96 protein-coding genes and 2 tRNA genes (2 of these 98 cut by a window edge) are annotated in these 115343 nt (G+C 71.3%); 59 read left to right on the forward strand and 39 right to left on the reverse strand.

Annotation, left to right across the window (positions count from 1 at the left end; translation table 11 throughout):
- Both AB0N82_RS05660 and AB0N82_RS05665 read left to right on the forward strand, forming a co-directional pair.
- Positions 1 to 134 carry the 3' portion of a twin-arginine translocase TatA/TatE family subunit gene (locus AB0N82_RS05660; RefSeq protein WP_315994454.1) on the forward strand. Its footprint begins 106 nt before the window's first position, so 134 of the gene's 240 nt are visible here — the last part of the coding sequence; the start codon falls outside the window, past its left edge; the stop codon is at positions 132 to 134.
- 35 nt (positions 135 to 169) lie between these two features.
- Positions 170 to 553, forward strand: a complete 384-nt coding sequence (locus AB0N82_RS05665; RefSeq protein WP_363389132.1) for a twin-arginine translocase TatA/TatE family subunit — start codon at positions 170 to 172, stop codon at positions 551 to 553.
- Here the strand turns inward: AB0N82_RS05665 and AB0N82_RS05670 are convergent.
- Complete coding sequence (locus tag AB0N82_RS05670; RefSeq protein ID WP_363389135.1) at positions 514 to 1458, reverse strand: LysR family transcriptional regulator; 945 nt, start codon at positions 1456 to 1458, stop codon at positions 514 to 516. The two genes, AB0N82_RS05665 and AB0N82_RS05670, sit on opposite strands and share 40 nt — an antisense overlap.
- A 71-nt stretch (positions 1459 to 1529) precedes the next feature.
- Between AB0N82_RS05670 and AB0N82_RS05675 the strand changes: the two genes are divergently transcribed.
- Positions 1530 to 2495, forward strand: a complete 966-nt coding sequence (locus tag AB0N82_RS05675) for a DMT family transporter (RefSeq protein WP_363389138.1) — start codon at positions 1530 to 1532, stop codon at positions 2493 to 2495.
- Here the strand turns inward: AB0N82_RS05675 and AB0N82_RS05680 are convergent.
- From AB0N82_RS05680 to AB0N82_RS05690, 3 genes are read right to left on the reverse strand one after another with little or no spacing between them, the layout of a single operon-like run.
- Positions 2443 to 2703, reverse strand: coding sequence for a hypothetical protein (locus AB0N82_RS05680; RefSeq protein ID WP_363389141.1), 261 nt, complete (start codon positions 2701 to 2703; stop codon positions 2443 to 2445). The genes AB0N82_RS05675 and AB0N82_RS05680 overlap by 53 nt on opposite strands.
- The gene (locus AB0N82_RS05685) at positions 2700 to 3728 is read right to left on the reverse strand and encodes a DUF916 domain-containing protein (protein WP_363389144.1); all 1029 of its coding nucleotides are present in this window, start codon (positions 3726 to 3728) and stop codon (positions 2700 to 2702) included. The genes AB0N82_RS05680 and AB0N82_RS05685 overlap by 4 nt, the downstream gene beginning before the upstream one ends.
- An 8-nt stretch (positions 3729 to 3736) precedes the next feature.
- On the reverse strand, positions 3737 to 4357 hold the full coding sequence (locus AB0N82_RS05690; protein ID WP_363389147.1) for a hypothetical protein: 621 nt from the start codon (positions 4355 to 4357) through the stop codon (positions 3737 to 3739).
- Positions 4358 to 4782: 425 nt separating this feature from the next.
- On the opposite strand from AB0N82_RS05690, the gene AB0N82_RS05695 reads away from it, so the two are divergent.
- The 5 genes from AB0N82_RS05695 to AB0N82_RS05715 all read left to right on the forward strand — a co-directional run bounded on the left by AB0N82_RS05695 (position 4783) and on the right by AB0N82_RS05715 (position 13545).
- A complete protein-coding gene (locus AB0N82_RS05695; RefSeq protein WP_363389150.1) occupies positions 4783 to 8130 on the forward strand; it encodes a family 16 glycoside hydrolase in 3348 nt (1115 codons plus the stop codon).
- Between the two features lie 74 nt (positions 8131 to 8204).
- Complete coding sequence (locus AB0N82_RS05700; protein WP_363389153.1) at positions 8205 to 10406, forward strand: MMPL family transporter; 2202 nt, start codon at positions 8205 to 8207, stop codon at positions 10404 to 10406.
- A gap of 9 nt (positions 10407 to 10415) precedes the next feature.
- On the forward strand, positions 10416 to 11465 hold the full coding sequence (locus AB0N82_RS05705) for a biotin/lipoate A/B protein ligase family protein (protein WP_315994463.1): 1050 nt from the start codon (positions 10416 to 10418) through the stop codon (positions 11463 to 11465).
- On the forward strand, positions 11462 to 12415 hold the full coding sequence (locus AB0N82_RS05710) for a site-specific DNA-methyltransferase (protein ID WP_315994464.1): 954 nt from the start codon (positions 11462 to 11464) through the stop codon (positions 12413 to 12415). The genes AB0N82_RS05705 and AB0N82_RS05710 overlap by 4 nt, the downstream gene beginning before the upstream one ends.
- Positions 12416 to 12561: 146 nt before the next feature.
- Entirely contained in the window at positions 12562 to 13545 is a 984-nt protein-coding gene (locus tag AB0N82_RS05715; protein WP_315994465.1) for an LLM class F420-dependent oxidoreductase, read from the forward strand.
- Between the two features lie 89 nt (positions 13546 to 13634).
- Here AB0N82_RS05715 and AB0N82_RS05720 read toward each other — a convergent pair whose 3' ends face one another.
- The 3 genes from AB0N82_RS05720 to galT form a co-directional block, all read right to left on the reverse strand.
- On the reverse strand, positions 13635 to 15185 hold the full coding sequence (locus AB0N82_RS05720; protein ID WP_363389158.1) for a carboxylesterase family protein: 1551 nt from the start codon (positions 15183 to 15185) through the stop codon (positions 13635 to 13637).
- A 240-nt stretch (positions 15186 to 15425) separates the two neighbouring features.
- A complete protein-coding gene (galK, locus tag AB0N82_RS05725) occupies positions 15426 to 16589 on the reverse strand; it encodes a galactokinase (RefSeq protein ID WP_315994467.1) in 1164 nt (387 codons plus the stop codon).
- The gene (gene galT / locus AB0N82_RS05730; RefSeq protein WP_363389162.1) at positions 16586 to 17761 is read right to left on the reverse strand and encodes a galactose-1-phosphate uridylyltransferase; all 1176 of its coding nucleotides are present in this window, start codon (positions 17759 to 17761) and stop codon (positions 16586 to 16588) included. Before galT ends, galK begins: the two co-directional genes overlap by 4 nt.
- Positions 17762 to 17811: 50 nt before the next feature.
- Here galT and AB0N82_RS05735 point away from each other — a divergent pair, with 50 nt between their 5' ends.
- On the forward strand, positions 17812 to 18777 hold the full coding sequence (locus AB0N82_RS05735; RefSeq protein ID WP_363389165.1) for a LacI family DNA-binding transcriptional regulator: 966 nt from the start codon (positions 17812 to 17814) through the stop codon (positions 18775 to 18777).
- A gap of 49 nt (positions 18778 to 18826) precedes the next feature.
- On the opposite strand, the gene AB0N82_RS05740 is transcribed toward AB0N82_RS05735, so the two are convergent.
- Entirely contained in the window at positions 18827 to 19411 is a 585-nt protein-coding gene (locus tag AB0N82_RS05740) for a helix-turn-helix domain-containing protein (protein WP_315994469.1), read from the reverse strand.
- Positions 19412 to 19479: 68 nt separating this feature from the next.
- On the opposite strand from AB0N82_RS05740, the gene AB0N82_RS05745 reads away from it, so the two are divergent.
- Entirely contained in the window at positions 19480 to 20748 is a 1269-nt protein-coding gene (locus AB0N82_RS05745) for an MFS transporter (RefSeq protein WP_363389170.1), read from the forward strand.
- A 126-nt stretch (positions 20749 to 20874) separates the two neighbouring features.
- Here the strand turns inward: AB0N82_RS05745 and AB0N82_RS05750 are convergent, their stop codons facing one another.
- Positions 20875 to 21291 carry a VOC family protein gene (locus AB0N82_RS05750; RefSeq protein WP_363389173.1) on the reverse strand — a complete coding sequence of 139 codons (417 nt, stop codon included), beginning with the start codon at positions 21289 to 21291 and terminating at the stop codon, positions 20875 to 20877.
- A 96-nt stretch (positions 21292 to 21387) separates the two neighbouring features.
- Between AB0N82_RS05750 and AB0N82_RS05755 the strand changes: the two genes are divergently transcribed.
- Positions 21388 to 22353 carry a WYL domain-containing protein gene (locus AB0N82_RS05755; protein ID WP_363389176.1) on the forward strand — a complete coding sequence of 322 codons (966 nt, stop codon included), beginning with the start codon at positions 21388 to 21390 and terminating at the stop codon, positions 22351 to 22353.
- A 180-nt stretch (positions 22354 to 22533) separates the two neighbouring features.
- Here AB0N82_RS05755 and AB0N82_RS05760 read toward each other — a convergent pair whose 3' ends face one another.
- The 4 genes from AB0N82_RS05760 to AB0N82_RS05775 form a co-directional block, all read right to left on the reverse strand.
- Positions 22534 to 23859: an extracellular solute-binding protein gene (locus tag AB0N82_RS05760; RefSeq protein ID WP_315994473.1), complete on the reverse strand. Its 1326-nt coding sequence runs from the start codon at positions 23857 to 23859 to the stop codon at positions 22534 to 22536.
- 76 nt (positions 23860 to 23935) lie between these two features.
- Positions 23936 to 24856 carry a carbohydrate ABC transporter permease gene (locus AB0N82_RS05765; RefSeq protein WP_315994474.1) on the reverse strand — a complete coding sequence of 307 codons (921 nt, stop codon included), beginning with the start codon at positions 24854 to 24856 and terminating at the stop codon, positions 23936 to 23938.
- On the reverse strand, positions 24853 to 25782 hold the full coding sequence (locus tag AB0N82_RS05770) for a sugar ABC transporter permease (RefSeq protein WP_363389181.1): 930 nt from the start codon (positions 25780 to 25782) through the stop codon (positions 24853 to 24855). Before AB0N82_RS05770 ends, AB0N82_RS05765 begins: the two co-directional genes overlap by 4 nt.
- The gene (locus AB0N82_RS05775) at positions 25779 to 27842 is read right to left on the reverse strand and encodes a beta-galactosidase (protein WP_363389184.1); all 2064 of its coding nucleotides are present in this window, start codon (positions 27840 to 27842) and stop codon (positions 25779 to 25781) included. Before AB0N82_RS05775 ends, AB0N82_RS05770 begins: the two co-directional genes overlap by 4 nt.
- Before the next feature lie 140 nt (positions 27843 to 27982).
- Between AB0N82_RS05775 and AB0N82_RS05780 the strand changes: the two genes are divergently transcribed.
- Entirely contained in the window at positions 27983 to 28999 is a 1017-nt protein-coding gene (locus AB0N82_RS05780) for a LacI family DNA-binding transcriptional regulator (RefSeq protein WP_315994477.1), read from the forward strand.
- A gap of 10 nt (positions 29000 to 29009) precedes the next feature.
- Here AB0N82_RS05780 and AB0N82_RS05785 read toward each other — a convergent pair whose 3' ends face one another.
- The 7 genes from AB0N82_RS05785 to AB0N82_RS05815 form a co-directional block, all read right to left on the reverse strand.
- Entirely contained in the window at positions 29010 to 29450 is a 441-nt protein-coding gene (locus AB0N82_RS05785; protein WP_363389188.1) for a cupin domain-containing protein, read from the reverse strand.
- Entirely contained in the window at positions 29447 to 30016 is a 570-nt protein-coding gene (locus tag AB0N82_RS05790) for a pyridoxamine 5'-phosphate oxidase family protein (RefSeq protein WP_363389191.1), read from the reverse strand. Before AB0N82_RS05790 ends, AB0N82_RS05785 begins: the two co-directional genes overlap by 4 nt.
- A 133-nt stretch (positions 30017 to 30149) precedes the next feature.
- Positions 30150 to 31871 (reverse strand): glycoside hydrolase family 35 protein, encoded by a 1722-nt coding sequence (locus AB0N82_RS05795; protein ID WP_363389194.1) that lies wholly within the window; start codon positions 31869 to 31871, stop codon positions 30150 to 30152.
- Between the two features lie 13 nt (positions 31872 to 31884).
- A complete protein-coding gene (locus tag AB0N82_RS05800; RefSeq protein WP_363389197.1) occupies positions 31885 to 33405 on the reverse strand; it encodes an alpha-L-arabinofuranosidase C-terminal domain-containing protein in 1521 nt (506 codons plus the stop codon).
- 71 nt (positions 33406 to 33476) lie between these two features.
- Positions 33477 to 34835, reverse strand: a complete 1359-nt coding sequence (locus AB0N82_RS05805; RefSeq protein WP_363389200.1) for a sugar ABC transporter substrate-binding protein — start codon at positions 34833 to 34835, stop codon at positions 33477 to 33479.
- A gap of 90 nt (positions 34836 to 34925) precedes the next feature.
- Positions 34926 to 35735: a carbohydrate ABC transporter permease gene (locus AB0N82_RS05810; protein ID WP_315994608.1), complete on the reverse strand. Its 810-nt coding sequence runs from the start codon at positions 35733 to 35735 to the stop codon at positions 34926 to 34928.
- Between the two features lie 125 nt (positions 35736 to 35860).
- Positions 35861 to 36784 carry a sugar ABC transporter permease gene (locus AB0N82_RS05815; protein WP_315994483.1) on the reverse strand — a complete coding sequence of 308 codons (924 nt, stop codon included), beginning with the start codon at positions 36782 to 36784 and terminating at the stop codon, positions 35861 to 35863.
- 110 nt (positions 36785 to 36894) lie between these two features.
- Here AB0N82_RS05815 and AB0N82_RS05820 point away from each other — a divergent pair, with 110 nt between their 5' ends.
- On the forward strand, positions 36895 to 37941 hold the full coding sequence (locus AB0N82_RS05820) for a LacI family DNA-binding transcriptional regulator (protein ID WP_315994484.1): 1047 nt from the start codon (positions 36895 to 36897) through the stop codon (positions 37939 to 37941).
- 146 nt (positions 37942 to 38087) lie between these two features.
- Positions 38088 to 41906, forward strand: coding sequence for a glycoside hydrolase (locus tag AB0N82_RS05825; RefSeq protein WP_363389205.1), 3819 nt, complete (start codon positions 38088 to 38090; stop codon positions 41904 to 41906).
- A gap of 94 nt (positions 41907 to 42000) precedes the next feature.
- Here the strand turns inward: AB0N82_RS05825 and AB0N82_RS05830 are convergent, their stop codons facing one another.
- Genes AB0N82_RS05830 through AB0N82_RS05840 form a run of 3 tightly spaced genes read right to left on the reverse strand, consistent with a single transcriptional unit; the run spans position 42001 to position 46609 of the window.
- Positions 42001 to 43593: an acyltransferase gene (locus tag AB0N82_RS05830; protein WP_363389208.1), complete on the reverse strand. Its 1593-nt coding sequence runs from the start codon at positions 43591 to 43593 to the stop codon at positions 42001 to 42003.
- Complete coding sequence (locus AB0N82_RS05835; RefSeq protein ID WP_315994487.1) at positions 43590 to 44690, reverse strand: substrate-binding domain-containing protein; 1101 nt, start codon at positions 44688 to 44690, stop codon at positions 43590 to 43592. Before AB0N82_RS05835 ends, AB0N82_RS05830 begins: the two co-directional genes overlap by 4 nt.
- Entirely contained in the window at positions 44687 to 46609 is a 1923-nt protein-coding gene (locus AB0N82_RS05840; RefSeq protein WP_363389212.1) for a heparinase II/III family protein, read from the reverse strand. The genes AB0N82_RS05835 and AB0N82_RS05840 overlap by 4 nt, the downstream gene beginning before the upstream one ends.
- A gap of 150 nt (positions 46610 to 46759) precedes the next feature.
- Here AB0N82_RS05840 and AB0N82_RS05845 point away from each other — a divergent pair, with 150 nt between their 5' ends.
- The 12 genes from AB0N82_RS05845 to AB0N82_RS05900 all read left to right on the forward strand — a co-directional run bounded on the left by AB0N82_RS05845 (position 46760) and on the right by AB0N82_RS05900 (position 59225).
- The gene (locus AB0N82_RS05845) at positions 46760 to 48778 is read left to right on the forward strand and encodes a DUF2264 domain-containing protein (protein WP_363389215.1); all 2019 of its coding nucleotides are present in this window, start codon (positions 46760 to 46762) and stop codon (positions 48776 to 48778) included.
- Positions 48775 to 50076 carry an extracellular solute-binding protein gene (locus AB0N82_RS05850; RefSeq protein WP_363389218.1) on the forward strand — a complete coding sequence of 434 codons (1302 nt, stop codon included), beginning with the start codon at positions 48775 to 48777 and terminating at the stop codon, positions 50074 to 50076. Before AB0N82_RS05845 ends, AB0N82_RS05850 begins: the two co-directional genes overlap by 4 nt.
- A 65-nt stretch (positions 50077 to 50141) precedes the next feature.
- The gene (locus AB0N82_RS05855; RefSeq protein ID WP_315994491.1) at positions 50142 to 51080 is read left to right on the forward strand and encodes a sugar ABC transporter permease; all 939 of its coding nucleotides are present in this window, start codon (positions 50142 to 50144) and stop codon (positions 51078 to 51080) included.
- On the forward strand, positions 51080 to 51994 hold the full coding sequence (locus AB0N82_RS05860; RefSeq protein WP_315994492.1) for a carbohydrate ABC transporter permease: 915 nt from the start codon (positions 51080 to 51082) through the stop codon (positions 51992 to 51994). Before AB0N82_RS05855 ends, AB0N82_RS05860 begins: the two co-directional genes overlap by 1 nt.
- Positions 51995 to 51996: 2 nt before the next feature.
- Positions 51997 to 52671, forward strand: a complete 675-nt coding sequence (locus tag AB0N82_RS05865) for a DUF624 domain-containing protein (protein WP_363389222.1) — start codon at positions 51997 to 51999, stop codon at positions 52669 to 52671.
- A gap of 19 nt (positions 52672 to 52690) precedes the next feature.
- Positions 52691 to 53887, forward strand: a complete 1197-nt coding sequence (locus AB0N82_RS05870) for a glycoside hydrolase family 88 protein (protein ID WP_363389225.1) — start codon at positions 52691 to 52693, stop codon at positions 53885 to 53887.
- A 35-nt stretch (positions 53888 to 53922) separates the two neighbouring features.
- A complete protein-coding gene (locus tag AB0N82_RS05875) occupies positions 53923 to 54732 on the forward strand; it encodes a fumarylacetoacetate hydrolase family protein (protein ID WP_315994495.1) in 810 nt (269 codons plus the stop codon).
- Positions 54729 to 55493 (forward strand): 2-dehydro-3-deoxy-D-gluconate 5-dehydrogenase KduD, encoded by a 765-nt coding sequence (gene kduD, locus AB0N82_RS05880; protein ID WP_363389229.1) that lies wholly within the window; start codon positions 54729 to 54731, stop codon positions 55491 to 55493. Before AB0N82_RS05875 ends, kduD begins: the two co-directional genes overlap by 4 nt.
- A gap of 131 nt (positions 55494 to 55624) precedes the next feature.
- A complete protein-coding gene (kduI, locus tag AB0N82_RS05885; protein WP_363389232.1) occupies positions 55625 to 56467 on the forward strand; it encodes a 5-dehydro-4-deoxy-D-glucuronate isomerase in 843 nt (280 codons plus the stop codon).
- Entirely contained in the window at positions 56467 to 57408 is a 942-nt protein-coding gene (locus AB0N82_RS05890) for a sugar kinase (RefSeq protein ID WP_363389235.1), read from the forward strand. Before kduI ends, AB0N82_RS05890 begins: the two co-directional genes overlap by 1 nt.
- The gene (locus AB0N82_RS05895) at positions 57405 to 58025 is read left to right on the forward strand and encodes a bifunctional 4-hydroxy-2-oxoglutarate aldolase/2-dehydro-3-deoxy-phosphogluconate aldolase (RefSeq protein ID WP_363389238.1); all 621 of its coding nucleotides are present in this window, start codon (positions 57405 to 57407) and stop codon (positions 58023 to 58025) included. Before AB0N82_RS05890 ends, AB0N82_RS05895 begins: the two co-directional genes overlap by 4 nt.
- A 153-nt stretch (positions 58026 to 58178) precedes the next feature.
- On the forward strand, positions 58179 to 59225 hold the full coding sequence (locus AB0N82_RS05900; RefSeq protein ID WP_315994500.1) for an NAD(P)-dependent alcohol dehydrogenase: 1047 nt from the start codon (positions 58179 to 58181) through the stop codon (positions 59223 to 59225).
- Between the two features lie 361 nt (positions 59226 to 59586).
- Here the strand turns inward: AB0N82_RS05900 and pgm are convergent, their stop codons facing one another.
- Positions 59587 to 61233: a phosphoglucomutase (alpha-D-glucose-1,6-bisphosphate-dependent) gene (gene pgm / locus AB0N82_RS05905; RefSeq protein ID WP_363389241.1), complete on the reverse strand. Its 1647-nt coding sequence runs from the start codon at positions 61231 to 61233 to the stop codon at positions 59587 to 59589.
- A 128-nt stretch (positions 61234 to 61361) separates the two neighbouring features.
- Between pgm and pheA the strand changes: the two genes are divergently transcribed.
- On the forward strand, positions 61362 to 62324 hold the full coding sequence (gene pheA, locus AB0N82_RS05910) for a prephenate dehydratase (RefSeq protein WP_315994502.1): 963 nt from the start codon (positions 61362 to 61364) through the stop codon (positions 62322 to 62324).
- Between the two features lie 155 nt (positions 62325 to 62479).
- Here pheA and AB0N82_RS05915 read toward each other — a convergent pair whose 3' ends face one another.
- A complete protein-coding gene (locus AB0N82_RS05915) occupies positions 62480 to 63547 on the reverse strand; it encodes an LLM class flavin-dependent oxidoreductase (RefSeq protein WP_363389245.1) in 1068 nt (355 codons plus the stop codon).
- Positions 63548 to 63624: 77 nt separating this feature from the next.
- Between AB0N82_RS05915 and AB0N82_RS05920 the strand changes: the two genes are divergently transcribed.
- The gene (locus tag AB0N82_RS05920; protein WP_363389248.1) at positions 63625 to 63894 is read left to right on the forward strand and encodes a hypothetical protein; all 270 of its coding nucleotides are present in this window, start codon (positions 63625 to 63627) and stop codon (positions 63892 to 63894) included.
- A gap of 121 nt (positions 63895 to 64015) precedes the next feature.
- The gene (locus tag AB0N82_RS05925) at positions 64016 to 64441 is read left to right on the forward strand and encodes an Asp23/Gls24 family envelope stress response protein (protein WP_315994505.1); all 426 of its coding nucleotides are present in this window, start codon (positions 64016 to 64018) and stop codon (positions 64439 to 64441) included.
- 210 nt (positions 64442 to 64651) lie between these two features.
- Here the strand turns inward: AB0N82_RS05925 and AB0N82_RS05930 are convergent, their stop codons facing one another.
- The gene (locus AB0N82_RS05930; RefSeq protein WP_363389251.1) at positions 64652 to 66022 is read right to left on the reverse strand and encodes a deoxyribodipyrimidine photo-lyase; all 1371 of its coding nucleotides are present in this window, start codon (positions 66020 to 66022) and stop codon (positions 64652 to 64654) included.
- A 176-nt stretch (positions 66023 to 66198) separates the two neighbouring features.
- Positions 66199 to 67488: a diacylglycerol kinase family protein gene (locus AB0N82_RS05935; protein ID WP_363389254.1), complete on the reverse strand. Its 1290-nt coding sequence runs from the start codon at positions 67486 to 67488 to the stop codon at positions 66199 to 66201.
- A gap of 211 nt (positions 67489 to 67699) precedes the next feature.
- On the opposite strand from AB0N82_RS05935, the gene serS reads away from it, so the two are divergent.
- Together serS and AB0N82_RS05945 are read left to right on the forward strand one after the other, a co-directional pair.
- Complete coding sequence (gene serS, locus AB0N82_RS05940; RefSeq protein ID WP_363389257.1) at positions 67700 to 68968, forward strand: serine--tRNA ligase; 1269 nt, start codon at positions 67700 to 67702, stop codon at positions 68966 to 68968.
- The gene (locus AB0N82_RS05945) at positions 68965 to 69858 is read left to right on the forward strand and encodes an HAD family hydrolase (RefSeq protein WP_363389260.1); all 894 of its coding nucleotides are present in this window, start codon (positions 68965 to 68967) and stop codon (positions 69856 to 69858) included. Before serS ends, AB0N82_RS05945 begins: the two co-directional genes overlap by 4 nt.
- A 130-nt stretch (positions 69859 to 69988) precedes the next feature.
- On the opposite strand, the gene AB0N82_RS05950 is transcribed toward AB0N82_RS05945, so the two are convergent.
- Together AB0N82_RS05950 and AB0N82_RS05955 are read right to left on the reverse strand one after the other, a co-directional pair.
- A complete protein-coding gene (locus AB0N82_RS05950) occupies positions 69989 to 70222 on the reverse strand; it encodes a PLDc N-terminal domain-containing protein (protein ID WP_315994510.1) in 234 nt (77 codons plus the stop codon).
- Between the two features lie 123 nt (positions 70223 to 70345).
- Positions 70346 to 71626: a DUF2254 domain-containing protein gene (locus AB0N82_RS05955; RefSeq protein ID WP_363389264.1), complete on the reverse strand. Its 1281-nt coding sequence runs from the start codon at positions 71624 to 71626 to the stop codon at positions 70346 to 70348.
- An 84-nt stretch (positions 71627 to 71710) separates the two neighbouring features.
- On the opposite strand from AB0N82_RS05955, the gene AB0N82_RS05960 reads away from it, so the two are divergent.
- The 3 genes from AB0N82_RS05960 (at position 71711) to AB0N82_RS05970 (ending at position 73503) form a co-directional block, all read left to right on the forward strand.
- Positions 71711 to 71795: transfer RNA gene (locus AB0N82_RS05960), tRNA-Ser, on the forward strand.
- 216 nt (positions 71796 to 72011) lie between these two features.
- A complete protein-coding gene (locus AB0N82_RS05965) occupies positions 72012 to 73313 on the forward strand; it encodes an LCP family protein (RefSeq protein WP_363389267.1) in 1302 nt (433 codons plus the stop codon).
- Between the two features lie 101 nt (positions 73314 to 73414).
- Positions 73415 to 73503, forward strand: a tRNA-Ser gene (locus tag AB0N82_RS05970).
- 68 nt (positions 73504 to 73571) lie between these two features.
- Here the strand turns inward: AB0N82_RS05970 and AB0N82_RS05975 are convergent.
- Genes AB0N82_RS05975 through AB0N82_RS05985 form a run of 3 tightly spaced genes read right to left on the reverse strand, consistent with a single transcriptional unit; the run spans position 73572 to position 75156 of the window.
- Complete coding sequence (locus AB0N82_RS05975) at positions 73572 to 73832, reverse strand: DUF6510 family protein (protein ID WP_363389270.1); 261 nt, start codon at positions 73830 to 73832, stop codon at positions 73572 to 73574.
- Positions 73832 to 74569, reverse strand: a complete 738-nt coding sequence (locus AB0N82_RS05980) for a ferredoxin reductase (RefSeq protein ID WP_363389273.1) — start codon at positions 74567 to 74569, stop codon at positions 73832 to 73834. The genes AB0N82_RS05975 and AB0N82_RS05980 overlap by 1 nt, the downstream gene beginning before the upstream one ends.
- Positions 74566 to 75156: a molybdopterin-dependent oxidoreductase gene (locus tag AB0N82_RS05985; RefSeq protein WP_315994515.1), complete on the reverse strand. Its 591-nt coding sequence runs from the start codon at positions 75154 to 75156 to the stop codon at positions 74566 to 74568. Before AB0N82_RS05985 ends, AB0N82_RS05980 begins: the two co-directional genes overlap by 4 nt.
- Positions 75157 to 75319: 163 nt before the next feature.
- On the opposite strand from AB0N82_RS05985, the gene AB0N82_RS05990 reads away from it, so the two are divergent.
- Positions 75320 to 76216 carry a DUF808 domain-containing protein gene (locus AB0N82_RS05990; protein WP_363389276.1) on the forward strand — a complete coding sequence of 299 codons (897 nt, stop codon included), beginning with the start codon at positions 75320 to 75322 and terminating at the stop codon, positions 76214 to 76216.
- 104 nt (positions 76217 to 76320) lie between these two features.
- Here AB0N82_RS05990 and AB0N82_RS05995 read toward each other — a convergent pair whose 3' ends face one another.
- Together AB0N82_RS05995 and AB0N82_RS06000 are read right to left on the reverse strand one after the other, a co-directional pair.
- Positions 76321 to 77166, reverse strand: coding sequence for an alpha/beta hydrolase (locus AB0N82_RS05995; RefSeq protein WP_315994517.1), 846 nt, complete (start codon positions 77164 to 77166; stop codon positions 76321 to 76323).
- A gap of 41 nt (positions 77167 to 77207) precedes the next feature.
- A complete protein-coding gene (locus AB0N82_RS06000) occupies positions 77208 to 78683 on the reverse strand; it encodes a helix-turn-helix domain-containing protein (RefSeq protein ID WP_363389279.1) in 1476 nt (491 codons plus the stop codon).
- Positions 78684 to 78816: 133 nt separating this feature from the next.
- Between AB0N82_RS06000 and solA the strand changes: the two genes are divergently transcribed.
- From solA to AB0N82_RS06025, 5 genes are read left to right on the forward strand one after another with little or no spacing between them, the layout of a single operon-like run.
- The gene (gene solA / locus AB0N82_RS06005; protein WP_363389282.1) at positions 78817 to 79950 is read left to right on the forward strand and encodes an N-methyl-L-tryptophan oxidase; all 1134 of its coding nucleotides are present in this window, start codon (positions 78817 to 78819) and stop codon (positions 79948 to 79950) included.
- 7 nt (positions 79951 to 79957) lie between these two features.
- Positions 79958 to 80344 (forward strand): cupin domain-containing protein, encoded by a 387-nt coding sequence (locus tag AB0N82_RS06010; protein ID WP_363389285.1) that lies wholly within the window; start codon positions 79958 to 79960, stop codon positions 80342 to 80344.
- Positions 80341 to 80985 (forward strand): FMN-binding negative transcriptional regulator, encoded by a 645-nt coding sequence (locus AB0N82_RS06015; protein ID WP_363389288.1) that lies wholly within the window; start codon positions 80341 to 80343, stop codon positions 80983 to 80985. The genes AB0N82_RS06010 and AB0N82_RS06015 overlap by 4 nt, the downstream gene beginning before the upstream one ends.
- Positions 80982 to 82010 (forward strand): ornithine cyclodeaminase, encoded by a 1029-nt coding sequence (locus AB0N82_RS06020; protein WP_363389291.1) that lies wholly within the window; start codon positions 80982 to 80984, stop codon positions 82008 to 82010. Before AB0N82_RS06015 ends, AB0N82_RS06020 begins: the two co-directional genes overlap by 4 nt.
- Positions 82007 to 83473 (forward strand): amidohydrolase family protein, encoded by a 1467-nt coding sequence (locus tag AB0N82_RS06025; RefSeq protein WP_363389294.1) that lies wholly within the window; start codon positions 82007 to 82009, stop codon positions 83471 to 83473. Before AB0N82_RS06020 ends, AB0N82_RS06025 begins: the two co-directional genes overlap by 4 nt.
- Positions 83474 to 83852: 379 nt before the next feature.
- Here the strand turns inward: AB0N82_RS06025 and AB0N82_RS06030 are convergent, their stop codons facing one another.
- From AB0N82_RS06030 to AB0N82_RS06040, 3 genes are all read right to left on the reverse strand, one after another.
- The gene (locus AB0N82_RS06030; protein WP_363389297.1) at positions 83853 to 84779 is read right to left on the reverse strand and encodes a PDR/VanB family oxidoreductase; all 927 of its coding nucleotides are present in this window, start codon (positions 84777 to 84779) and stop codon (positions 83853 to 83855) included.
- Positions 84780 to 84801: 22 nt separating this feature from the next.
- Positions 84802 to 85428 (reverse strand): MSMEG_1061 family FMN-dependent PPOX-type flavoprotein, encoded by a 627-nt coding sequence (locus AB0N82_RS06035; RefSeq protein WP_315994525.1) that lies wholly within the window; start codon positions 85426 to 85428, stop codon positions 84802 to 84804.
- 100 nt (positions 85429 to 85528) lie between these two features.
- A complete protein-coding gene (locus AB0N82_RS06040; protein ID WP_315994526.1) occupies positions 85529 to 87013 on the reverse strand; it encodes a helix-turn-helix domain-containing protein in 1485 nt (494 codons plus the stop codon).
- A 73-nt stretch (positions 87014 to 87086) separates the two neighbouring features.
- Here AB0N82_RS06040 and AB0N82_RS06045 point away from each other — a divergent pair, with 73 nt between their 5' ends.
- From AB0N82_RS06045 to AB0N82_RS06100, 12 genes are all read left to right on the forward strand, one after another.
- Positions 87087 to 88199, forward strand: coding sequence for a DUF917 domain-containing protein (locus AB0N82_RS06045; RefSeq protein ID WP_315994527.1), 1113 nt, complete (start codon positions 87087 to 87089; stop codon positions 88197 to 88199).
- Positions 88196 to 89776, forward strand: coding sequence for a hydantoinase/oxoprolinase family protein (locus AB0N82_RS06050; RefSeq protein ID WP_363389301.1), 1581 nt, complete (start codon positions 88196 to 88198; stop codon positions 89774 to 89776). Before AB0N82_RS06045 ends, AB0N82_RS06050 begins: the two co-directional genes overlap by 4 nt.
- A gap of 84 nt (positions 89777 to 89860) precedes the next feature.
- Positions 89861 to 91447, forward strand: coding sequence for an ABC transporter substrate-binding protein (locus AB0N82_RS06055; protein ID WP_363389304.1), 1587 nt, complete (start codon positions 89861 to 89863; stop codon positions 91445 to 91447).
- A gap of 1 nt (position 91448) precedes the next feature.
- Positions 91449 to 92492 (forward strand): ABC transporter permease, encoded by a 1044-nt coding sequence (locus tag AB0N82_RS06060; RefSeq protein ID WP_363389307.1) that lies wholly within the window; start codon positions 91449 to 91451, stop codon positions 92490 to 92492.
- A 3-nt stretch (positions 92493 to 92495) separates the two neighbouring features.
- The gene (locus tag AB0N82_RS06065; RefSeq protein ID WP_363389310.1) at positions 92496 to 94265 is read left to right on the forward strand and encodes a dipeptide/oligopeptide/nickel ABC transporter permease/ATP-binding protein; all 1770 of its coding nucleotides are present in this window, start codon (positions 92496 to 92498) and stop codon (positions 94263 to 94265) included.
- Entirely contained in the window at positions 94262 to 95032 is a 771-nt protein-coding gene (locus AB0N82_RS06070) for an ABC transporter ATP-binding protein (RefSeq protein WP_315994532.1), read from the forward strand. Before AB0N82_RS06065 ends, AB0N82_RS06070 begins: the two co-directional genes overlap by 4 nt.
- Positions 95029 to 96216: a M20 family metallopeptidase gene (locus tag AB0N82_RS06075; RefSeq protein ID WP_363389314.1), complete on the forward strand. Its 1188-nt coding sequence runs from the start codon at positions 95029 to 95031 to the stop codon at positions 96214 to 96216. The genes AB0N82_RS06070 and AB0N82_RS06075 overlap by 4 nt, the downstream gene beginning before the upstream one ends.
- 7 nt (positions 96217 to 96223) lie before the next feature.
- On the forward strand, positions 96224 to 98026 hold the full coding sequence (locus AB0N82_RS06080) for a GAF domain-containing protein (RefSeq protein WP_363389317.1): 1803 nt from the start codon (positions 96224 to 96226) through the stop codon (positions 98024 to 98026).
- A gap of 121 nt (positions 98027 to 98147) precedes the next feature.
- Positions 98148 to 99422 carry a hydroxymethylglutaryl-CoA reductase, degradative gene (locus AB0N82_RS06085; RefSeq protein WP_363389320.1) on the forward strand — a complete coding sequence of 425 codons (1275 nt, stop codon included), beginning with the start codon at positions 98148 to 98150 and terminating at the stop codon, positions 99420 to 99422.
- Positions 99419 to 100387 (forward strand): hydroxymethylglutaryl-CoA lyase, encoded by a 969-nt coding sequence (locus AB0N82_RS06090; protein WP_363389323.1) that lies wholly within the window; start codon positions 99419 to 99421, stop codon positions 100385 to 100387. Before AB0N82_RS06085 ends, AB0N82_RS06090 begins: the two co-directional genes overlap by 4 nt.
- Positions 100384 to 101613: a CoA transferase gene (locus AB0N82_RS06095; protein WP_363389326.1), complete on the forward strand. Its 1230-nt coding sequence runs from the start codon at positions 100384 to 100386 to the stop codon at positions 101611 to 101613. Before AB0N82_RS06090 ends, AB0N82_RS06095 begins: the two co-directional genes overlap by 4 nt.
- Entirely contained in the window at positions 101610 to 102416 is an 807-nt protein-coding gene (locus AB0N82_RS06100; RefSeq protein WP_363389329.1) for a MaoC family dehydratase N-terminal domain-containing protein, read from the forward strand. The genes AB0N82_RS06095 and AB0N82_RS06100 overlap by 4 nt, the downstream gene beginning before the upstream one ends.
- A 145-nt stretch (positions 102417 to 102561) precedes the next feature.
- Here AB0N82_RS06100 and AB0N82_RS06105 read toward each other — a convergent pair whose 3' ends face one another.
- Entirely contained in the window at positions 102562 to 103122 is a 561-nt protein-coding gene (locus AB0N82_RS06105; RefSeq protein ID WP_315994539.1) for a flavin reductase family protein, read from the reverse strand.
- A 248-nt stretch (positions 103123 to 103370) separates the two neighbouring features.
- On the opposite strand from AB0N82_RS06105, the gene AB0N82_RS06110 reads away from it, so the two are divergent.
- The 7 genes from AB0N82_RS06110 (at position 103371) to AB0N82_RS06140 (ending at position 114005) form a co-directional block, all read left to right on the forward strand.
- Positions 103371 to 104348, forward strand: coding sequence for an ABC transporter substrate-binding protein (locus AB0N82_RS06110; protein ID WP_363389332.1), 978 nt, complete (start codon positions 103371 to 103373; stop codon positions 104346 to 104348).
- A 121-nt stretch (positions 104349 to 104469) separates the two neighbouring features.
- Positions 104470 to 106044 carry a sugar ABC transporter ATP-binding protein gene (locus AB0N82_RS06115; protein ID WP_315994541.1) on the forward strand — a complete coding sequence of 525 codons (1575 nt, stop codon included), beginning with the start codon at positions 104470 to 104472 and terminating at the stop codon, positions 106042 to 106044.
- The gene (locus tag AB0N82_RS06120) at positions 106041 to 107084 is read left to right on the forward strand and encodes an ABC transporter permease (RefSeq protein WP_315994542.1); all 1044 of its coding nucleotides are present in this window, start codon (positions 106041 to 106043) and stop codon (positions 107082 to 107084) included. Before AB0N82_RS06115 ends, AB0N82_RS06120 begins: the two co-directional genes overlap by 4 nt.
- Positions 107084 to 108103, forward strand: a complete 1020-nt coding sequence (locus AB0N82_RS06125; protein WP_363389336.1) for a sugar ABC transporter permease YjfF — start codon at positions 107084 to 107086, stop codon at positions 108101 to 108103. The genes AB0N82_RS06120 and AB0N82_RS06125 overlap by 1 nt, the downstream gene beginning before the upstream one ends.
- Before the next feature lie 52 nt (positions 108104 to 108155).
- Positions 108156 to 109688: a sugar ABC transporter ATP-binding protein gene (locus AB0N82_RS06130; RefSeq protein ID WP_363389339.1), complete on the forward strand. Its 1533-nt coding sequence runs from the start codon at positions 108156 to 108158 to the stop codon at positions 109686 to 109688.
- Complete coding sequence (locus AB0N82_RS06135) at positions 109681 to 110694, forward strand: LacI family DNA-binding transcriptional regulator (protein WP_315994545.1); 1014 nt, start codon at positions 109681 to 109683, stop codon at positions 110692 to 110694. Before AB0N82_RS06130 ends, AB0N82_RS06135 begins: the two co-directional genes overlap by 8 nt.
- 140 nt (positions 110695 to 110834) lie before the next feature.
- The gene (locus AB0N82_RS06140) at positions 110835 to 114005 is read left to right on the forward strand and encodes a LamG-like jellyroll fold domain-containing protein (protein WP_363389344.1); all 3171 of its coding nucleotides are present in this window, start codon (positions 110835 to 110837) and stop codon (positions 114003 to 114005) included.
- Between the two features lie 354 nt (positions 114006 to 114359).
- Here the strand turns inward: AB0N82_RS06140 and AB0N82_RS06145 are convergent, their stop codons facing one another.
- Positions 114360 to 115343, reverse strand: partial view of a CitMHS family transporter gene (locus tag AB0N82_RS06145; protein ID WP_315994547.1) — the 3' portion only. The gene runs 543 nt beyond the window's last position; 984 of the gene's 1527 nt are visible here — the last part of the coding sequence; its start codon lies off the right edge, out of view; it ends in the stop codon at positions 114360 to 114362.

A 115343-nucleotide genomic window follows, 5' to 3' on the forward strand; every position in this document is an offset into this window, starting at 1 on the left:
CCGCTCGCGTCTTCCGCGGAGAGATCAAGGCGATGAAGGACGAGGGTGCCGCGCCTTCTGAGCCGCCGGCGGCCGCGGTGCGCGACGAGCGCCTTCCCCGGGAGACGCTGCTCGAGCCGCCCGCTCGCAGCTGAGCATCCATGCGCGCCCGCCGAGGGGACCGCTTCCCATGACCTTCGGTCTCACGATCGAGAAGCTCCTGCTCATCGGCGTGATAGCCGCGGTGATCATCGGCCCCGAGCGGCTTCCCGCGGCGGCCGAGTCTCTGCGCGCCTTCCTCACGCAGGCGCGCCGTCTCGCACGTTCCGCGCAGGAACGCGTGCGGGATGAGCTCGGGCCCGAGGTGAGCGACGTCGACTGGCAGCGTCTCGACCCGCGTCGTTACGATCCTCGTCGCATCGTGCGAGAGGCCCTGTTCGCAGAGCCCGACGTACCCGCCGCGAGCTCGGCTCCGCCGTCGTCCGCGACGGATCACGCCGGTGGGACCGAGGCTCCGGTCCCCGCCGCCACGGGTCAGCGCGTTCCCGCGACGCCTCCCTCGCCAGGGGAGTGAGGGCGAGCGGTGCCCGCTCCGGCTGACACCCGTCGAAGCGCACCGAGGACCGTGCGCACCGCGGCGTAGGCCAGCGCATCGGGGCGGGCGAGGGCGTCGATGTGCCGCACGAGCTCGAGGTCGGACAGTGGTCGCAGCGCGAGGCCGTCGACGGCGAGAGAGGCCGACGTCGTGCGAGGCAGGATCGCGATGGCCGCGCCGGATCTGACCACCTCGGCTGTGACCGAGAACTCGTTGATGCGGTGGGCGACCTGCACGGGGCGGCCCGCGTGGGCCGCGAGGTGCTCGAGGATGCCGGCGAGGGGGAAGCCCTCCTGCACCGATACCCAGGTCTCACCGGCCACGTCGGCCGCCCGCAGCTGCTCCCGGCTCGCCAGGGGGTGCCCCGCGGGGAGGGCGATGTCGAGTGGCTCCGTGAGCAGCGGGGTCGCCACGACCCGGTCGGTCGGCCAGGGTGCGTCATGCGGTAGGCGATGGGCGATCACGATGTCGTGGTCGGCGGTGAGGCCCGGGAAGTCGCGGTGCGCGACGTCGGCGTCGGCGAGCCGAAGGGGAGGTGTGCTGCCGACCTCCCGCAGGAGCGGACCGAACAGCGCCAGACCTGCGCTATGGAACGCAGAGATGCGCACGGGGCGCCGCTCGCTGTCGAGGAACGCCCCCACGGCCTCGCGCGCATCGGTAAGCGCCTCATCGACCCGAGCGCCGGCCGCGGCCAGGGCCTCGCCCGCGGGCGTCAGTACGAGCACCCGTCCGCGCCGCACGGTGAGGGGAACCGGGACATGCGACTGAAGGGTGGCGAGCTGTTGCGACACCGCCGACGCCGACACGTGCAGTGCGGCGGCGACCGCGACGACGCTGCCGCGGTCGCGCAGTTCACGGAGAACACGGAGGTGAACGACATCCATAAGCCTCAACTTATTCGACGATGAAAAAAGATCCCGTTGTTCTTCAACTTCACTTTCACGAAGCTGGGCGGGTGGCCCGCCGTGCTCCCGAACTCCTCGTCGATCTCCTCCTTCTCGCCGTCGCGGCCGCATGGGGGGCGAGCTTCCTCGCGGCGAAGGACCTGACCGATCAGGCGGGGGTCGCCTCCGCCGTCGCCCTCCGCTTCCTGGTCGCCGCACTCGCGTTGGCGGTCGTCTGCCTCGTGCGGCGCGAGCGGATGCCGCGCGGCCGAGGCCTCGCGGTCGCCTCTCTTCTCGGCTGCACCCAGGCCGCGGTGATCGGCTTCGAGACCTGGGGTGTGCACCTCACCTCGGCCACCAACGCGGGACTGCTGATCAGTCTCGCCCTCGTCTTCACTCCCGTGCTCGAAAGTGTCGCCGCGCGCTCGTGGCTGCCCCGGTCGTACTTCGTCGCCGCGGTCGCCGCCGTGGCGGGGGTCGCCCTTCTCGTCTCGGGTGGGGGGCTGCGCTCACCCTCCTGGGGCGACCTGCTCGTCATCTGCGCCGCCGTCGTCCGGGCCGTGCACGTCACCGCCAGCGCCCGGCTCACCCGCGGTCGAGGCGACAGCACCGCGGCAGTGGTCTGCGTGCAGCTCGCCGTGTGCGCCGCGCTGTCGTCGGCGATCGCCGGGGCCGACCTCCCGCGTGCGATCGGCGGGCTCTCGGCATCCGGATGGGTCGACGTCCTGTTCCTGGGTCTCGTGTGCTCGGTGTTCGCTTTCGTCGTGCAGTTGTGGGCCGTGCGGCGCACGTCGGCGACGCGAGCCAGCATCCTCATGGGCACCGAGCCCGTGTGGGCGCTGGCCGTCGGCGTCATCCTCGGCGGAGAGGCCGTGGGCCTGCCCGGGTGCGTGGGGGCCGCGCTCATCATCGGAGCCTCGTACGCGGGGCAGGCGATCGAGCGCCGACACCGCCGCGCCCTGGTCGCCGAGGCCCCGCGACCGGTCAGGAGCGCGGTGCCGCCGAGGGGCGCACCCACCACCTCGCGGTCGCGCTGACTCCCACGACCACGAGAACGATCGCCAGCCCGATCGAGGCGACGTCGCCGCCCGTGAGGGCGAGATCGTCGACCGGGCCGGCCGGGATCGCGCACCCCGTGACGCACGCCGCGTCGGGGGCGTGCGTGATCTCGACGGTGAGGAGCATCTCGCCTTCGCCGCCTGAGAGCTCCGCGGACCACGTCGACGGCGGCGCGAGCGCGCTCATGACGCCTCGACCGTCTCGCGGCGGCCCTCTTCCCGGGCGCGGGCGATGAGGTCGTCGACCCGGCGCCGCGACCGCCGGCGGCCGATCGATGCGGCGAGCCCGATCAAGACCAGACCCAGGAGCGCGAGCAGGTGCAACCACGGCACGGCCCACACCACGAGAGTCTGGGTCGCGGGCGCGACGACGAGAGACGAATCGGGTACGCCCGCGCTCACCGCGACCTCGACGAACAGCAGGCCGAGCGGCCACGCCGGTCGCGCTTCGCTGCGCACCGCGCGGGATTCGCCGGGGAGCAGCGTGCCGCGGTCGGAGGCGATGGCGTCGACCGTGTCGGTGAGGGCGAGTGCGGTGTTCCCGCTGTTGCGCACCGTGTAGTCGTAGGTCATCGTCCCGGGAGCGAAGAGGTTCCACGAGGGGGTGTAGTCCGCGCGCAGGCCGTCGACCGTGAGCGCGGGTGCGAGATCGCCCGTGACGCGGGTGGAGACCCGGAAGCCGACCCGGCTGTCGACGCCCACGCGGGTTCCGTCGGCGCCGGGCGAGGAGGAGCGGACGGATGCCGCCACCCCGGCCGCGTGATCGCCGGGGGTGGCGTTCTCCGGCACGACGATGTCGAACGCAACGATGCGGGTCTCGTTCGGGGCGAGGGTGACGGTGGGCTGGACGGCGATCCACGTGCCCGCGTCCGCGGACGCGCGATCGGCGGGCAGCATCGTGAAACGGCCGGTGTCGGTGTAGTACCCGTCGGCGGCGGTGAGGGCGAAGGTGGCTTCGCGCTCGCTGAAATTCTTCACCGCGAGGTGTTGGGTGACGCGTTGCCCAGGATCGAGTTCGACCTCGACCACCCGTCGTCCGTCGGGTCCGTCGGCCGCCGACGGCGTCACCGACCAGGTGACGGGGGCATCGGGCGCGGTCGTGGCGGCATCGGTCGTGGCGGCGGCCGCGGGGCTGCTCGACACGACCGCCGCGGCAGCGACGAGGAGTCCCCCCAACAAGGCGGACACCCCTCGCACGGCCGCGGCGCTCATGGATGGCCTCACTCCTCGAGCAGCGTCAGGGTGATGGTGGCCGCGTACGCGCCCGGGGCGACGGTCGACGGTGTCTTCAACAGCAGGTCTGCACTGGCGGAGTACGAGCCGCCTGCGGCGGCCTGTGAGCGGTCGGCGATCGAGAGCAGCTCGGCGTCGACGAAGCCGCCCGTACCGGGGGCGACGGGGTCGCCTTCGGCGACGAGCTGCGTGCCGCCGCCGGGGTTGCCGGAGAGGATCTTGGGGAACCACCCGAACGCGTCGGCCGCGACGATGTCGGGCTGGTCCGCGTCGCCGGTGAAGTCGGTGATGGCTCCCATGACGTACCAGTAGGAGTCGGGGTCGACGTCTTCGGGCTCGCGGGTGTCGGTGACCGTCACGGTGGGGAGGGTGCCGGCGAAGGTACGGTGCGTTCCCGACGACGGGCCCTCCGTGAGCGAGGTGCTGCCGTTCGCGACGGTGAGGGCGAGCACCCCGGGCTCCGCGTCGGGGGCGATGTCGACCTGGACGTCGACGGTGTCTTCTCCGGCGGCGAAAGCGGTGCCGCCCCCGGCGACGGCGAGGATGCCGATGCCGAGCGCGGCGACGCCGATGCGGGCCGAGAGCCCGCCACGCGAGAGAGAGGTCATGAGTACTCCGTTCTGACACCGCGCAGCGGTGGATCGTCGGCAGTCGCCGGCGGGTGAGGTGCGCGATCGGGCACGTCGCGGGAAGCCCAGGAGAGTCTCGTGGCGACGCTGTCACGACTCGGTTCGGCGGGGTCGATGCGACAGTAGTGCGCTCTTCTGTCAGCGTCAAGCAAAAGGTGTCGAGCGAGAGAACAATCTCAGGAGGACCGTGAAGGCGCGAATTCTCGGGCGATTATCCTCCGATGCGTCCTGATCGATACGCCCCGGGTTGCGCTGTCGGGAAACCTGTCAGCATTTTAGAACACAAATCTGTCAAGTTTTGTAGACGTGCCGGCATAAGGCTCCTACGATGACCACCGTCGAGGATGACCCGTGCGATCTGAGCGGTCGTCGTCGCCCTCCGACGACGATCCGAAGGAGCAATGATGCCCGTACCCGCTGTATCGACCGGCCCCCGCCGGCGCAGCACCCGCGTCGCGAGGACCCTCGCGGCCGGTCTCCTGGGCGGAGCACTCGTGGCAACAGGAGCGATCCTGCCCGCCAGTGCCGCCGTCGCCCCCGCCGTCAACACGCCGGCGGACCTCCCCCTGCAAGAACCGGGTGTCACCCTGCGCACCTACATCACCCCGCCGCTGGGCGAGCTCTGCACGCTCAAGTCGGGCCAGACCCCCAACGTCGACAAGAAGATGTCGTCGATCGACTGGCTCACCGACGAGCAGTTCGGCGCTGCGGACAACTTCATCACCCACGCGTTGGCCAATCTCACGGTCGATCGGCCGGGTGACTACACCTTCCGCCTCACGAGCGACGACGGCTCGCGCCTCACGCTCGACGGAACCCTGCTCATCGACAACGACGGCTTGCACGGCGCCGAGTCGGTGGAGGCGACCGCGACACTCGACGTGGGCGTGCACGACCTCTTCGTGGAGATGTTCGAGGCGACCAACGGTCAGCAGCTCACGCTCGAGTGGAAGACGCCCGGAGACACGGCCTTCACCGTCGTCCCCGAGAGCGTGCTCAGCACCGAAGCCGGCGTCGTGCGCGTGACGGCCCCCGGCACCAAGTATTGCGAAGGCAGCAGCGATTCCGCGGGCGACGGCCTGCGCCTCGACGCGGTCAATCCCGATTACACGCTCGTCGACCTGCGGCCCGAGGGGTTCACCCCGAAGGTCTCCGGTCTGGCGTTCCTCGGTGACGGCGACCTCGCGGTGCTGACCACCGGATCCGTCAACTCCGGGGGCTGGGACACCTCGACCCCCGGCAAGGTCTACGTGCTCAAGGGCGCGCAGCAAGCCGACGGTCCCGAGGACGTCACGGTCGTCGAGGCGGCCGACGGCCTGCTCAACCCCATGGGCATCGACGTGATCGACGACAAGATCTACGTGTCCGAGCGCTACCAGCTCTCCGAACTCAGCGACGGCGACGGCGACGGCTCCTACGAGACGAAGCGGAAGGTCGCCGAATACCCCTCGGGCAACAACTTTCACGAGTTCGCCTTCGGCCTGATCCACGACGAGCAGAACTTCTACGTCAACCTCTCCGTCGCGATCGACAACGGCGGCGCCACGACCGATCCGCAGCCGGCGAGGAACCGCGGCACCTCGGTGAAGATCGATAGGGCCACCGGCGCCATCAGCTATGTCGCGGGCGGTCTGCGCACCCCGAACGGCGTGGCCTTCGGTCCCGAGGGCGAGCTCTTCGCAATGGACAATCAGGGCGCCTGGCTCCCCGCGAACAAGCTCGTCAACATCAAGCAGGACCGCTTCTTCAACCACTACACGAACCCCGCGGGCCCCTTCGATCAGAACCCCGTGACCCCTCCCGTGGTGTGGATCCCGCAGAACGAGATCGGCAACTCGCCCAGCACGCCCATCATGCTGAAGGACGGGCCCTTCGCAGGTCAGATGATGTTCGGCGATGTGACCTACGGCGGTCTGCAGCGCGCCTTCCTCGAGAAGGTCGACGGAGAGTTCCAAGGCGCGGTGTTCCGCCACTCCGCGGGCTTCGAGGTGGGCGTCAACCGCGTCATCGAGGGCCCGGACAAGTCGCTGTACATCGGCGGAACCGGTGAGGGCGGCAACTGGGGCGAGGCGGGCAAGCTCACCTACGGGCTGCAGAAGCTCGTCCCGAAGGCACAGCGCAGCACCTTCGACATGACGTCCATGAAGGTCGTCGAGGGCGGGTTCGAGATCGAGTACACCCAGCCCCTCTCCGACGAGACGGTCGCGAACCTCGCCTCCGCGTACACGGCCGAGCAGTGGCGCTACCTGCCCACTTCGACCTACGGCGGCCCCAAGATCGATGAGGAGATCCTCTCGCTCACCGGTGCCAGGGCATCCGAAGACCGGAAGACGGTGACGCTTTCGTTCGACGGGCTCAAGGAGGGACGCGTCGTGCACGTGCGCTCGCCGCAGCCTTTCGCCGCCGAGGACGGCCAGAAACTCTGGAGCACCGAGGCCTGGTACACGGTGAACTCGCTGCCGGGCTACGTCTCTCCCGCCGATGAGGGCTGGTACGAAGCCGAGGAGGCGCGTCTGATCGGCGGCGCCAAGTTCGACAACGAGCACAGCGGCTACTCGGGGGCGGGTTTCGCGGGCGGCATGTGGCAGGCGGGTTCCGCGTTCGAGTTCACGGTCTCCGCCGAGACCGCGGGCACCGTTCCCGTCAACGTCCGCTACTCCAACGGCCCGAACCCGGCGCCGGGGACGAAGGACGTGAACCTCTACGTCAACGGCCAGAACCTCGGCAAATGGGACTTCCCCTCGACGGGTGACTGGAAGACGTGGGCGACTGCCACGCGCGACATGCCCCTCGTGGCCGGCGCGAACACCATCGCGCTGAGGTTCGACACAGGCAACAAGGGCAACATCAACGTCGACGTGCTCTCGATCGGCACCATCGACCGCTGCGCTCCGGCACAGGTGGAGGACGGCTACCGCTCGCTCTTCGACGGCACCCTCGCCAGCCTCGAAGCCGGGTGGCGCATGGCCGGCCCGGGCGGATTCGGGCGCCAGGACGACTGCAGCATCCGCGGTCAGGGCGGTCTGGGCCTGCTCTGGTACACAGCCGAGAAGCTGACGGAGTACCGCCTGAAGCTCGACTGGAAGCTCATCGCCGACCACAACGGCGGCGTCTTCGTCGGGTTCCCCGACCCGAAGAACGACCCGTGGGTCGCGGTCAACCAGGGCTACGAGATCCAGATCGACGCGACCGACGCCGCCGACCGCACCACCGGCGCGATCTACACCTTCCAGGGTGCGGATGCCGCGGCCGTCGAGGCCTCGCTCAAGCCGGTCGGTCAGTGGAACGCGTACGAGATCGTCGTGAAGGGGAAGAACATCCAGATCTTCCTCAACGGCACGCTCGTGAACGACTTCACCAGCACGGATCCCGCTCGCGATCTGTCGCAGGGCTTCGTCGGCCTGCAGAACCACGGCGGGGGCGAAGCGGTGTCCTACCGCAACGTCCGGGTGAAGGACATCGACGAGCCGGCGCCCCTCGCGGTGACGGCGTCGGCCGAAGTCAAGTGCGTCGCCAAGAAGGCGTCGGTCACCGCTCGCGCGACGAACACCGACACGGTGCCTGTCGACGTGACGCTGAAGACGGCGTGGGGCGAGAAGGTCGTGACGGGCGTGCAGCCCGGGGCGACGGTGTTCCACACCTTCACGACGCGTCTGGCCGCGGTCCCCGCCGGAGAGACGACCGTCAGCGCGACCGGCGACGGTCGCATCGGCTCGGCGACGGCCGCCTTCGCGGCCAAGAGCTGCGGCTGATCCCCCCGGCACCCTCGGTGGCGGACTCCGTGTCCGCCACCGAGGGCGCTCCCCCTTCTCCCGAAAGCAGAGTGATGCTCTCCCGCCTCGGCCGCCGCGTCAGCCGCCATCGCCTCCTCGTCGTCGCCGCGTGGGCCCTTCTGGTCGTCATGGGCGCGACGCTGGCCGGCGATGTGTTCGACCGCACCGTCTCGGTCGCCGACGCCCCCGCGGGAAGCGAGTCGCTCCGCGCGAGCGAGCGTCTCGACGCCCTCGACCCCGAGGGTGAACTCGTCACCGCCGTCCTGCGCGGAGAGGACTTCTTCTCCCCGACGGTGCGCGACAGCGCGACCGCGGTCGTGGGGGCGATCCGCGCCGTCCCCGGCGTCGTCGACGTGACCGACGCCTACACAGCGGGCGGCGCCATCGGCGACGACGGCCGCTCGTCGCTGATCGTGGTCGAGCTCGATCGCGCTCTCACCGGGGAGGCGGCGGTCGCCACGGCATCCGAGGTCTCTGCTCTCCTGCATGCGATCGCCGTACCCGAGGTGCTCGTGGGAGGCCCGCTGCTGGCGGAGCAGGCGTTCGTCGACCGCGCCACCACCGACGCCGCCCTCGGTGAGGGCATCGCGGTCATCCTCCTCATCGTCCTGCTCACGGTCGCGCTCGGCTCGATCCGCATCGCCCTCGTCCCCGTGGTCGCCGCTCTCGCCGCGATCGCGCCGACCCTCGCGGTCCTCGGCGGTGTCGCCCGCGTCACCGATGTGAACGAGTTCGCGGTCAACGTCGTCACGATCCTCGGGCTCGGGCTCGCGGTGGACTACAGCCTCCTCATCGTTCTCCGTCTGCGCGATGAGCGCGCTGGAAATCCGGATGCCGCGGTCGACGATCTCGTCGGCCGCACCCTCGCCGGCGCGGGACGGGCCGTGCTCGTCTCGGGGCTCGCGGTGGGCATCGCCCTCATCGGCATCCTCGTGCTCGGTGACCCCCTGCTCTCCGGCATGGCCCTCGGTGGCGCGGTGGTCGTCGGGTTCGCGACCCTCGCGGGACTCACCCTCGTCCCCGCCTGCCTTTCGCTCGCGCTCCAGGCGCTCCCCGCGGCGGGGCAGCGCACCTGGGCACGGCCGTGGGCCGGTCGACCGCGCGCACCGCGCGCGAGCCTGCTCGCACGATCGACCGCGCTGGCGCAACGCCGCCCGACGGTCGTCGCCCTGGCCGCGACAGCGATCCTCCTCGCGCTCGCCGCGCCCGTGGCATCCCTCTCCCTCGACGACTCCGACATCCGCTCCCTCCCCGCCTCCGCCGAAGAGCGCCGCGCGTACGAGGCCAGCACGACCGGGTTCACCGGGATCGGCGTCGAGCCCGTCACGGTGGTGCTCGAGGGGGCGGTGCAGCAGGCCGAGGTCACGGGTGTCCTCGACCGGATCGCCGCCTTGCCCGAGGTCGCCGACGCCGACCTGGTGCAGGGCCTGCCCCCGGAGGTGACGGCGGTCGCATTCACCCCCGTCGGCGACACCGCGACAGGACCCGCCGCGCAGCGCCTCGTCGAGGCCGTGCGGGCGATCGATGCCACGGTGCCGCTCGCCGTGACCGGCCCCGCCGCGGCGTTGATCGACTCCCGCGACCACCTCCTCGATCGGCTGCCGTGGGCTGCCCTCGTCGTCGCTGCGGCGAGCTTCGGGCTGCTGTTCGCGCTCACCCGGTCGGTGGTGATCCCGGTGAAGGCGCTCGTGCTCGCCGCGCTCACCGTGGCCTCGACCCTCGGGGTCTTGACCGCTGTCTTCGGCTGGGGCTGGGGCGCACCGGTACTCGGCTTCGCGCCCACCGGCGCGCTCGATGTCACGACCCCTCTGCTCATCGGTCTGCTGGCGTTCGGTCTGACCATGGACTACGAGGTGTTCCTGCTCGCGCGCATCACCGAACGCTGGCGCTCGCGGGATCGCGCCGCCGACCCCCGCGTCGCCAACGCCGAGGCCGTCCGCCACGGCATCGGCCGCACCGGGCCGGTCGTGACCCTCGCTGCTGCGGCGATCTGCATCGTGTTCCTCGGCTTCGCCTTCGGCGGGCTCGTGGCGATGAAGGAGATCGGCATCGGGATGGTGGTGGCCGTGATCCTCGACGTCACACTCGTACGCGGGCTGCTGCTTCCGGCTCTCATGACCCTCCTCGGTCGCGCGAACTGGTGGCCCGGCGGGCGGTCGGCCCGGCGGTCGTCGTCCGACGACACGGCATCCGTCCCCGTCGTCCGGCCCGGCGCCGAGCACGTGCACGATCGGGGTGAGCCGGTGCGGTCGTAGGCTGGACGCATGCACGGCGAGTACAAGGTCCCGGGGGGAAAGCTGGTCGTCGTCGACCTCGAGGAGCGCGAGGGCCGCATCCACGGCTTCCACCTCGCGGGCGACTTCTTCCTCGAGCCCGACGACGCCCTGGACGACATCGACGCGGCCGTGAACGGCCTGCCCGTCGAGTCCGACGTGCCCACGATCGCGGCGGCCATCCGCGCCGCCCTGCCCGAGGGTGCGCAGCTGCTCGGCTTCACGCCCGAGTCGGTCGCCACGGCCATCCGCCGCGCGCTCGTGACGGCTCCCGGCTGGGCCGACTTCGAGTGGGAGGTCGTGCACGACGCTCCGGTGTCGCCGCGCATGAACCTCGCGCTCGACGAGGTGCTGACCGCCCGCGTGGGCGCGGGGCTCCGCAAGCCCACGCTGCGCCTGTGGGAGTGGAACGAGAACGCCGTCGTGATCGGCTCGTTCCAGTCGCTGCGCAACGAGGTCGACCCCGAGGGCGCCGAGAAGCACGGCTTCGACGTCGTGCGCCGCATCTCGGGCGGCGGTGCCATGCTCATGGCCGCGAACTCGATCGTGACGTACTCGCTGTACGTCCCGGCATCCCTCGTGGCCGGCATGACCTTCGCCGACTCGTACGCCTTCCTCGACGACTGGGTGCTGCAGGCGCTGCGTTCGCTCGGCATCGACGCGGTGTACCAGCCGCTGAACGACATCGCCGGTCCCCACGGCAAGATCGGCGGCGCCGCGCAGAAGCGCCTCGCCAACGGCGGCGTGCTGCACCACGCGACGCTCAGCTACGACATGGACGGCCAGGTGCTCACCGAGGTGCTGCGCATCGGCCGCGAGAAGCTCAGCGACAAGGGCACCGTGTCGGCGGCCAAGCGCGTCGACCCCCTGCGCAGTCAGACCGGCCTGCCGCGGGACCAGGTCATCGACCGCTTCATCCAGACCTTCACGACGCTCTACGGCGCGACCGAGGGACGCATCACCGACGAGGAGTACGCCGAGGCCGAGGCCCTGGTCGAGACGAAGTTCGCCACCGACGCGTGGCTGCAGCGCGTCCCGTGAGCATCGACGCCCTGCCTGACGCCCCCGAACCCGGCCGCGTCGAGATCCACCACGCCGACAACCTGACCGTCACTCCGGCCTACACCGACGGCTCGTTCGCCCTCGTCTACCTCGACCCTCCTTTCAACACGGGGCGTACCCGCTCGAAGGCGGTCGAGTCGGCGACCTGGACGGCGCCGGTCGAAGAGCCTCAGGATGCCGCCGAGCCGGAGCCCGCGGCATCCGTCGACGATCCGAACATGCTGACGTTCCCCGAAGACGAACCGCCCCCGCCGCCGGTGGTGCAGCGCGGCTTCCACGGGCGTGAGTACGCGCGCCTGCGCGGTGACCTGCGCACCTACGACGACCGCTTCGACGACTACTGGGGCTTCCTCGAGCCGCGGCTCATCGAGGCGTGGCGCCTGCTCGCCGACGACGGCACGCTGTACCTGCACCTCGACTACCGCGAGGTGCACTACGCGAAGGTGATGTGCGACGCGCTGTTCGGGCGCGACAAGTTCCTCAACGAGCTCATCTGGGCGTACGACTACGGCGCGAAGACCAAGCGCCGCTGGCCCACGAAGCACGAGACGATCCTCGTCTACGTGAAGAACCCCGCGACCTACTTCTTCGATTCGGATGCCGTGGACCGCGAGCCGTACATGGCCCCGGGCCTCGTGACCGCCGAGAAGGCCGCCCGCGGCAAGATGCCCACAGACGTCTGGTGGCACACGATCGTGCCGACCACGGGCCGCGAGAAGACGGGATACCCCACGCAGAAGCCCGAGGGCGTGCTGCGGCGCATGGTGCAGGCGTCGAGCCGCCCCGGCGACCGCGTGCTCGACATGTTCGCCGGCAGTGGCACGCTCGGGGCGGTCGCGGCTCCGCTCGGTCGTGACGCCGTGCTCATCGACGACAACGCGGATGCCGTGTCCGTCATGCACACGCGCCTGGAGCCGTTCGCGGGCTGACGCGCCGGACCCTCGGGCTGACGCGCCGCGGCCTCGTCGAAGCCCTCCGCTCGTCGCACGCCCCGACGTCCCGCGCATCGCGGCCCGCCACGCCGGGTTCCGGCTCGGCCGACCCCGACGTCGCCGCCCGCGCCTAGGGTGAGCGCATGGAATTCGGCATCTTCGTCCCCCAGGGCTGGCGTTTCGACCTCGTCGGCATCGATCCCTCCGACCACTGGCGCGTCATGAACGCCCTCGCCCAGAGCGCCGACGACGGCCCCTGGGCCTCGCTGTGGGTCTACGACCACTTCCACACCACGCCCGTCCCCAGCGCCGAGGCCACGCACGAGGCGTGGACGCTCATGGCCGCCTTCGCCGCGGCGACCGACCGCGTGCGCCTCGGCCAGATGTGCACGTGCATGGGCTACCGCAACCCGGCCTACCTCGCGAAGGTCGCGGCGACCGTCGACGCGATCTCGGGAGGCCGCGCCGAGATGGGTATCGGCGGTGGCTGGTACGAGCACGAGTGGAAGGCGTACGGCTACGGCTTCCCGCCCATCGCCGAGCGTCTCGGGCGCCTCCGCGAGGGCGTCGAGATCATGCATCAGGCGTGGACGACAGGAGAAGCCACCCTGTCGGGGAAGTACTACGAGGTCGACGGCGCGATCGTGCAGCCGAAGCCGCTGCAGCCCGGCGGCATCCCGCTGTGGATCGCCGGCGGCGGCGAGAAGGTCACCCTCAAGATCGCGGCGAAGTACGCCTCGTACACGAACTTCGGCGGCTCTCTTGAGGAGTTCGACCACAAGTCCGAGGTGCTGAGCGGACACTGCGAGACCCTCGGTCGCGATGCGGGCGAGATCACGCGCTCGACGAACTTCAACACGATCGTCGCCGAGACCGAGGCCGAGGCCGACGAGCGCCTGGCCGCGGTCGTGGCGCGTCTGCGCCCGCACGTGGGGGACGAGCGGGCGGATGCCATCGAGGCCGACTACCGCTCCTCCGACGGTTTCGGCACCCCGGAGCAGATCGTCGAGCGCCTGCGCGAGCGCGCCGACCACGGCCTCGGCTACGCGATCCACTACTTCCCCGAGGCCGCGTACGACACCTCCGGCATCTCGCTGTTCGAGCGCGAGGTGATCCCGCACCTCTGACCCGGCCGCAGAGGGCGTGAGTCGCGGAGATGCGTCGCTTCGACCGCCCGGGAGCGACGAATCCTGGCGACTCACGCGGCGACGGCGGGTCAGACCAGCGGGGCCACGTCCAGGTAGGCGTCGGGGTCGACCGTGGCGGTGGATGCCGGGGCGCCGAACACCCGTGCCCGACGGGCGGTGGCATCCCAGGCGGGCCAACCGGGGTCGCCGTGCCGCACGAAGGCGACCGCCGCACCGTGCAGCTGCGCCGCCAGGTCGCGAGGAGGGGCGTCGCCCGCGATGGCGGACACGCCCTCGGCGTCGAGGTGGTCGAACCAGAACGGCACATCGAGGCAGTGGCAGGAGAAGCCGATCGAGGGCGAGGGCCACGCGAAGCGGTACACCCAGGTCGCCGCGCCATCCGGGCCACCCGCGCGAGCGCGCGCGGCGCGCAGCACCACCGAACGGATGACGCGGTCCGAGAGGTAGCCGCCGAGACGCGCGGCGCCCCCGCGCCGCCGTGACCGCGCGAGGTAGGCGCGCCGACGCGAGCGCCCGAGACCGAGCGCGGCGAGGACGAGCGGCACCGGCGCGAGAGCGAGCACGCCGCGGGCGCGGGCGGTGAGCATGGTGAACTCGTCGTCGGTGGCGCCGACCACGAGGGGGATCCCGGCCGACGCTCCCCCCGCGAGGGCGTCGAGCGGCGAACGGGGCAGCAGATCGCCGTCGACGACGGGTCCGAGCGGCAGCCCGTCGTCGAGCAGCGCCGTCAGCCCCGCCCGCGAGAACCGCCGTTCGGGCTTCTGCGCCTGTCGCTGCAGGTCGAGCAACAGCTCCTCGGGCAGCGCGGCAAGGCCCTCCCGATCGGGCCGCACCCCGGCGAGGGTCGCGAGCCGCTCGGCGAAGCGGCGGGCAGCGGGCGCGGCCACGGCGCCCAGGGCGGGGGAGAGGGCCATCGCTCCGGCGAACAGACCGGATGCCGCGGGGCTCGCGAGTAGGGCCAGCACCGAACCGCCGCCCGCCGACTGCCCGGCGACGGTCACGCGGGCGGGATCGCCGCCGAACGCGCGGATCTCGTCGCGCACCCATTCGAGGGCGGCGATCTGATCGCGCAGCCCGCGATTCGCGGGCGCGCCCTCGATGTGCCCGAATCCGTCGAAACCGAGCCGGTACGACACGACCACCGTGACGACGCCGTCGCGCGCGAACGCGTCGCCGTCGTACCACCGGCTCGCGGGCGACCCCGAGACGAAACCGCCGCCGTGGATCCACACGAGCACCGGGAGGGCGGTATCCGGGGTCGCCTCGAACGGGGCGAAGACGTTGACGTTCAGCGTGGACTCGCCCGGCACGCTCGGCTCGGGGATGAGGGTGATGCCCGTGTCGCCCCGCTGCGCGGTCGCTCCGTAGGCGGTGGCGTCGCGTTCGCCCTCCCAGGGATCGACGGCGACGGGGGCGGCGAAGCGCAACGCCTTCACGGGAGCCTGCGCGAACGGGATGCCGAGGAACACGGCGGTGCCGCCTCGCCGGAACCCGCGCACACGGCCTTTCGACGTCACGACGAGGGGAGCGGCATCCACCCCCTCATCCTGCCGCCCGGCCCGCTCGCCGACGAGATGCCTCGCGGTGTCCTCCCCGCGGAGCACGCCGTCGGTCGGCACGAGGTCTCCGGAAACGACCCTTTCTCGACGGGTGCCGTGCGGCGCGGGGTGCCGCCGGGCGGCCGGCTGCCCGGCGGCGGCACGCGGCCACAGGCACCCCGAGGAAACGCACGCCCGAGGGAGGAACGCCGCGCCACGGCGTTTCCCCCCCCTCGCTGGAGCGTTTACTTCGGAGGCCACCGACGCCGACGCAGCCCCGCGCCCAGGCGCCGCACGAGACAGCACGCCGCGCGACGCGCGTCACGCGTCGCGGCGCGCACCCTCCGAGGGGGTCACCGTGAACACGTTCGGGGCGCGGAACCCGGATGCCGCGAACGCGGCCCGCACGGCATCCGTCGCCACCGGGATCAGGCCGACGGGCATCAGCGCGATCGCCGCGCCGCCGAAGCCGCCGCCGGTCATCCGCGCGCCGAGCGCACCCGAAGCGAGCGTCGTCTCGACCGCGAGATCGAGCTCGGGCACCGAGATCTCGAAGTCGTCCCGCATCGAGGCGTGCGAGGCGACGAGCAGGTCGCCGATCGCGGCGGGACCGTCGGCGTCGAGGGCGGCGACGGTGTCGAGCACGCGCTGGTTCTCGGTCACGACGTGGCGGACCCGGCGGAAGGTGACGTCGTCGAGGATCTCCGCCGCGCGGGGCAGGTCGTCGACCGTGAGATCGCGCAGGGAGTCGACTCCGAACGCGGCCGCCCCGCGCTCGCACGCCTCGCGACGCTCGCGGTAGCCCCCCGTGGAGTGCGCGTGCTCGACGAGAGTGTCGACCACGAGGATCGCCAGGCCCGCGTCGGAGAAGCCGAGCGCGACGGGACGCGTCTCGAGCGTGCGGCAGTCGAGGAAGGTTGCCGCGTCGGCGACGCCGAGCATCGAGGCCATCTGGTCCATGATCCCGGTGGGGGCGCCGACGGCGTCGTTCTCGGCGGTGCGTCCCACCCGGGCGAGCGCGACCTTGTCGAGACCCGCGTTCCACACATCGTTGAGGGCGGATGCCACGGCCCCCTCGATCGCGGCCGACGACGACAGGCCGGCACCCACGGGCACGTCGGAGGCGAGGGCGATGTCGACACCGCGCGGCACGGCATCCGGGGCCTCCCGACGCAGCGCCCACGCCACGCCCAGCGGGTAGCCCGCCCAGTCGAGGCCGCCGGCGGCGATCCGGGCGTCGAGGTCGGCGAGCGAGACCTCCACCGGGTCGGGGGCGAACGTGGAGGTCACGCGGATGACGTCGTCGGAGCGTACCGCGACGGCCGCGGCGGTGCGCTGCGCGATCGCGAAGGGGAAGACGAAGCCCTCGTTGTAGTCGGTGTGCTCGCCGATGAGGTTGGCGCGACCGGGAGCCGACCACACCCCGGCCTCCGGGGCGTCGGTGAGGGTGGTGAGAAGGGTGCGGGCGTCGTCGACGGCGGTCATACCGTCACCTCCGGAACGGTGTCGAGGGCGGCGCGCAGGCGCTCGGCCTGCGATTCGGGGGTCACGTCGCCGATCCAGGCGCCCATGGCGGCCTCGGATCCGGCGAGGTACTTCAGCTTGTCGGCGGCGCGACGGGGGGAGGTGATCTGCAGGTTGAGGCGCACGGCATCCCGGCCCCGTCCGACCGGCGCCTGATGCCAGGCGGCGATGTAGGGGGTGGGGGTGTCGTAGAGCGCGTCGATGCCGCGCAGCAGTCGCAGGTAGAACGGGGCGAGCTCGTCGCGCTCGGCGTCGGTCGTCTCGGCGAGGTCGGCGACGTGGCGGTGCGGGAGCACGTGCACCTCGATGGGCCAGCGCGCGGCGAAGGGGACGAACGCGGTCCAGTGCTCTCCGCGCAGCACGACGCGCTCGCCGCCCTGCTCGAACTCCAGGATGCGCGCGAACAGGTCGATCGAGGTGCGCGAGATCGTGTCGAGCAGGCGGTGCGTGCGCGGGGTCACGTACGGGTAGGCGTAGATCTGCCCGTGCGGGTGGGGGAGCGTGACCCCGATCTGCTCTCCGCGGTTCTCGAACGGGAACACCTGACGGATGCCGGGCAGAGCCGACAGCGCCGCGGTGCGGTCCGCCCATGCCTCGATGACGGTGCGGGCGCGGGTGCGCGAGAGCGAGCCGAACGACCCCTCGTGCGCGGGGCTGAAGCACACGACCTCGCACCGGCCGACCGAGGTGCGCGTGCGGCCGAGGCCGAGGTGCTCGAGGTCGTCGTCGCCGCGCGGCGGGTCGACGGCGGCGGGGGCGTCTCCGATGGCGGCATCGAGCGCCGGGCCGAACGAGGGCGATTTGTTCTCGAAGACCGCGACGTCGTAGAGCGAGGGGATCTCGGACGGGTTGGTCGGCGTCTGCGGAGACAGCGGGTCGAGGTGGGCGGGGGGCAGGAACGCTCGGTTCTGCCGATTGGATGCCACGGTGATCCAGTCGCCGGTCAGCACGTCCTGGCGCATGGTCGCCGTCGTCGGCCGCGGGTCGAGGGTGCGGGCGTCGACCGCGCGCTCGGCGCCGAGCGTCGTGTCGGGGTCGTCGAAGTAGATGAGCTCGCGTCCGTCGGCGAGGCGGGTGGGCCGCTTGACGACGCCGGCGCCCAGGGGCTCCGCGGTGAGGCTGTCCGTGTTCACGATAACACGCTACATCCGGGCCGTGATATCGTCAACATCGAGGGGGCGTGATGCGCGTATCCATGGCCGATGTGGCCGAGAGGGCCGGAGTCTCGGCGCAGACCGTGTCGCGCGTGGCCAACGGCAGCCCCCGCGTCGACCCGGCCACGCGTGCCCGCGTCGAGAAGGCGATGGCCGACCTCGGGTACCGCATGCACCGCGCCGCCCGTGCGTTGCGCACGGGTCAGACCTCCACCATCGGTCTCGTCGTGTCGACCCTCGCATCCGTCGGCAACTCCCGCATGCTCCAGGCCATCTCCGAGGCCGCCGCCGCCCGTGACTATGCGCTCGCCGTGGTGACGGTGGGCGAGCGCGGTATCCGCGACGCCTTCGCGCGGCTGCGATCGCAGGGCGTCGACGGGGCGGTGGTGCTGAACGAGGCGACCGAGCTCGCCCGCGACGTCGACCCGCCCGCCGACCTCCACGTGGTCGTGGTCGATTCGCCGCCCGACGCGCGTTTCTCCATCGTGCAGACCGACCACGCCGCCGGCGCCCGCGCCGCGACCGCGCATCTGCTGGCGCTCGGCCACGACACGGTGCACCACCTCGGAGGGCCGCGCGGCTCGTTCGCCGCGGCCGAGCGCGAACGAGGGTGGCGCTTCGCGCTCGCCGACGCCGGGCTCGTCACCCCCGAGCCGGTCCGCGGCGATTGGACCTCGGCATCCGGTCATCGGGCGGTGTCGCACCTGCTCGAGGCGACGGCGATCTTCGTCGCCAACGATCAGATGGCGCTCGGCGCGCTGCGGGCCCTCGCCGATGCGGGGCGGCGCGTTCCCGAAGACGTCTCCGTCGTCGGCTTCGACGACATTGCGGATGCCGCCGAGTTCCGTCCACCCCTGACCACGGTGCGCCAAGACTTCGACGCCCTCGGTCGGCGCGCCGTCACGGCGCTCGTCGGTGCGATCGAGGGAGGGGAGCCGATCGCCGAGACGGTTCCCGCGTCGGTGGTCGTGCGCCGGAGCACCGCCCAGGCCTGACGCGACCCGGGGTCGGGGGCCCCGGGTGTGCTCCCCGGGGTGTGCACCGTCAGCGCGGCTCGCGCCAGCCCTGCTCCAGGAGGTGGAAGCCCGCCTCGATCGTCGCCGCGGCGTCGTCGTGCTCGAACGCGAGGATCTGCAGCTGCAGCACCATCCTCGCGTAGACGCGGGTCTCGGCATCCGGCTCGCTCTGCCCGGTCGTCGCGGCGATCGCCGCGGCGAGGGCGTCCTCGTGACGCAGCCACATGCGGGAGGCGTAGTCGCGCAGGGCGGGGGTGCCGGTGATGAGCTGCATGAACTGGCGGCGGTGCTCGCCGGTCGGGTCGAAGGCGAGGCCGATGAGCTCGCGGCGGTAGAGGTCGCGCAGCGCCTCGGACACGGTGGTGCCGGGGGTGCGGTCGCGCACGGCGGCGACGAGCAGATCGCGCTGCGCGTCGTCCTCGTCGAAGACGAGCGCCTCCTTCTGCGGGAAGTGCGCGAACACGGTCGTCGGGGAGACGTCTGCGGCGTCGGCGACCTCGCGGATGCTGACCTCGTCGAACCCCCGCTCCACGAAGAGCGCGGTCGCGGCGTCGGAGATGGCCTTGCGGGTGGCGGCTTTCTTGCGCTCGCGGCGCCCGACGTCGGTGCTCATGCGGGCAGTCTACCGGAATGGGTCCATAACTGTATTGACAACAAAACTGGTACGAGTACAGTTACGGCGTGACTTCGCTTTCCTCCACCCCCGTCCCCGGCCGCCGCGCCTGGGTGATGCTCGTCGTCATCACGACGCTCACCACCGCCGGCATGACCGTCGTGCTGCCGGTACTGCCCTTCGTCGTCCTCCGGTACGTGTCGAACCCCGCCGATCTCGCCGTATGGGTCGGCATCCTCGAGACCGTCAACGCGCTCTGCGCGTTCCTCGTCGCGCCTTTCCTCGGCCGCATCTCCGACCGCTTCGGGCGTCGCCCCGTCATCATCGTCGCCGGGTTCGGGGCAGCCCTCGGCTTCCTGCTCTTCGGTATCGGGGGCGCCCTCTGGGTGCTGCTGCTCGGACGCATCGTGCAGGGCGTGACCGCCGGCGACCTCCCCGCTCTCTTCGCCTACCTCGCCGACATCACCCCGGCCGAGAAGCGCGCTCGCCGCTTCGGCATCCTCGGGGCGACGGCCGGCATCGGCACGATGGTCGGGCCCGCCCTCGGCGGCACCCTCGCCGCGATCGACGTCGACCTGCCGGTGTTCGTCACCGCGGGTCTCGCGCTGACGGTGGCGATCCTGAGCATCTTCCTGCTGCCCGAGAGCCTCGCCCCCGACCGGCGGATCGCCTCTCTCGACCTGCGCGCGGTGCACCCCTTCGCGGTCTTCCGCGGCGTCTTCCGTCGACCCGAGCTCCGCGGGCTCATGGTCGGCCTCATCCTCGTGGGCCTTCCGTTCGGCTTCTTCGTCAACAACTTCAGCGTGCTCGCCCTCGATGCGATCTCCTGGAGCCCCACCGCGATCGGCCTGCTCACCGCGTGCGTCGGCATCATCGACATCGCGATCCAAGGGGTGCTGCTGGGCTTCCTGCTGCCGCGCATCGGTGAGCGCGGCGTCGTGGTCAGCGGGATCGTCGCGCAGGCGGTCGGACTCGTCGCCCTCGCCGGGGTCGCGTCGCTCCTGGCGCAACCGTGGCTGTTCGTCGTGGGCGCGCTGACGCTCGCCGCGGGCCAGGGGGCGGCGCAGGCCACCATGGACGGATTGCTCTCCAACGCCGTCGGCGACGACGAGCAGGGCTGGATCGCGGGTGCCGCGCAATCTCTCAATGCCGCGGTCGGGACGGTCGCGCCGCTGATGGCGGGACTGCTCTACGCCCACGTCGCCCACGCGGCACCGTACGTCCTGGGCGCGGCGCTCATGATCGCCGCCGCCGCGGTGGTCGCGAAGGCGCGCTTCGCGAGTCCGTCGCTGCGGGCGACGGCGGATGCCGTCGTGCCGGTGCCGATCGCGGAGTGAGCCGACCCGTCATCCGTCGCGTTCGGGGTGTCGAGCCGCCGCTCAGGTGTCGCTGCGTCGGAGAGTGCCCGACGCAGCGACATCCGAGCCGCGGGGCTGGTCCTGCCGAGCCCTGCCGGCGATGGCTCAGCTGTTCCAGGGGGCGATCACGTCGATGATCCACACGACGCCGAAGCGGTCCACGAGCTTGCCGTACAGCGGCGAGAACGCCGACGGTCCGAACGGGGCCAGGATCTCGGCATCCTGGCTCAGTCCTTCCCATGCGGCGCGCACCTCGTCGGCGTCGTGTCCGCGCAGCGCGAGGTAGAAGGGGTTCGCGCCCCGGTCGTAGGCGAGAGAGCGCTGGATGTCGTACGCCATCACGTGCACGCCGCTGGGCGCGACCATCTCGCCCCACACGATCTGCTCGCGCTGCTCGGGAACTTCGGCCGTGTCGCCGTAAGGGACCGCCGTGACGGTTCCGCCGAACACCTCCGCGTAGAAGGCGAGGGCGTCGGCCGCGTGGCCGTCGAAGTTGACGTGGAGGGTGGTGGTGAGGGTCATGTCGATTCCTGTCTGACGCCGGGAGGTTCCGGATGCCCTGACTCTCTCGCGCATTGCGGACAGGGATGGTCCGCAATGCGACGCAGAATGGATGCCATGCCGGAGACCTCCGCTCCCTCGACCTCGCGGCGGCTGCTGTCGCTGCTGACCGTTCTGCAGTCCCGCCGCGACTGGTCGGCGGCTGCGCTCGCCGGTCGTCTCGACGTAAGCGAGCGCACGATCCGCCGGGACGTCGACCGCCTCCGCGAACTCGGGTACGACATCGATGCGACGCGCGGGCCCGCGGGCGGCTACCGCTTGCGCGCGGGGGCGCATCTGCCGCCCGTGGCCTTCGACGCGGATCAGGCCGTCGCCGTCGCGGTCGCGCTGCGGGTCGCGGCGTCCGCGGGCGGTCCCCTCGCCGACGCCGCCGATGAGGCGCTGAGCGTCCTCTCGCGCCTGTTGCCGGCGCCGCTGGGGCGTCGTGCGCAGCGCTTCGCGGTCGAGGTGATCGCGCCGGCGGGTGCGGTCGGCGTCGACCCTTCCGTGCTCGGCGCGATCGAGGCGGCCATCGAGGCAGCGGAGGAGGTGCGCTTCGACTACTCCGGCTCGGAGGGGCCTGCGCGAGTGACCGAGCCGCACCATCTGGTGTGGTCCTCGGGACGGTGGTACCTCATCGGCTTCACCCCCGAGCGCGACGACTGGCGCATCTACCGCGTCGATCGGATGACGCTGAAGACCCATCGCGGCCGCCCGTTCCCCCGACGCGCGCTGCCCGGCGGAGATCCGGTGCGCTACCTCGAGGGGCGGTTCCGCGGGGGCGACGAGACGGGACGCTGGCCCTGCCGGGGCGAGATCGTGGTCGCCGCGGCACGCGCCGATCTCGCGCCCTACGTGGGGGACGGCAGTCTCCTCGCCACCGATGACGGCCGCACCCGCGTGTCGCTGGGCTCGTGGTCGTGGGGTGCCCTCGCCGCGGAATGCCTCCGGTTCGACCGGCCGATCGCCGACGCCCGCCCGGCCGCGTTGCGGCAGGCCCTGGCCCAGGCCGCGCGCCGCGCCGCGGCCGCCGCGGCATCCTGAGCCCGCCCGCCGCTCGCCCCAACGGGTTTGGGGCGCGATCGCGCGTTCGGGGCGGGGAATACCGCGCCCCGAACGGAAGAACGAGCCCCAACCCCGGTGCCCCCACCGCGGCGGGATCCGGAAACGCAGGACGCCCGCGGATGCCGGAGCATCCACGGGCGTCGCCGGAAGAAGGAAGCGTTACTTCTTCACGGGGATGGACTGCGACTCCAGGGCGCCGATGGTGGCATCCTGGCCCTTCTGGAGGGCGTCGGCGAGCGTGCCGCTGCCGCTGACCGCGGCCTTGAAGCCGTCGGAGACGTCGGCGTAGGTCTTCGTCATGGTCGGGCCCCACACGAAGTCGGGCGTCACCTCGGTCGCGGCCTTGGCGAAGACGTCGTAGATCTTCTGTCCGCCGTAGAATTCGACGCCCTGCGTGAGCGAGGGGAGCTTCAGGCCCTCGGTCGTGGCGGGGTAGATGTTGGCCTCTTCGTTGAGCACCGTCAGCGCCTCCTCGGAGGTGTTCAGCCACAGAGCGAACGTCGTCGCCTCGTAGGGGTGCTCGCTGCCCTTGAGGACGGCGATCGACGATCCGCCCCAGTTGCCCGACACGGCGTCACCGGCGTTCCACTGCGGCAGGTCGGCCACGGCCCATCCACCCGCGGTGTCGGGAGCGCCGCTCGAGATCGAGTTCGCGCCCCAGACGGCGGAGTTCCACGTCCAGACCTGGCTGGAGTTGTAGGCGTTGTTCCACTCGTCGGTCCACGCGGGGTAGGTCGAGACGAGGTCCTGGTCGATGAGCGACTGCCAGTAATCGGCGACCTTCTCCGACGCCGGGTCCGTGAGCGAGACGGTCCAGCCGTCCGCGTCGTTGCCGAACCACTGCCCACCGGCCTGCCAGACGAAGCCGGCGAACTGGTTGATGTCAGACTGCGAGAAGTTGGTGATGTACCCGCCGAGCGCGCGGATCTTCTTGGCGGCCTCGGTGTACTCGTCCCACGTGGTGGGGATCGCGATGCCGTTCGCCGCGAAGAGGTCCTTGCGGTAGAACAGCGCCATCGGGCCGATGTCCTGCGGGATGCCGTACACGGCGCCGTCCTCGCCGAGGGCGACCTGGTTCCACGCCCAGCCCACGAACTGGTCCTTCGCCGCGACGACGTCGGAGCAGGCGGCGATGTTCTCGACGCCGTCCTGCACGAGGAAGTTGGGGAGGGCGTCGTACTCGATCTGGCCGAGGTCGGGGGCGTTGCCCGCGGCGATCTGGTTGAAGAAGTTCTGGTACGTGCCGTTGTTGCCGTTGGGGCCGGTCTGCACCTTGACCTGGATATCGGGGTTCTCGGTGTTCCACAGGTCGACGGCCTTCTCGATGCCCGGGATCCACGAGGTGAACTCGAGGGTCACGGGACCGTCGGCGGGGGCGCAGTCGGCGGCCGCGGCGCCGTCGCCGCTCCCGCTTCCGGCGCAACCGGCGAGGAGCAGAGCCGACAGGGCGACGCCGGATGTCGCCGCGAGGATTCTGTGCTTCATGGGGATGCCTCTTTCTCTGGGTGCCCGGACGCGCCGTTTGCGCCCGGGATGGGGGCGGCCGCAGCCGCCGAACGGATCACTTCAGCGCGCCGGTCCCGAGACCGTTGCGCCAGAAGCGTTGGAGGAGCAGGAAGATGACGATGAGGGGGATGACCGACAGCAGGGCGCCGATCAGGACGAGCCCGCGCAGTTCGGGGATCTGGTTGAGCTGGTTGTTCCAGCCGTAGAGCCCGAACACCACGGGGAACAGCTCCTCGCTGCGCAGCATGATCAGCGGCAGGAAGAAGTTGTTCCAGATCGCGACGAACTGGAAGAGGAACATCGTGACCAGCGCCGGGCTCATCAGCCGTAGGCTCACGGTGAAGAACGTGCGGATCTCTCCGGCGCCGTCCAGTCGGCTGGCCTCGAGCAGCTCGTCGGGCACAGAGGATGCCGCGAAGATGCGCGCGAGGTACACCCCGAACGGGCTGACGAGCGAGGGCAGGAACACGGCCCAGAAGGTGTTCGTGAGCTGCACCTGGCTGAAGATGAGGAACAGCGGCAGGGCGAGCGCGGTGGCCGGCACCAGGACACCGCCGAGCACGACGTCGAACACGAGCTCGCGGCCCGGGAAGCGGTACTTCGCCAGCGCGTACCCGGCCATCGCGGCCAGGAGCGTCGCGACCGCTCCGCCGAGGCCGGCGTACAGCAGCGAGTTGCCGAGCCAGCGCAGGAAGATGCCGTCGCGGTAGGCGAACAGATCGCCGATGTTCGACAACAGCCGCATGTCGGCGAACCACAGGGGGTTCGTGGTGAGGATGTCGCCCGTGCTCTTGCTCGAGGCCACCAGCAGCCACCACAGCGGCAGCAGGAAGTAGACCGTGAAGACGGCCATGACGAGCATCGCCGAGGTGCGCGAGACGAGGGGCTCGCGCACCGCGCCCGAACGGGTCGCGCCGGAGCGGGGGCCGCCCGCGCGGGGGCCGAGGGGGCGTCGGGAGGTGGTGACGGCGCTCATGCGTTGCCCTTCTTCTGCATCCACTTCATGAAGCCGAACGACAGCACGAAGGTGGTCACGGCCAGCACGACCGAGAACGCCGCCGCGAGATTGGCGTTGGGGATGGATGCCGTGGCGTAGACGGTCATGTTGGGAGTGAAGGTGCTGGTGACCGCGGAGCTGAACGAGCGGAAGACCTGCGGCTCGGCGAGCAGCTGCAGCGTGCCGATGATCGAGAAGATCGCGGTCATGACGATCGCGGGCCGCACGAGCGGGATCTTGATCGACCACGCGATGCGGAACTGCCCCGCACCGTCGAGGCGGGCCGCCTCGTAGATCTCACTGGGGATCGACAGCAGCGACGAGTAGATGATCAGCATGTTGTAGCCGACGTAGACCCACGTGACGACGTTCGCGATCGACCACAGCACGAGGTCGGCGCCGAGGAAGTCGACGTTCCTGGTCAACGCGGTGAATGGCGAGAGGTTGGGCGAGAACAGCGAGCCCCACATGATCGCCGCGATCACACCGGGGACCGCGTACGGCACGAAGAAGGCGAGACGGAAGAACCGCTTGCCCTTCAGCAGCGGCGAGTCCAGCAGCAGCGCGAAGATCAGCGCGAGGCCGAGCATCACGGGCACCTGCACGACGCCGAACGCGAGCATGCGCAGCATCGACGCCCAGAACGCTTCGTTCTGGAAGACGAGCGCGTACTGCTGGAGCCCGCCGAAGACGAGTTCGGCCTTGCCGAACGTGCCCTCGCGGCGCACCACCAGAAGGGACTGCACGATGGCGAAGACGATCGGCAGGACGTAGAAGAGGACGAACAGCACCGCGAACGGCGCCAGCAGGATGACGATCGCGCTCTTGAAGGGCACGCGCGGTCGGCGCGGCCTCGGGGTGCTCGCGCGTTCGGCCCGCGCGGGAGCGGGAGCGGTGGTGGTCACGAGGCCTCCTCGATGATGCGGACGGCACCGGCGTCGACGGTGACGAGACCGTCGACGCGCTCGCCGGTGAGCGCGTCGCGTCCGTGCGCCGCGATCTCGACCGACTCGGTGGTGTGGTTGATGACGAACGTGAAGGCGCGGTCCCCGCCCGCCCGGCGCACGACCTCGACCCCGGTGACGGCGTCGAGGGTGCGGATGCCGGATGCCGCGGCGATGCGCAGGAGGAGGTCGCGGTAGGCGTCGGCCGACGGGAGCGTCGCCAGGTACCACGCCGAACCGTCGCCGACCGCGCGGCGGGTGCGTGCGGGGAGCCCCGCCGCAGGACCGTCGACGAAGAGCGCGTCGATCTCGGCGTCGACCGTGCGCAGACGCTCCGACCACACCGAGCCGGTGCTGCCGTCGTCGAGCGTGACGACCTGCGCGGGCCCCAGCGGGGCGAACTCCTCCGACACGATCCCGAGCAGGTCGCGGAAGGCGCCCGGGTACCCGCCGAGCCGCACCCGGTCCTGCTCGTCGACGATGCCGCTGGCGAAGGTGATGACGACGGTGCCGCCGGCCTCGACGAATCGCGACAGGCGATCGACGTCGGCATCCCGCACGAGATGGAGGGCCGGGACGACGATGAGACGGTAGGCGGAGAGGTCGGCGCCCGCCGAGACGACGTCGGTCGAGATCCCGGCGGCGGCGAGGGCCCCGTGCGCGGCGTGCACCTGGTCGAGGTAGCGCAGGTCTTCGCTCGGGCGGCCCTCGTTCTCGAGCGCCCACCAGCTCTCCCAGTCGAACAGCACGGCCGCGTCGGACGCGACGCGCGTCCCGGCGACGGGCTGCAGCGCACGCAGGGTACGGCCGACCTCGAGGACGCTGCGCCACTGCGCGGTGTCGGTGCCGGCGTGGGGGAGGAGGGCGGAGTGGAACTTCTCGGCGCCCTGGGCCGAGGCGCGCCACTGGAAGAAGCAGATGCCGTCGGCGCCGCGCGCCACGTGCGAGACGACGTTGCGCAGCAGCTCACCCTCGCCCTTGGCGAGGTTGTGCGGCTGCCAGTTCACCGCGCCGGTCGAGGTCTCCATCAGCAGCCACGGGGTGCCTGCGGCGATGCCGCGCGTGAGATCGGCCGCGAACGAGAGCTCCGCGATCGGGTCGGCGAGTCGCCGGTCGAGGTAGTGGTCGTTGGCGATGACGTCCATCTCGCCGGCCCAGGAGAAGTAGTTGAGCGCCCGGATGTGCGCGGTGACCATGAAGTTGGTGGTGACCGGGGCTGCGCTGCGCGCGCGGATGATCTCGGCTTCGGCGCGGTACAGCTCGAGCTGCTGGTCGGAGGAGAAGCGCTGGAAGTCGAGCAGCTGCCCGGGGTTGCGCAGCGACAGCGCGGCCATCGGCGGGAGGATCTGCCCCCAGTCGCTGTAGCGCTGGCTCCAGAACGAGGTGCCCCAGGCGGTGTTGACGGCTGCGACGGTGCCGTACCGGGCGCGCAGCCAGTCGCGGAACGCCGCGGCGCTGGCCTCGCAGTAGCACAGGGCGTTGTGGCATCCGAGCTCGTTCGAGACGTGCCACATGGCCAGGGCGGGGTGCTCGGCGTAGCGCTCCACGACGCGCCGGCTCAGCTCGGCCGCGTAGCCGCGGAAGACCGGGGAGCTCGGGCAGTACGCCTGGCGGCCGCCGGGGAAACGCCGTGTCCCGTCCTCGGCCACGGGCAGGATCTCGGGATGCCGAGTGGTCACCCAGGGGGCGGGCGAGGCGGTCGCGGTTCCGAGGTTGACCCGGATGCCGTGCGCGTGGGCGAGGTCCATGACCTCGTCGAGCTCGTCGAAGTTCCAGATGCCGTGGTCGGGGTTGATCCAGGACCAGCCGAAGATGTTCACGGCCACGAGCCCCACGCCCGCTTCGCTCATGAGGCGCATGTCGTCGTCCCACACCGCGCGGTCCCACTGCTCGGGGTTGTAGTCGCATCCGAACACGAGGCCCTCGCGGGTCAGGGCGTCCAGCGCGGCGCCCGCGCGGGTCGGGTCGGTCGCTCGGTCGCTGTCGCGATCGAGCGGGGCCAGATGATCGACGGCAAGCATCCGGTGGGCGCTCCTTTGCGGGGTTCTGTGAACGTGCACACACCGGAGATGCAGAACATCGAACGAGGATGTGTGAACGTGCACATACTGACACGCCGTACCGCCGTCGTCAACTCCCGCGTCCCGCTAGGCTGACCCTCATGACGCCTCCTCCGCCCGGGCGCCGGCGCAGCACGGTGCATGACGTGGCGAAGGCCGCGGGGGTGTCGCGGGGCACGGTGAGCCGTGTCCTCAACGGCGGATACGTCTCCGATCAAGCGCGCGAGGCGATCCAGACCGCGATCCGCGAGGTCGGGTACGTCCCCAACACAGCCGCCCGCAACCTCGTCCGCCAGCGCACGCAGGCGGTCGGCTTCATCGTGCACGAGCCGCACTCGCTGTTCCTGGAAGACCCGAACATCGGCGGCATCATGCTCGGTGCCAACACGGCGCTGTCGAAGGCCGATTACCAGATGGTGTGCGTGGTCGTCGACACCGAGCGCGACACCGACCGCGTCGCGCGCTACCTCAGCGGAGGCTTCGTCGACGGCGCGGTGATCGTCTCGGCCCGGCATCACGACCCCATCACCGACGTCGTGGAGCGCCTGGGGCTGCCCGTCGCCTATGTCGGCCACCCCCCGGGCATCTCCCGCCCGTGGGTGGGCATCGACAATCTCGGAGCGGCGCGCGCGATCACCGAGAAGCTGCGCGCGACCGGTCGTCGACGCATCGGCATGATCGCCGCGGCCCTCGACCGCGACTCCGGCAGCGACCGCCTGGCGGGCTTCCGCGAGGCCTTGGGCGCCGACTTCGACGAGGATCTCGTCGAACCCGTCCCGCTGTACGCCTTCGCCGACGGCGAGGCGGGCATGCGGCGTCTGATCGAGCGCGCGCCCGACCTCGACGCCGTCTTCGGAGCGTCGGATGCCGTGGCGGCCGGCGCCGTGCAGGCTCTGCGCGCGGCGGGGCGACGCGTGCCCGACGACGTGGGCGTCGTGGGCTTCGACGACAGCGCCTGGGCGCTGCGCACCGACCCCCCGCTCAGCACGGTCGATCAGCCCGCGGAAGGGTTGGGGGCGGCGGCCGCCGAGGCGGTGCTGCTGCAGCTCTCGGGCGGAGTGGCGGATGCCGACGGCATCCTGCTCGACGCTCCGGTCGTCTGGCGCGGATCGGCCTAGCGCGGAGGGGTCAGCCGGCGGCGGCCCACGGCATCGGGCGATCGGCGTCGCGCGAACTGTCGTCCGGGATGTGGGGCAGGGCCTCCCCGCCCGCGCGGATGCACAGCCAGCGCAGCTCGCCCGGGCTGTCGGGGAGAGCGCGCCAGACGCGCCACACGCCCTGACCGACACGGACGACGCTCCCCACGCCGACGTCGACGACGTCGTCTCCCAAGCCCATCTGTCCGCGCCCCTCGAGGAAGACGTAGAGCTCCTCGACCCGGCTGTGCGTGTGCCAGTACCCCGCGTCCTCGCCGGGGAGGAGGGCGTTCGCCGTCATCCCGATGAACTGCATGGTCAGCTCGTGGTCGACGACGCGTCGACCGTCGCGCGAGCGCTCCGGCACGAACCCGCCGAAGTGCTCGCGCCACGCGGCCATCGCGCCGATGTCGGTGATCTCGTAGCCGCTCACCGTCGCTCGCTCTCCGCCTCGGGGGCGGATACCCGCCAGCCGTCGCCGACGCGACGGTAGATCGTGCGCCGGTGACGGCGATCGGGGGAGCCCTGCCAGAACTCGACGTGGTCGGGAACGAGCCGCCACAGCACCCACCCACCCGGCGCGATCCCGTCGCGGGCGGCGGCGGATCGCGCAGCGAGATCGGCCGCGGACTCCTTCGCCGATGCCTCGACCACCCGGCCGCGCGCGCGGACGGACCGCACGACGGACGGCCACCAGAAGGTCAGAGCTGCGACGGGCTGCGCGGCCAGCTGCTCCGCCTTCGCCGAGTCGCGTGGGCCCGCGAAGGCCCAGCCTCCCGGACCGAGGTCCTTGAGGATCAGCACGCGGGCGTCCGGGATGCCGCGGGCATCCACCGTCGAGAGGGTGGCACCGTGCGCTTCGGCGACACCCGCCTCCACCGCCCCGCGGATCCATCGCTCGAACAGCGGCTCCGGCGTATCGGGCAGGGGCGCGGCATCCGGCTCGGGGGCCACCCCGGTGAGCGAGGGGAGCGAGCGGAGCCAGGCGGCCATCGTCATGACCCCATCCTGCTCCTCCCGCGCGCGACGCGCGTCTGCGCACACGCGGAAACAGGCGATCCGCCGAACAGGACCGCCCTCCCGCGGGTGGTCCTGCACGCGACGGATCGCCTGTTCCGGAGGGACGGCCGGCCTACTCCTCGAGCTGCCCCAGCGACGGCTCCGCGACGAAGCGCGCGACCGGATCCACCGCGTGCTCGAGCTCGAGCACGACGATCTCGTTCGCGCCGGCGCGGGTCGCCGGTCCCGGCACGTAGAGCGTGTTCTGCGGCGCGTTGTTCCAGTACCGACCGAGGAAGAAGCCGTTGACGAAGGCGAAGCCCTTGCCCCACGAGCCGGTGTCGAGGAACAGGTCGACGGGCGCGTCGAGCTCGAACGTCCCGCGCAGGAACGCCCGACCCGCCGAGCCCGAGCCCGAGCCCTCGACGGTGTCGAGGTCGATCGGCGTCGCGGTCCAGCCGGTGAGCGGGGCGCCGTCCAGCGTCACCGCGCCGATGAGCCCCTTCGGCTCGCCGAGACGATCGGCGTAGTTCACGCGTCCCTGGTCCTCGACGAGCACCGTCAGTCGCGCGCCCGCGGGGATCATCAGCGCGCGCTCGCGCAGCGACCGCGACAGCCGTCCCACCGCGATCCCGTCCACGTGCACCCAGGCGAGGTCGCGCACCTCGTCGAACACGAGCGCCGCGCGACCGGTGAACGACGGCAGCTCGACGTCGTACCGCACGAGAGGACCGAGGTGCCCGAGCTGCTCGAAGGTGGCGGGGGAGTCGATCGGGGCCGTATCGGCGGCTGCCGGCATCCACTCGCCTTCGCCCGACAGCGTCACCTCGAACGACGGGGCCGTGGGCCGCGGCGCGGGAACCTCCGCCGACACGGGCGCGTACTTCGCGATGACCTCGCGGAACGCGTGGAACTTCGCCGTCGGATGGCCCGACTCGTCGATGGGTGCGTCGTAGTCGTACGAGGTCACGATGGGGTCGAACCGGCCCTTGTCGTTGGCGCCGTTCGTGGTGCCGAAGTTGGTGCCGCCGTGCACCATGTAGATGTTCACCGAGGCCCCGGCCGCGAGCAGCACGTCGAGGTCGTGGGCGGATGCCGCGGGGTCGGTCGTGTGGTGGATGCTGCCCCACCAGTCGAACCACCCGTCCCAGAACTCGCTGCACATCAGCGGTCCCGTGGGCTGGTGCTCGCGGAGGGTCGCGAGGCGCTCCTCCGAGCGCGAACCGAACGAACCCGTGAGGTGCAGTTCGGGCAGGCTCCCCGCCTCGAGCATCCACGGCATGGGCTGGTCGACGGTGGTCAGCGGCACGGTGATGCCGGCGTCCTTCGTCACGCGCACGAGCTCGTGCAGGTACTCCTTGTCGGAGCCGTACGCGCCGTACTCGTTCTCGATCTGCACGAGCACGACGTTGCCGCCGCGATCGATCTGGCGCGGGGCGACGATCTCGTACACCCGACGCAGGTACTCGGTCACGGCCTCCACGAACTGCGGTTCGGAGCGCCGGATGCCGATCCCCGGCGTCGAGGTCAGCCACACCGGCAGCCCCCCGTTGTGCCACTCGGCGCAGATGTACGGTCCCGGACGCACGATCGCGTGCAGCCCCTCGGCGGCGATGAGGTCGAGGAAGCGGCCCAGGTCGTTCCAGCCGGTGGCATCCCATTCGCCCTTCACGGGCTCGTGCGCGTTCCACGCGACGTAGGTCTCGATGGTGTTGAGCCCCATCGCCTTGGCTGTGCGGATGCGGTCGGCCCAGTGCTCGGGGTGGATGCGGAAGTAGTGCAGCGTGCCCGAGATGACCTGGTGCGGTCGCCCGTCGAGCAGGAAGTCGGTCTCGCCGATGGTGAAGGTCGTCACGGTGTCTTTCGGGTCAGTCGGTGAGGCGCGCCGTCAGGCGCACCCAGGCGAGGGCGGGGAGGGTGAAGCGCAGGATGCCGTCGGCCCCCACGTCGACGGACAGGGGCTGCGGGGCGACGGGCTCGCCGGCGGCGGAGTTGGTGGTGTGGCGATCGCCGCCCTCGGGGACCGTGATCACGACCGCGTCGACCTCGGCCACCGCCCCCAGGTCGAGCTCGACCGGGGTGGGGGCGTCGAGGTCGCGGTGGGCGAGGAAGACCGAGACGGCATCGCCGTCGACGGTGGCGACGGCATCGACCGCGTCGACGGACCCGTGCCGCGCGGTGTCGATCGTGGCGCCCTCGACGACGGGGTGCACGACGCGACCGTAGGCCGCCCGCGCGGTCAGCGCGAACGGGTGGAACGTGCTCTGGCGCCAGGCCGCGCCCCCGCCGGGCTCGGTGCGGATCGGGGCGATGACGTTCACCAACTGCGCGAGGTTGGCCATCGAGACCCGGTCGGAGCGGCGGATGAGCGTGATGAGCAGGGAGCCGACGACGACGGCGTCGGTGACGGTGTAGTCGTCTTCGATCAGGCGCGGGGCGACGGGCCAGTCACCGGTGAAGACGCGGGGCTTGTCGACCTCGTTCCAACGGGTCTGGTTCCACACGTTCCACTCGTCGACGCTGATGCCGATCGTCCCGCCGTCGGGGGTGGTGGCGCCGACCTCATCGATGATGTCGACGACATCGGAGATGTAGCGGTCGAGGGCGGCGCCGCTCGCGAGGAAGCTCGCCGGGTCGACCGGGTCTTCTTCGTAGTACGCGTGCACCGAGATGTGATCGACGAGGCCGGCGGTGTGACGGAGCACCGTGCGCTCCCACTCCCCGAACGTGGGCATCTCGTGGTTCGAGCTGCCGGCGGCGACGAGCTCGACGGTCGGATCGATGAAGCGCATCATGCGCGCGGTCTCGGCGGCGAGGCGGCCGTATTCGTCGGCGGTCTTGTGACCGATCTGCCAGGGCCCGTCCATCTCGTTGCCGAGGCACCACAGGCGGATGCCGAACGGCTCCTCGCGTCCGTTCGTGCGGCGCCGGTCGCTGAGCGCCGTGCCGGAGGGATGGTTCGTGTATTCGAGCAGGTCGGCGGCTTCGGCGACACCGCGCGTGCCGAGGTTGACCGCCTCCATGACCTCGAGGCCCGCGGCACCCGCCCACTCGGCGAACTCGTGGAGCCCCACCTGATTGGTCTCGGTGCTGTGCCACGCGGCATCCAGGCGCACGGGGCGCTCGTCGCGCGGGCCCACCCCGTCTTCCCAGCGGTAGCCCGAGACGAAGTTGCCGCCGGGGTAGCGCACGACCGTGGCACCGAGCTCACGGACGAGCTCGAGCACGTCCGCACGGAAGCCTGCGGCGTCCGCGGTGTCGTGGCCGGGGGAGTGGATGCCGTCGTACACGCAGCGGCCCATGTGCTCGACGAACGAGCCGAACAGGCGGCGGGGGACCTCGGAGCCGACTGCGGCGCGGTCGACACGGATGCGGGTGGGGGCGCTCATGGCTCTCCTCGGGAGGGAAAGGGAGGGGGCGGGCCGCATGCCTTCGCTGCGGCCCGCCCCGGAGTTGCTTCTTACTTGTTGACCGAGAAGCCCTGGTCGTTGCCGTACTGGACGAGCTGGTCCCGCCACGTCGTGAGGCCGGCGTTCAGATCGCTCTTGTTGGCGTACGCCTGGCCGACGGTGTCGCTGTAGATGCTGTTGGCGTAGACCTGGAAGGGCAGGTAGCTGAAGCCCTTGACCACGTCGCTCGACGCCTGCGTCAGCACCTGGTTGATCTGCTGGCCGCCGAAGTAGTCCGACTTCTGGTCGACGAACGACGAGTCGCTCAGCTGCGCGGTGGTGGAGGGGAAGCCGCCCGACTCCGCGAAGATCTTCAGGCTCTCCTCGTCGTTGTTCAGCCACTTCAGGAAGCCGGCCGCCAGGGCGGGGTTCTTGCTCTGCTTGGTCACGGCCTGGCCGCCGCCACCGTTCTCCGCCGTCGCAGGCTTGCCGTCGTAAGTCGGGATCGGGGCGACCGCCCACTTGCCGGCGCCGTCCTTCACCGAAGACTCCAGGACGCCGGGCATCCAGGCTCCGATGACGAGCGAGGCGATCGAGCCGTCTCCGAGGCCCTTGAACCACTCGTCGCTCCAGCTGGGCGTGCTCGAAAGCAGGTCGCCCTCGATCAGGCGGTTCCAGTTCTGGGCGAACTTCTTCGAGCCCGCGTCCTGCAGGTCGATGGTGACGTCGGTGCCCGCGTCGCCGGTGGTCGTGAAGGGGGTGCCGCCGGCCTGCCAGATCATGCTGGTGGTGAAGCCGGAGTCACCGGTGTCGGCGGTGATGTACTTGGTGGGGTCGGCCGCGTGCAGCTTCTGGGCGGCGGCGTAGTACTCGTCCCACGTGGTGGGCACGGCGATGCCGTACTGGTCGAAGACGCTCTTGTTGTAGAACAGGGCCATGGGGCCCGAGTCCTGCGGGAGGCCGTAGATCTTGCCGTCGAAGTCGACCGAGCCCCAGGGGCCCGTGGCGTAGTCGCCCTCGAGGTCGGCGAAGCCGTACGACGACAGGTCCAGCAGCGAGTCCGAGAGCGCGAACTGCGGGAAGGCGTAGTACTCGATCTGCACGACGTCGGGGGCGCCCGAGCCGGCCTTGATCGCGTTCTGGAGCTTGGTGTACTCCTCGGTGTTGGTGCCCGCGTTGACGTAGTTCACCTTGACGTTGGGGTACTTCTTCTCGAAGGCGGCGACCTGCGCCTCGGCCGACGGGGTCCACGACCAGTACGTGAGCTCGCCACCGGCCTCGAGGGCCTTCTCGATGTCGTCGGCCGAACCGGCGGCTGCGCCGCCGGCGTTGCCGCCCGAGCACGCGGTGAGCGCGCCGACCGACAGGGCGGTGGCGGCGACGGCGAAGACGGTCCGCCGCATGGCGGAGCCCTTGCGCATGAATGTCATCGGTTTCCTCTACTTCGTTGTTGTGGATGGTGTTGCGGATGCAGGTGCGACGTCCCGCGGAGGGGCGATGCGCGGTGGGGGGTCAGCGGATCACTGCTTGACGCTGCCCGCGCTCAGGCCCGACTGCCAGAAGCGCTGCAGCACGAGGAACGCGGCGACGATCGGGAGGATCGACAGCAGTGCCCCGGTGATCACGAGGTTGTAGATGGGCTGGGCGCCCACGCCGATGGCCTGCGCGTTCCACTGGTTGAGCCCGACGGTGAGCGGGTACCAGGTGGGGTCGCTGAGCATGATCAACGGCAGGAAGTAGTTGTTCCAGGTCGCCACGACCGCGAACAGCAGCACGGTCACGATGCCCGGTGTGAGCAGGCGGATCGAGATGGTGAAGAACGTGCGGAACTCGCCCGCGCCGTCCATGCGCGCGGCCTCGAGCAGCTCGGTGGGGATGGCGTCGGTGGCGTACACCCAGATGAGGTACAGACCGAAGGGGCTGATGAGCGAGGGGATGATGATCGCCCACGGGGTGTTGGTGATCCCGAGCTGGCTGAACAGCAGGAACGTCGGCACGGCGAGGGCGGTTCCCGGCACCGCGATCGCGCCGAGGACGACGGCGAAGACCGCCTTGCGGCCACGGAAGTTGTACTTCGCCAGACCGTAACCGGCGAGAGTGGCGAGCAGCGTCGCGCCGCCCGCACCGACCACGACGTAGAGCAGGGTGTTGCCGAGCCAGCGGACGAAGATGCCGTCGCGATAGGTCAGCGTCTGCGCGATGTTGTCGAACAGCGCGAAGGTGTTGCCGGGCCCGAGTCCGAAGGTCGTGAACAGGTCGGGCTGCGTCTTGGTGGCGTTGATGACGAGCCAGAACAGCGGGACCAGCGTGTACAGCAGGTACAGGCCCATGACGATGCTCAGCACGATCGACTTCTTGCCGTGCGTGGGAGAGGTGCGCGCGAAGCGCGTGCCGGCCCGGCCGCTGCGGGGCGTGGTCACGGCGACGGTGTCGGTGCGGGGTGCGGTCGCGGTGGTCATCGCGTCTCCTGACGTGAGCCGCGCAGCTGCACGACGTAGGCGATCACCGCGGTGATGACGCCCATGATGATGGCGATCGTGGCGGCGTAGTTGTACTGCTGGCCGGCGAACGAGAGGTTGTAGGCGTACATGTTCGGCGTGAAGAACGTCGAGATCGTGTTCGGCGCCAGAGGCTTGAGGATGTTGGGCTCGTTGAACAGCTGGAAGCTGCCGATGATCGAGAAGATCGTGGCGATGACGATGGCGCCGCGCACCGCGGGGATCTTGATGGAGAAGATCGTGCGCCACGCGCCCGCGCCGTCGATGGACGCCGCTTCGTAGAGCTCGCTGGGGATGGTCTTCAGCGAGGAGTAGAAGATGAGCATGTTGTAGCCCACGAACTGCCAGGTGACGATGTTGCCGATCGACAGCAGCATCCACTCGGGGAGGAAGGGCTGGACGACCTGTCCGCCCAACAGGTCGTTGAGGTTGCGGGTCAGGCCGAACTGGTCGCCGTAGATGTAGCCCCACATGAGCACGGCGACGACCGCGGGCACGGCGTAGGGCAGGAAGATGACGATGCGGTAGAAGCCCGCCGCGTGCAGTCGGGCGCTGTCGATCGCGAGCGCGGCGGCCAGAGCCAGCAGCAGCATGACCGGCACCTGCACGACGAGGAACACCGCCACCCGCCCGAAGCCGTCCCAGAATTTGGGGTCGCCGAAGGCGGTGATGTAGTTCTCGAAGCCGACGAATGCGTTGCCGCCGATCAGCTGGTCGCGGAACAGGCTGAGGTAGACGCTGTAGGCCAGGGGCGCCAGGAACACGAGCGCGAAGACGAGAGCGAAGGGGGCGACGAACAGCCAGCCTCGATCGTCGATTCGGGTGCGTCGCTTGCGCCGCGGGGAACGCAGGGCGGGCGGGGGTGCCGCAGTGGTCGTCATCGTCCGGTGCCTCTTCGTTGGTGCGCATCCCGGCCGGGTCGTCGAGATGTTGACGTAAACATAACCCCCGCGCGCTAGGGTGTCAACGTCAACATCCCGAGGGGGCAGGCATGAGCGAAACGACGACGACGTCGACCGCGATCCCGACGCGCGAGCGTCGGAGAGAGGTGTCGATGGCCGACGTTGCCGCGGCGGCGGGGGTGTCGGGCCAGACGGTCTCGCGCGTGGCGAACGAGCGTGCGAACGTCGATCCCGAGACGCGTCAGCGCGTGCTCGACGCGATGTCGGCCCTGGGGTACCGCCCCAACAGCGCGGCGCGCGCCCTGCGCTCCGGGCGGTTCCGCAGCATCGGCGTGATCATGTTCTCGCTGAGCTCCTACGGCAACACCCGCACCCTCGACGCCCTCGCGTCGATGGCGGCGGCATCCGGGTACTCCATCACCCTCATCACCGTGCAGTCGGCGTCGCAGTCCGACGTGTCGGGCGCCTTCCTCCGTCTGCGCGAGCACGCCGTCGACGGCATCGTCATCCTGATCGAGACGCACCGCCTGGGCGAGAATGAGCTGTCGATCCCGTCGGGGCTGCCCGTCGTGGTCGTCGACTCCAGCGCCGACTACCCGTACGCGGTCGTCGACAACGATCAGGCGCAGGGGGCGAAGCTCGCGACCGAGCACCTGCTCGACCTCGGCCACGAGACGGTGTGGCACGTGTCGGGGCCGCCGGAGTCCTTCGCGGCCGAGCGCCGGCGCGACGCCTGGCGCGAGGCCCTCGAGCAGCGCGGATGCCGCGTGCCCGACGTGCAGATCGGCGACTGGACGGCCGAGTCGGGGCACCGCATCGGCCTCGCGCTGGCCACGATGCCCGAGGTGACGGCCGTGTTCGCGGCGAACGACCAGATGGCGCTCGGCGTCATCCGCGCTCTCCACGAGACCGGGCGCGCCGTGCCCGGCGACGTCAGCGTCGTCGGCTTCGACGACATGCCCGAATCGGCGAACTTCTGGCCTCCGCTCACCACCGTCCGCCAGCGCTTCGAGCGCGTGGGGGAGGAGGCGATGACGGCGCTCATCGCCGACATCGAGGGCACCGGCGGCGAGCACGCGCGCACGCTCGTGCCGACCTCGTTGGTGCGGCGCGCCTCGTCCGGCCCCGCTCGCTGAGCGCACGCCGGAGGCGTTGTGCCACTGCGGGTCGTCGGCTAGGTTGGGTGTTGACGTCAACATGTTGACGTCAACATCACCACCTGCGAGGCCGCACTGTGGCGGCCGGATCGGAAATGACGATGAAGTCAGCTCGACTGTTGTCGATGACCTGCGCTGTCGCCCTGGCTGCCGGCGGGATCGCGGCCACCACCGTGGCCCCCGCCGCCTCGGCCGCTGCCGCGCCCCCCTCCGCCGTGCGGATCACGCCCAACCCCGCGTCCGCGGCGGAGCCGTTCGAGGGCTGGGGCACGAGCCTGGTGTGGTTCGCGAACGCCACCGGCAACTACCCGGCCGATGTGCGCCAGAAGCTCTTCGACGCGGTGTTCGGCGAGGACGGCCTGAACCTCAACATCGCCCGGTACAACATCGGGGGCGGCAACGCCTCCGACGTGCCCGCGTACCTGCGCCCCGGAGGCGCCGTGCCCGGGTTCTGGAACCCCGACCTGACGGCGAGCGACGCCCAGGGGGCCATCACCTCCGACTACGCCGACCGCGCGCGGTACAAGGCCGCGTGGAACCCCGACGACCCGAACGCCTACGACTTCGACGCGGACTCCGCGCAGCGCTGGTGGCTCGACGCGCTCAAGGACAAGGTCACCCACTGGGAGGCCTTCAGCAACTCTCCGCCGTACTTCCTCACGCAGAGCGGCTACGTCTCCGGCGGCATCAACGACGCCACCAGCGAGCAGCTCGCTCCGGCCGACATGGACAAGTTCGCCGGCTATCTCGTCAACGTCGTCGACGAGCTCGAGAAGACCCACGGCATCCACTTCGACACGATCGACCCGTTCAACGAGCCCAACACGAACTACTGGCAGACCCAGATCCCGAACGGGGCGAAATGGCCCACCGGTGGTCGCCAGGAGGGCGCGCACATCGGCCCCCAGGCGCAGGACGCCATGGTGAAGGCGCTCTCCGCGCGGCTCGCTCAGCCGAGCACGACGACGGATGCCGTCATCTCGGCGATGGACGAGACCAACCCCGGGATCTTCGCGTCGAACTGGAACGCCTGGTCGGCGCAGTCGAAGAGCCTCGTCGACCAGCTCAACGTGCACACCTACGGCACGAGCGGGCGCCAGGTGGTGCGTGACATCGCCAAGGCCGCGGACAAGCCCCTGTGGATGAGCGAGGTCGAGGGCAACTGGACCGCCGGGGGATTCACGACCAACGACATCACCAACGGCATCGGCATGGCCGAGCACATCGTCGGCGACCTCCGCGAGCTCGAGCCGAGCGCGTGGGTGTTCTGGCAGCCGGTCGAAGACCTCTACAACATGCAGAAGGTCGAGAACCTCAACTGGGGGAGCGTCTACATCGACTTCGACTGCAACGCCGAGGGCAAGTCGCTCCGCCGCATCGCCGACGGCGAGGCGGACCCGTCGTGCAAGGTCCTGACCAACGAGAAGTACAACACCGTCCGCAACTTCACCCACTACATCCACCCGGGCGATCGCCTGATGTCGACCGACAACGCGCAGTCCACCGCGGCGATCGACGCCGACGGGCAGGGGGCGACGATCGTGCACGTCAACTCCGACGCATCGGAGAAGACCGTGCAGATCGACCTGAGCGACTTCGCGACGATCGCTCCCGGTGCCACGGTCACCCCCGTCGTGACGACGCAGTCGACGGCGGCGCAGCCCACCGTCAACGCGCTGAAGGAGGGCGCGAAGGTGGCCGTCGACCCGACGACGCGCACGGCGAGCGTCACGGTGCCGGCGAAGTCGGTCACGACCTTCGTCATCGACGGCGTCTCCGGCGTCTCCGCCGATGCGGCGGCGTTCCGCGACGGCCAGACGGTGCAGCTCACGGGCCTGCAGAGCGGCCTCGCCCTGGACGCGTCCTCGGGTCTCGCGATCCGCGCCACCGCGACCACGGCCGAAGCGGCGCGGGCGCAGTCCTGGACCGTGCGCACCATCGACGGCGAGGGCACGAACCGCCACCGCTTCACCCTCCAGAACGGAACCGGGAAGTTCCTCGCCTCCCGCACCGGCGGCACCGCCCTCGTCGACTCCGACCCGGCCGCAGCCGCGGGCGATCCTTCGACGCAGTGGATGGCCTCGACCACCGACGGCCAGTACTACTCGCTGCTGAACGTCGCGAGCGAACGCGTGCTCGACGTCAACCAGGCCAGCACCACCCCCGGGGCGACCGTGGGTCTGTGGACGAGCAACGGCGGCGGCAATCAGCAGTGGAAGATCGCCGGTACCACCGTCGTCGGCACCGACCCGGTGTCGGCGGCCACGGCGGTGGGCGTGACCCCGACGCTTCCCGCGACCGTGACGGTCCGCTACGCCGGCGGCATCCAGCGCACCGCCGCGGTCACCTGGCAGCTCGACGACGTCGACGTGTCGAAGCCCGGAACCGTGACGGTCCGGGGAACCGGCACCGACCTGTTCGGCGGCGCGTTCGAGGCGACGGCCACCGTCGAGGTCGGTCCCTACACGGCCACTCGTCCGGCATCGGTCACCGTGGCGGCGGGCAGCGCGGTCTCGGCGGTGCGGAGCCTGGCCGACACCACGGTCGAGGCGGAACTGCATCCCTCGGGCTCCGGCTTCGCACTCCCTGTCGAGTGGGACTGGGACGGCGTGACGGATTCCGCGCTCGCGCAGCCGGGCACCGTCACGGTGCCGGGTGTGGCGACCGGCCCGGCGGGCGAGCGTCTGGAAGCGACGCTGACGGTGATCGTCACCGCCGCGTCGGAGCGCAACGTCGCCCCGCAGAGCGCGCCCTCGGCGACGTACACCGAGTCGGGCTACCCCGTCGCCAACACCATCAACGGCATCACGACCGACAAGGGCTGGTCGAACTGGCGCGGCGGTTCGAAGAACACGCAGGACACCCTGAGCTACGTCCTCGCCCAGCGCGAGACCCTCAGCCGGGTGTCGGTGCAGTTCTTCAAGGACGGCACGACCCTCAGCTGGCCCACGACCCTACGCGTCGACCACCGCGTGAGCGGAGGCGAGTGGGTGCAGGGTGACGAGGTCGCCGTTCCGAGCCCGTCCAGTGGGGCCCCGAAGGTCGACGTTCCCGTCACGGGTGCGGCCGATGAGGTACGCGTCATCCTGAACGCGCGCCCGCAGACGCACATGATCGTCTCGGAGGTCGAGATCAACGCCGTCTCGGCGTCGCCCGCCGGTGTCGCCGATCTCGCACGCCTCACCGTCGGTGACGCTCCGGTGGAGGGCTTCGCGCCCGGCACCCTCGCCTACACCGTTTCGTCCACCGGAGCGGCGTGGCCGACCCTGCACGCCCTGGCCGTCGACCAGGATGCATCGGTCGAGATCACCCCGCCCGGTGACGCCGACGGCGTGGGCACCGTTCGGGTGACCGCACCCGACGGGACCACGCGCTCGTACACGGTGACCGTGAACCGCGCCGTCGGCATCGGCACCCCCGTCGTGACCGGCGAGGCGCGCGTCGGCTCGACGGTCCGGGCCACGGCCGCGACCGATCCGGCGGATGCCGTGCTCTCGTTCGCCTGGCTGCGCGACGGTGCGGTGATCGACGGGGCCACGGCCGACGCGTACGTACTGACCGCCGCCGACGAGGGCCGCGAGATCTCCGTGGAGGTCACGGCCTCCGCGCAGGGCTTCACCGCCGCGTCCGCGCACTCGGCGTCGATCGTGCCGGAGGCGGCACCGGTCGACCCGGGCACGGGTACCGACCCGGGCACGGGGACCGGCCCGGGTGCCGGTACCGATCCCGGAACGGGTGCCGGTGGCGGTTCCGGTTCGCCCGCCGGCTCCGGCTCGTCGTCGGGTTCCGGCTCGACGGCGGGTGGCTCCTCGAGCGGGCTCGCGAACACGGGCATGCACGCCGAGGGCGTCGCCGTCACGGGTGCGGGTGCGGTGCTGCTGCTCCTGCTCGGCGGGGTGCTGCTGTGGCGCCGCCGTCGCGGAGCCGGCTCCACCGAGAGCTGACCCCGAGAACACGCGGCCGCGTCGTTCGCCCTCGAGCGAGCGGCGCGGCCGCGCCATTCCCACGCTAATCACCCGGCCTCGGGATGGGACGCGGTCAGCGTGGAGCGGGCCCCGGGCGGTGCACGCCCCGCGGGCGATAGCGCAGCGCATCCGAGCACTCGAGCAGATCGGCGAGGTACCAGACGATCGCTAGCCACATCTCGGTGCCCTGCAGGCCGGGTTCGCCGGCATCCAGCCGGAAGGAGAGGCCCGCACCCGCGTGCCATCCGGTGAGGGCGTGCCGCAGCAGATCGTCGGCGAGGGTGCGCACCTCGTCGCGGCGGTAGCCGGTCGAGCGGGTGAGCCACAGCGGGTGCGCGATGTCGAGCACGGTGCAGGCGTCGCGGCGGTCGCGGCGCATCCACCTCTCATCGCGCGCGTGCCGCAGCACCGTGTCGATCACGGCCTCGGGGTGCGGGACGTCGAGCCCGACCTGGGCGAGCGTGCCGCGGGTGGCACGGTAGAAGCCGTTGACGAGCAATCGGAGGTCGCCGTCGACGCCGGGGCGGCCCCACATGCCCGTGCCCGGGTCGGCGCGGAGGGCGAGCCACCCGAACAGCGCCTCGGCGACCCCCGGGGGAATGGCATCCTGCCGTCGGCCGCTCCAGTGCAGGGCCGTGCCGATCGCGTCGACGTGGTGTCCCGCGCGCCAGGGGTCGGTGTCCCACGGCAGGGCGTCGAGCCGTGCGATCAGGCCCGCCGCGTCCGCGTCGACGACGTCGGCGAGGGGGTGGGCGAACCGGCCGCCCAGGAGGTCGAGGCCATACCCGGCGCTGAGCACACCGTACGCCGCGTCGGGGTCGTCCCACAGCGTGGCCGCGTCGGTCGTGAGACCGGTCGCGGGGCGCTGCTGCGCGGCGATCGCCTCGATCCATCCGGCGCGGTCGTCGCCCGGGGGAGGCGCGTCGTGCAGCAGGGCGGAGAGCTCGACGGCGTCGCACACTGCGCGCAAGGTCGGGGCGGCGTCGGGACGATCGCGGAAGCCCCCGTCGACCGCGACGCGGCCCAGCACCGCGGGAAGCTCGTCGCGCGCGCGATCGGCGAAGGCGGTGAGGTCGTCGCGCCGCGAGTCGCCGGCCCGCTCGGGCGGGACGCGCCAGCGCAGGAGGCGGGCCGGGTTGCCGCCCACGATCGCTCCGGCGGCGACGTCCTTCGTCACCACGGCTCCCGCCGCCAGCACCGCGTGATCGCCGACCGTGACGCCGTCGAGAACGACGACGTGCGAGCCGATCCACACGTCGGACCCGATGCGCACGCCCCGAGAGGTCAGGGGCTGGCGGAACACCTCGGTGCCCGGTTCGAACGAGTGGTTGAAGCCGATGATCGAGGTGTGGGCGCCGACCCGGACCGCGTCGCCGAGACGTACGTCACCGCGCACGACGGCGTACGGGTTGATCGAGCAGTCCGCCCCGATGGCGACCGTGCCGGTGAGGTACGCGCCGGCGGCGACGTAGGAGCGGTCGCCGATCGCGAAGGCCTCGGGATCGAGGCCGGCGTGCTCCGAGAGGAAGACGTCGTCGCCGATGAGCCAGTCGGGATGCGCGGACTTCAGCGCGGCAAGGTGCACCCGCGCGCGCTCCCGCTCCTCGGGAGGGGCCTCGGCCGCGAACGTCCACGGCGAGAAGTCGCGCGCCGAGGGCGTGCTCACGATCGCGGGGCCGCCGTCGAGGCGCGCACATTCAGGCGCGGGCTGAGCTGCACGCGATGCACCGGCCGGTCGGGCTGGGCGATGCGCCGGGCGAGCAGTTCGACTGCGGCTTCGCCGACGCTCGCGCGCGGTGGACTGACGGCGGTGAGGGCGGGGGTGAACAGCTGGGCGACCTCGTCGTCGTACGCGATGATCGACAGGTCGTCGGGCACCGAGATCCCCCGTGTCAACGCGAGATCGACGAAGGCCATCGCTTCGGGGTCGGAGTGCACGAGCAGGGCCGTGACGCCGGTGGCGAGCGCCGAGTCGAGGGTCGCGTTGACCACATCGGAGAAGTCGGGGCTCGTGCGGTCGGGCAGTGTCTGCTCGAAGTGGTCGGCGGGGGTGAGGGCGAGCTCCTCGCACGCGGTCTGCCAGCCCGCCGCGATCTTGCGGGAGGTGGGGGAATGGCGCGAGAGGATCAGCCCCACCTTGCGGTGGCCGAGGGTCGCGAGGTGCCGGGCCGCGAGCAGGGCCCCGAGCGCGTGGTCGGTCGTCACCGACTCCATCGGGATGCCGCCCGCCCCGGGCACGGCGTCGCGTTCGACGAGGACGCTCGGCACGGGGCAGTCGGCCAGCCAGCGCATGACGTCGCCGGCGTGGGCGGTGTCGGTGTTCGGCGCGACGATCAGCCCGCGGACGTCGCCGCTCGCGACGAGGCGGTCGAGCACGGGACGTTCGTCCTGCAGCTCGTACGAGGCTCCGCGCAGCAGCGTCGTGTAGCCGAGGCGTTGCGCCGCCGTCTCCATCCCCCGCACGACCCCCGGCCAGTAGTAGGCGAGAGAGGGGACGAGGACGGCGATCGATCCGGCCTGCGTCTCGTCGGCGGAGGGCTCGGGGCGCGCCGGTGTGCTCTCTCCGGCCACGGCCCCGCCGTGCACCCGACGCAGCACCCCCTCCTTCTCGAGCTGGGCGAGGTCGCGGCGCAACGTCACCGTGGCGACCCCCAGGTCTTCGGTGAGCTGTGAGATGCGCACGGCGCCGTCGCTGTGCAGCGTGCTCAGGATGTGGGCGCGGCGTTCCGCGGCCAGGGGCTGATGCCCGGTGGTGTCGGTCATGGGAGGTCCTCGATCGGTGTGTCCAGTTCTACCGTGAGCCGGAGCTGTGTGCGGGATGCCAGGGGAAGGGCGAGGCGCGTGAGTCGCTCGCCCCACACCTCGGTGAGCATCGGATCGTCGAGGTCCCGCACCTCCTCGGTCGCCTCGACGTCACTCGGCCATCGCAGACGGACCGGGCGTGCTCCCCCGATCGGAGTGACGCGCGCACCGCCCGATTCGAGCCGGACAGCGCCCGCGACGAGCACGTGGAGCACCGTGTCGGTGCCGGTGGGAGCGCCGTCGGCGAAGACCCATGCGTCGGCGATCTCGACGCGATGCTGCGTGCGATCGAGCGTCGCGCGCCGCCGCCACGACGCGAGGCCGGCTTCGGGGTAGGCGTCTGCGAGCTCGAGCGAGAACGTCGTCCGCGCGTCGCCGATCTCGGCCGCGGCACCGCGCGCAGCGGCATCCCTCCCCGCCGGTTGCGTGCGCCCGCGCACGACGGGCACGTTGTGCCATCCGCTCTGCATGGTCCAGATGTCGTAGCGGTCGGGGCCGAAGGTGGCGGCGGTGTAGGTGGGTCGACCGGCGTCGACGATCACCGGCACGCCGTCGACGGCGACGAGGAACGAGCCGACGTCGTTGTGGTTGTGGTGCTCGGCGTTGTGACCGCCCTTCGCGACCAGCGCGAGGCCGGCGGAGGAGCCTTCCGCCTCGCGCGCGAGCACCACTTCGGTCGAGGGCAGCCACACGTCGCGCGGAAGGGGAGGGGCGCCGGCGGCGGCCGTCACCCAGGCGGCATCGGTAAGACCGCGCAGCAGCCGGCCGAGGCCCTCGCGCTCCGTCGCGGCGGGTGATCCCGGATGCCGGTGGCTTCCGGCCAGGGCGGCGGCGTCGTCATCGCCGTAGCGTCGGGCGGCCCGCTGCAGGGCGTGCCAGGGCTGATCGGCGGGCGGCCGGGCCTGGCCGTCGGCGTGGTTGACGAACCAGTCGCCGCCGAGGTGCGAGCGGTGGGGGAAGGCCACGGTCTCGCGCAGCGAGGCGATGCCCGTCGCGTCGACGGCGCCGGCCGTCGCGTGGGCGAGCACGTCGAGTGCCTCGAGAGCGCGGCACGCGCCGTTCCACCAGTACGCGTACCCCTCGTCGATCGCGCCGTCGGCGGGCAGGGCGGCGACGTACCGGTCGAGTCCCTCGACGGCGAGGCCGACGACCCGGTCGCGCTCCTCGGTCTCGGCGGGGGCGTCGAGCAGGCGCAGGGCGGCGACGACGACGTTGCCGTGGATCCAGGGGTTCCAGTTGTGGACGTCGCCGTCGAGGCCGATCCAGTGCCAGTCGCGTCGTCGCTGGAACGGCTCGAAGACGCGCACGCGCGCCTCGTGGCGGATCCGGGCGCGGATGCCGGGGGCACGGTCGTCGAGGGCGGCTCCGAGGAGGTGGTCGATCCACGCGAGTTGAGCCACGGCCTCGCCCGCGCCGAGGTCGACGAACGGGTCCGTCACGGTCGCGAGGACCGACCCGTGCACCCGTCGGGTGTCGTCGTGGGCGGGCCAGCACCACGAGCTCTGCTCGCACAGCAGCACCACGCCGTCCACGACCTCGTCGATCGCGTCGTCGTCGAGGGTGACCGCCGCAGCCACCGCGGCGCGGCTGAGGCGCCGTTGGCGCGCGAAGGCGGCGTCCTCCCATGCGGTGCGGTCGCCGTCTCGGTGGACGCGCGCCGCGTCGCTCGCGCGGGGCTGCGGCCAGGGCGTGGCGCGCTCGGCGTGGGCGCGGGTCAGGATCCGGTCCGCGGCGGCCCCGTCGACCGTGCCGCGCTCGCGGTCCCAGACGGCGCGGACGTATGCCGGCGGGACGGGGAGGGCGTCATCGGGGGTGACCAGTTCGGCGCTCTCGACGACCGCGGCGAGCGGGCCGCGGAACGCGGCGGTGGGGAACGGCATCGGTCTCCTTCAAGCAGGGTGCATCGCTTAAACGATCATAAACGATCATTAGGATTCAGAAAAGATGTTGCTGTGTTGTTTTCTGATTGATACGCTCGCACTCGTTCACCCCATAGATCGGGTGAACGGACGGCCTTCGAAGGAGAACCCGTGGCGACTTCCGCTCTTCCCCGCCTCGCCGGTGGGCGGCGCAGCGACTGGCTCGCCGTCGCCGACGCCCTGCTCGACGCGGCGTTGCGGCACGCGAGCCCCGGGCGCGGGCGCATCGTGTTCCCGGGCGCCGAGGGGGGCTACGGTGCGGCTGTCGACGGCCTCGAGGGCTTCGCCCGCGTCTTCCTCCTCGCCGGGTTCCGCATCGCCGGGGCGCGCGGGCAGGACGTCGACGAGCTGATCGCCTTCTTCGCCGAGGGCGTGCGGACAGGGGTCGACCCCGACGCGGCCGACCGGTGGGTGCGGATGGACGAGCACGCGCAGGCCAAGGTGGAAGCCGCGTCGCTCGCCCTCGCCCTCGATCTGACGCGGGAGTGGATCTGGGACACTTTCGACGCACGCACGAGAGATCGAGTCATCGCCTACCTGACCCCGGTCGTGGGCGACGAGACCTACCCGCAGACGAACTGGGTGTGGTTCCGCATCGTCGTGCAGACGTTCCTCCGCTCGGTCGGCGGGCCCTGGTCGGCCGCCGACATCGTCGCGGATCTCGCCCGCCACGATTCCTTCGTCCGCGAGGACGGATGGCTCTCCGACGGCGACGAGCGCGCCTTCGACCACTATGTCGGCTGGGCGTTGCACGTCTACCCCGTGCTCTGGCCCCGCATGACGGGGGCGGCCGACCTGGCCGGCGAGCGTCGGGCGCTCGACGTCGCACGGCTGGACCGGTTCCTCCTCGATGCGGTGCACCTCGTCGGAAGCGACGGATCGCCCCTGCTGCAGGGCCGCAGCCTCATCTACCGCTTCGCCGCCGCAGCGCCGTTCTGGGCGGGGGCCGTCGCGGGCGTCCCGTCGCTCGGCGCGGGGCGTCTGCGTCACGCGGCCGGTGCGATCGTCGACCACTTCGTCGCCCGTGGCGCACCCGACGGCGACCACCTGCTGACGCTCGGATGGCACCACGAGTGGCCGGCTCTCGCTCAGTCGTACTCCGGTCCCGGATCGCCCTACTGGGCGGTCAAGGGACTGATGGGCATCATGCTCCCCGCCGATCACGACGTCTGGGCGGCTCCCGACGAGCCCCTGCCGATCTCTGAGGCCGACGACCTCCGCGCCGTCGTCGCCGCGGGCTGGATCGTGTCGGCCACGCGCGCCGACGGCATCGTGCGCGTCATCAACCACGGCACCGACAAGGCACGCCCCGGAACGCGCACGGCGGACTCCCCGCTCTATGCGCGCATCGGCTACTCCACGGCAACGGCCCCGCTGCTCGACGACCTCGCGTGGAGCGACCCGCTCGAGCAGGCCGTCGTCCTCGTCGACGCCGCGGGACGCGCCACGCATCGCACCGCCCTCGAGCCGCTCGGCGCGACGGTGCACGAGGGCGTCGGCGTCGCCGCGTCGGCATCCGACGTGCACCTCATCGACGTCACCCCCACGACGCACCGCCACGGTGCCGGCCTCGCGGGCGCGGCGCAGTCCCTCGGGCGGATGACGGTGACCTCGCTCGCGCGGGGCGCGTGGGAGGTGCGCATCGCGCGACTCGATCACGTCGCTCCGGGCGTCGACCTCGACGCGCTGCGCGTGCGGATGGGCGGGTGGGCGCTCGTGGGTGCCGAGCCCGCGCACGCGACCTCGACGGGCGCGGCCGAAGCGCACGCGGACGGCCGGGTGTCCGGCATCCGGGCCCTCACCCCCGAGGCCACCTCGCGCGTGACGGTCCGTCGAGGGGCCAGCCCGCTCGGGGAGACGGCCGCCATCCCCGTCCTGACCTGGGATGCCGCGGTCGGGGTGCCGTTCGCGGCGCTCGTGACCCTGAGGGGCGACACGACCGCCGAGGCGGCCGAGCCGCGGCTCGCGATCGAAGGCGCGGGCGAGGACACCGTCGTCGACGTGACCTGGCCCGACGGCCGGCGCACGCGCACCCCTCTCACAGACTCCGGAGCCCCGCGCGGGGCGCACCGGCACTCTCGGGCCCGAAGCGGTGCCCGGCACGCAATCGCAAAGGAGCAGCACGCATGAAGCGCAAGATCGTCGTCGCGACCGGGGTGGGCATCGTCGCCGCTCTGTCGTTGACCGCCTGCAGCGGCGGATCGTCGGAGGCCCCCGCCCAGAGCGGCCCCGTCACGCTGTCGATGTCGGGGTGGAGCCTCAGCACGACGCCCGAGTTCCAGGCCCTCGCCGACAAGTTCCACGAAGAGAACCCCGACATCACCGTCGAGGTCAAGGAGTACGACTCCGCCAACTACGACACGCTGATGACGGCCGACCTCGCCGCCGGTTCGGGTCCCGACATCGTCACCCAGAAGAACCTCAAGACCTTCATCACCTACCAGGCCGGTGGACAGCTCGCCGACGTCTCCGACGTCGAGCTGCCCGGTGACATCGGCGGGGCGCAGGCGTTCGAGGTCGACGGCGCGACCTGGGCCGTGCCCTACCGCCAGGACTCGTGGGTGCTGTTCTACAACAAGGACCTCTTCACCCAGGCGGGCGTCGCCGAGCCCGACGGCTCGTGGACGTGGGACGACTACGAGAAGGCCGCCGAGCAGCTGACCTCGAAGCTCGGCGCCGCCGGCTCCGCCGCCCTCGGCACCTACCAGCACAGCTGGCAGTCGACCGTCCAGGGCTTCGCGAACGCGCAGTCGCCCGATGTCGACATCCTCTCGGGCGACTACGGCTACCTGAAGCCGTACTACGAGCGTTCGCTCGGCCTGCAGTCGGCCGGCGCGCAGGTGGAGTACAACACCGTCACCGCCAACAAGCTCACCTACCAGGCCGAGTTCGGCAAGCAGCAGGCCGCGATGATGCCCATGGGCACCTGGTACGTCGCGACCCTCATCGCTCAGCAGGCCAAGGGCGAGGCGGACCCGTTCTCGTGGGGCTTCGCCCCGATCCCGCAGTACGACTCCTCCACCACGGGCGAGTCGGAGACCCCCGTCACGTTCGGCGACCCCACCGGCTTCGCGATCAACAAGGCGGCGGATGCCACGAAGCTCGCCGCCGCGAAGAAGTTCCTCGCCTTCGCCGTCGGCGAGGAAGGCGCGCAGGTGCTCGCGGGCCTGGGCATCACGCCGGCGCTGACGAGCTCGAGCGTCGCCGACACGTACTTCGCCGTCGCCGGGGCGCCCACCGACGAGCTGTCGAAGTTCGCCTGGTCGACGCACGAGACCAAGCCGGAGAACCCCACCTCGGCGAAGACCGCCGCTGTGCAGAACATCCTGCTCGACCTGCACACCGCCGTGATGTCGGGATCGACCTCGATCGACGACGCCATCACCACCGCCGAGAACCGCGTCAAGAGCGAGGTCGGCGTCGGCTGACCCCGCAGGTCGGTGACCGGCCCGGATCCCTCCGGGCCGGTCACCCCTCACGATCTGGAGACACCATGGCGACCATCGCCGACACGCGCCCCCGGGCGTCGAAGACCGAGCCGAGCCGGCCCCGCCGCCGCTCGCGTCTGACGCTGCGCAGCACCCTCATCGGGTGGAGCTTCATCCTCCCCAACTTCCTGGGCTTCGCGGCCCTGACGCTCGTCCCCGTCGTCGTGCTGTTCTACATGTCGATGACGAACTGGAACGTCTTCGGTTCGTCGGCGTTCGTCGGCATCGCCAACTTCCAACGGCTCATCGGCGACGGCAGCTTCCGCATCGCTCTGCTGAACACGCTCTACTACGCGGCGCTGCACATCCCGCTGACGATGATCGTCGCGTTGGGCCTCGCCCTGCTGCTGAACAACAAGCTGCGCGGGGTGGCGTTCTTCCGCACCGCGGCCTTCTTCCCCTACATCACCTCGATCGTGGCGATCGCGGTGGTGTGGAACCTGCTTTTCAGCCCCGAGTACGGGCCCATCAACGAGATCCTTCGCTTCTTCGGCCTGCAGAACCCGCCGGGATGGCTCACCTCCTCGGAATGGGCGATGCCCGCCGTCGTCATCATCAGCACGTGGCGCGACATGGGCTACTACATGATCCTGTTCCTCGCCGGGCTCCAGACCGTGCCCCGCGAGCTGCATGAGGCGGCCCGCGTCGACGGTGCCAACGTCTGGCAGCGCTTCGTGAACGTCACCCTGCCGTGCCTGCGTCCGACCACGTTCTTCGTGACCGTGATGCTCACGATCAACTCGTTCAAGATCTTCGACCTCATCCTCGTCATGACGCAGGGCGGCCCCGGGCAGTCGACGCTCGTGCTGTCGCAGTTCATCTACCAGAAGGGCTTCCAGGAGAACCAGTTCGGCTACGCCTCGGCGGCATCCATCGTGCTGTTCCTCCTGTGCATCGTCGTGACGCTCGTGCAGTTCTTCATCAACAAGAAGCGGGACGCCTGATGACCGATCTCCTCGTTCCCGACGCCACCCGCACGCTCGTCACCGCGGGGGCCACGCCGCCGCGCCGTCGACCCGTCGCCGGTGCCCACCCCGCCCGCCGCGTGGGACGCATCGTCGGCTACGCCGTGATGATCGTCGCGGCCGCGGCCCTCCTGCTGCCGTTCTTCTGGATGATCATGAGCTCGCTCAAGACGCCGAACGACGTCTTCAGCGCCCCCGTGAAGTGGTTCCCCGAGACGTGGGTGTGGAGCAACTACATCGACATCTGGACGCAGTCCGGCATGCTCACGTGGATCCGCAACACGCTGCTCCTGGCCGTGGTGGTCACTTTCCTGCAGGTGCTCACCGGCTCCTTCGCCGCGTACGGGTTCTCGCGGATGCGCTTCCCGGGCCGCGATGTGCTGTTCCTCGTCTACATCGGGACCATCGCCGTCCCGTGGCAGTCGTACATGATCCCGCAGTTCATCCTGCTGTCGAACTTGAAGGTGTCGAACACCCTCTGGGCGATCATCCTCATCCAGGCCTTCGGCGCGTTCGGGGTGTTCCTGATGAAGCAGTACTACGACACGATCCCCGAAGACCTCTCCGAAGCCGCCCGCCTCGACGGGCTCAGCGAGTACGGGATCTGGGCGCGGATCATGCTGCCGCTGTCGGTCCCCGCGATCGCGAGCCTCACGCTGCTGACGTTCGTGAACACCTGGAACGACTACCTCGGACCCCTCATCTATCTGCGCAACCCCGACCTCTGGACCATCCAGCTGGGGCTGCAGAGCTTCGTCAGCACGCTGTACGACGCCAACTACGCCCTGTTGTTCGCGGGTCTGACGATGTCGGTCGTGCCGATCGCGATCGTGTTCCTCTTCGGACAGAAGTACTTCGTCGAGGGCATCGCGACGAGCGGGATGAAGGGCTGATCATGCGCCGCATCTCCCACGACACCTACGCGAGCGTGTTCTCGACGGTCTACCTCGGGCTCATGGTGAACATGCTCCTGCTCGTCACCTGCGCGCCGCTGGTGCTCCTGCTGCTCACCACCGATCCCGCGCAGACGTGGCCGCTCCTGCTCATCGCCCTGCCGCTGTGCGCCCCCGCGCTCGCCGGCGCCCTCACCGCCTTCCGTGCGCACGGGATGGGCGAGGGGCGGGTCGTCCGCGCCTTCTTCGCCGGCTGGCGGCGGACGCTGCGCAAGGCGCTCGTCGTCGGTGCGCTGGCGTCGGCCGTCCTCGCGATCGTGCTCGTCGACGTGCGCGCCGTGTCGGCGGCATCCTGGGCCGTCGTCGTCGTGCCGCTGTGCGGCACGGTCGCGCTGCTGGTCGTGGCCACCGCGCCGGTCGCGCTCACCGCGCTGGTCGAGGCTCCGGGGACGCCGCTGCGAGTCCTGCTGTCCACGGCTGCCGTGCTGGCCGTCCGTCGCTGGTACCTGAGCCTGGTCAGCGTGCTGGTGCTGGCGGGTCAGGCCGTGCTGTTCACCACCTCGCCCGCGTTGGCGCTGGGCCTGACCGCCGCGCCCGCCCTCTACCTCGTGTGGGCGAACGCCCGCTTCAGCCTCCGCCCCGTGCTTCCGGCCGACTCCTCGGTCGCCGCCGTCTGAACCGAAGGACTTCCCCCGCATGACCACTTCCCCTCCGACCGCTGCGGCCGCCGCGCGCGTCGACACCCCTCGAGCCGCCGTCGACCGCGCCCTCGCGCAGGTGTTCGACACCGTCCGTGCGAACATCGAGGCGTTCGGCATCCGTTACCCCGACGACACCACCCGCGCCAACCGCTATCCGCTGCGTCCGGCCGTCCCCGGCTTCGCCGAGGGGGAGAACCGCGGCTGGACGACCAGCTTCTGGCCCGGCATGCAGTGGATCGCGTGGGAGCTGACCGGCGACGAGGCGTTCCGCGACGCCGCCCTGGCGCACGCCGCCGACTTCGGACGCCGCGTGCGCAGGGAACGCGACCTCGACACGCACGACCTGGGCTTCCTCTACACGCTGTCGTGCGTCGCGCCCTGGCGCCTGCTCGGCGACGACGAGGCCCGCGCGAGCGCTCTCGCCGCGGCCGACCACCTCATGACCCGCTACCTGCCCTCGGCGGGGATCATCCAGGCGTGGGGCGACCTCGCCGATCCCGCGCAGCGGGGGCGCACGATCATCGACAGCCTCATGAACATGCCGCTGCTGACGTGGGCGGCCGAGCAGACCGGCGACGCGCGCTACAGCGACGTCGTCGCCCGCCACACGGCCGAGCTGCGACAGCGCATCCTGCGTCCCGACGGCTCGACCTTCCACACCTTCTACTGGGACGCCGAGACCGGCGAGCCCCTGCGCGGCGCCACCGAGCAGGGCGCCTTCGACGACTCGTGCTGGGCGCGCGGACAGGCGTGGGGCATCTACGGGTTCGCGATGAACCACCGGGCGACCGGCGACGCCGCGCTCCTCGACGCCTCGCGCACCTGCGCCGAGTACTTCCTCGCCCACCTCCCCGCCGACGACGTGCCCTACTGGGACCTCGTCTACGGCGACGACGCCGATGCGCCGCGCGACAGCTCCTCGGGCGCGATCGCCGTGTGCGGGCTGTTCGAGCTCGCCGCGGTCGATCCCGAGGGTGCCGAGCGCTGGCGCGCCGCAGCGGAGAGGATCCTGGCCTCCCTCATCGCGCGGTACACCCCGGAGCGGGCCGAGGACGCCGACACGGTGCTGCTGCACAGCGTGTACGACCTGCCGAAGAACGTCGGCGTCGACGAGGGCACCCTGTGGGGCGACTACTTCTACCTCGAGGCGCTCGCCCGCGCGGCCCGACCCGAGTGGCGGCCCGTGTGGTGAGGCTCGCGCGCGTCGGCGATCGCTCGGCGGCCATCGTGCCGGGCCCTTCGGGCGACCACGTGCTCGACCTCGGCCCGCGCCCCGTCCCCGAGCTGTTCGCCGAGCTCGACGGCATCCGTTCCCTCGTGCAGCGGACGGATGCCGCGACCCTGCCGCGGCTGGATCCCTCGACGCTGCAGGCGCCGGTGGCGCCGCGGACGATGCTCTGCCTCGGCTACAACTACCGCGGGCACGTGCCCGACGGCGTCGACCCCACCGCCGACGACCCGGCCAGTCCCGACGTCTTCGTCAAGACGGCGAACACCTTCGGCGGTCCGAACGACCCCGTGGTGATCCCCGCCGTCGCCGACGACGTCGACTACGAGGGCGAGATCGCCGTCGTGATCGGTCGGCGCGCGCACGCGGTGAGCGTCGACGACGCCCTGTCGTACGTCGCCGGGTACACGCTGCTCAACGACGTCTCCGACCGGTCGTGGCAGCGCAAGCAGAGCCAGTGGGCGCTGGGCAAATGCTTCGACGGCTTCGCCCCGCTGGGGCCGTGGATCGTCACGGCCGACGAGGTCGACCCGCAGAACCTGCTCGTCGAGGTCGTGCGCGACGGCGAGGTCACCGTCTCGCAGTCCACGGCGACGACGATCTTCTCGGTCGCCTTCGTCGTCCATCACCTCAGCCAGGTGCTGACCCTCGAGCCGGGTGACGTCATCTCCACCGGCACGCCGCAGAAGCTCCCCGCCGCGCAGGCGGCGCACCGCCCCCTCGCCCCCGGCGACGCGGTGACCGTGCGCGTGGGCGGCCTCGGCGACCTCACCACCCGTTTCATCGCACCCCCGGGAGAGCCCGCATGATCCTCGACACCTTCCGCCTCGACGGCCGCGTCGCCGTCGTCACCGGCTCGAGCCGCGGGCTCGGGCAGGGCGCCGCCCTCGCGCTCGCCGAGGCCGGCGCCGACCTCGTGCTCATCGACCGGGGCGACGCCGCGCACACCGCCGAGCTGGTCCGCGGGCTCGGGCGTCGTGTGCACACGATCCACCGCGACTTCGTCTCCGCCTCGCGCGACGAACTCGCCGCCGCGATCGACGAGGCCGCCGAGGTGCTCGGGCGCATCGACATCCTCGTGAACAACGCCGGGACGATCCGTCGCGCCCCCGCCGCCGAGCACGGCGCGCAGGACTGGGACGACGTGCTCGCGGTCAACCTCGACGCGGTCTTCCACCTCTCGCAGGCCGCCGGACGACGCATGATCGCGCAAGGGTGGGGCCGCATCGTCAACGTGGCGTCGATGCTGTCGTTCCAGGGCGGCATCCTCGTTCCGGGTTATGCCGCCAGCAAGCACGCCGTGGCGGGACTCACGAAGGCGCTCGCGAACGAGTGGGCGGCCTCCGGCGTCACCGTCAACGCGATCGCGCCGGGTTACATGGCCACCGACAACACCGCCCCCATCCGCGCCGACGCGGACCGCGAGGCCTCGATCCTCGGCCGCATCCCGGCCGGCCGCTGGGGCACGCCCGCCGACCTGCAGGGGGCGTTCGTGTTCCTCGCCTCCGACGCGGCCGGCTACGTCACCGGGGCCGTGATCCCCGTCGACGGCGGGTGGCTCGTGCGGTGACCTGAGCAGCCGTTCCCCCGCGCGACACCCCGCCCCGCGCTCGACCCGAGCGCCCCGCCCCGCCGCATCCGGCAACGCCCGGCCGGCCCCCGACCCGCCCGGCTCGCCGGGCTCGACCCCAGGAGAACCGCATGACCGCCTCCATCCCCCAGCGCTACGCCACCCACCCCGAGCAGATCCCGGGCATGACCACCGCGCAGCTGCGCGAGCGTTTCCTCATCGACGACGTGTTCGTCGCCGGAGAGGTGCGGCTGACCTACACGCACCACGACCGCATCGTTCTCGGCGGCGCCGTACCCGCGGGCTCGGAGCTCGCGCTCACCGGCTACCCCGAGATCCGCAGCGAGTACTTCCTCGAGCACCGCGAGATCGGCATCGTCAACGTCGGTGCGCCCGGCACGGTCACAGCCGACGGAGAGGCGTACGAGCTCGTCACGGGCGCGTGCCTGTATCTCGGCCGAGGCGTTCGCGACGTGGTCTTCGCCGACGCCGCGACGGGCGAGGGGGCGCGGTTCTACCTGTTCTCGGCCCCCGCGCACACGGCGTACCCGTCGGTGCTCGTCTCTCCCGGCGAGGGCACGGTGCGCGAGCTCGGCGACCAGGTCACCAGCAACCGCCGCACCCTCAACCAGTACATCCACGAGAACGGTGTGAAGAGCTGCCAGATCGTCATGGGCGTGACGCAGCTGCATCCCGGGTCGATGTGGAACACCATGCCCGCGCACACCCACGACCGTCGCACCGAGTGCTACCTGTACTTCGACCTCCCCGCCGACGCGCGCGTCGTGCACCTGATGGGCGAGCGCGACGAGACGCGGCACCTCATCGTGGGCGACGAGCAGGCCGTGATCTCGCCGAGCTGGTCGCTGCACTCGGGCGTCGGTACGGCCGCCTACTCCTTCGTGTGGGCCATGGCGGGTGAGAACCAGTCCTTCGACGACATGGATGCCGCCCCCATCACCGACCTGCGCTGATGGTCGCCCCCTCGCCCACGCCCTCGCCCGTGCTCCTCGCCGTCGGCGAGACGATGGCGATGCTCGCGCCCTCCGACGGGGGAGGGGTCGTGGATGCCGCGACCTTCCTCGTCGACGCGGGAGGCGCGGAGTCCAACGTCGCCGCCCACGCGGCGGCGCTCGGGATGACGGCGCGATGGGCGAGCCGCCTCGGACGCGACGCCCTCGGCGACCGTGTGCTGCGGCAGGTCTCGGCGCGCGGGGTCGACACCACGGGCGTGGTGCGCGATGCGCGGCATCCGACCGGGCTCTACATCAAGGACCCCGGACGGGGGGTGCGGTACTACCGGGCCGGGTCCGCCGCCTCGCATCTCGCCCCGACGGATGCCGATTCCCTCGCGCTCGACGACGTCGACGTGCTGCACGTCTCGGGCATCACCGCCGCCCTCTCCGCCTCGGCGCGCGCCTTCCTCGACGCGGCCATCACGCGCGCCCGCGCGGTCGGCGTCGCGGTGAGCTTCGACGTGAACCACCGGGCGGCGCTGTGGCCCGCGGCGGAGGCGGGTGCCGTGCTCGCCGCCCTCGCGGCCCGCGCCGACGTCGTCTTCGTCGGTCGCGATGAGGCCGAGACGCTGTGGGCGACCCCGACCGACGGCGACGTGCGCGCCCTCCTGCCCGCGGTGGCCGAACTCGTCGTCAAAGACGGTGACGTCGGGGCCACTGTCTTCGAGTCGGAGCGGCGCACCTTCGTACCCGCGCTGCGCGTCGAGGTGCTCGATGCGGTCGGGGCCGGTGACGCCTTCGCCGGGGGCTACCTCGCCGCGCGCGCCCGCGGACTCGACGCCTCCGCCCGACTCGCGGCCGGACACGAACGCGCCGCCCTCACCCTCCGCACCTACGGCGACTCGATCCACGACACGGCCGCGCTCCCGATCCCGCACCTCGACAGGACCTCCGCATGACGCCTCCCGATGCCACCGCCGCGTGGTTCGACGACACTCTCGCTTCCGCTCCGCTGATGGCGATCCTGCGCGGCATGGGGCGGGAGCGCTCGCTCGCGCTCGCCGCGACGGCGTGGGACCTCGGCATCGACAACGTCGAGGTTCCCCTGCAGACCCCGGCCGACGAGGAAGCTCTCCGCGCGGTGTGCGCCGCGGGGGCCGAGCGCGACCGGATCGTCTGCGCCGGAACGATCGTCGACCCCGCCCAGGTGCCGATCGCCGTGGCGGCCGGTGCGCGCTATCTCGTCTCGCCCGGACTCGATCCCGCCGTGGTCGCCGCGGCCCGCTCGCACGGCATCCCGATCCTCCCCGGCGTGGCGACGCCGAGCGAGGTGCAGCTCGCCGTCTCGCTCGGGTTGCGCTGGCTCAAGGCGTTCCCGGCGACGTGGCTCGGGCCGGCGTGGTTCCGCGTGATCCGCGGCCCGTTCCCCGACGTGCGGTTCGTCGCGACCGGCGGCCTCGACGCGGGCAACGTGTCGGACTTCCTGGATGCCGGGGTGCGCGTCGCCGCGGTCGGCTCGGCTCTCGAGGACCCCACGCAGCTGCCGCGCCTGGCCGCTCTGCTCTCGCACGCCTGACCCTCCCCGTCGCGTGAGGTGCCAGGAATCGTCGCTCACCGGGCCCGGCGAGCGACGATTCCTGGCACCTCGCGCACATCCGTGCAAGCCCGACCCGCGAGGGCGTCGGCGGGAGAAGATTGACCGTCCGCAACGATCCCACCGAGGAGACCCATGCACGTCAACGCCTACGCGGCGTCGTCCGCGACCTCGCCCCTTGAGCCCACGACCATCGAGCGCCGCGACGTCGGCCCGAAGGACGTCCTGATCGACATCGCCTACGCCGGCATCTGCCACTCCGACATCCACACCATCCGCGGCGAGTGGGGCGACGTGCCCTACCCCCTGACCGTCGGCCACGAGATCGTCGGCACGGTCGCCGAGGTCGGCTCCGAGGTGACCAGCCACAAGGTCGGCGACCGCGTCGGCGTCGGCTGCATGGTCAACTCCTGCCGCGAGTGCGAGAACTGCCTCGCCGGCGAGGAGCAGTACTGCGAGAAGGGCAACATCGGCACCTACGGCGCGAAGGACGTCGACGGCACGATCACCCAGGGCGGCTACAGCGAGAAGATCGTCGTCGACGAGCACTTCGTGCTGCGCGTTCCCGAGTCGATCCCCTACGAGAAGGCCGCGCCGCTGCTGTGCGCCGGCATCACCACCTACTCGCCGCTGAACCACTGGAACGCCGGCCCCGGCAAGAAGGTCGCCGTCGTCGGCCTCGGCGGTCTCGGCCACATGGCCGTCAAGATCGCCCACGCCATGGGCGCCGAGGTCACCGTTCTCTCGCAGACGCTCAGCAAGAAGGACGACGGCCTGAAGATGGGCGCCGACCACTACTACGCGACGAAGGACGAAGAGACCTTCTCGACGCTCAAGAAGCACTTCGACCTCATCATCAACACCGTCAGCGCCCCGCTCGACCTCAAGCAGTACCTGGGCCTGCTCGCCCTGAACGGCACGATGGTCAACGTCGGTGCCCCGCCGGAGCCGCTGCCGATCCAGGTCTTCACGCTGTTCACGAACCGTCGTTCCTTCGCCGGTTCGTCGATCGGCGGCATCCGCGAGACCCAGGAGATGCTCGACTTCTGCGCCGAGAACGGCATCGCACCCGAGACCGAGCTCATCTCGGCCGACCAGATCAACGAGGCCTACGAGCGCGTGCTCAAGAGCGACGTGCGCTACCGCTTCGTCATCGACGCGAAGACCTTCGCCCCCGCGTGACCCTCGCGTCCTGAATCCCGGCTCCGGCCCCGGATGCCACGGCCCCGACGCTCTTCGGAGTGCCGGGGCCGCGGCGTTCCCGGGCTTTCCCTTGCCCCCACGTTCTGCTGAGCGCTCGGGGCCGCGGCATCCTCCGCCTTCCCCCTTCCCCCCCGCTCCGATAAACGCCATTCCTTCGCGTAAACGCGGTGTCGCACCGTGTCTCGTGAGGAACCGCGTTTATCGGCGTGGGTGGGGCCGTGGCCGTCCGCCTCCGCTCTGCCGCGGCGCCCCGCTCTGCCGGGCCCGTGCGCTGCGCGACCCCCGGACACACGAAAGCGGCGCCGCCCCGAGGGGCGACGCCGCTGACGAACCGTGTGGGTCAGGCCTGGCCGAGAGCGGCCGACACGACCGCGCGGGCCTCTTCCTGCACCTCGCGCAGGTGCTCTTCGCCGCGCAGCGACTCGGCGTACAGCTTGTAGACGTCTTCGGTGCCCGAGGGACGCGCGGCGAACCACGCCGACTCCGTCTGCACCTTCAGACCGCCGATCGCGGCGCCGTTGCCGGGCGCGTGCGAGAGCTTCGCGGTGATGGGTTCACCGGCGAGCTCGGTGGCGGTCACGGCATCCGGAGACAGCTTGGACAGGGCCGACTTCTGCGCGGGCGAGGCCGGAGCGTCGACGCGCTGGTACGCCGAGGCGCCGAACTCGGCCTCGAGCTCGGCGTAGCGCTGCGAGGGCGTCTTGCCGGTGACGGCGAGGATCTCGGCAGCGAGAAGGCAGAGCAGGATGCCGTCTTTGTCGGTGGTCCACACGGTGCCGTCTTTGCGCAGGAACGACGCACCGGCCGACTCCTCACCGCCGAAGGCGACGGAGCCGTCGAGCAGACCCGGGACGAACCACTTGAAGCCCACCGGCACCTCGAGCAGCGTCTTGCCGAGCGAGGTGGCGACGCGGTCGATGATCATCGACGACACGAGCGTCTTGCCCACCGCGGCATCCGTCGGCCAGCCCTCGCGGTGCGAGAAGAGGTAGTCGATCGCGACGGCGAGGTAGTGGTTGGGGTTCATCAGCCCCGCGTCGGGGGTGACGATGCCGTGCCGGTCGGCGTCGGCGTCGTTGCCCGTGAGGATGTCGTACTCGTCGCGCGCGGCGACGAGCGAGGCCATCGCCGAGGGCGACGAGGGATCCATGCGGATCTTCTCGTCCCAGTCGAGCGTCATGAACTTCCACGTCGGGTCGACCTCGGGGTTCACGACGGTGAGGTCGAGGCCGTAGACCTCGGCGATGAGCGCCCAGTACTCGACCGACGCCCCGCCCAGCGGGTCGGCGCCGATGCGCACGCCGGCGCTCTTGATGGCGTCGACGTCGATGATGGATGCCAGATCCCGCACGTACGCGTCACGGAAGTCGTACTGACCGAGGCCGTCGAGGTCGATGTCGGCGTGACGGGTGCGCTGCACGCCGTCGAGGCCCGCGGCGATGAGCTCGTTCGCGCGGTCGGCGATCCAGCCGGTGGCGTCGGTGTCGGCGGGGCCGCCGTGCGGCGGGTTGTACTTGAAGCCGCCGTCGCGGGGCGGGTTGTGCGAGGGGGTCACGACGATGCCGTCCGCCCGGCCCGGGTCGTCGGTCGCACGGTCGCGGTTGTACGTGAGGATCGCGTGGCTGAGCGCCGGGGTGGGCACCCACGCGTCGCGGGAGTCGACGCGCACGTCGACGCCGTTCGCGACCAGCACCTCGATGGCGCTGCGTTCCGCCGGCAGCGACAGGCCGTGCGTGTCGCGACCGAGGAACAGGGGGCCGGTGATGCCTTGCGCCGCGCGGTAGTCGACGATCGCCTGGGTGGTGGCGAGGATGTGGTCCTCGTTGAAGCTGGTGCTCAGCGACGATCCCCGGTGACCGCTCGTGCCGAAGGCGACGCGCTGCTCGGGCACCGCGGCATCCGGCTTGCGGTCGTAGTAGGCGGCGATCAGTTCGTCGATGTCGATGAGATCGGATGCCTCGGCGGGCTGTCCTGCGCGACTGCTCATGCGCCCAGTCTGCCCGCTCCCTCCGACATGCGCACACGCCGTTGCGCATTCACGGCGAATCCGTCGTCGTGCGGCGCCCCCGCCGGCCACGAAGAGAGGCCGTGCGTCGCCGGTCTAGGCTGTACGCCGTGCTGCCCGACACAGAGACCGTGCCCGCCCGCCGTACCTACAGCTACCTGGGACCCGCCGGCACGTTCACCGAAGCCGCGCTCGCGCAGGTCCCCGAGGCCCGCGACCAGGTCTGGCGGCCCGTGCGCAACGTCGGCGAGGCGCTGGCCGACGTCGTCGAGGGGCGCTCGGATGCCGCGATGATCGCGATCGAGAACTCCGTCGACGGCGGAGTGTCGACCGCGCAGGACGCCCTGGCGACGGTCCCGGGCCTGCGCATCGTGGGCGAGTACCTCGTGCCCGTGAACTTCGTGCTCGTGGGACGGCCCGGAGCGACCCTCGCCGATGTGTCGCTCATCGCCGCGCACCCCGTCGCCTACGGGCAGTGCCTCGGCTGGCTGAGCCGGAACGTCCCCGCGCACGCCCACCTTCCCGCCGAGAGCAACGTCGCCAGCGCCCTCGGTGTGCTCGACGGCACGAGCGCCGCAGACGCCGCGATCGCCGCACCCGGCATCGTCGCGCACCACGACCTGACGGTCCTCGCCGAGGGCATCGGCGACAACCCCAACGCCGTCACGCGCTTCGTGCTCGTCAGCCGCACCGTGGCTCCCGCGCCCCCGACCGGCGCCGACAAGACCTCGCTCATCGTCGAGCTCCCCGAAGACCACCCCGGTGCCCTGCTCGAGCTGCTCGAGCAGTTCGCCACCCGGGGCATCAACCTCAGCCTGCTGGCATCCCGGCCCATCGGCGACGCCCTCGGCCGCTACCGCTTCGTCATCGACGCCGACGGCCACGTGCACGACGAGCGCATGGCCGACGCGCTGCTGGGGTTGCGGCGCTTCAGCCCGAAGGTCATCTTCCTGGGCTCGTACGCGCGGGCCGACCGCGCGATCGTCCGCTACCCGCCCCGTTACGGCGACGACGTGTTCGTCGAGGCGCGCGATTGGCTGCGCGGCCTGCTGAGCGGCGAGCCCGAGACCTGAGCGCGCGCGGCGCCCTCGACGGGCTCAGACCGCTCGCGTTTCGCGGGGGTCGCTGAGCCCGAGCCTCCTCGCAGGAGCGAAGGTCCCTGAGCCTATTGGAGGGCCCGGGACCCGCGGTGACTCCGGTGGCTTCGACTGGCTCAGCCACCTCAGCATTATGCCGCGACTGCCGCCGGTGCCGCGATCAGCTCGAGCGTCTGCGCCCGGCCCTCCGACCCCTCGCCGTCGTACGCACCCGCGACCGGCGAGACCATGATCTCGTCGACGCCGTGCTGCGCGGCGAACGCGGCGAGCTGACCCTGCACCTCGGCTCCGGTTCCGACGAACCACTTCTGCCGCGTCGAGGCCATGATCGACTCCGCCATCGCGTCGAACGGATCGGCTTTCGCCTGCTCGACCGTCTCGAGCGGCACGAGCGGCTTGTTCGTGCGCAGGCGCGCCATCATGCGCAGCTGCGGCACGGCCCGCTCTTCGGCCTCGTCGGCCGTGGGCGCCGCCACGACGTTCGCGGTGACGAACGTGCGGGGACCCTCTCCGGACTCGTTGGGCACGAACTGGTCGCGGTACAGGTGCAGCGCCCGCTCCAGCCCCTCGCCGGCGAAGTGGTTCGCGAACACATACGGCAGACCGAACGACGCCGCGAGCTGAGCGGAGTAGTCGCTCGACCCCAGCAGCCACACCTGCGGCACCCCGGATGCCGAGGGCGTGGCCTTCACCTGGTACTCGCTGCCGGAGGTGAAGCGCACGGTCGCTCCGTCGGGGGACGTGAGCGCCATGATGTCGGTGACGTGGTCGGGGAAGCGCGAGACGTCGCTCGTGGTTCCCGAGCGGTTCAGCAGCTGCGTGATGACCGGGTCGCTGCCCGGCGCACGGCCGATACCGAGGTCGATGCGGCCGGGGGCGAGCGCCTCGAGCGCCGCGAACTGCTCGGCGACGATGAGCGGCGAGTGATTCGGCAGCATGACGCCGCCCGACCCCACGCGGATGCGGCTCGTGCGCGCGGCGGCAGCGGCGATGAGGACCGGGGGAGTGGTGGATGCCACGGAGGGCATGTTGTGGTGCTCGGCGAACCAGTAGCGGCGGTAGCCGAGGCGGTCGGCGCGCTCGACGAGATCGAGGGCCGCGCTCACCGCCTGCGCGCTGGTCTGCCCGTGACGCACGGGCACGAGGTCGAGAACGGAGAGGGAGGGGATCGCGTCGTTCACCCTCAGCTCAACGCGCATCGGGTGGAGCGTATTCCGCTTCCGCGGGCGCGCAACCCCCGTGACCGACGGGCCGGGGCGTTCCTAGGGTGCCGCGCATGAGCGATGAAGTCCCAGTGATGCGCACGGTGATGGCCGTCGACGACGCGACGTTCTCGCTCGCGCCCGGACAGGATGTGGCCGACCTCGAGCGACGGATCGAATCCGCCGTGCATGACGGGGGGCGGTTCGAGCGCTTCACCGTGGCGGGCGACCGAGACGTCCGCGTGTTGTTCACCGCTCACACGCGCGTCGTGCTCTGGGGTGAGGAGACTCCGGGAGAGACGGCGACGATCGAGCCCGTGTCGGTCGAATGGGAAGAGGGCTGAGGAGTCGGCATCCATCCCCAGCTTTCTCCCAGGAAGAATTCCGTGACGAATCCTCTCCGCCGCGCGTCTCACCTATGACATCGCGGGACACACGGTCCCGGAACGACGGAAGGAAGCGAACATGGCTGAGAGCACCACCACCGCCACCCCCACCCCCGCCACGAAGGACGGCGGCTCGACCGTCATCGTCGACGCCGTCGTCGCCAAGGTCGCCGGTATCGCCGCGGCCGAGGTCCCCGGCGTCCACGCCCTCGGTGGCGGCGCCGCCCGCGTGATCGGCAACATCCGCCAGGCCGTCGGCGCGAAGGACCACGCGCAGGGCGTGAGCGTCGAGGTCGGCGAGACCGAGGTCGCCGCCGACATCGCGATCCAGGTCGACTACCCCGAGCAGCTGCAGCGCGTGGCCGCGAACGTGCGTTCGGCCGTGCACCAGGCCATCACCGAGCTCGTGGGCATGAAGGTCGCCGAGATCAACGTGACCGTGGTCGACGTCTTCATCCCGGGAGACGACGACGAGGACGACGCCGACGAGCAGCGCGTCAACTGACATCGGCTTCGAAAGGGGCGTCACCGCGAGGTGGCGCCCCTTTCGCGTGCCAGGATGCCGAACCCGGTCGGTGTGGATGATCCTCACCGCGGTGTTCGGCGTCACCATCGCCTCCGGGCTACGCGGGCGGGGCGATCCGGCGATGAGCAGGACGAGGCCGGCGGTGGCGACTCGCGCGGAACGGCGCCCGCGCAGACGTGACCCGCCGGCTCAGCCCCCGTGCCGCACGTGCGCGTAGGCGTCGAGCGCGCGCTTGCGGGTCTCGCCGAGGTCGACCATCGGCTCCGGCGGGTCCTCACCGAGGTACTCCGGCGCCCACTCCCGCACGTAGGCGTCGTGCGGGTCGAACTTCTTGCGCTGCGTCTCGGGGTTGAAGACGCGGAAGTAGGGGGCGGCATCCGCGCCCGATCCCGCGACCCACTGCCAGTTGAAGGGATTGCTCGCGGCATCCGCGTCGACCAGGCAGTCCCAGAACCACTGCTCGCCGTGACGCCAGTCGATCAGCAGATTCTTGATGAGGAAGGATGCCGTGACCATGCGCACGCGGTTGTGCATGACGCCGGTCTTCCACAGCTGACGCATCCCGGCGTCCACGACGGCCACACCGGTGCGTCCCTTCTGCCACGTCTCGAGGTGCGAGCGGTTCAGCTTCGGCCACGGGAAGTCGTCGAAGCTCCGGCGCCAGTTCACGGTGGCGATGTCGGGGGAATGGTACGTGACGTGCCACGCGAACTCGCGCCAGACGAGCTCGGACAGGAAGCCGCTCGCGCTCTTCGCGTGCTCGCCCGAACCCCGGTGCTCGACGGTGTCGTGCCACACCTGATACGGGCTCAACTCGCCCCACCGGAGCCGCGGAGACAGGTTCGAGGTGGCTCCGCCGGCGAATTCGTCGCGGTACTTCGAGTAGTCGCCGAGGTCGTCGTCGAGGAACTCCCTCAGCCGCGCCTTGGCCGCCGGTTCGCCCGGCTCCCACGTCTCGCGCAGGCCCTGGGCCCAGTCGGGCTTCGTCGGCAGCAGGCCCCATGAGGACAGGTCGTCGGAGTCGACGGATGCCGACACCCCGGGTATCTTTCGCGCCTCCGGCACCGGCGGCCTCGGCGCGGGCAGCTTCTGAACGGCGCGCGAGAACGGGCTGTACACGCCGTAGGGCTTGTCGCTCTGCGTGCGAACGGTCCACGGTTCGTAGAGGAGGTTCGCCGCGAACGAGGCCACGGTGACGCCGTCGTCGCGCAGCTTCTCCTTGATACCTGCGTCGATCTCGCGCTCGACCCCGCCGTAACGGCGGTTCCAGAAGACGGCGCCGGCGCCGACCTCGTCGACCACCGCCGGGAGCACCGTCGCCGCCGCCCCCCGGCGCAGCACGAGCGTCGCGCCGCGGTCCTCGAGCCGTTCGGCGAGGGATGCCAACGACCCGTCCAGCCACCACCGCGCCGCCCCGCCGATCTCGCGCACGCCGTCCGATTCCTCGTCGAGCACGTACAGCGCCACGATCGGCTCGTCGCGGTCGAGTGCCGCACGCAGAGCCGGATTGTCGGTCAGGCGGAGGTCGTCACGGAACCACACGATCGAAGGCGTTGCCATTCCCCGACGCTATCCACCCCGGCATCCGCCCCTCCGGGCTTGACACCCGCCCACGCTCCCGAAACCACTCGATCGTGACGAGATCACTCGGGCCGGGACCGCCGGAGCGTGTGATGTCGCGCGGGCCGTGTGCTCTCGCCGGATGCCGGAGCCGCAGCGCGCCGGAACGCCGCGCGTCAGATCGAGGAGACGTCGTGCCCCTTCGGCAGCGCCACGATGAGACCGCCCGCCACGATGCGCGTGTAGATGCGCGTCGCCTCGCCGAACTCGTCGCCGTCGAGCTCGATCGGTTGCGCGGGCGCGGTCGCGAGCTCGATGCCCGTGCCCCGCAGGTACCGCACCGAGGAGTCCTTGCGGCGTTCGAGCACGCGCCGGCCGGCGCGGAACCTGCGCAGCACCGAGTTGTCCCACACGATGCTCCGCCACACGCCCAGCCAGCCCAGCACTCCGGTCGGCTGCAGCACGGCGACGTCGAGGCGACCGTCGGCGATCGAGGCGTCGGGGATCAGCGCCACTCCGCCCTGCAGGGCGCCGCAGTTCGCGAAGAGCACGCTGTGCACCTTCGCCGAGTGCAGACGGTGACCGTTCAGCTGGTACATCACGCGGAAGGGCTTCGCGTTGACCAGGGACCGGGCGGCGCCGTCGACGTAGGCGACCCACCCGACCTGCTTCTTCAGGTCGTCTCGCGTGTTCTGGATCATCGCGGCATCAAGGCCCATGCCGGCCATGACCGAGAACCCGTGCTCCTCGATCTCGCCGTCGGCGCGGCGGATACGGGCGAGCCCCGTGTCGATCGAGTGGACGTCGCCCTCGAAGGTCGCGCGGATCATCGCGTCGGTGTCGGTCAGCGGGAGGTTGAGGTTGCGGGCGAGGAGATTGCCCGTGCCGCTGGGGACGATCGTGAGGGGGACGCCGGTGGAGGTGAGCGCCTCGGCGACCGCGCGCACGGTGCCGTCGCCGCCGGCCACGAGCACGGCATCCACCTTCTCGTCGAGCGCCGCGCGGGTCGCATCGTCGCCCAGGTCGTCGACGGTCGTCTCGTAGAACAGCGGCTCAGCCCACCCGGCTTCGCCGGCGAGTTCGGCCACCCGGGCGCGCAGCACCTCGGGCTCGACCTTCGTGGGGTTGTAGACGAGGGCGGCACGCTTCTTCTGCGTGGTCTCGGCGTCCATCGGGGCGTCCTCGCCCTCGGCGTCCACGCGCTGGGTCTTGCCGGGGAGCTCGGCCGAGGAGTCGGGGTCGACGTCCTCCGGCTGGTGGATGGTGTCGTCGGGCTCCGCGGCGTCCTTGGGGTGCGGGACGTCCTTGCGCGGATGATCGGCCACGTCGTCGCCCAGGCGGGCGGCGTCGAAGTGCTCGTGCGAGCCGTCGGCCGCAGCCGCGTCGGCCTGCACGTCGGCGGGGGCGTCGTCGGGGACGTTCTCGGGGGACTCCGCGTCGTCACGCGGCTCGTCAGGGGCGGCCATGGCATCCACCATAGGACCGCGCGGGCGGGCGGAACCCGCCGAGGAGACGGGGTTGACGGCGGGATGCCGCACGCGCATGTCTCCCTTCGTTCGGCGGAGCGTCGAACGGCGTGAGGCGATGCCGGCACGCTCGGTCGTACCCGCCGGTCGTCGATCGATGCGCCCCGCTCGACGCGGAAGGAGCGGTCGAGCGCGACCGTAGGATGGACGCGTGATCGACCTGACTCTGCTGCGTGAAGATCCCGAGCTCGTGAAGCGCTCCCAGATCGCCCGCGGGGAGTCGCCGGATTCGGTGGACGAGGCCCTCGCCGCCGACCGCGACCGCCGCGCCGCCATCACCGCCTTCGAGGAGCTGCGCGCGTCGCAGAACGCCCATGGCAAGCGCGTCGCCCACGCGCCGAAGGACGAGAAGGCCGCGCTCGTCGCCGAGGCCAAGCAGCTCAGCGAGCAGGTCAAGGCTGCACAGCACGCCGTGACCGCCGCCGAGGAGGCCGCCGAGGCAGCGCTGTCGAAGATCGAGAACATCGTGCTCGAGGGCGTCCCGGCCGGCGGAGAAGACGACTTCATCACTCTGCGCACGCACGGCGAGGTCCCCTCCTACGACTTCGAACCGCGCGACCACCTCGAGATCGGCGAGCTGCTCGGCGCGATCGACATGGAGCGCGGCACGAAGGTGTCGGGCAGCCGCTTCTACTTCCTCACCGGCATCGGTGCGCGGCTCGAGCTCGCGCTCATGACACTCGCACTCGATCGGGCTCTGCAGGCGGGCTTCACCCCCATGATTCCGCCGACGCTCGTGCGCCCCGAGGTCATGCGCGGCACCGGCTTCCTCGGCCAGCACGCCGACGAGGTGTACCACCTGCCCAAGGAAGACCTCTACCTCGTCGGTACGAGCGAGGTGCCCCTCGCCGGTTACCACATGGACGAGATCCTCGACCTGGAGCGCGGCGCGAAGCGCTACGCCGGGTGGTCCACCTGCTACCGCAGCGAGGCGGGCTCCTACGGCAAGGACACCCGCGGCATCATCCGCGTGCACCAGTTCAACAAGCTCGAGATGTTCGTCTACACCGACCCGGCGGATGCCGAGGCCGAGCACGACCGTCTCGTCGCCATGCAGGAGGGCATGCTGCAGGACCTGGGGCTCGCCTACCGCGTGATCGACGTGGCCGCCGGCGACCTCGGATCCAGCGCGGCGCGCAAGTTCGACATCGAGGCCTGGGTCCCCACGCAGGGCGCCTACCGCGAGCTCACGAGCACCTCCAACTGCACGACGTACCAGGCCCGGCGCCTCGAGACCCGGTTCCGTCCCGCCGACGGCGGGAAGACGCAGCCGGTCGCGACCCTCAACGGCACGCTCGCCACGACGCGGTGGATCGTCGCCCTGCTCGAGACCCACCAGCGTGAAGACGGGTCGGTCCTCGTACCCGAGGTGCTGCGCCCCTATCTCGGCGGCCTCGAGGTCATGGAGCCGATCGCATGACCGACGAGGCCGCCCTGCCCGCCACCGGTGCCGTCGAGAGCGCGCCGAAGCAGGAGGCGGCCGACGTCGTCGCCGACCTGGCCGACGACGCCCGCGCCGGACGCATGCTCATCGCGCTCGACATCGACGGCACCGTGCTGCTCGAAGACGACACGCTCAGTCCCGGAGTCGTCGAGGCCGTCGCCCACGCGCAGGCGGCGGGTCACGAGGTCATGCTCGCCACCGGTCGCAGCTGGGACAGCACCCACACGATCATGGATCGCCTCGGCATCCGTCCCGAGTACGCCGTGTGCTCCAACGGCGCGATCGTCATGCGACGCGACGGCGATGACGGCGACTACGTCCGCGCCCACGTCGAGACCTTCGATCCCTCCGAGGTGCTGACCCTGCTGGGCGAGCACCTCGGGGGCGCGCACTTCCTCGTCGAGCTCCCCGACGGCAAGCGCCTGTTCACCGACTACCTCGACGACTGGAACCTCGAGAAGGCCGACAGGGTCGCGTTCGCCGAGTTGTCGGCGCAGCCCGTGTGCCGTGTGGTCGTGGTGGCCCCCGAGCAAACCGACCAGGACTTCCTCGAGCTCGTCGAGCGCATCGGCCTCACGCAGGTCTCGTACGCGATCGGCTGGACCGCGTGGCTCGACATCGCCCCGAAGGGGGTCGACAAGTCCACGGCCCTCGAACTGGTTCGCGGGTGGCTGGGCATCGCGCCGGAGCGCGTGCTCGTCATGGGCGACGGCCGTAACGACATCGAGATGATGCAGTGGGCGGTCCGCAACGGCGGTCGCGCGATCGCGATGCACCAGGGTCCGCCCGAGGTGCACGCCGCCGCGGGTGAGGTCGGCCTCTCGGTCACCGAGGGCGGCGTCGCCGCGATCCTGCGCGCGTTGTGATCGCGCCCGCCATGCGTTCGCCCTGACGCGCCACGCGAGGTCCCCGAGCCTGTCGAAGGGGCCGGCGCCACGTCCGACACCAGCCGCACGGTGAGGTCCCTGACCCTGTCGAAGGGACCGGCCCCACTCCTCAGACGTGCGCCGCGTGTCCGGCGCGCACCGCGCGGTGATCCGCGATCCGCGACGCCTCCCACGCGACCAGCCCCACCGGCGGCAGGAGCAGCAGGGCGACGGCCCACGTGGCTTTGAGTCCGACGCCGTTGTGCGGATCGCGCACCGCGACGACGGCGGCGAGCAGGGATGCCGCGTACACGAGCGCGAACACCGCCAGAACGATCTGCGAAGACAGGGTGGTGACGATCATGGGATGCCTCCTCATCTCAGACGGCCCGGCGGGTCGTGGTGGGCTGATGAGGTCCGGTCTACTCCTGCCCGAGGCGACAGGCCTCCGCCCGAGGCGAATGGATACCCCGGACATAGACGGCGTTCAGCGGCGGAAGGTGCCTCGTCGAATGGGCGTGGCCGCCCACGCCGTGGCGACCGCCGCATCCAGCACGGCCCGGTCGGCGCGGGCGAGCTCACGGTGCGCGCGCACGAGCGCCGCGCGCGCACCGTCGGCGAACACCGCCGCGTCGCGCGGAGAGGATGCCGCGAGCGAGGCGAGGCATTTCTGCAGGCGCACCTGCACCTCGAGGAGCCCCGCTCCGTCGCGCGCCAGGGGACGGAAAGCGTCGGCGACGAGGTCGGGAAGCTGCGGGGCCGGGACGAACACATGCTCGTGATCGATGTCTTCGGCACGCTCGGTGGTGAGGGCGCGCGAGAACACGCGCTGAAGCGCGGCGATCACGTCGATGGCCGTCCCGGGATCGTTCGTCGCGGGGGAGAGGGCTCGCGTTCCGATCTCCGCGAGCGCGATCACGCCGAACCGCGGATCCTGCTCATACGTCCGGTGGTGCTCCACGCGGAAGGCGCGGACGACCCCGACGATCACGTCGTCCCCGGGGTCGCCGGTGACGAAGGCGAGGGGCACGCGCGAGTCGGCGGTCCGCCCGGGGGTGGCGCGCACGTGGATCTCGACGTCCGCCTGCCGCGCCAGTCGTTCGAGCCCCGCGACGTCGATGTGGGTGACGTAGCCGACCTCGTCGGCGTGGACGGCGACGGCGTCGACGGGAACCGGCACGGCGGCGCGGGCCCCGAGGGTCGGATACTCGGCGTGGAGTTCGAGCGACAGAGCCGCCGCCTTCTCGACGCGGTCGATGACGTCGGCCATCCGCCCGAATGTCGACAGGTGCGAGATCCACCGCAGCAGCGTCACGACGACGATGGCGATGATCACCAGCGTCGCGACGAAGAGGATGGACCGCCCCTGCTGCTCGTAGTAACCGGTGGAGAGCGCGACGATGCCGACGAGCGAGAAGGCGAACGCCCCCACGAAAGTCGAGACGGCGTTCTGCGAGGTCGGATCGGCGATGAGCAACTGCGTCGACCGTGGCGTCGCGGTCGTGGTCGCCGACGAGAAGGCCGTCACCATGGCGGTCACCGAGAAGGTGCTGACGGTCAGCATCGCCGTCGCGATGATCTGCAGGAGGGAGTCGACGGCGCCGTCGCCCAGCGAGAAGCTGAACGAGAACGGCAGGAGCGGGCCGATGAAACGGGCGGCGAGGGCGACGACGATCGCGATGACCGTGAAGATGGCCGCGCGCACCCACACTCGGCTTCCGAGCCGGAGGAAGAAGGATGCCAGCGCTCCGCGCGTTCTCGTCGCCATGCGTCCGACGCTACCGAGCCCCGGCGTCACGCCACGGGGGCTGGACGCCGTCATCGCGGGCGGTCGGTAGACTCGGCTCGTCCAGGAGGGTTGTCCGAGCGGCCGATGGACCTGGTCTTGAAAACCAGTGGGCAGCAATGTCCCGTGGGTTCGAATCCCACACCCTCCGCAACGCGAAACGCGGGCCCCGCAGGGGTCCGCGTTTCGCGTTATGTCCGGCTGAGCGGGAGTCGAACGGGGGTGGGCCCACGCCGCCGGAGCGGGTGAAACGCCCGGTCCTCACGGCATTCACAGCCGTGGATCCCTAGTATTGCTGCGACCTTCGGCTGCCGCGCCGGGGTCGACGTGCTGCCGGGCCGGTGGCATCCGTCGTGAAAGGACCCGAGTGAGCAAGACCACCACCCCGCGCGGTCCGAGGACCGTCGCCCGCCACGGGCGGCTCACCTCGCCCGGTCCGCTCGGCCAGCTGTTCCGCGGTCTCGCCATCGTTCTCGCCGTGCTGCTCGTCTCGGGCGGAACGGTGCTGGCGTACGCCGCGGTCGACCTGACTCGCAGCTTCACCGCCGACGCCGTCGAACTGAAGAACCAGCCCGCGGTACCGCCGGACCTCGGTGAGCTCAAGGGCGGCGTCAACATGCTGCTCATCGGCACAGACGAGTGCGAGCCCGAGTTCGCGGAGCTGTTCGGCGACCGGTGCACCGGCGCCGACTCCGAGGGCAGCCTCAACGACGTCAACATGCTCGTGCACATCTCCGACGCGCCGCGCCGCGTGACCGTCATCTCGTTCCCGCGCGACCTCATGGTGCCGATCCCCTCGTGCACCGACAAAGACGGCGTCGAGCACTCCGCGATGAGCAAGCAGCAGATCAACAGCGCCTTCTCCTACGGCGGCCTGTCGTGCGTCGTGGAGACGATCTCCGACCTCAGCGGTCTCGAGATCCCGTTCGCCGCGAAGGTCAGCTTCGGCGGCGTCATCAACATCACGGATGCCATCGGCGGCGTCGACGTGTGCATCGCGAACGGCATCAAAGACCCGTACACGGGCATCGACTGGCCCGCCGGTATGCGCACCGTGGTCGGTCTCGACGCCCTGCAGTTCCTGCGGACCCGTCACGGCGTCGGCGACGGCGGCGACCTCGGCCGCATCTCGAACCAGCAGCAGTACATGTCGCGACTGGCGAACAAGCTGAAGAGCCAGGAAGTGCTCTCGAACCCCGCCACGCTGTACAAGCTGGCCTCCACTGCGCTGCGCAACGTCGATCCCTCGACGTCGCTGATCAACCCGCTGACCCTCGTCCAGATCGCCTCGGCGGTGAAGGACGTGCCCTTCAGCGAGATCGTGTTCATCCAGTACCCGACCTACACCGATCCGTCCGACCCGAACCGCGTCGTCCCCGACCGCGAGGATGCCGACACCCTGTGGGCCGCGCTGGCCGCGAACCAGCCCCTGCAGTTGTCGGGCAACCTCAGCGACGGCGACGGCGTGATCGCCGACGCGAACGCCACGCCGGCCCCGTCCGACACCGCGGCTCCCGCGCCGACCGACGCCGCGACCGACGCCCCGTCGGCGGGTGCCGACGCGACCCCGACCCCGGGATCGACCCCCGGCACGGTCGTGCTCCCCGAGGGCATCGCGGGTCAGACCGCCGCCCAGGCGACGTGCTCGAACGGCAACGTGCGTCAGTGACGCCCGGCCCCGCTGCCCGGCATCCGGACTTCGGTTTCGGATGCCGGGCGGCATCCGGTTAGTATTGACCGGTGTGCTCGCGCCGCAAGGTTCGATCACCTGGAGACGTCGCATAGTCAGGCCTAGTGCACCACCCTGCTAAGGTGGAGTCCCCGTAAGGGGACCGAGGGTTCAAATCCCTCCGTCTCCGCAGAAAAAGCCCCGGTTCGCCGGGGCTTTTCTCGTTCCGGATGCCGATGTCGTCGGCGACCGCCGGTCTCACCCGCGCCGCAGCTCCAGGGCGCTGAGCCCCGGCATCCCGAGCCAAGAGCGACCGTCGGGCGCGTCGACGACGGTGAGCAGCACCGCGTCGCAGGAGCGGCATCGCACGACCGCGCCCATCGTGGACGCGTAGACCGAGGCGGTGGCGAGCAGGCCTCGGATGCCGCAGTGCGTGCAGCGCACCTCGGAGCCGCTGGCATCCCACCCCAGGAGATCGTCGAGGCGCCCGGCCAGGGCGTTGCCGTCGAGCACGGTCATCACGAACCTCCGAACCTCTCGGTGCGCACGCGCGACGGCGCGTGTCCCTGCTCGATCAGCCACCCCGCCACGGCCTCGACGAACGGCGTCGGACCGCAGACGAACACGCGTGGCTCCTCCGCCGCGGGGATCACCGCGGCGCGCACCCGATCGGCGGTCAACCGCTCGGGCGGGATCGCCCATGCCGCCGGGGCGCTGCGGGTGTAGACGACCTCGAGGTCGAGGCGGTCGTCGCGCGCCGTGAGCGCCGTCAGTTCGTCGCGGAAGAACATGTCGTCAGCCGATCTCACCGAATACAGCAGGCGGAAGGGGGAGGCGTCGGCGCTCTCGGCGTGCGCAGACGCCATCGCGAACAGGGGGACGACCCCCGACCCTCCCGCGATCAGCTGCACCGGTGCGGGGTCGGCCGACGGCGTCCACACGAAGAAGGCGCCGAGCGGACCGTGCACCTCGATGCGGTCCCCCTCGCGCAGCTCGTGCACGAGGAAGGGAGAAACCTCTCCGTCGGGCACCTCGTCGACAGCGAGCGTGATCCGCGTCCCCTCGCCCGAGGAGGCGATCGAGTACGAGCGGCTCGCCTGATAGCCGTCGGGGGCGGTCAGTCTGACGTCGAGGTGCGAACCGGCGTCGTTGCCCGGCCAGGTGGGCACGTCGAGCTCGATGCGCCGCGCGGTCGACGTCTCGGGGCGCGTCGCGATGACGGTGGCCGCGTGCCAGGATGCCGGTCGACGCGTCACCCGTACCGTTCCTCGCGCCAGGGGTCGCCGTGCAGGTGGTACCCGTTCTGCTCCCAGAATCCCGGCTTGTCGGATGCCATGGTGATGAGTCCCTGCACCCACTTCGCGCTCTTCCAGAAGTACAGGTGCGGCACCAGCAGGCGGGCGGGGCCGCCGTGCTCCGGGGTGAGGGGCGCACCGTCGGCCTCGAAGGCGATCCAGCTCTTCCCCCCGAGCAGATCGTCGAGGGCGAGGTTGGTCGTGTAGCCGCCGAAGGAGTGCACCATCACGTAGCGGTGGCTCGTGTCGACCTCGGCGAAGACTCGGTCGAGCGAGACGCCGCGCCAGGGCATGTCGAGCTTCGTCCAGTGCGTGACGCAGTGGATGTCGACCGTGACGTCCTCCATGCCGAGCGCCTGGAACTCCTCGAGGTTCCAGCGATGGACGCCCTTCTCGGTGCCGATCGCGAACTCCCACGCCGCGGCGTCGACCGCGGGGGTCGGCCCCGCCGACAGCACCGGCCAGTCCGACACGAGGGTCTGGCCCGGGGGCAGGCGGGGATCGCGTTCCCGACGACGACCGCCGAAGCCGCGGGTGATGAATGACATGTGCTCCCCCTGCCGATCCCGTGAGGATCACCCTAGCCACGCCGACGGGCTCTCGACAGGGGACGGGCGGCGACGCCAGCCACCGCGGCATCCACCACGCACCCGCTAGTGTCGTCCCGCGGCGTGCACACGCCGGCATCCTCACCCCCCGGGAGATACGCACATGTCGGTCGGTCTGCTCGCCGTCGTCGATGACATCCTCAGCGCCGCGATGCGCGCGAGCGCCAAGACCGCGGGCGTCGTCATCGACGACGCGGCCGTGACCCCTCAGTACGTGCAGGGATTGTCCCCGGCGCGGGAACTGCCCGTGGTGTGGAAGATCGCGCTGGGCAGCATCATCAACAAGTACGTGATCATCATCCCGATCGCGCTGCTGCTGACCGCCTTCGCACCGTGGGTTCTGCCGTACCTGCTCATCATCGGAGGCTGCTTCCTGTGCTTCGAGGGCGCGGAGAAGGTGCTCGAGTGGTTCGGCGTGAGCCACGGTGAGCACGACTCCGACGAGCCCCGCGACGAGAAGAAGCTCGTGCTGGGCGCCGTGCGCACCGATCTGATCCTCAGCACAGAGATCATGCTGATCGCGTTGTCCAGCCTCGACCCCGGGCTCAGCATCTGGATGACGCTCGCTGCACTCCTCGTCATCGGCCTCGCCATGACGCTCGTCGTCTACGGCGCCGTCGCGCTCCTCGTGAAGGTGGATGACATCGGGCTGCGGTTCATGAAGAGCCCCTCGCGCGCGGTCCGACGCTTCGGGGTGCGGGTCGTGGCATCCATGCCCGCCGTCTTCCGCGTCATCAGCGTCATCGGCACCGTCGCGATGCTGTGGGTCGGCGGGCACCTCGTGCTGCAGAACCTCGAGGAGACGTTCTGGGCGGGCCTCTACGAGCTCGTCCACCTCGTGACGCACGCGATCGAGGCGGCGGGTCCAGTCGTCGTGTGGATCGTGGAGACGGCGATGTCCGCGGTCTTCGGGCTGGCGCTCGGGTTGATCATCGTCGGGGTGGTGACGGGGGTGCAGCGGGTCGTGCGCCGCAACGCCTCCGCCGACGCCGGGCACTGATGCTGCGCGCGGGCGCAGGGATCTCCGCTGCAGCCGGTCGCTGATGCGGCGCGTGCCGGTCCAGGGCCGTGGCCGCGGGCGTCGACGATTCGAACGCTCGCGAGTCAGGCGCGGCGGGCCTCGCCGGCTTCGACCGCGCGCTCGATACCGGCGATCAGCTCGGGCCACAGCTCGGGCACGATGAAGTGCCCCATACCGGGGTGCACCTGCACCTCGGCGGAGCGCAGGGCCTCGGCCATGTCGACGGCGGCGCTCCAGTGCAGCACGTCGTCGTCGCGGCCGTGGAACACCAGTGCGGGAACGTCGAGCGCGCGGAGCGCCTCGAGTCGCTCGGGAGCGCGCAGCAGCGCGGACCACTGACGGGAGAAGCCCTCCGGGGCGTAGCCGCGGTCGAACGCCTCGACGGCGGCCCACGTGTTCCATTCGACGTCGAGCGGGTAGCGCTCGCCGGCGGTAGAGGCGGCGAAAGCCCTCGCTCCGGCGCGCACCTCGTCGCGGCTGTAGCGGACCGGTTCCCGCATGAGCTCGGGACGCTCGTCGTGCAGGATGTAGCGCGGGTCGCGGCCCGGGATCGTGGAGAGCAGGCCGAGGCTGTGCACGCGCTGCGGATGCCGGATCGCGGCCATCTGCGCCATCATCCCGCCCATGGAGTGCCCGACGAGGTGCGCCGCGTCGATCCCGAGGTCGTCGAGCACGCGGATGACGTCGTCGCCCATCTCCTCGAGACCGTAGCCGCCGTCGATGTCGTCGGGACCGCCGAAGCGGGCCGACAGGCCGACGTCGCGGTTGTCGAAGCGCACGACGTGGAGGCCGCGTCCCACGAGCGCGGACACGAAGTCGACGTGCCAGGCGATGAGCTGCGCGCCGCCGCCGGCGATCAGCACGACCGTCGGCGCAGAGGGGTCTCCCGCGGTGTCGTAGAAGATCGCGGGGTCGGGGGTGAACGGCATCCGGGGTCCTTCGGGTCGTGTGCGAGCGACGATAGCCCGCGTCAGTGGGGCGACGGTATGGGCGCGGACCCCACCCCGGCGAGGACGGGGATGGATGCCGCGCACGTCGCGCCGAGGTCACGGGACAGGTCCGCGGCGAGGGCGCGGGCGGCCTCGCGGAGCTCGGGCAGGCGCGCAGAGACGTCTTCCGTCGCCCCGACGATGCACGCCGCGGCCGCGACGAGACCAGCGGCGTCGCGGACCGGGGCCGAGACCGACGTGATGCCGAACTCGTCGATCGAGCGCATCGTGAGCGTCCCGTCGGCGCGCACCCGCTCGACGCGGCGCACGAACTGCTCGTATTCCGCAGCGCCGTGGCGCCGAGGGAAGAGCTGCGCGAGCTGGGCCGCGTCGAAATCCATCGCGAGCGTGGGGCCGCCGTCGGAACCGACCAGGGGGTGCGGGCGGCCGAGCCAGGGCGCCATGCGCAGTCCCTCCCCGAGCGGCTCGATGTGCTCGACCATCGTGAAGCTGCGCATGCCGGTGAGCGTCGTGACGAAGACGCACGCGCCGACCCGCTCCGCGGTCGCGGCCGTGCGGGCGGGACCGTCGAGCGCGAGGGTCGGGGCGAAGGCGGCACGGTGCCACGCGTGGATCGCGGGATCGACGTGGAGGGCGTCGGTCTCGGCGTCGCGGGCGAGCAGGCCCGTGCGCACGAGAGCGTCGGCCGCTCGACGCGCGCGGTCGAGGCGCAGCCCGATCGCGGAGGCGGCGGCCGTGACGGAACGGGGGGAGTCCGCGATGACCTCCGCCATCCGCACGGCTGCCTCGATCGCCCGGGTCGGTCCGACGCCGGACCCGGCGACGGGAGCGGGCCCGCCGTCGCGCGTGGGCGCCGGGCGGTGCGCCCGCGCGAGCGCCCGCTCGAACGCGTGACGGGCGTCGGTCAACAGGCGGCGGATGCGCGGGCGTGCACGGGCGGCGCGGTACACCGGGAGCGACACCGCGAGAACGGCGACACGACGACCGTCGGGGGCGGTGAGGACGACGGCGATCTCGACGGCACGGCCGATCTGCGACTCCACGACCACCTCGCCGGCGCCGTCGGGCGACGCCGCCCGCACGAGCGCGCGCCGCGGGTCGTCCACGCGGTCGCCGATCACCGCGGGCACGTGCAGGGTCCACCCCGACGCGACGGTCGCCACGATCCGCGCCCCAGCGCTCTCGGGGGCGGCCAGCACGACCGTCTCGGCGGTGTCTTGCGCGAGGCGGTGCAGCTCGAAGTGCACGGTCGGCCCGAGGGCCGCGGCGGCGCGTCCCGACAGCGCGACCGCCCGGGCGCCCACGCCGTACGTGCCGTAGCCGTCGGCCCGCCGGAGGAGTCCCGCGTCGGCGAGCTCGGCGCAGAGGCGCGAGGCGGTGCTGAGCCCGATGCCGGCCGGGCGGGCGATCGCGGCGAGGGAGAGTGGGGCGGTCGGGTCGGCGCGTCCGGCGACCGCACGCAGGACCGCGACGGCCTGCTCGACGCGCGCGGTCACGGCATCCCCTCGTTTCTGCAAAGTGGTCGGCGATGAATTGCTGCTGATGGTGACCGTAACAGGGCCGCGACGAGCGATTCGAATAATTGCCGGTATTCGCCGGGCGCCCGTCCGGCTCTCGGGAGGATCCGTCATGGAGGAATTCGACGTCGCCGTCGTGGGACTCGGCGCGCTCGGCAGCGCGGCCGCGTACCACCTGGCTCGTCAGGGCGTCCGCGTCGTCGCGTTCGAGCAGTTCGAGCTCGGGCACGTGCGTGGCGCCTCGCACGACACCTCGCGCATCGTGCGCACCTCGTACGGATCGGCCGCGTACGTGCGCTTCGCGCAGGCGGCCTATCGCGAGTGGGCGGCGCTCGAGGCGGCCACCGGCGAACGCCTGCTGACCATCACGGGCGGCGTTGTGTTCATCCCCGACGACGGCCCGTACGACGCGGCCGACTTCGCGCGCAGCCTCTCCGACAGCGGCGTGCCGTTCGAACTGCTCGGCCCCGACGAGGTGCGCGCGCGGTGGCCGCAGTTCGCGGTCCCCGAGGGGGTGACGTGCGTGTACACCCCCGACTCGGGGATCGCCCACGCCGCCCGCACCGTCGCGACCCTGCAGATGCACGCGCGCGTCCTCGGCGCCGATCTGCGCGATCGCACCCGCGTCGATCGCCTCCGCCCCGACGGCGAGGGCGTCGTCGTCTCGACATCCGGCGGCGATGTGCGGGCGCGCCGGGTCGTCGTCGCCGCGGACGCGTGGACGAACGAGCTGCTCGAGCCGCTCGGCATCCGGATCCCGCTCGAGGTGATGCAGGAGCAGGTCAGCTATTTCGCACCCGCCGACCCCGGGGCGTTCGACCCCGATCGCTTCCCGGTGTGGATCTGGGAGGACGAGCAGTGCTTCTACGGGTTCCCGACGTACGGGGAGCCGACCGTCAAGGCCGCGCGCGACGTGTCGGAGAACTGCATGACGCCCGCCGAGCGCACCTTCGTGCCCTCGCCCGAGCGCACCGCGGAGCTGGCGGCCTTCCTCGCCGCGACGATCCCCTCCAGCGGTGAGCTGCTGCGCACGGTCACGTGCCAGTACGCGCTCACGCCCGACCGCCGTTTCGTCATCGGGCCGCTCATCGAGCACCCGGACATCATCGTGGCGCTCGGGGCGGGGCACGCCTTCAAGTTCACGCCCGCGATCGGTCTGGCCCTGGCCGAGCTCGCGACGGGTGGCGACACCACCGACGATTTGGCGGCGTTCGCGGTCGACGCGACCGCCGTCCCCGCGATGTGAGGCCGGCATGCAAATACAACGACGCGGCGACGGTCACCACGACTGGAGCCTGTACGAGGGGGATGGTCGGGTCGGCATCGAGTGGTACTTCGCGGATACCACGGCCCTCGGCGCCCACGTGATGCTCTACCACCTGGCCCCCGGTGCGTCCGAGGGCGAGCACCGGCACCTGACCGGGGCGGCGGACAGCTGTTCGGCCGAGAGCAGCGACGAGATGTACATCGTGACGCGCGGCGAGGTCGTGTTCTCGACGGACGGCGACGAGCGCGTGCTCGCGGCGGGGGACGCGGCGTACGCCCCGGCCGGTCTGCGGCACGGCGTGCGCAACGCCTCCGCCGAGCCGGCCGATCTCGTGCTCGTCTTCGGCCCGCCGCGCGGGGAGGCGGCGGCATGAGGCACAACGCCGACTACGCCCTCGACGACCTCGACGCGGTCCGCGCGCTCGTGGACGAGAACCCCTGGGCCACGCTCGTCAGCCACATCCCGGGGCGCGGGCTCGTGGCATCCCACTACCCGGTGCTCGTCGACGCCACCGCCGACGGCCTCGCCCTCGTGAGCCACGTCGGCCGCCCCGACGAGGCGCTGCACGAGCTCGGCGCCCACGAGGTCCTGGTGATCGTGTCGGGACCCAGCGGGTACGTCTCGCCGAGCTGGTACGACACCTCGCCCGCCGTGCCCACGTGGAACTTCGTCGTGGCGCACCTGTACGGCATCCCCGAGATCCTGAGCGACGACGAGAACCTCGCCGTGCTCGATCGGCTCGTGACGCGGTTCGAGGCGCCACTGCCGAACCCCTTCCTGATGCACCACAGCCTCGAGAACACGGCGTACGCCGAGCGCATCGTGCACGGAACGGTCGGCTTCCGCCTGCCCGTGACCCGCCTCGAGGCGAAGCAGAAACTCAGTCAGGACAAGCCGGATGCCGTCGTCGACCGCGTGATCGCGGCGCTGCGCGCCCCCGGCCCCTACGCCAACCCGGCCCTGGCCGACCGCATGGATGCCATCCGCCCCCGAGAGGAACAGAACAGACGATGACCGGATTCGTTGGCGTGGACGCCATGGTGCGATGGGTCGCCACGCACGGCGCTGAGCGACTCATGACCGACATGGTCGCCTACCTGGAGGCGGACTACCGCCGGTGGCCGTCGTTCGACAAGGTCGAACGCATGGCCAGCCACACGCCCTTCGGCGTGATCGAGCTCATGCCCATCAGCGACCCCGACACGTACGCGTTCAAGTACGTGAACGGGCACCCGTTCAATCCCGGCCGCGGGTATCAGACCGTGACCGCGTTCGGCGTGCTCGCCGACGTGCACAACGGCTACCCGGTGTTCCTGTCGGAGATGACGCTTCTCACGGCACTACGCACCGCGGCGACCTCGGCGATGGTCGCGCGCCGTCTCGCCCGCGCCGACGCGTCAACGATGGCCATGATCGGTGCGGGCAGTCAGGCCGAGTTCCAGGCCCTGGCCTTCCGCGGCGTCCTCGGCGTCGACCGCCTGCGGGTCTACGACGTCGACCCCTCGGCCACAGCCAAGCTCGTGCGCAACCTCGCGCCGCTCGGCTTCGACATCGTGGTGTGCGACTCCGCGTCGGATGCCGCCCGCGGCGCCGACATCGTGACGACCTGCACCGCCGACAAAGCGGCGGCGACCGTGCTGAGCGACGCCGATGTGGCATCCGGAATGCACATCAACGCGATCGGCGGCGACTGCCCCGGCAAAACCGAGCTCGACCCGGCGATCCTCTCGCGCGGACCCGTGTTCGTCGAGTACACGCCGCAGACGCGAATCGAGGGCGAGATCCAGCGCGTCGCCGCGGACTTCCCCGTGACCGAGTTCTGGGAGGTGCTCTCCGGCCGGCGACCCGGTCGCACCGCCGATGATCAGGTGACTATCTTCGACTCGGTCGGCTTCGCGATCGAGGACTTCTCGGCGCTGCGGTTCCTGCGCGACAGCGTCGCGGGCACCGAGCTCGCGCTCGAGATCGACCTCGTGGCCGCCCCCGACGATCCCAAGGATCTGTTCGGGCTCGTCGGCTCCCCGGTGCCGGCACTGTGAGCACGCTCACTCTGCGCTCGGTCCGGCCGTACGGGGGCGGCGAGCCCGTCGACGTCGTCATGCGCGACGGTCTCATCGAGACGATCGCCCCGACGGGCGCGGTGCCGGCCGCGGGCGAGGTCGTCGACCTCGACGGACGCTTCGTCGGCCCCGGCCTGTGGGACGCCCACGTGCACTTCACGCAGTGGGTCATCTCCAGTCGCCGCGTCGACGTCGGCGGCACGAACGGTCCCGACGAGGTCGTGGATGCCGTACGCCGGGCGCTGCGCGCGGGAGCGCCGCGCACCGACGGCGTGCTCGTCGGCTACGGCTACCGCGACGGGCTGTGGACGACGCCGACCTCGCTGCGCGCCCTCGACGAGGCGTTCCCCGACGACCCCGTGGTACTCGTCGGTGGCGACCTCCACTCCGGGTGGATGAACTCCCGCGGCGCCGAGCGGCTCGGCCTCAGGCCGGACGACAGCGGCGTCGTCGCCGAGTTCGAGTGGATCGCCGCGCTGCAGCGCTTCCAGCAAGCGGCATCCATTCCGGTCGAGGCATACGGCGAGGTCGCGGAGGCGGCGGCGCGTCGCGGGATCGTCGGGATCGTCGACTACGAGAACGTGCCGAACTTCCGCGAGTGGCCCGAGCGGGTCGCCGCCGGGGTGCGTTCCCTCCGCGTCGACGCCTCGGTGTGGCCCGACCGGCTCGAGGAGGCGCTCGCCGCGGGGCTGCGCACCGGCGACGACCTCGACGCGGACGGCCTCGTGACCATGGGCCGGCTCAAGATCGTCTCCGACGGCTCGCTGAACACCCGCACCGCCTGGTGCTGGGACCCCTACCCCGGAGCCGACCCGCACGCCGAGCACGGGTGCGGGGTGCAGAGCGTCCCCGTCGAGGAACTGCGCCGGTTGCTCGTGCGCGCGGGAGAGGGTGGCATCCTGCCCGCCGTCCACGCGATCGGCGACCGCGCGAACACCGAGGTGATCGAGGTGTTCGAGGAACTCGGGATGCCGGGCATCATCGAGCACGCCCAGCTCGTGCGCGATGCGGACTTCGCGCGGTTCCGTAGGGCGGGACTGGTCGCGAGCGTGCAGCCGGAGCACGCCATGGACGACCGCGATATCGCCGACCTGCACTGGGCCGGTCGCACGGGGCGGGCTTTCGCGTTCGGATCGCTCCATCGTTCGGGAGCCGAGTTGCGCCTCGGCTCCGACGCCCCCGTCGCCCCTCTCGACCCGTGGCACGCGATCGCCGCGGCGACGGCGCGCAGTCGCGGGGACCGCGACGCATGGCATCCCGAACAACGCCTGCCGCTCGACGTCGCGCTCGCCGCGAGCAGTCGGACGAAGACGGCGGTGGGGCAGCCGGCCGACCTGGTCGTGGTCGACGCGGACCCCTCTTCCTGCGATCGCGATGCTCTGCGCAGCATGCCGGTCGCTGCGACCCTGCTCGGCGGGCGGTTCACGCACCGGGCGGTGTGAGGCGGCGTCCGCGCGGGGAGGGCGCGGCGGCGGGGCAGAGGTGCGGCGGCGCGGCGGCGGCGAGAAACGCTCCCGCTGTCGAGACACGCGGTGTCGCGGCGTGTCTCGGCAGGAACGGCGTTTATCGGCGCTGAGCGGGGCGGCCGCGGGCGTCGCGGCGGGGCGTCGCGCGCGTCGCGGCGGGGCGGCGCGGCGGTGGCGCGGGGGTGCGACGGGATGGGGGCGATAAACGCCGTCTGGGCGGAGACACGCGGTGTCGCGGCGTGTTTCGGCAGGAACGGCGTTTATCGGCGCTCGGCGAGGCGCTCACGGTGCGGCGCGGACGGTGCGGCGCGAACAGCGCGGCGGGCGAGGCCGGGCAGGGCGGAACGCATCGCCCTCAGACGTCGAGCACCAGCGACGAGCCCGCCCGCGCACGCGACACGCACGTGTAGATCACGCGGGCGTCGTCGTCGACGGTGAGCGAGTCGCGGTGCTCCACCGCGCCGTCGAGCACCGGGATCGCGCACGACCCGCACACGCCGCGCAGGCACGACCCGCTCACCGCGACCCCCGCCCCCTGCAACGTCTCGCGCAGCGACCGGGTCGCGGGCACCTCGACGGTGACGCCCGAGCGGGCGGCGGTCGCGGTGAAGGGCTTGCTCGGGCCGAACTCCCGTTTCCGCGGCTCGAACCGTTCGAGGTGGATGCCGGATCCCTCGGGCAGCGTCGGGGCGAGGGCGAGCAACGCGTCGGTGAACCCCGCGGGACCACAGGCGTACACGTCGGTGCCGGGGGCGATCGCGCCGAGGACCGCGGCGAGGTCGAGGCGGCCGTGCTCGCCGCTGACGTGCACGCGCGCGCGTTCGCCCAGGGCGGCGATCTCGTCGGCGAACGCGACCCCGTCGCGTTCGCGGACGGCCACGACCATGCGCCAGTCCGCACCGGTGGATGCCAGGTGCCGCCCCATCGCGAGGATCGGCGTCACCCCGATCCCGGCGGCCAGCAGAAGGTACCCCGGGGCCTCGCCGAGCTCGAAGAGGTTGCGCGGCGGCCGCACCCAGACCGTGCTGCCGTCGCGGAGGAACGCGTGGATGTAGTGCGAGCCGCCCCGGGAGAGCTCCTCGCGGCGCACGGCGATGCGGTACGACGCGGTGTCCGCCGGGTCGCCGCACAGCGAGTACTGGCGCTCGTGCCGGGTGATGAGCTGCACGTCGACGTGCGCTCCCGGCTGCCACGCCGGCAGGGGGGAGCCGTCGGCGTTCTGCATCCGGATGCTGACGATGTCGGGCGTCTCGCGGGTGATCTCCCGGACCACCAGGGGCATCAGCCCCTCTCGGGTGCGCACGTCAGTACAGCGCCTGGTAGGCGCCGGTCATGGCGTCGTCGATGACGTCGCCGACCGCGGCATCCCAGCCCGAGGTACTCGCCCAGATCTGGCCCGAGCTCGGTACCTGGGTCGCAAGGTCCTGCATGTCGGCGTCCCATAGACCGCCGCGCAGCAGCGCGCGACCGCAGTGCAGGTACACCTGCTCGATGCGCAGCACGATCGCGAGGTCCGGCACCGTGTGGTCCTGCTCGAGCGTGCGCAGCAGCGTCGGGTCGTCGGTGACGATCGCGGCGCCGTTGATGCGCAACGTCTCGCTCATGCCGGGCACGAAGCACAGCAGGGCGGCGTGGCCGTTGTCGACGATGTTGCGCATCGAGTCGGCGATCTTGTTGCCGAGGCGATCGGGGATCGCGACCGTCCGGTCGTCGATCGCCCGCACGAAGCCCGGGTAGTCGCCTCGCGGCGAGTTGTCGCACCGTCCGTCGCGGTCGGCCGTGGCGAGCGTGGCGAAGGGGGAGTGGGCGAGGAAGCGCAGGCAGTTCTCGTCGAGGCGATCGGTGATCTTCTGCAGCGAGGGCCCCTCGGGTTCGCCCAGCGTGCCGCGGATCTCCTCGAGTCCGAGCGCGCGGAAATCGGTGGAGAGCATGCCTCCGACGCTACCCGGAGCCCGATCCCGGCTCATCGTCTCCAGGGCACAGGATCGAGGGGTCGATCTGTGCCCCGGGCACACCTCGCGTGCGAGGACCTCAGCGTCCTGACCCGATGAGCCGCACACGGCACGCCAGTTCGACGGCGAAGCGGGTGTCGGGGTCGTCGAGGTCGACGTCGAGTAGTTCGCGCACGCGGCGGATGCGGTAGCCCACGGCGTTCGGATGGAGGTTCAACTCGCGTCCGGCCTGGGCCAGCGAGTTGCGGTTGCCGAGGTACGACAGCAGGGTGCGCACGGCGGTGGCCGATCGCTCCGCGCCGAGCGCGTCGAGCGGATGCAGCAGGTCGTCGAGCAGGTTGCGGCTGACCGGGGAGGCGTAGAAGTCGAGCAGCAGACGCCGCAGCCCCGTCACGTCGGTGAGCTCGATGGCATCCAGTCGTCCGGCCGCGATCGCCGAGTCGGCGGCGACGCGCGCCTCGGCGGCCGTCTGCCGGAGCCCTGCGGCACCCGTCTGAGGCGTTCCGAGGCCCACCGTGTACGTCCAGTCGTCGCCCGCCAGCCGGCGCGCCTGCTCCTGCACGCGCACGATGACGTCGCGGAGGCGTCGTTGATGATCGCCGGCGCCGTGGTCCTCGCTGCTGACGAGGATGACGTCGTCCTGGAGGAACGCGATGTGCCAGAGCTCGTCGCGGTCCTCGATGAGCTGCAGCGTGAACAGCTCCAGGGCCGCCTCCACGAAGCGCGGCGCGCGCAGCCCCGTGTCGACGCGGTGCTGCGGCCGCATCCAGGCCACCGCGTGCGACAACTGCAGGGGCAGGCCGAGGCGCGCGGCGGGCGCGACGAAGCCGTCGACACGACCGGCCTCGGCGAGGATCAGCTCGACGATGAGGTCGGCGCGGGACTGGTTGGGGGCGAAGCGATCCTGCAGGTGCCGCTGCATGGCCCGCGACACGAGGGAGGCGACGACGGGGAGGGCCACCGTCGCCGCGGGGTCCGAGGTCTCCGCGACGAGCCGTCCGATGGGCACCTCGCCGGCGAAGACGGCGTCGGCGTCGGTCCACGACGTGGAGGGGTCGTCCTGCACGCGGACCCTCACTCCGAGCGCGGTGCCGGCGGCATCGAGGATCGCTGCCACGGCGTCGGATGCGCCGGCGGACGCGGCGGCCGTCGCCTTCTCGACCGCGAACGCCGCGCGCGTCATCGACTCCGCGGCGCCGCCGCTGATGACGCGGTCGATCGTGACCGCGAGGTCGGGGGCTCGCGCCGCGAGCGACACGAGCACGGGCACGCCCCCGCGTTCGGCGAGCACGCTCGCGGTCTCGGCGGGCGCGAAGCCGGCCGGCATCACCAGGCCGGCGAGACCCCGCGCGCTCGCCTGCCGGAGGGCCACGTCGACGAGGTACGAGGCGGGCGGATCGTCTCCCGCGACGACGGCGAGCGTCCCCGCCGGGAGGGAGGGCAGCTCCGACAGCGCGGCGACGTCGACGCGCTCGATCACGGCGCCGCCGCGGGGGCCCGCGGCGAGAGCGACGCCGAGACGTTCAGCCTGGGAGAGGAGGTCCGAGGTGGTGAGCTGTGCCACAAGCACAATGTACGCCGATTCCCTGTCGCCCCACCACATTGTCGGTCGCCCGAGTGCTGCCTAGGGTCGTGTCATGGCATCCCCGTCCCTCGTCCCGCCGACCGCGGTCCGCGCCCCCGAGCACGTCACCGCCGACGACATCGCCGCCCTCGCCGCGGGGGCCGCGATCTTCGGCACCGGCGGCGGAGGGGCGGTCTACACCTCGCAGCTCACCACCGAACGCGCGATCCGCGAGCACGGCCCGGTGCGGCTGCTCTCGGTCGACGACCTCGGGCCGGACGACGCGGTCATCATGATGAGCGGCATCGGCGCTCCCACCGTCGGAATCGAGATGCTCTCGTCGGTGCAGCAGATCGAGACGCTCCTGCACGAGGCCGAGCGCGTCGCGGGGCGCAGGATCACCGCGATCATGCCCGCTGAAATCGGCGGCAGCAACGGCGTCTCCCCGGCCGGCTGGGCCGCCCGCCTCGGCGTTGCACTTTTGGATGCCGATGGCATGGGCCGCGCGTTCCCCGAGGCGACCATGATCTCCACGAATGTCGCCGGAGTGCCGTGCGACTTCGCCGTGCTGAGCGACGTCGTCGGAAACGTCGTCACGCTGCGCACCGTCGACCTGGGTTGGCTCGAGCGGCACGCCCGCGCGGTCACCGTCGCCGCCGGCGGCATCTGCCTCGGCGCGCACTACCTGCTCACCGCCGAGACGGCCCCGGGGGCCGTCATCCCGGGCACGATCAGCACCGCGATCCGCGTCGGTCACGCGCTCCTCGAGGCCACCGACCCGGTGACGGCGGTCGCCGCGGAGCTCGACGCCGACGTGTTGATTACCGGCAAGATCGTCGACGTCTCCCGGCGCACCGAGGGCGGCTTCGTCCGCGGCTCCATCACGATCGCCGGCATCGGCGACGACCGCGGGCGTCTGCAGCGCGTCGAGCTGCGCAACGAGAACCTCGTCGTCCTGGAAGACGGCGAAGTGCTGGCCACGGTGCCCGATCTCATCACCGTCGTCGACCTCGAGACGGGCCACGCGATCTCCACCGAGATGCTCCGGTACGGCCAGCGCGTGTCGGTGCTCGCGTGGGCGTGCGACCCGCTGTGGCGCACCGAGCGGGGCCTCGAGCTCGCCGGCCCCCGCGCCTTCGGCTACGACCTGCCCTACGTCCCCTTCGAGCGGAAGGATGCGCGATGAGCGCCGTTCGCGACCTGTCCATCGGCGTGGACGTCGGTGGCACGAACACCGACGCGGTCGTGGTGGATGCCACCGGCTCGGTCATCGCCTGGACCAAGCAGCCCACGACGGCCGACGTCATCGGCGGCATCCGGGCGGGGATCGCCGCGGTGCTCTCGCAGCTCGGCGACGACCGCGACCGCGTGTCGCGCGTGATGCTCGGCACGACCCACGCCACCAACGCGATCGTCGCGCGACGCGGACTCGACCGGGTCGCGCTCGTGCGCCTCGGCGCGCCGGCCGCGACCGAGTGGCCGCCGCTCACGGGATGGCCCGACGACCTCAGCGACCAGGTCCTGGCCGGTGCGGCCATGCTCGGCGGCGGGCACATGGTCGACGGCACGCCCATCTCCCCGCTCGATCGCGACGGCATCCGTCGCTTCCTCGACGGTCTGGGCGGCGGTTTCGACAGCGTCGCCGTCTGTGGCATCTTCAGCCCGTCCTCCCCCGAGCAGGAGCGTGAGGTTGAGCAGCTCGTGCACGACCACCTCGGCGAGGCGGTCCCGGTGTTCCTTAGCCAGGACATCGGTCCCGACGGACTCCTCGAGCGAGAGAACGCCACCGTGCTGAACGCTGCCCTGCGCGGCGTGGCGAGCGACGTCACACGCGCGCTCGTCGACGTCGTCGCGGAGGAGGGCCTCGACGTCGCGACGTTCTTCGCTCAGAACGACGGCACACTCATGTCGCTCGACTACGCCGTGCGCTACCCCGTGCTGACCATCGGCTCCGGACCGGCGAACTCGATCCGAGGCGCGGCGTTCCTCTCCGGCGCGCAGAACGCCATCGTCGTCGACGTCGGCGGTACCACGAGCGACCTCGGCGTGCTCGTCGACGGCTTCCCCCGCGAGTCCACGCTGCCCCGCGACATCGGCGGCGTGCGCACGAACTTCCGCATGCCCGACATCCTCAGCCTCGGTATCGGCGGCGGCACGGTCATCGACCCGCGCACCGGTGCCGTCGGCCCCCGCTCGGTCGGCTACCGCATCGCCGAGGAGGGGCTGCTCTTCGGCGGCTCCACCGCCACACTGACCGATGCCGCCGCAGCGGCCGGCCACGGCATCCCGGGCCGCTCGCTGCCGACGCTGTCGTCGGGGCAGCGCGACCTGCTGAGCCGCGCCCTCGCCCACGCTCACGAGCGCATCGAGGAGGCCGTCGAGCGCCTGTCGCTCGGCCGGGTCGACCTCCCCCTCGTCGTCGTGGGCGGTGGCGCCCTCCTCGTCCCCGACGACCTGCCGAGTGCCGGCGACGTCCTGCGTCCCGACCGGGCCGACGTCGCCAACGCGGTCGGTGCGGCCATCTCCCTCGCGGGAGGCCGTGCCGAGCAGATCTCCGACGCCGACGACCGGGATGCCGCGATCGCGGCCGCCTCGGAAGCGGCGATCGCCAAGGCCATCCAGGCGGGGGCCGATCCCCTCGCGGTCGAGATCGTCGACGTCCTCGAGACGTCGCTGTCGTACACGGCCCGTCCCACTCTCAAGGTGTCGGTGAAAGCCGCCGGCCCCCTGAGCCACCTCGCCGCGCCCATCCCCGCGCGCTGACACGCCCGCACCACCCGCCCGCACCACCCCTCGAGCACCACGTCTGGCACCACTGACGCTTCACCCGAATCAAGGAGCAAGGCCATGAAACGCAGCACCCTCGTCCCGGCGGCCGCCGGGGCCGCCCTCCTCGCACTGACACTGGCGTCGTGCGCCGCGCCGTCCGACAACGGGGGAGGTGGGGGCTCGGTCGTCTCGGGCGGCACGTTCGTCAAAGCGATCAGCGACGACCCGGGCGACCTCGACCCCATGAAGACGGTCTCTCCCGACACGTTCGACGTGGTCACGATCGCCTACGAGTCGCTCATCTACGTCACTCCCGACGGCGGGTACGAGCCCTGGCTCGCGGAGAGCTGGACCGACGAGGGCACCTCCGCCACCTTCACCCTGAAAGACGGCATCACCTGCGCTGACGGCTCGCCGTTCACCGGGCAGACCGTCGCCGACAACCTCAACTACAACGCCGACCCGGCGAACGCGACCTTCTCGTACGGCACGGTCATCACCGAGGCCGTCTCCGCCACCGCCGAGGGCAACGTCGTCACGGTCACCAGCACCGTCAACGACCCGTTCCTGGCGGTCAACCTCGGCTCGATCATGATGGTCTGCGATGCGGGCCTCGCCGACATCGCCTCGCTGTCCGACACCACCGACGGCACCGGTCTGTTCCAGCTCAGCGAAGCCCGACCGGGCGACGCCTACGTCTTCACCAAGCGCGACGGGTACACCTGGGGCCCCTACGGGGTCACCGGCGACACCGAGGGCCTCCCGGACACGATCGAGGCCCGCATCGTGTCCGACCAGAGCACCGTCACCAACCTCCTGCTCTCCGGCGAGCTGAACACCGGTGTGGTCACCGGTCCCGACCAGGACCGTCTCGAGGGTGCGGGCATCGAGTACACGGGTGTGCGCAACCCCGTCGGACAGATCCTCTTCAACGAGCGGGAGGGACGACCGTTCTCCGACCCGCTCGTGCGTGAGGCGCTGTCGACCGCGATCAACCGCGACGAGGTCGGACCGGTCATCGCCGGGGCGACGGGACTGCCCTCCAGCGGTCTCGTCATGAAGACGCCCCTCCTGTGCGTGCAGGACCCGCCCGGCTGGTCTCTGCCGGCGACCGACCTCAATCGCGCCGCGGACCTGCTCGACGAGGCCGGCTGGACCCTCGGTTCCGACGGCATCCGCCAGAAGAACGGCCAACCGTTGACGGTGAAGTTCATCTACGACGCGCCGACCGCTTCGCACGCCCCCGCCGCGGAGCTCGTCAAGGAGACCTGGGACAAGCTCGGCGTCGTCACCGAACTGTCGGCCAACGACGCCGCAGCGTGGTCGGACCAGCTCTACACGAGCTTCGATTGGGACACGGGCTGGGTGCAGATCGCCCCGGGCAGCCCCGTCGTGCTCGACCTGTTCTTCGGGGGAGCGACCCCCGATCAGGGCGGTCTGAATTTCATGTTCGTCGACAACCCGGAGTACAACGCCCTCGCCGCTCAGGCGAAGACCGCGGCGCCGGATGCCGCGTGCGGACTCTGGCAGCAGGCCGAGAAGGAACTGATCGACCGCTTCGACACCTTCCCGGTGATCGACAACATCCTGCCGAACTACATGAGCGGCGCGACCTTCGAGCAGCCGAACTTCCTCAACCCGACCTCGATCCGGATGCAGGGCTGACATGACCGCGACCCCTCCGCCCGCCGTCGCCGACCTGGCCGCCGCCCCCACCGCGGCCCTCGCGGTGCGGGCGGAGGGGCGCGCGCCCGCCCCGCGGCTGTCGCCCCGGGTGACCTTTCTCCTGCGCCGTCTCGGCCGCCTCCTCGTCTCGCTCGTCGTGGTGGTCGTCGCCTCGTTCTTCCTCGTGCATCTCGTGCCGGGCGACCCCGTGCGGGCGGCCCTCGGCATCCAGGCCTCGCCCGAGCTCGTCGCCGCGACCCGCGCCGAGCTCGGTCTCGACAAGCCGATCCCGGTGCAGTTCCTCGACTACGTGGCGAACCTCCTGCGCGGCGACTTCGGCGAGTCGATCCGCACCGGTCGCTCGGTCGCCGAGACGATCGGGCAGCGTTTCCCGGCGACCGTCACCCTCGGCGTGCTGAGCTTCCTCGTCGCCCTGTTCGCCGCGGTGCCGCTCGGCATCGGCGCGGCCGTCGCTCTCCAGCGTCCCGGCCGGAAGGTGGCCGACGCCGCGGTCTCGGGAGTCCTCGGCATGCTCATCGCGGTCCCCGGCTTCCTGCTGGCCGTCGGGCTGATCGCCCTCTTCGCGGTGCAGCTGAGATGGCTGCCCGCGGCCGGGTGGGGTACGCCCCAGGATGCCGTTCTCCCCGTGCTGGCGCTCGCTCTCGGCCCCATGGCGTACCTGGCCCGCATCGTGCAGGTGGAGATGTCGGGCGTGCTCGGTGCCACATACATGACCACCGCCCGTGCGAAGCGCCTGCCCGGCCACCTCGTTTACCTGCGTCACGCGCTGCCGAACATCATCACCGCCTCGCTCACGGTGAGCGGTCTGCTGCTGAGCGGGATGATCGCCGGCACGGTCCTCATCGAGACCGTCTTCGCGATCCCCGGCATGGGCGGGGTCATGGTGCCCGCGGTCGGGGCCAAGGACTACCCGATCGTGCAGGGGCTCGTCATCGTGTACGCCCTCATCATCCTCGGCGTGAACCTTCTCGTCGATCTCATCCTCGTGACCGTCGACCCGCGGTCCTCGATCACGGAGGGCTGAGCCGTGACCTGGCGCTCCCGTCTGCTGTCCCCCTCGGGCATCGCCGCCGTCATCGGCGTGCTGCTCTTCCTCTTCCTCACGATCGCGGGGCCGGTGCTCTTCCTCGCCGCGGCCGAGACCTCGAACGTGCCCGATCGCCTGCTCGCGCCCAGCCTCGCGCACCCGTTCGGCACCGACGACCTGGGCCGAGACATCTTCTCGCGGGTGCTCGTCGCCGCCCGCGTGTCGATCCTGCTCACCCTCGGGGCGACCGTGGTGTCGACCATCGGCGGCATCGCCTACGGGCTCATCGCCGTCATCCTGCCCCGCCACGTGCGACGCCTGGCGACGGGACTGCTCGACATCCTGCTGGCGTTCCCGTGGTTGCTCATGGTGCTCTTCTTCACCGTGATCTGGGGCGCGAGCGCGATGAGCGCGATGTTCGCGATCGGCATCTCCGGCATCCCCTTCATGGCCCGTCTGGTCTACAACCTCGCCTCCTCGGTGTCGGGCCGCGACTACGTGCGCGCGGCGCGGGTCGTGGGCGTCGGGCCGATCGGCATCCTGGTCCGGCACATCCTGCCCAACATCGCCAACCCGCTCTTCGTGAACGCCGCGGCCACCGCGAGCGTCACCCTGCTGTCGTTCGCGGGTCTGTCGTTCCTCGGACTCGGTGTGCAGGCCCCCGAGTACGACTGGGGGCGTCTGCTGCAGGACGGCATCACGCGCATCTACGTCAACCCGCTCGCCGCCATCGGCCCGGGCATCGCTGTCGTCCTCGCGGGCCTGGTCTTCACCTTCGTGAGCGAGGCGCTGTCGGACACCCGCGGAGGCGGCCGGGGTGCCGTGGCCCGGCGGGCGCTGGGAGCGGTCGCTCCCACCCGCCGCGCGGGAATGGCCGCGACACCGCGTCAGCCTCTCGCGGTCGGCGAACCGGTCGCCGAGATCGCCGACCTCCGCGTGGCCTTCGCCACGGCCGACGGGGGCGAGGTGGAACGCGTGAAGGGCGTGAGCCTGCGGATCCTCCCCGGCGAGGTCGTCGGCATCGTCGGCGAGTCGGGATCGGGCAAATCGCTCACGGCGATGGCGCTTGCGGGGCTGCTCGGCCCGGACGCACGTATCGCCACGACCGCGCACACCTTCGACGGCATCGACATGACCCGGCCGCTGAGCCCGGTCGATCGTTCGACGCTGGGCGTGGAGCTGGGGATGGTGTTCCAAGACCCGCTCACCTCGCTCAACCCGGCGCTGACCATCGGCCGGCAGCTCACCGAGGTCCCCGAGGTGCACCTGAAGATGTCGCGAACCGATGCGCGCGCGCATGCCGCCGCCGCCCTCGAGGCGGTCGGCATCGCGGATGCCCCGCGGCGACTGTCGCAGTACCCGCACCAGTTCAGCGGCGGCATGCGCCAGCGCGCCATGATCGGGCAGGCCCTGACCGGCCGACCGAAGCTCATCATCGCCGACGAGCCGACGACGGCGCTCGACGTCACGGTGCAGCGCCAGGTGATGGGCGTGCTCCGGCGCGCGCAGACCGACACGGGAGCGGCGATCGTGTTCATCTCGCACGACATCGCGCTGGTCTCGGCCTTCTGCGACCGGGTGCTCGTCATGAAGGACGGTGTCGTCGTGGAGGAGCTCGACGCACAACGCATCCGCGAGGACGCGACCCACCCCTACTCCCGCGCGCTCATCGCGTGCCTGCCCGACATGACGTCCGACCGCACCCGCCCGCTTCCGGTGATCCCGCCGGATGTCGCGGCATCCGCCCTCGCCGAGGAGGTGGGGGTGTGAACGCCCTCGAGATCGATCACCTGTCCGTGCGGTACGGCCGCGTCACCGTCGTCGACGACGTATCCCTGGTCGTCCCCGCCGGTCGAACGCTCGGGCTCGTCGGGGAATCCGGGTCGGGCAAGAGCACGATCGCGGCCGCCGCGGTGGGCCTCGTGCCGCCCGCGACCGGCGAAGTGCGCGCCGACGGGGTCGTGGCATCCGGTCGAGGAGCGGCGGCGCGCGCCGCGCGCCGGCGTCTCCAACTCGTCTTCCAGGACCCGTTCTCCGCCCTCGACCCCCGCATGAGCATCGGCGACTCCATCGCCGAGGCCCTCCGGGCGAGCGGTCGGACCTTCTCGCGCGACGCCCGCGTGGAGCGCGTGCGGGAGCTGCTGACGCTCGTGCACCTCGACCCCGACCGCGCCGGTGACACACCGGCCGCGTTCTCGGGCGGCCAGCGCCAGCGAGTGACGATCGCCCGGGCGCTCGCCGGTGAGCCCCGCGTGCTCATCGCGGACGAGGTCACGAGCGCTCTCGACGTGTCCGTGCAGGGCGCGATACTCAACCTCCTGAGGGAACTCCAGGAGAATCTCGGGCTCTCGATGCTCTTCATCTCCCACAACCTCGCCGTCGTCCGCTACATCAGCGACGAGATCGCCGTCATGCGTCACGGCCGTATCGTCGAGTCGGGACCCACCGAGCAGCTGCTGGCCGCGCCCACCGAGCGGTACACGCTCGATCTGCTCGACGCCGTGCCCGTGCTCGGGGTGCGGATGGCGGCCGGATGAACGGCTTCGCCGACTCGGCGTCGGCGCTCGTCCCCGAGCTGGTCGCCGTCCGGCGCGAGCTCCACGCCGTCGCCGAGATCGGCCTGCACCTGCCCGAGACGCAGGCGTTGCTGCTCCGCGAGCTCGACGGCCTCGGGCTCGAGGTCTCCGTCGGCGCGGGGCTGTCGTCGGTCACCGCGGTGCTCCGCGGGGCGCGACCCGGGCCCGTGGTGCTGTTGCGAGCCGACATGGACGCCCTTCCCGTGGCAGAGGCGACGGGATTGCCGTTCGCGTCACCGTACGCGACGATGCACGCGTGCGGCCACGACCTGCACATGGCGGGGCTGCTCGGTGCGGCCCGCCTTCTCGCCGCCCGCCGCGGGGAGCTCCCGGGTGCGGTGGTCTTCATGTTCCAGCCGGGCGAGGAGGGGTACGCCGGCGCGCGCCTGATGATCGAGGAGGGCGTGCTGGATGCCGCGGGCGACACGCCCGTAGCCGCCTACGCGCTGCACGTCGACACGATGACCGACGCGGGGACGTTCGTCACCCGCCCCGGCCCGATGATGGCGAGCGTGAGCGCGGCGACCCTCACCCTCCGCGGCACGGGCGGGCATGCGGCGATGCCGCACCAGGGAGTCGACCCGGTGCCCGTCGCCGCGGAACTGGTGCTCGCGGTGCAGACGTTCGGTGCCCGCCGTCTCCCCGCGACAGACCCCGCGGTGCTGTCGGTGACCGGCATCCGCAGCGACTCGGCGGCCGGGAACGTGCTCAGCGAGACGGTGACGCTGGTGCTGAACGTGCGGACGTTTTCGGACGGCACCCGCGCCCGCGTGCGCGACGACCTGCCGGCGCTCCTCACGGGGATCGCGAACGCGTACGGGTGCAGCCTCGAGATCGATTGGGTCGATTCGTACCCCGTGACGGTGAACGACCCCGATGAGACCGCCGTCGTGCTCGATGCGCTGCGTTCCGCGCACGGTCCGGAGCGGGTGCGGGTGCTCGAGGCCCCGTCGCCGGCATCCGAGGATTTCGCGTACGTGCTCGAACATGTACCGGGCGTGCTCGTCTTCCTCGGCGTCGCGCCGGCCGAGGGGCGCGCACCTCTGCACTCCGATCGCGCGGTGTTCGACGACGGGCAGCTCGGCCTGCACGCGGCGACGCTCGCCGGCCTGGCGTGGGACCGGGTGCACCGGCGCGGGCGCTGAGGTCGACATGCTCCACTCCGCCGCAGAGTCCGGCCCCGAGACCCCGCTGCCGGACCCTGCCGCGCCCGCCCCGGCCGCCGCATCGGACCCGCCACCGCCCACCGCCGCCGACGTCGCGGCGCTGCGCCGTCGCACCGGTGAGCTGGCGGCGCTCTACGCCAGTGCGCGGGAGCTCGCGGCGATGCGCGACGCGGACGCGGTGCTCGAACGCCTCGTCGACCGGGCGCACGAGCTGCTCGCAGCCGACGTCGCGTATCTCTCGGAGTTCGATGAGACCGACGCGACCTTGCGGGTCCGTGCCACGCGCGGAACGGTGACCTCTGCGTTGCGCGGCCTCGTCGTCCCGCCCGGTCGCGGGCTCGTCGGCGCCATCGCCGAGTCGCGGATGCCGCACGCGGTGCGCCGCTACGACGCGGTGGATCATGACCGGCACACGGCGGGCATCGACGCGGCGGTCGCGGGGGAGGGGATCGTCTCGATGCTCGGGGTGCCGCTGCTCTCCGAGGATCGCGTGCTCGGCGTGCTCTTCGTCGCCGAACGCCGCGAGCGCGCATTCGGACCCGACGATACTGCTCTGCTAGCCGCCTTGGCCGACCACGCCTCGGTCGTCCTGCAGACCGCCGCCGCCCTCGCCGACGCCCACCGGCAGGCCGAGCGTGCCCGCGCGGCGGCCGCCGAACTCACGGCGCACGTCGCCGCGCGCGACCGCGCGAACCGGGTGCATCGCGAGCTCGTGGATGCGGTGCTGGCCGGGGGTGGGCTCGCGCCGGTGGCGACCGCGCTCTCGGTCGCGCTGCAGGCACCGGTGGCGATCGTGGACGCCCCCGGCAGGGTGCGCGCGATGCATGGCGACGCCTCCGACGCGCTCATCGACGCGGCCCGCAGCGGTGACGACACGGATGCCGGTGTCTCGGTGATCAGCCCGATCGCCGCCGGCGGACGCGGCCTCGGGGCGATCGTCGTGGGTCCGTCCGCGCGAGCGCTCGACGACGTCGATCGACGCACCATCGAGCGGGCCGGTCAGGTCGCCGCCCTCCTCGCCCTCTCCGAGGAGGCGGTCGCGGAGACCGATCACCGCCAGCGTTCCGACCTGCTGGTCGACCTCGTCACCGCTTCCGCACAGCGCCGCGCCGACGTCGTCACCGCGCTGCGCCGTTCGGGCATCGATGAACAGCTGCTCGGCGCCGTGACGGCGCTGGCCGTGACCGGGGAGCGCCGCGGCGCGGCCGCTCGCGCCCTCGCGCACCACCTCGGACAGACGGCGCTGGTCGGCGAGCTCGACGGACTCGTGGTCGCGGCGCACGCCGCACCCCTCGACGCGAAGTCGTTCCGGCAGCTGCGTGACGCGATGGGTCTCGACGTGCTCGCCGTGACGACCGTCGCCACACCCGACGGCATCGCCGCCGCCGCCCGCGACGTGCGCTCGGCGGTCGCCCTGGCGCGAGCCCTCGGACTGGGCGACGCGCTCGTGGGTGCCGACGAGCTCCTGCCGTATGCCGCTGCGATCGGCGCTGACCGGCGCGCCCTCGACGCGTTCCTCGACTCCGCCCTGGGGGCCGTGCGGCGCCACGACGCCGCGCGGGGCAGCGACCTCCTCGCGACCCTGCGAGCGTTCATCCATCACGGCGCGAGCCCCACCCGCACGGCCCGGGCCTTGACGTTCCACACCAACACGATCCTGCAGCGACTAGAGAAGCTCGACGCTCTGCTCGGTAAGGGCTGGCGCGACGACGAACGCTTCTTCCGCCTGTCGATCGCGGTGCGCCTCGACGACCTGCGCGAGCGTCTGGAGCGCGATGGCGATGGGTGAGACACCCACTCCCGCGGTCGACCGATGCGTCGGGGGCACGTACCCCGCGGGTCGACGCCGACCTAGCGTCGAGGGGACGCCGCCGTCGACGCGGCACCCTCCCGCCCGCGAAGGAGCCCGCGTGACCCCCTCCAGCCGACTTCCCGGTCTGCGCGACCACACCCCGCTCGAGCGACGCCGCCTCGTCGCAGAGGCCGCGGGCCTCGACCCCGCGCACCTGGTCGCGCTCGACCCCGCCGAGGGGCTGTCGCTCTCGCACGCGGATCACCTGGTGGAGAACGTCATCGGTCTCCTCGGCATCCCCGTCGGCATCGCCACGAACTTCCGCATCGACGGGGTCGACCGACTCGTTCCGATGGCGACCGAGGAGCCTTCGGTCGTGGCCGCGGCGTCGAACGCCGCGCGCATGGCCCGGGCGACCGGGGGTTTTTCCACCTCGTCGACGGGCGACGTGATGATCGCCCAGGTTCAGCTGCTCGACGCGGTCGACCCCGAGGGCACGCGCCTGCGTCTCCTCGAGGCGCGCGACGAGCTGCTCGCCCTCGCCGATGCGCAGGACCCGATCCTGGTGTCCCTCGGCGGCGGCGCGATCGACATCTCGGTACGCACCCTCGCCACGCGCACGGGCACGCAGGTGATCCTGCACCTGCATGTCGACGTGCGGGATGCCATGGGCGCGAACGCCGTGAACACGATGGCCGAGGCGCTGGCACCGCGCATCGCCGAGATCGCGGGTGCCCGCACCCTCCTGCGTATCCTGACGAACAAAGCCGATCGGCGCCTCACCCGCGCCCGCGCCGTGTTCCCCGCCGACCTGCTCGGCGGTGCGCAGGTCGTCGCCGACATCGAGGCGGCGAGCGCGTTCGCCGAGGCCGACGCGTACCGCGCAGCCACCCACAACAAGGGCATCATGAACGGCATCACCGCCGTCGTCCTGGCCACCGGCAACGACACCCGGGCCGTGGAGGCCGGATGCCATTCGCACGCCGCGCGGGAGGGGGCCTATCGCGCGCTCTCGCGATTCGAGCGCAACGCCGACGGCGATCTCGTCGGCACGCTCGAGGTGCCGCTCGCGGTGGGACTGGTCGGCGGGGCCACCCGCGCCCACCCCACGGCACGTGCCGCGGTGCAGCTGCTGGGGATCACGACGGCGCGCGAGCTCGCCGCGACGATCGCCGCGGTGGGCCTCGCGCAGAACCTCGCGGCGTGCCGGGCGCTGGCCGCGGAGGGGATACAGCGCGGGCACATGACCCTGCACGCTCGGACGATCGCGGCGAGCGCGGGCGCGGAGGTGGGCGAGATCGCCGAGGTCGCCGCCCGGATCGTCGCCGATGGCCGCATCCGGGTCGAGTACGCCGCCGAGGTGCTCGCCGAGCTGCGCGGGCGGTCCTCGTGAGCGCCCCCGCCCCGCGGCGGCGCCCGCGCCAGGAGGCGGCGGAAGGGCTGCCCGCCGAGGTCACCGTCTATGAGGTGGGTCCCCGCGACGGGCTCCAGGCCGAGACCGACGTCATCCCCACCGCGGTGAAGTCCGAGCTGTGCTCGCGCCTGTACGCCGCAGGGTCGCGCGCGCTCGAGGTCACCAGCTTCGTGCCGCCGACGTGGATCCCCCAGCTCGCCGACGCGCGCGACGTCGCGGCGTCCGTCCGTCCGCCTGAAGGTGCCCGCGCGGTCGCCCTCGTGCCCAACCGTCGGGGTCTCGACGACGCTCGCGCCGCGGGGGTGCGCGAGGTGGCGGTCGTGGTGAGCGCGACCGAGTCCTTCGCTCGCGCGAACCTGAACACCGACCGCGCGGGGACTGTCGCCCGGGCGGTCGCCGTCGTCGACGACGCGCGCTCGGCGGGTATTCCCGTGCGAGGGTACGTCTCGATGGCGTTCGGCGACCCATGGGAGGGTGACGTGGACACGGCCGCCGTCGTCGACGCCGCGCTGGCGCTGCACTCCGCCGGATGCCGCACGATCGCGCTCGGCGACACCATCGGCGTGGCCACGGCGGGGCACATCGAGCGGGTCGTCGAAGCGGTGGCGGATGCCGGGATCCCCCGCCCCGCCCTCGCCCTGCACCTGCACGACACATACGGTCAGGCGCTCGCTAATGTGCTCGCGGGCCTCCGGGCCGGGGTGACCGAGTTCGACGCGTCCGTGGGCGGGCTGGGCCGATGCCCGTACGCCCCCGGAGCAACGGGCAACCTCGCGACCGAGGAGCTCGTCTGGATGCTGGAGGGCCTCGGCATCCGCACCGGTCTCGACATCGTCGCACTTGCCCGGATCAGCGCCTGGCTGGCCGGTGTGCGCGGCCGACCGCACGCGTCACGCGTCGCCGCTGCTCTGACGACGCCCACTCTTCCGGAGGACCCCGCATGATCGACTCCCTCGTCCCCGGCCCCGGCGCGCTCGGCGGTGTCGTCGTGCTCGATCTGTCCCGCGTGCTCGCAGGCCCCTATGCGGCGCAGATGCTCGCTGACCTCGGCGCGACGGTCGTCAAGATCGAGAACCCGCGTGACCCCGACGTCTCGCGCGGCTTCCCCCCGTACCTCACCGACGGCGACGAGGAGTTCAGCGGATATTACGCCCAGTACAACCGCGGCAAGCTCGGCGTGGGGCTCGACCTCGCCGCCCCCGGCGGCGTCGAGACACTCATCGATCTCGTCCGGCGGGCCGACATCCTCGTCGAGAACTTCCGCCCCGGCACGATGGACAAGCTCGGCGTCGGCTACGACGTGCTGCGCGAGGCGAATCCCCGGCTTGTGTACGTCGCGGTGTCGGGGTACGGCCAGACGGGGTCGCGTAGCCGTCGGCCTGCGTTCGACAACACCGCGCAGGCGGCGGGCGGTCTGTGGTCGATGAACGGGTACCCCGACCAGCCGCCGGTGCGTGTGGGAGTCACGATCGGCGACTTGTCGGCGACGCTGTTCGCCGTCGTGGGGGCGCTCGCGGCCCTTCGGCACGCGGAGCGAACGGGGGAGGGGCAGCTCGTCGATGTCGCGCAGGTCGACAGCGTTCTCGCGCTCACCGAGACCGCGGTCGTCGACTACACGGTGCGCGGCGTCGAGGCTGCCCCCGCGGGCAACGAGCACGCCTGGGTGCGCCCGTACGAGCTGTTCGACTGCGCCGACGGCCAGGTGTTCTTCGGCGCGTACACCGACAAGCTGTGGCGCGCGAGCTGCGTGCTGTTTGGCTCGCCCGAGGTCGCCGACGACCCCGAGATCGACACGATGCGCAAGAGGTTCGACCCCGAGGTCTACGCGCAGCGCGTCAAACCGCTCGTCTCGGCGTGGCTGGCCCCGCATACCAAGGCGGAGCTCGAGGAGATGGCGGGCGACGTCATCCCGCTCACCGCCGTCAAGACGATCGGCGAGGTGGTCGATGACGCTGGAACCGCCGAGCGCGACATGATCGTCGAGGCCGACTACGGCTCGCTGGGAACCCTGCGCATGTTCGGTCAGCCCATCAAGCTCAGCGCGACGCCGGCGACGCCGGGACGGGTCGCCAACCGCTTCGCGGAGCACTCCGACGTCGTCCTCACCGCGCTCGCCGGTTACGACGCCGAGCGCCTCGGCGCCCTGCGGGCATCGGGCGCTCTGTCGTGAGCGTCGTCCGCACGGGGATCCTGGATGCCGCTCCCGCCGAGGCCTATCGCGGGACCTTCGCCGCGGCCGATCCGGCGCGTTCCCTGGGCGACGAACTCCCGCCGGGGTGGGAGGGCGTGTACTTCCCGTTCGCGGTGTCGTTCGACGACCTGCGCGCCGACGGCACGCCCGCTCGCGACGGCATCCTGCCCGAGATCGACCTGCCGCGTCGGATGTACGCGGGCGAAGACACGGTGTTCGAGGGGGAGCTCCGTCTCGGCGACGAGGTGACGCAGACGGCGACCGCGGGGTCCGTCATTCAGAAGACCGGCGCGAGCGGGCGCCTCGTCTTCGCCGACATCGAGCGCACCTACGCCGTCGACGGCGCGGTCGTGGTGCGCAGCACGTGGCATGACGTGTTCCTCGGCGCGCCCTCGACCCCCGCTCGCGCTCCGCGCACCGACCCCGCCGCCGCCGCGGAGGCCGCCTGGATCGAGACGGCGACCCTCGACGCGCGCCGCCTGTTCCGCTTCTCGGCCCTGACCTTCAACACGCACCTCGTGCACTATGACCGCCGGTGGGCGCACGAGGTCGAGGGGCTGCCCGACCTGCTGGTGCACGGGCCGTTGCTGCGCATCTTGCTCGTGGATGCCGCCCGTCGGCACGCCCCCGGTCGGCGTATCGTCGCCCTACGGGTGCGCGTGACCTCGCCGGCGTTCGTCGATCAGCCGATCCGCCTGTGCGGCACAGCCGACGCCGCACGCGTCGTGGCCGTGGGGCAGGGTGACGTCATCCTGGCGACGGCCGAGATCACCTTCGCCTGAGGTCCGTCGCGGCCGCGCCCGCCGGATCCGCTGATCCGCGCGAGTGCCCGGAGTCTCGTCGGTCGCGCCGCGGTCGTCCCAACCTCGATCTCGGCGGGATACCGCGGTCGAGCTGCGGCAGGCCGGAACCGCGACGGCGTACCGCTCAGTCCAACCGCGAGTGCTCGCCCAGGCGGTGCCACGTGCGGTTGTGGTAGACCAGCGCGGCTCCCGGCTCGCCCGGCTCGAGGTCGCGCTCCACGTCGACCTGCAGGGCCTGGGCGGCGATCACGGTGGAGCCCCCGGCATCCATGCGGCTGACGATCTTGCAGCGCAGCCACGCACGCACGCCGTGGTACACCGGCTCGCCCGTCGCGAGGCGCGACCAGGTCGACGTGTCGGCGAAACGGTCGAGCCCGCTGGTGGCGGCGGTGCGGGCGAGGCCGATGTCCTCCGCGTCGAGCAGGTGCACCACGATCGTGTCGGCGGCGATGATGGTCGGCGTCGCCGACGACAGGGCCGAGACCGAGAAGATGAGCAGCGGCGGGTCGGCACTGACCGACGACACGCTCGAAGCGGTGAGGGCGACCGGGCCGTTCTCGCCGTAGGCGGTGATGACCGCGATGCCGCCCGGGTGGCCGCGGAACGCGCGCTTGAAGTCGTCCGCCGAGACCGACGTGCCGATGGCGGGCGTGCTCTCCGGGGTGCTGTGCGGAAGCGAAGTCATACCTACGACGGTAGGCGCTCGCGCGGGGACCGGCGCCATCGCGCGCAACACGGGGAAACGCGTCCGGCGGCGTCGAACGGGTCGATGCCGCCTTTGTGAGGCTTCACATTTACCGATCCGTGACCTGTCCGCGCTCCGCATCGCTTGACAGGGGCCGTTGTGTGAGCGCTAACATTCCCTCACGGCTCACCCGAGGGGCTGCATCACATGAACCGGCATCGGAGCCGGCGAAACGAGGAGGTTTCATCATGAAGGCGAAGAAGATCATCACGGGTATCGCGCTTGTCGGGGCGATCGCATTCACGGCGACCGGTTGCGCCGGCGGCGGCGGGGCGGGCGGCGGCGGTGGGGACGGCGTCATCACGGTCGGTTTCGCGCAGACCGGCTCCGAGAGCGGCTGGCGCAGCGCCAACACCGAGTCGATGAAGGAGGCGTTCAGCGAGGCCAACGGCTTCAACCTCATCTTCAACGCCGCCGACAACAAGCCCGAGGCGCAGATCGCCGCGGTCCGCAGCTTCATCAACCAGGGCGTCGACGCCATCGTGCTCGCCCCCATCGTCACCGACGGCTGGGACGACGTGCTGAAGGAGGCGAAGGATGCCAACATTCCCGTCATCCTCGAAGACCGTACGGTCTCGGCATCCGAAGATCTCTACGCGAGCTGGATCGGCCTCGACTTCAAGAAGGAGGGCGAGACCGCCGGGAAGTGGGTCGCCGACAGCTTCGGCTCGACGCCCACCAACATGGTCGTGCTCGAGGGGACGACCGGTTCGTCGGCGGCCACCGACCGCGCCGCCGGGTTCGACGCGGCCATCAAGGGGACCGACATCAAGGTCCTCGACTCGCAGACCGGCAACTTCACGCGCGCCGACGGCAAGACCGTCATGGAGGGCTTCCTGCAGAAGTACGGCTCCCAGATCAACCTGCTGTTCGCGCACAACGACGACATGGGTCTGGGTGCGCTCGAGGCCATCAAGGCCGCGGGCATGACCCCCGGCACCGACATCAAGATCGTCACGATCGACGCGGTGAAGGACGGGATGACGGCCCTCTCCAACGGGGAGTTCAACTACATCGTCGAATGCAACCCGCTCCTGGGCGAGAAGACCGCCGAGGTCGTCAAGAAGGTCGTCGCGGGCGAGTCCGTCGACAAGAGCTACATCGTCGAGGACCAGGCCTTCGACCAGGAGCAGGCCAAGAAGGTGCTCGACAGCCGTCCCTACTGATCGCGGCTCCGGGCCGTCGACTCCCCTCGGCGGCCCGGGTCCTCCGTCGCAGTCCCCTCCCCGCGTGCGGGGCCGGCAACCGGCCTCGCGCACCTCACGGCTCTTCAGAAAGCGATCGAGCATGACAAGCGAACGTGCCGCCGTCGTGGCCATGCGCGGCATCAGCATCCGATTCCCCGGGGTGAAGGCGCTCGACGGCGTCGACTTCACCCTCTATCCGGGGGAGGTGCACTCCCTCATGGGAGAGAACGGTGCCGGGAAGTCCACCCTCATCAAGGCCCTGACGGGGGTCTACAACATCGACGAGGGATCCATCCGCGTCGACGGCGACGAGCGGCTGTTCCGTTCGACCGCCGACGCGCAGGCCGCGGGGATCGCGACCGTCTACCAGGAGGTCAACCTCTGCCAGAACCTCACCGTCGGCGAGAACGTGATGCTCGGCGAGGAGGTGCGCCGGGCCGGGGTCGTCGACTGGCGGGCCACCCACGCGGCCGCTGCGACGCACCTGGCCGAGCTCGGGGTGCACATCGACACCCGCTCGATCCTGGCCAGCCACTCCATCGCCGTCCAACAGCTCGTCGCGATCAGTCGCGCCATGGTGGTCGACACCAAGGTGCTCGTGCTCGACGAGCCCACCTCCAGCCTCGACAGGGGTGAGGTCGAGCAGCTGTTCGGCGTCATCCGAGACCTGCGCGGCCGAGGGGTCGCGATCCTGTTCGTGTCCCACTTCCTCGACCAGATCTACGAGATCTCCGACCGGCTCACGGTGCTGCGCAACGGCACGTTGGTGGGGGAGTACCCCGTGGGCGAGCTCGGGCGCGAGCAACTGGTGGCCAAGATGATCGGCCGCGAGCTCGGCGAGTTGGACGCCATCTCGGCCAGCGCCGAACGCCCGATCGACCGAGCGGGCGTCCCCGTGCTCCGCGCGAGCGGACTCGGACGCAAGAATGCGCTCGAGCCCGTCGACCTCGACGTGTTCGGGGGCGAGATCGTCGGACTCGCGGGACTGTTGGGCTCCGGCCGGACGGAGCTGGCGCGCCTCCTGTCGGGCGCCGACCGCGCCGACGAGGGCACGATCGAGGTCGACGGGACGCCCGCGCGGACCGGCTCGCCCCGTCATGCCCTCGACAGGGGCATCGCGTTCTCGTCGGAGGACCGCCGCGCCGAGGGGATCGTGGGCGATCTCACCGTGGCGGAGAACATCATCCTCGGCGTCCAAGCCCGGCGCGGGCCGCTGCGCCGGATGGGGGCGGCCGAGAAGCAGGCCATCGTCGACGAGTACATCACCGCCCTCGGGGTGCGCCCGGCGAACCCCGACGCCCTCATCCGCAACCTCTCCGGCGGCAATCAGCAGAAGGTGCTGCTCGCCCGCTGGCTGGCCACGGCCCCCAAGCTGCTGGTGCTCGACGAGCCGACCCGTGGCATCGATGTCGGCGCCAAGGCCGACATCCAGCGCAAGGTCGCCGAATTGGCCGAGAAGGGGCTCGCCGTCGTCTTCATCTCCTCGGAACTCGAGGAGGTGCTGCGCATCGCGCAGCGCGTGGCCGTGCTGCGCGACCGTCGTAAGATCGGCGAGCTCACCACCCGCGACGTCGACCTCGACGGCCTGGTGGCCTACATCGCCGACGGGCAGCCCGAGGGGCTTCCCGTCACCGTCCCCGAGACACCGTCGTCCGATCGGGAGAAGATCGCATGAAGAGATTCCTCACTCACCGCCTCGTCTGGCCGATCGCGGCGTTGGTCGCCCTCATCGCGATCAACACGATCTCGCGGCCGTCCTTCCTCAGCGTCACCGTGCAGAACGGGCAGTTCTACGGCTCGCTCATCGACATCCTGCGCAACAGCGCACCGCTGATGCTCGTGGCCCTCGGCATGACGCTCGTCATCGCCACCCGGGGCATCGACCTCTCGGTGGGCGCCATCATGGCCGTGTCCGGAGCGGTGGCGCTGACGATCATCGAGGCCGCCCCCGACTCGGGCAACCTCGGCGTCGTCTTCACCGCGATCGCCGCCGCCGTCGGCGTCGCCCTGCTGCTCGGGGTCTGGAACGGCTTCCTCGTGTCGGTGCTCGGCATCCAACCGATCATCGCCACCCTCGTGCTCATGCTCGCGGGTCGTGGCGTCGCCCTGCTCATCACGGGCGGGTTCATCACCACCATCAACAGCGACCCCTACAAGTTCATCGCGGGCGGCTACGTCCTCGGCCTCCCGTTCGCGTTCTTCGTGGCACTCGCCGCGGTCGTCGTGGTGGGCGTCCTCGAGCGGCGCACGGCGCTGGGCATGCTGACCGAGGCGGTGGGCATCAACCCCGAGGCCAGTCGCCTGGCGGGTGTGCGCTCGCGCGGCATCATCTGGGGCGCCTACATCGCCAGCGGCGCGCTCGCCGGGATGGCCGGCATCCTGTACAGCTCCAACATCATGGCGGCCGATGCGAACGCGGCCGGGCTGTACATCGAACTGGATGCCATCCTCGCCGTCGTCCTGGGCGGTACCTCGCTCGCGGGCGGCACGTTCAGCATCGCGGGCACGGTGGTCGGTGTCTTCACCATCCAGACGCTCAAGAGCACCATCACCTTCCTCGGCGTCCCGCCCGCGGTCAGTCCGGTGTTCATGGCGGCGGCCGTGCTGGTCGTCGTCCTGCTGCAGTCGCGGCGCTTCCGCGCGTTCTTCCACACGGCCGGCCGCGGTGCCGTCCGCCCCCTGTCCCGTCGTCCCGATGCGAAGGTGCTGTCCTGATGGCCACTCTCACCGAAGAGCGCCGCGTGGCCACCGTGCCCGCGAGCCCCTACCGTCGCTTCCTCAGCCGCCACGTCTCGTGGGTCCCGGTGTTCGCGGCCGTCGTCATCCTCGTCGTCATGATCGCCGGCGCGATGTGGTGGTTCCCCAACTTCCAGCTGCCGCGCATCCTGTCGTCGATCCTCCTCGACAACGCCTATCTGCTCGTGCTCGCGGTGGGGATGACCTTCGTCATCCTGACCGGCGGAATCGACCTCTCGGTCGGCGCCGTCATGGCGTTCACCGGCATCCTGTGCGCGAAGATGCTGTCCGACGGCGTCCCGGTGGCGGTGGCCCTGCCCGCGATGATCCTCATCGGCGCGGCGATCGGACTGCTCATCGGCGTCCTCGTGCAGTTCTTCGACGTCCAGCCGTTCATCGCCTCGTTGATCGGCATGTTCCTCGCCCGCGGTCTGGCGTTCGTGGTGAGCCTGGAGTCGATCAAAGTCGACAACGAGGGACTGCTGTGGCTGCAGTCCACCCGCTTCTCGTTCGCGGGCTGGTACATCACGCCGACGGGCGTCATCGCGCTGCTCACCGTGGCGCTCGCCGCCTTCGTGCTGCGCTACACCCGCTTCGGGCGGACGGTGTACGCCGTCGGCGGCAACGAGCAGTCGGCGCGACTGATGGGACTCCCGGTCGTGCGCGCCAAGCTGTCGGTCTACGTCATCAGCGGGGTGTGCGCCGGTCTCGCCGGCATCGTGCTGACGGCCTATTCCGGCGCGGGCTACCCCCTCAACGGCGTGGGGACCGAGCTCGACACGATCGCCGCGGTCGTCATCGGCGGCACGCTGCTCACGGGCGGCAGCGGGTTCGTGATCGGCTCCATGATCGGGGTGTTCGTCTACGGTCTCATCCGCACTATCATCTCGTTCTCCGGCGCCGAGCAGTCGTGGACGCGCATCACCGTGGGCGCGCTGCTGCTGCTGTTCGTGGTCGTCCAGCGCGTGATCGTCTCGCGCTCGGCACTGCGGCGGTGACACGCTCGCGACGCGTTCGCACTCCCGCTCGGGCGCGGGCATGATGGAGCCCATGTCCACCGTCGCTCCGCCCCTCCTCGAGGTGTGCGGAGCGACGGTGCGTTTCGGCGTCGAGAGCGCCCTCGCCGACGTGGACTTCCGGCTGCGGCCGGGCGAGGTGCACTCGCTCATGGGCGAGAACGGCGCGGGCAAGTCGACGCTGATCAAGGCGATCACCGGAGCCCTGCGACTCGACGAGGGCGACATCCTGCTCGACGGGCAGCGGATGCGATTCTCCTCGCCCGCCGACGCGCAGGCGCGGGGCATCTCGACCGTCTACCAGGAGATCGACCTGCTGCCCAACCTCACCGTCGCCGAGAACATCTCGCTCGGGCGGGAGCCGCGCCGTTTCGGCGTCATCGACCACCGCGAGATGCGCGCGCGCGCCGAGAGGGCGCTCCGTGCCCTCGGCGTCGATGTCGATCCCGCATCGGTGCTGTCGTCGCACCCGCTGGCGGTGCAGCAGCTCGTCGCCATCGCCCGCGCCGTCTCGACCGAGGTGAAGGTGCTCGTGCTCGACGAGCCCACCTCGAGCCTGGATGCCGACGAGGTCGCCGAGTTGTTCCGCGTCATCCGCGACCTCAAGACGCAGGGGATCGCGATCGTCTTCGTCTCGCACTTCCTCGACCAGGTCTACGAGATCTGCGACCGGGTGACCGTCCTTCGTGGGGGGCGCCTGGTCGGCGAGTACGCGACGCGAGAACTGCTGCGCATCGACCTCGTCGAGAAGATGCTCGGCGCCGCCGCCGACGCCCTCGCCCCGCTCGGGCAGCGGCCCGTCGAGCCCGCGGAGGGGCCGAGCGTGCTGAGCGCGCGGGGACTGGCATCCGGAACGCGCCTGCGCGAGGCCGACCTCGACATCGGCGAGGGGGAGGTCATCGGCGTCGCGGGGCTCCTCGGTTCGGGGCGCACCGAGCTGGCGCGGTCGATCACGGGCGTCGATCGCCCCGACACCGGAGAGGTCGCGATCGACGGCGAGGTCGCTCGCCTCGACACCCCTCGCGAGGCGATCCGCCGCCGGGTGGCGTACTCGTCGGAGAACAGGCGCACCGAGGGCATCATCGGCGACCTCAGCGTGCTCGACAACATCACGCTCGCCCTGCAGGCGCAGCGGGGGATCTTCCACCGTCTGAGCACGGCGCGTCGCCGCGAGCTCGCGGTGAGCTGGGTCGAGGCGTTGCACATCCGACCCGCCGACATCGACCGGCCCGTCTCGACGCTGTCGGGTGGCAACCAGCAGAAGGTCCTCCTGGCGCGGCTGCTCGCGCTGTCCCCGCGGCTGATCGTCCTCGACGAACCGACCCGCGGTATCGACGTCGGAGCGAAGGCCGAGATCCAGCGGTTGGTCGGTGAGCTCAGCGACAACGGCCTGTCGATCGTGTACATCTCGGCCGAGCTCGACGAGGTGCTGCGCGTGGCGCATCTCGTCGCCGTCATGCGCGACGGCGTGCTCGCGCAGATCGTCCCCGCCACGGGACTGACCTCCGACGCGCTCCTCGCCCTCGTTGCAGGTCACACGACCTCGGAAGGCGGCGCCGGTGGCTGACGACAAGGCCTCGCGCACCGCCAACATCTTCGACGTCGCCCGACTCGCCGGCGTCTCGCACCAGACGGTGTCGCGTGTGCTCAACGACATGCCGAACGTGCGCCCCGCGACCCGGGCGCGCGTCGAGCAGGCCATCGCGCAGTTGCGGTACAGCCCCTCGCCCGCCGCGCGCGCCCTCGTGACGCGCCGCACGCGCACGATCGGTCTCGTCACCCCGGGCACGGTCGACTACGGTCCCTCGTCCATCGCGATGAACTTCAACTTCGCCGCCCGTGCCGCCCGGTACAACGTGGATGCCATCAGCTCCGCCCAGACCGACGCCGCCGAAGTGCGGGTCGCCATCGACGGCCTGTTGAAGCAGCGGGTGGATGCCATCGTCCTCATCGTCATCGACGCCGAGGTGCTCGCCGCGATCCAGGCGCTCGAGCTCGACGTGCCCGTCGTCGCGGCGGCCGCGACCCCGCGACCGCACCCGCGGCTCGTGGCCATCGATCAGTACCGCGGTGCGCGAGCCGCCGTCCGGCATCTCCTGGAGTCGGGCTACACGACGGTGCGGCACATCGCCGGGCCGGCGCGGAACCCCGATGCGATCGAACGGCTGCGGGGCTGGCGCGAGGAGATCGCCTCGGCGCGCGCGCAATCGACGCCGCCCCTCCACGGAGATTGGACCGCTGCGAGCGGCTATCGCATCGCCTCCGAGACCGACCTCGCCCCCGGCGAGGGCATCTTCGTCGCGAACGACCAGATGTCGATCGGCGTGCTGTCGGCGTTGCGCGAGAGGGGGCTGCGCGTTCCCGACGACGTCGGCGTCGTCGGGTTCGACGACATCCCCGAAGCGTCGTTCGTCTACCCCTCGCTGACGACGGTTCGACAGGACTTCGCCGCTCTCGGGGAGATCCTCATGCAGAAGGTCCTGCTCATGGTCGAGGAGCCCGACACCGTCAGCGAGACCACGCCTCTGCCCACGCGGCTCGTCGTGCGGGACTCCGCCCCGACGCGTTCCTGACGCCCGGTGCAGTCGTCGTCCGGCGGATGAAATCCGGCACCGGATGTTGACGTCAACAGGGGTGTGAGCGCTAACATTCGGGCATCCGTCGTCGACGACGGTGCATGCAATGTCGCATTCACGAGAGGACCCCCACCCCCGTGCCCACTCTCCCTCGGACGGCGCTCCCGCGTCGTCTCCCGTCCTGGACGCTGGCCGTCCCGATCGTCGCCGCCCTCGTCGCGGCGCCGATCACCGCACCACTGATCGCCCACGCGGAGGTTCCGTCCGCGGGGCTGATCGTCTCCTATCCCCTCGACGAGACGTCGGGCACGGTCGCGCACGATACGTCGGGCAACGGTCGTGACGCCGCATACGTCGGGGGGCCGACGCTGGGCGGCGCCGACGGCGTCCGCCTCGACGGCGACGACGACTACGTGAGCCTTCCCAACGATGTTCTCAAGGGACTCACCTCCGTCACGATCAGCACCGACGTGATCGTGCGACCGGAGCAGTCGGGCAATTACTTCATCTGGGGCCTCGGCAACACCACCTCCTGGTTCGGCAACGGCTACCTGTTCGCCACGGGCAACCCCGCGCGTACCGGTATCGCGAGCGGCAACTGGTCGACCGAGCAGGAGACCCGCGGGTCGAGCAACCTCGAGCGCGGCGTTTGGAAGACCCTGACCTACACCCTCGACGCCGGCAGCAAAACCTCCCGCCTGTACCTCGACGGCGCCCAGATCGCGGAGAACACGAACACGACCACCACCCCCGGCTCGATCGGCGGCGGCACGACGACGGCCAATTACCTGGGGCGCTCGAATTACACTCCCGACAAGCGCCTCGCCGGCAGCCTCCGCGACTTCCGCATGTACGACCGCGCGCTGTCCGCCGACGAGGTCAAGGGACTCGTGAAGACGCCGGAAGACACCGCGGCCGCGCAGGCGGCGCTCGACGCGCTCATGGTGACCAACATCGACGACGTGCGCGGCAATCTGACGCTGCCTTCCTCCTCGCGGGGGCTCGACGTCACGTGGTCGTCGGCCGACGCCGACGTCATCACCGACGGAGGCGTCGTGACGCGGCCGGATGCCGACACGACTGTCGCGCTCACGGCATCCGTCACGAAGGGCGCCGTCACCCTTACTCGCACGTTCTCGGCCGCCGTCCGCAAGGCCGCGAACATCGGACCGTTCGCGGGGTACACGTTCGCGTACTTCACGGGCAACTCCGTCGCGGGCGAGAACATCTTCTTCGCGGCCAGCAACGGCAACAACGCCCTGTCGTGGACCGAGCTGAACAATGGTCGGGCCACGCTGACCTCCGCGTTCGGGGAGAAGGGGCTGCGCGACCCGTTCCTCATCCGCTCTCCCGAGGGGGACACGTTCTACCTCATCGCCACCGACCTCTCGATCGGCCGGAACGGCGACTGGGATCGCTCGCAGCGTCAGGGCTCGAAGTACATCGAGGTGTGGGAGTCGCACGACCTGATCACCTGGAGCGCGCAGCGTCACGTGAAGGTCTCTCCCGACACCGCGGGCAACACGTGGGCACCGGAGGCGTACTGGGACGACGCGCTGGGTGAGTACGTCGTCTTCTGGGCGTCGAAGATCTACCCGGCCGACGACCCGAACCACACCTCGAACGTCGCGAACAGCATGATGTACGCCACCACGCGCGACTTCGTCACCTTCAGCGACACGAAGGTCTGGCAGGGCGGCACGTCGCGGATTGACTCGACCGTGATCAAGGCCGACGGCGTCTACCAGCGCTTCACGAAGGACGAGGGCGGCGCCACGGGCTGCACCGACATCATCCAGGAGAGCTCGACGGTGCTGACCGCTCCGCTGGACCAGTGGTCGCCCGTCACCACCTGCATCGGCAAGAACGCCGGCACGGGTGCCGTCGAGGGGCCGAGCATCTTCAGGTCCAACCCGGGCGACGTCAACGGCGACACGTACTACCTCTTCGTCGACGAGTACGGCGGGCGCGGCTACATCCCGCTGGCCACGGCCGACATCGCCCACCCCGACTGGAAGGTGCCGGCCGATTACCGCCTGCCTGCCAGCCCGCGCCACGGCACGGTCATGCCCGTGACGGCCAGCGAACTGGCCGCCCTCCGAGCGAACCTGCCCCAGCCCCTCGAGGCCAACGCCCAGGGCCAGCTGCTCAGCTACGACTTCGCCGACGGTTCGGGCAGCACCCTGCACGATCGCTCGGGTGCGGGTCGTGACGCGCAGATCGCGGGCGGTGCCGCGTGGAGCAACGGCGCGCTGACGCTCGACGGCGTGGACGACTACGTCGACCTGCCCGACAACGTGCTTGCGGGTGTCGGCGACTTCTCCGTCACTACGCAGGCGCGGGTGGACTCGGCGCAGCGCAACCCCTACTTCCTGTACGGGTTCGGCAACACCGGCGGCGACGGCACCGGCAACGGCTACCTGTTCGCCACGGGTAACAGCGTCTACCGCGCCGCTGTGTCCACCGGCAATTGGAGCGGCGAGCAGGAGGCCAAGTCGTCCGCGGCGCTGCCGCGTGACCGCTGGGTCACACTGACGTACACGCTGAGCGGGTCGACGGCCCGGCTGTACCTCGACGGGCAGCAGGTCGCAGTGAACACCAACGTCACGGTTCGCCCCGGTGACATCGGAGGTGGCAGCACGCTGGCCAACTACATCGGCAAGTCGGTCTACACGAATGACAACCTGTTGAAGGGGCAGGTGCGCGAGTTCGCGCTGTACAACCGCGCGCTGTCGGCATCCGAGATCGCCGGGCTGAATCCGACGCCGACGCCGACGCCGACCCCGACCCCGACCCCGACGCCGACGCCCACGTCGACGCCGACACCTGCGGTGACGCCGGAGCCGACCTCGACGCCGGAGCCGACGACCGAGCCCACGGCCACCCCGACCGCGTCGCCCACGAGCACCCCGGATGCCACCCCCTCGGTGTCCGTCTCGACCACCACGGTCGAGCGCGGAGGGATCGTGCGCGTGACGGTGACGGGTCTCGCCGCGGGTGAGCAGGTCACCGCGGAGCTGCGCAGCGACCCGATCCGCATCGCCGGCATCCCCGCCGCCGATGCGAGCGGCCGCGTGGCATTCGATGTGCAGATCCCCGGCGGCCTCGCCGCGGGCAGCCACACCATCGTCGTCTACGGGGCCGACGGCTCGGTGATCCGGAGAGTTCCGATCACCGTGGTGGCCGCGGGGCAGCTCGCCGCGACGGGCGCTCAAGCGCCCCTGGGCGCGGGTCTGCTCGCCGCGTTCCTGGTGGTCGCCGGTGGCGTGGTGTGGACGATGCGTCGCCCGCGCCGCACCGACGCCTGATCCGCTGAACGGAAGGAAGACCCCGGATGCCCTGGCATCCGGGGTCTTCCTCGTGCACGGTGCGCGGGCCGCCCGCCGTGCCCGCCCCGGGCCGTCCGCGCGGGGGAGGGCGCGCTGCCGGGACGGATGCGTGAGCGCGGTGCCGAGACGGCCGCCGGCGCGGCCTGCTTCACGCATGAACGCGATCCACGACCATGAACGCGGTGAGCACGCGTTTCTGCGCGCGGATCGCGTTTATGCGTGGGGTGGAACACGGCGCGGCCCGGCACGGCGCGGCCCCGCACGGCGCGGCGCGCGGGACCGAGGAAGGGCCCCGGATGCCGTGGCATCCGGGGCCCTCATCGAGCGAGAGGATCAGCCGAGCAGCGGAACCGCGCCGACGAGAACGCCGACGGCGAGCATCACCAACGAGACGATCGTCGCGCGCCACAGCACCTTCTTGTGGTGGTCGCCGAGGTTGACGCCGGCGAGCGAGACGAGCAGCAGGATGGCCGGCACGAGCGGGCTCTGCAGGTGCACGGGCTGACCCGTGATCGAGGCGCGGGCCATCTCGACGGGCGCGATGCCGTAGTTCGCGGCGCTCTCGGCGAGCACCGGGAGGATGCCGAAGTAGAACGCGTCGTTCGACATGAAGAACGTGAACGGGATCGACAGCACGCCCGTGATGACGGCGAGGAACGGACCCATCGACGCGGGGATCACCTGGGTGATCCAGTCGGCCATGGCGGTGACCATTCCGGTGCCGTTCAGCACGCCGACCAGGACACCCGCGGCCAGCACCATCGACACGACGCCGACGATGCTGGGCGCGTGGGCGACGATCTCGTCGGCCTGCCCGCGCAGCTTGGGGAAGTTGACGATGAGGGCGATCGCGGCACCGACCATGAACACGAAGGCGAGCGGGAAGATGTCCATCACCAACAGCACCATGACGGCGACGGTGAGCACGAGGTTGAACCAGATGAGCTTCGGCCGGAGCGTCGCGCGGTTCGGGTCGAGCATGGTGTCGGCCATCGCGGTGTCGGCGGCCTCGACCAGCTGCGGGGCGGCGATCGCGTCGCGACCCCCGCGGACGGTCACGATGTTGCCCGTGCGCAGCGAGGCGAGCGCGCCGGGCTTGTGCTCCGCGCCGCGGAACATCTTCGGGGCGCCCAGACGACCGAAGCCGCCGGGGCCGTCGATCTTCGAGGTGTCGACCGAACCCGCGAGGCGCTTGCGCTCGGACAGGCCGAGGAACCAGGCGAAGGCGAGGGCGACGACCAGGCCCGCGAGGAGCGAGGGGATCATCGGCACGAAGACGTCGGTGGGCTGCAGGCCCAGCGCCGTCGCGGCGCGCAC

The sequence above is a fragment of the Microbacterium sp. NPDC089186 genome (genome assembly GCF_040685115.1).
In the GTDB taxonomy this organism is placed as follows: Bacteria; Actinomycetota; Actinomycetes; order Actinomycetales; family Microbacteriaceae; genus Microbacterium; species Microbacterium galbum.

What these genes read in the sequence shown, in the direction of transcription:
- AB0N82_RS05665 (WP_363389132.1), top strand. Translation starts at nt 170, where the DNA reads ATGACCTTCGGTCTCACGATCGAGAAGCTCCTGCTCATCGGCGTGATA.
- AB0N82_RS05670 (WP_363389135.1), bottom strand. Translation starts at nt 1,458, where the DNA reads ATGGATGTCGTTCACCTCCGTGTTCTCCGTGAACTGCGCGACCGCGGC.
- AB0N82_RS05680 (WP_363389141.1), bottom strand. Translation starts at nt 2,703, where the DNA reads ATGAGCGCGCTCGCGCCGCCGTCGACGTGGTCCGCGGAGCTCTCAGGC.
- AB0N82_RS05685 (WP_363389144.1), bottom strand. Translation starts at nt 3,728, where the DNA reads ATGAGCGCCGCGGCCGTGCGAGGGGTGTCCGCCTTGTTGGGGGGACTC.
- AB0N82_RS05690 (WP_363389147.1), bottom strand. Translation starts at nt 4,357, where the DNA reads ATGACCTCTCTCTCGCGTGGCGGGCTCTCGGCCCGCATCGGCGTCGCC.
- AB0N82_RS05695 (WP_363389150.1), top strand. Translation starts at nt 4,783, where the DNA reads ATGCCCGTACCCGCTGTATCGACCGGCCCCCGCCGGCGCAGCACCCGC.
- AB0N82_RS05700 (WP_363389153.1), top strand. Translation starts at nt 8,205, where the DNA reads ATGCTCTCCCGCCTCGGCCGCCGCGTCAGCCGCCATCGCCTCCTCGTC.
- AB0N82_RS05705 (WP_315994463.1), top strand. Translation starts at nt 10,416, where the DNA reads ATGCACGGCGAGTACAAGGTCCCGGGGGGAAAGCTGGTCGTCGTCGAC.
- AB0N82_RS05715 (WP_315994465.1), top strand. Translation starts at nt 12,562, where the DNA reads ATGGAATTCGGCATCTTCGTCCCCCAGGGCTGGCGTTTCGACCTCGTC.
- galK (WP_315994467.1), bottom strand. Translation starts at nt 16,589, where the DNA reads ATGACCGCCGTCGACGACGCCCGCACCCTTCTCACCACCCTCACCGAC.
- AB0N82_RS05735 (WP_363389165.1), top strand. Translation starts at nt 17,812, where the DNA reads ATGCGCGTATCCATGGCCGATGTGGCCGAGAGGGCCGGAGTCTCGGCG.
- AB0N82_RS05740 (WP_315994469.1), bottom strand. Translation starts at nt 19,411, where the DNA reads ATGAGCACCGACGTCGGGCGCCGCGAGCGCAAGAAAGCCGCCACCCGC.
- AB0N82_RS05750 (WP_363389173.1), bottom strand. Translation starts at nt 21,291, where the DNA reads ATGACCCTCACCACCACCCTCCACGTCAACTTCGACGGCCACGCGGCC.
- AB0N82_RS05755 (WP_363389176.1), top strand. Translation starts at nt 21,388, where the DNA reads ATGCCGGAGACCTCCGCTCCCTCGACCTCGCGGCGGCTGCTGTCGCTG.
- AB0N82_RS05760 (WP_315994473.1), bottom strand. Translation starts at nt 23,859, where the DNA reads ATGAAGCACAGAATCCTCGCGGCGACATCCGGCGTCGCCCTGTCGGCT.
- AB0N82_RS05765 (WP_315994474.1), bottom strand. Translation starts at nt 24,856, where the DNA reads ATGAGCGCCGTCACCACCTCCCGACGCCCCCTCGGCCCCCGCGCGGGC.
- AB0N82_RS05775 (WP_363389184.1), bottom strand. Translation starts at nt 27,842, where the DNA reads ATGCTTGCCGTCGATCATCTGGCCCCGCTCGATCGCGACAGCGACCGA.
- AB0N82_RS05780 (WP_315994477.1), top strand. Translation starts at nt 27,983, where the DNA reads ATGACGCCTCCTCCGCCCGGGCGCCGGCGCAGCACGGTGCATGACGTG.
- AB0N82_RS05790 (WP_363389191.1), bottom strand. Translation starts at nt 30,016, where the DNA reads ATGACGATGGCCGCCTGGCTCCGCTCGCTCCCCTCGCTCACCGGGGTG.
- AB0N82_RS05800 (WP_363389197.1), bottom strand. Translation starts at nt 33,405, where the DNA reads ATGAGCGCCCCCACCCGCATCCGTGTCGACCGCGCCGCAGTCGGCTCC.
- AB0N82_RS05805 (WP_363389200.1), bottom strand. Translation starts at nt 34,835, where the DNA reads ATGACATTCATGCGCAAGGGCTCCGCCATGCGGCGGACCGTCTTCGCC.
- AB0N82_RS05810 (WP_315994608.1), bottom strand. Translation starts at nt 35,735, where the DNA reads ATGGGCCTGTACCTGCTGTACACGCTGGTCCCGCTGTTCTGGCTCGTC.
- AB0N82_RS05815 (WP_315994483.1), bottom strand. Translation starts at nt 36,784, where the DNA reads ATGACGACCACTGCGGCACCCCCGCCCGCCCTGCGTTCCCCGCGGCGC.
- AB0N82_RS05820 (WP_315994484.1), top strand. Translation starts at nt 36,895, where the DNA reads ATGAGCGAAACGACGACGACGTCGACCGCGATCCCGACGCGCGAGCGT.
- AB0N82_RS05825 (WP_363389205.1), top strand. Translation starts at nt 38,088, where the DNA reads ATGACCTGCGCTGTCGCCCTGGCTGCCGGCGGGATCGCGGCCACCACC.
- AB0N82_RS05835 (WP_315994487.1), bottom strand. Translation starts at nt 44,690, where the DNA reads ATGACCGACACCACCGGGCATCAGCCCCTGGCCGCGGAACGCCGCGCC.
- AB0N82_RS05840 (WP_363389212.1), bottom strand. Translation starts at nt 46,609, where the DNA reads ATGCCGTTCCCCACCGCCGCGTTCCGCGGCCCGCTCGCCGCGGTCGTC.
- AB0N82_RS05850 (WP_363389218.1), top strand. Translation starts at nt 48,775, where the DNA reads ATGAAGCGCAAGATCGTCGTCGCGACCGGGGTGGGCATCGTCGCCGCT.
- AB0N82_RS05855 (WP_315994491.1), top strand. Translation starts at nt 50,142, where the DNA reads ATGGCGACCATCGCCGACACGCGCCCCCGGGCGTCGAAGACCGAGCCG.
- AB0N82_RS05860 (WP_315994492.1), top strand. Translation starts at nt 51,080, where the DNA reads ATGACCGATCTCCTCGTTCCCGACGCCACCCGCACGCTCGTCACCGCG.
- AB0N82_RS05865 (WP_363389222.1), top strand. Translation starts at nt 51,997, where the DNA reads ATGCGCCGCATCTCCCACGACACCTACGCGAGCGTGTTCTCGACGGTC.
- AB0N82_RS05870 (WP_363389225.1), top strand. Translation starts at nt 52,691, where the DNA reads ATGACCACTTCCCCTCCGACCGCTGCGGCCGCCGCGCGCGTCGACACC.
- kduD (WP_363389229.1), top strand. Translation starts at nt 54,729, where the DNA reads ATGATCCTCGACACCTTCCGCCTCGACGGCCGCGTCGCCGTCGTCACC.
- kduI (WP_363389232.1), top strand. Translation starts at nt 55,625, where the DNA reads ATGACCGCCTCCATCCCCCAGCGCTACGCCACCCACCCCGAGCAGATC.
- AB0N82_RS05890 (WP_363389235.1), top strand. Translation starts at nt 56,467, where the DNA reads ATGGTCGCCCCCTCGCCCACGCCCTCGCCCGTGCTCCTCGCCGTCGGC.
- AB0N82_RS05895 (WP_363389238.1), top strand. Translation starts at nt 57,405, where the DNA reads ATGACGCCTCCCGATGCCACCGCCGCGTGGTTCGACGACACTCTCGCT.
- AB0N82_RS05900 (WP_315994500.1), top strand. Translation starts at nt 58,179, where the DNA reads ATGCACGTCAACGCCTACGCGGCGTCGTCCGCGACCTCGCCCCTTGAG.
- pgm (WP_363389241.1), bottom strand. Translation starts at nt 61,233, where the DNA reads ATGAGCAGTCGCGCAGGACAGCCCGCCGAGGCATCCGATCTCATCGAC.
- AB0N82_RS05915 (WP_363389245.1), bottom strand. Translation starts at nt 63,547, where the DNA reads ATGCGCGTTGAGCTGAGGGTGAACGACGCGATCCCCTCCCTCTCCGTT.
- AB0N82_RS05920 (WP_363389248.1), top strand. Translation starts at nt 63,625, where the DNA reads ATGAGCGATGAAGTCCCAGTGATGCGCACGGTGATGGCCGTCGACGAC.
- AB0N82_RS05925 (WP_315994505.1), top strand. Translation starts at nt 64,016, where the DNA reads ATGGCTGAGAGCACCACCACCGCCACCCCCACCCCCGCCACGAAGGAC.
- AB0N82_RS05930 (WP_363389251.1), bottom strand. Translation starts at nt 66,022, where the DNA reads ATGGCAACGCCTTCGATCGTGTGGTTCCGTGACGACCTCCGCCTGACC.
- AB0N82_RS05935 (WP_363389254.1), bottom strand. Translation starts at nt 67,488, where the DNA reads ATGGCCGCCCCTGACGAGCCGCGTGACGACGCGGAGTCCCCCGAGAAC.
- AB0N82_RS05945 (WP_363389260.1), top strand. Translation starts at nt 68,965, where the DNA reads ATGACCGACGAGGCCGCCCTGCCCGCCACCGGTGCCGTCGAGAGCGCG.
- AB0N82_RS05950 (WP_315994510.1), bottom strand. Translation starts at nt 70,222, where the DNA reads ATGATCGTCACCACCCTGTCTTCGCAGATCGTTCTGGCGGTGTTCGCG.
- AB0N82_RS05955 (WP_363389264.1), bottom strand. Translation starts at nt 71,626, where the DNA reads ATGGCGACGAGAACGCGCGGAGCGCTGGCATCCTTCTTCCTCCGGCTC.
- AB0N82_RS05975 (WP_363389270.1), bottom strand. Translation starts at nt 73,832, where the DNA reads ATGACCGTGCTCGACGGCAACGCCCTGGCCGGGCGCCTCGACGATCTC.
- AB0N82_RS05985 (WP_315994515.1), bottom strand. Translation starts at nt 75,156, where the DNA reads ATGTCATTCATCACCCGCGGCTTCGGCGGTCGTCGTCGGGAACGCGAT.
- AB0N82_RS05990 (WP_363389276.1), top strand. Translation starts at nt 75,320, where the DNA reads ATGTCGGTCGGTCTGCTCGCCGTCGTCGATGACATCCTCAGCGCCGCG.
- AB0N82_RS05995 (WP_315994517.1), bottom strand. Translation starts at nt 77,166, where the DNA reads ATGCCGTTCACCCCCGACCCCGCGATCTTCTACGACACCGCGGGAGAC.
- solA (WP_363389282.1), top strand. Translation starts at nt 78,817, where the DNA reads ATGGAGGAATTCGACGTCGCCGTCGTGGGACTCGGCGCGCTCGGCAGC.
- AB0N82_RS06010 (WP_363389285.1), top strand. Translation starts at nt 79,958, where the DNA reads ATGCAAATACAACGACGCGGCGACGGTCACCACGACTGGAGCCTGTAC.
- AB0N82_RS06015 (WP_363389288.1), top strand. Translation starts at nt 80,341, where the DNA reads ATGAGGCACAACGCCGACTACGCCCTCGACGACCTCGACGCGGTCCGC.
- AB0N82_RS06020 (WP_363389291.1), top strand. Translation starts at nt 80,982, where the DNA reads ATGACCGGATTCGTTGGCGTGGACGCCATGGTGCGATGGGTCGCCACG.
- AB0N82_RS06030 (WP_363389297.1), bottom strand. Translation starts at nt 84,779, where the DNA reads ATGCCCCTGGTGGTCCGGGAGATCACCCGCGAGACGCCCGACATCGTC.
- AB0N82_RS06035 (WP_315994525.1), bottom strand. Translation starts at nt 85,428, where the DNA reads ATGCTCTCCACCGATTTCCGCGCGCTCGGACTCGAGGAGATCCGCGGC.
- AB0N82_RS06045 (WP_315994527.1), top strand. Translation starts at nt 87,087, where the DNA reads ATGGCATCCCCGTCCCTCGTCCCGCCGACCGCGGTCCGCGCCCCCGAG.
- AB0N82_RS06050 (WP_363389301.1), top strand. Translation starts at nt 88,196, where the DNA reads ATGAGCGCCGTTCGCGACCTGTCCATCGGCGTGGACGTCGGTGGCACG.
- AB0N82_RS06055 (WP_363389304.1), top strand. Translation starts at nt 89,861, where the DNA reads ATGAAACGCAGCACCCTCGTCCCGGCGGCCGCCGGGGCCGCCCTCCTC.
- AB0N82_RS06060 (WP_363389307.1), top strand. Translation starts at nt 91,449, where the DNA reads ATGACCGCGACCCCTCCGCCCGCCGTCGCCGACCTGGCCGCCGCCCCC.
- AB0N82_RS06075 (WP_363389314.1), top strand. Translation starts at nt 95,029, where the DNA reads ATGAACGGCTTCGCCGACTCGGCGTCGGCGCTCGTCCCCGAGCTGGTC.
- AB0N82_RS06080 (WP_363389317.1), top strand. Translation starts at nt 96,224, where the DNA reads ATGCTCCACTCCGCCGCAGAGTCCGGCCCCGAGACCCCGCTGCCGGAC.
- AB0N82_RS06095 (WP_363389326.1), top strand. Translation starts at nt 100,384, where the DNA reads ATGATCGACTCCCTCGTCCCCGGCCCCGGCGCGCTCGGCGGTGTCGTC.
- AB0N82_RS06105 (WP_315994539.1), bottom strand. Translation starts at nt 103,122, where the DNA reads ATGACTTCGCTTCCGCACAGCACCCCGGAGAGCACGCCCGCCATCGGC.
- AB0N82_RS06110 (WP_363389332.1), top strand. Translation starts at nt 103,371, where the DNA reads ATGAAGGCGAAGAAGATCATCACGGGTATCGCGCTTGTCGGGGCGATC.
- AB0N82_RS06115 (WP_315994541.1), top strand. Translation starts at nt 104,470, where the DNA reads ATGACAAGCGAACGTGCCGCCGTCGTGGCCATGCGCGGCATCAGCATC.
- AB0N82_RS06120 (WP_315994542.1), top strand. Translation starts at nt 106,041, where the DNA reads ATGAAGAGATTCCTCACTCACCGCCTCGTCTGGCCGATCGCGGCGTTG.
- AB0N82_RS06125 (WP_363389336.1), top strand. Translation starts at nt 107,084, where the DNA reads ATGGCCACTCTCACCGAAGAGCGCCGCGTGGCCACCGTGCCCGCGAGC.
- AB0N82_RS06130 (WP_363389339.1), top strand. Translation starts at nt 108,156, where the DNA reads ATGTCCACCGTCGCTCCGCCCCTCCTCGAGGTGTGCGGAGCGACGGTG.